The sequence below is a fragment of the Paenibacillus sp. FSL R7-0210 genome (genome assembly GCF_038009085.1).
Taxonomy (GTDB): domain Bacteria; phylum Bacillota; class Bacilli; order Paenibacillales; family Paenibacillaceae; genus Paenibacillus_AQ; species Paenibacillus_AQ silagei.
Window position 1 is genome coordinate 403,701 of the sequence record NZ_JBBPAR010000001.1, and the last position, 115,343, is coordinate 519,043.

The window sequence follows — 115,343 nt, forward strand, 5'->3', positions numbered from 1 at the left end:
CGGTTCGCGCTGATGAATCTGGAAGGCGTAGCCTTTGAAGATATTGACATTACAGGTGAGCTTGGCACAGCGGACCGCTGGATTCTGCACCGCCTGAACGAAACTTCCCGCGATATTACGCGTCTAATTGACTCGTACGAGTTCGGCGAGACCGGGCGCCTGCTCTACAACTTCATCTGGGATGATCTGTGTGACTGGTATATCGAATTCGCCAAGCTCTCGCTATACGGAGCGGACGCAGCTGCCAAGGCCAAGACTCAGTCTGTTCTGGCTTACGTGCTGGACCGCACACTGCGGCTGATTCACCCGTTCATGCCGTTCATTACGGAGGAGATCTGGCAGCATCTGCCGCATCAGGGCGAATCCATCACCTTGGCCGAGTGGCCGAAGTACGATGCGGCGCTTGAGAATCCGCAGGCAGTATCAGAGATGAACCTGCTGATGGATATTATCCGGGCCGTTCGCGGTATCCGTGCGGAAGTGAATGCGCCAATGAGCAAGAAGGTCGAGCTGATTATCAAGGCCGGCAGCCAGGACACCCTGGACATTATTTCCCGCAACGACAATTACATCGGGCGCTTCTGCAACACCTCTTCCTTCGAAGTAGGCCTTGCGCCGCAGACGCCGGATAAAATGATGTCCGCCGTGGTTACCGGAGCGGAGCTGCTTCTGCCGCTGTCCGGTCTGATTGATATCGATCAGGAGATTATTCGTCTCGAAAAAGAAGTTCAGACCCTGAACAGCGAAGTGGAGCGTGTGGAGAAGAAGCTCAGTAATCAGGGCTTTGTGGCCAAAGCTCCGGCGAAAGTCATCGAAGAGGAACGGGCGAAGCAGGCGGATTATTCCGACAGACGCGAGAAGGTGCTGGCCCGTATTGCAGAACTGAGAGGATAACAGACATGGAAGAGATCACCCGGAGCGGCGCTGCCGCTCCCTTAAGTTCTTATACAGAAGCCGTTGACTGGATCAACAGCCTGATTCCTTTTGGAATCCGGCCGGGTCTGGAGCGGATAGAGCTGCTAATGGAGAAGCTCGGACATCCGCACCGGAAGCTTAAGTTCATTCATGTGGCGGGGACCAACGGCAAGGGCTCGACCTGCGCCTTTTTGACCTCGGCCCTTATTCAGAGCGGATATTCGGTGGGGACCTTCACCTCTCCTTATATCACGAAGTTCACGAACCGGTTCCAGTACAACGGGACGGATATTCCTGAGGAGACGCTGCTTGCGCTTGCCAATCAGCTGCGTCCGCTGGCCCAGGAGATTGCGGGCACTGAGCTGGGTTCACCGACCATGTTCGAGGTGGCGACGGCGCTCGCGATTCTCTATTACGGCGAAGTCTGTTATCCCGATGTAGTCGTATGGGAGACGGGGCTTGGGGGAAGGCTGGATGTAACGAATATCGTTACTCCGGTTGTGTCGGTCATTACCAATGTGGGACATGACCATACCGATGTGCTGGGAGATACGCTTACGCTGATTGCCGGCGAGAAAGCCGGGATTATTAAGCCGGGCGTTCCTGTAGTCAGCTGTGTGAGCCAGCCCGAGGCTGTAGCTGTATTGAAGGCCAAGGCGGCGGCTACCCGTTCGACACTCTATTTAGCGGGAGAAGATTTCAGCTATAGTAATGTTGAGCAGAGAGACGGCTGCCAGCACTTTACCTTCAATGGGCCATTCCGCGGGCTTGAGCTGGATATTGCTATGAAAGGCGAGCACCAGCTGGAGAATGCGGCCGGGGCCATGATGACGCTTGAGGTGCTGCGGCAGTATATGGCCTTCATGCTGGAGGACGAGGATGTGCTGGAGGGCTTCCGGGGCACATTCTGGGCCGGAAGACTGGAGGAAGTGAGCGTCTCGCCCAGAATTATTCTGGACGGCGCGCACAATCCGGAAGGGGCTGAGAGCCTTGCGAAGAGCCTTCCGCAGTTCCAGCCTTACGGTAAATTAAATTTGCTCATGGGGATGCTGGCAAATAAGCATCACGAGTCGTATCTCAAGCATATACTGCCTATAGTGGATACGCTCATCCTGACCGAACCGGATTTCCGTAAGAAAATGGACGCGGAAGATCTGCAGGCGATCGCAGAAAGTCTGCGGAGTAAATATGCCAAGGAAAACTTGGAAATCATAGTAGAACGTAATTGGGGCCAAGCGCTGCAGAAGCTGCAGACGATCACAGCGGACGATGACCTTGCAGTTGTGTCCGGAACGCTGTATTTGATTTCTGATGTGCGCAGTACGCTATTACGGCAACCCGATTCTGAAAAAGGCTGGTGACGAACTGTTGGATACTACTGAACGTGTGCATTTTATAGGGATCGGCGGCTATGGTATGAGCGCGATTGCCCGGGTGATGCTGGAGATGGGATATACAGTTACAGGCTCTGACGTAGCTGCCCAGGAGTTAACGGAGAAATTGATTGCCAAAGGTGCCAAGGTCTTCATCGGGCATACGGCGGAGCAGGTAAAAGGCGCGGATCTGGTCGTCTATTCCACGGCGCTTGCCGCGGATAATGTGGAATGGGTGGAAGCGGAGCGTTTGAAAATTCCGATTCTGCACCGCTCGCAGATGCTGGCCCGGCTGCTGAATGAACGCAAGGGCGTTGCGGTGGCCGGAGCGCACGGCAAGACTACCACCTCTTCCATGATTGCTCTGGTGATGGAAGACTGCGGCGTGGACCCTACCTACATTATCGGCGGGGAGATTATGAATGTCGGCACGAATGCCAAAGCGGGACAAGGGGAATTCGTCGTGGCAGAAGCCGATGAGAGTGACGGCTCGTTCCTGCAATACCATCCTTGGCTGGGAATCGTTACGAACATAGAAGCTGACCATCTGGAGAACTACGGGGGCGACTTCGGCAAGCTGAAGGATGCTTATGTTCAGTTCATGAATCAGCTGCGCGAGGACGGGACAGCTATCGTATGTGCGGATGATGAGAATCTGAAATCCCTGCTGCCTAAGGTAAAAGGTACAGTGATCAGCTATGGGATCGAATCAGAGACGGCTGATTATACAGCGACTGATATTGTTCTCGGCGACCGGCAGGTATCCTATACGATGAACCATGGAACTGAGGTGTTAGGCCGGATTGAGCTCTCTATTCCGGGACAATACAATCTGTATAACTCTATGGCGGCAGTGATTTCCTGCCTGAAATCGGGCATTGCCTTTGAAGCCATTGCGGCTGCGATTGTGAAGTTCCATGGCGCCAAACGGCGCTTCCAGGTGCTGGGCGAGGTTGACGAGATTCTCGTCATTGATGATTACGCGCATCATCCCACAGAGATTCAGGCTACGATCAGCGCCGCCAAGGCAACCGGCAAACGCATTATCGCCGTGTTCCAGCCGCAGCGCTACACGCGTACCTTCTTCCTGCTGGATGCGTTCAGCCGTGCGTTCAGCGAGGCGGACGAAGTGATTATTACCGATATCTACTCCCCTGCGGGTGAGAAGCAGATTGAGGGCGTCACCTCCGCCAAGCTGGTAGAGCTGATCGTACAGAACAGCAACGCCGGTGCGCGGCATCTGCCGACGAAGGAAGCTGTGCTGGCAGATCTGCAGAACCGGATCGCTCCCGGTGATCTGGTCATCACCATGGGTGCAGGCGATATCTGGAAGGTCGGTTATGCGCTGGCAGACAGCCTGAAGAACCGGTAAGATAGCATCGCATTGATTACAGAAACGGCTCTACATTCCTTTAATAGGGAGTGTAGGGCCGTTTTTTGCATACGAAGTTACTATATTCTCCATAGAATCGCAGGATTGAGCGCCAGCTCGGCAGCGGGGAAGGAACTGCGTGGTCAAGCACCCGAACTTGGGTAATAGATCCTAGATGTCCCGGGCAGTCCAGGGCGAATTGATCATTGGAGAGTAGGAGAAGAGGCCATGAAGGAACCGTTGCTATTCATTTCCGCAGAGAATCCATATCCGCAGGATAGCGGGGGCAAGCTGAGAACAGGCAATATTCTGAAGCTTCTGCAGGGCAAATATGAGGTGGAGCTCATCACCTATGCCAATCCCCGGAAGACAGGGACGCCGGAGGAACTTCCGTCACTTACAGTGTATGAAGTAGAGCGTACGGTCAGCTACCGCAGAGCGCTTCTTCGTTCCCTCTATACCTGGCGGAACTGCTCGTATATGAGCCATGTCGATGTGGACATGAAGGCGAAGATTATGGAGCTCTGCAGCCGGAATTCCTACGGTCATGTATTTATTTCGCACAGCCTGCTGGGCTGCTGCATCGACATTGTACAGCGCTGCTTGCCTGACATTGTGATCATTACCGATGCGCATAATTTCGAGAGCGGACTGTCTGCACAGCTGGCAGGCGGTAAAAAGGGGATCGCCAAGGTCTACTATTTCCTTAATGCTATATGGACGCGCAGGGATGAGCTGAAGCTGATGGACAAGACCCATCTGCTGCTGACTACTTCGGAAGAGGATGCTCTGGCCTTCAAGGCACTGGCTCCAAGCCGGTCGCAGAAGGTTCATGTCATTCCCAATTTCATACGCATGGAGGATTACCGGACCAAGACGTTGCTGTCCAAGGAGCAGTGGATTATTCTACCGGGTAATATGAACTACTTCCCTAACATTAACGCAGCCCTCTACTTCTACCGTGAGGTATATCCTCTGGTTAAGGCGAGGGTACCGGACATTAAGTGGTATATTGTCGGACGGGATGTGCATCCGGAGGTAGCGGCACTGGCCTTGAAGGATTCCTCTATCGTCATCACCGGGTATGTGGACAGTGTGGCGGATTATATACGCAAGGCGCAGGTGGTCGTAGCTCCGCTCCTGGAAGGCAGCGGGACAAGGCTGAAAATTCTGGAAGCCTGGGCGCTGAGGACTCCTGTCGTATCCAGTTCCAAGGGGGCAGAAGGGCTGCTCTATGAGCATTCGCAGAATATTATGATTGCCGATGACCCGGTTTCCTTTGCCGATAGTGTGACACTGCTGCTTCAGGATCATGAAAGAGGAGTAGTGCTTGCGGACCGTGCATACGAGATTCTGCTGGCGAATTATGAGGCGCAAAGTGTCAAGGATAAGCTGCTTCATCTGGTCTGAAGGGATGTGGAAGGTGGAAAAATTATTTTTCCCCATAAATCGACAACCTTCTCAGAGGGATTGCGTTACTATAGATCTACATCGAAAGTTTCACATTTCTGGGCTGGATGTCATCCGGCCTTTTTTGTTTCGTACATATTCATACACATTTACATAGAACCAAGGAGCTATAGCCATGAGAGAGAGAATGCTGTTCCTTTCTGCCCGTAGTCACACACCGGGAGACCGGGAAGGAGACATCAGAACAGAGAATTTCCTTAATATGCTGCTGGAGCGGTTTGATATTGATCTGCTGGAGTATTGCTACCACCGCCGCGAGACGCAGATTCTGCGCAGTCCTGCCCTGACCGTGCATCAGGTGAAGCGGCCTGCGTCCACCCGCAGAAGCCTGCTGTTTCCGCTGAACAGGCTCCGCAAGGATGCCTCGATGATCGGCAATGACAAGTCGCTGCGGGCGGTAATAACCGAGATGTGCAGCCAGCATGCCTACAGCCATGTGTTTGTCTCATATGCCATGCTCGGCAATGGGCTGGATCTGGTCGCCTCGCTGCTTCCCGGGGCTGTTATCGTCACCGACGCCCGCCGTGCCGGTGGCATACGGGTGCAGAGCCGGGCGGCTGGCAAGCGGGGAATAAGTACAGGCTACCGCAAGCTGAATGATGCGCTGATCCGCCGCGAAGAGCGCCGGTTAATGAACAAGACCAGCCTGCTGCTGGCTGCTTCAGAAGATGAGGCGCTGTCCTTTAAGGCGCTATCCTTTGCCGATGCAGGCAAGGTGCATGTTGTTCCGCCGTACATTAATCTGAGTGCCCCCCCTTATGCGGCTGCCGGAGATACTGCCAAGGATAACTCCATCGTTCTGCACTGGAACATGTATTCTACTGACGGCAAGAATGCAGCGCTGCTGTTCTTCAAGAAGGTATATCCGCTGATTCGGGCGGCGGTGCCGGATATCCGCTGCTGCATTATTAGCAGAGAGGTGCACGCAGAGGTCGCAGCTGCCGTCCGGAATGACTCTTCTATTTTAATTATCAGTGAAGCTATACAGACAGCCGATTATATCCGCAGGGCCAGAGCTGTGGTTGCCTCATGCTGCGAGGACTGCGGCGCTCAAAGCAGCATTCTGGAGGCTTGGGCCCTCCGCACGCCTGTGGTCAGCAGCCTGAAGGGCTCGGAGGAGCTGCTCTGCGAGCCGGGACGGAATATCCTGCTGGCAGGAACAACGGCTGACACTGCCGATCATCTGATCAGGCTGCTGACCACGCCGGAGCTTGGCTCCATTATTGCAGATCAGGCCTACCGTACACTGAGCAGGCATTATGCAGCAGACGGCGTGAAGGCGAAGCTGCTTAGTCTGGTGTAAATATATTAAAATAGCATATCTCTCTCGCATCTTTCATATCTTTCAGTATAGAACTGAAGATCGCGAGGTGAGGGTATTGAATAACGGAAGAATGACATTCCGCTTCGACGGGAACCAGGGCAGACAGCGGACAGAGACGGCAGAGCGCCGGGCAGTGAACGAAACCGGTGTGGTTCTGGAGATTAAGGACACTGACAAGGTGCAGCGCGGGGAAATTAAGACATCCTCCTATTCCAAGGCCGATGAATATATTGTGGATCTGGAGAAGGTGGAGTTGCCCCGGCCTGTAGAGGCAGCTTACTTGAAGCCCCCGGGCTCCGGCCGCCGGAAACCGAAAACTCCTGAGGATAACTATGATTTGGGGCTGTATTCTGTTGTCCGTCCTGCTTCTGCAAGGCATCTATGGGAAGAGAGTGAAGATTCGGAGGATCACTCCTTCTATGGAGGGGCAGATGAAGAAGGTCTGCATTCAGCAGATGAGTACTACCCGCTGTATGAAGATAACCGTGAATCCGCTACAGACAGTCATGATCCATCCGGAGTTCAAGGGAATAGCTACGGCGGCTCTTATCATACCCGCCGTCCCTCGTATTGGTGGAAGTTCGCACTGTCCGTCGCTGGAGCGCTGGGAACGGGAATTCTGCTCGGATACGCAGCCCTGTCGTTCATCACAGGAGGGACGGGGGAGACTGCTAAAGCTCCCGGCAATGAAGCGGTTAAGACAGGGATTACTCAGGGGCAAAAGGCGGCAAACAGCGGTAACGCGGCAGACATTACGGGCGTGCCTCCTGAGCAGACGGGAGAAGCGGTGAGCACGCAGATTCCGGTTCAGGTTGCGCCGCAGAGCTATTATCTGCTGCAATATGGCGTCTTCAGTACACCGGCAGGAGCGGAGCAGGCCCGGCAGGAGCTGCTGACCGCCGGCCTTGCCGCAGGTCTTGACCCGGCAGACGGCAACCGTGTGTACGCCGGATTGTCTCCTGACCGTGAGCAGGCCAAGCTGCTCAGCAATGGCCTTAAGGGGCAGGGCATCGAGCTGTACGTGAGAGAAGTGGCCCTGCCAGCGGTGAACCAGGTCCGCTATACCGGAACGGCGGCGGCGGTGGACAGCTACTTCAAGCTTAGCAGCCAGCTGTTAAGCGAGCTCAGCAGCTTGTCTGCTTCCCTGCTTGGCGGGGGGGACAGCGGGAACGCTGGCGGAGCGGTAAGCGATCTCCATATGCAGTGGACCCAGGCAGTCAAGGCACTGGAGCCGGGCCTCACACCTGAAGGGCAGAGAATCGCTGACGGGCTGGAGAAATCCATGAGCCAGGGGATAGCCGCCCTGAACGAATACAATAAGAATAAGGCGGAGGGGCTGCTATGGGAGGTGCAGGAGGCCATGATGAGCTTCCTGACCGGCCAGAAAAGCCTGTTGTCCGCCATGAGCTGACAGCTGAGGCGTAATTAACCGCTGACTATAGGCTAAATAAATGATCCCCCGTACCAGGCGTTTGCCCGGCGGGGGATTGCTGTATTTCCAGACGTAATCCTGCGGTGTGATAAGTTCCGCAGGCTGCTTACGTGGTAAACATTCCCTGGATGGATTTTGAGTTTGTATTGCACTCCGTTTCACCGTATAATAATTAGGGTGTCAAAAAATGGCGAGGGAAGACTTGAATGAAGAAGAAAAATGTAGGAACACTGCTGTTATTTCTTATTCTGGGCTGGCTGGCCGGAGCCTGGATTGCCAAGCTGCTGGAACCTGTACAAGCTCTGTCTTTTCTTACAGCTTCGACTGTTCTCAAGTGGTCGCCGCAAGCCGATTTAGACATCATAACCTATGACATCACAATCCATTTGAAACTGTGCCTGCTCAGTCTTGCCGGGATTATTACAGCCGTGTGGCTGTACCGCAGGCTGTAGCCTTAGCTGGCAGCATCAAGAAGGGACGTTAATTACAGTGGAGCATGACAATTCGCGGCATATTATTCTGGCCTCAGGTTCGCCGCGGCGGCGTGAGCTGTTAGCCTCGCTTGGCCTGCCCTTTGAGGTGCTGTCCAGCGATGCTGATGAGAGTACGCCGCCTGAATGGAGCCCTGAAGCTATTGTACGGAATCTGGCGCTGCGTAAGGCAGAAGCTGTGATTCCTGTTGCAGGAGACCGGGATGCCGTTATTATCGGCAGCGATACGATCGTTGTGCTTGACGAAATGGTGCTCGGCAAGCCGGCGGACGAGCAGGACAGCGCCAGAATGCTGGGCATGCTGCAAGGCCGGACGCATCAGGTATACACCGGGGTGGCCTGCATCGGTTCCGCAGAGGGACGTACCCTGGTAGATCATAGGGTAACCTCTGTAACTATGAGAGCAATGAGCGAAGAGGAAATCTCCGCTTACATAGCGACCGGGGAGCCTGCCGACAAAGCCGGCTCTTACGCGATACAAGGACTGGGCGCCACCCTGGTGGAAGAAATTGAAGGCTGCTATTTTAACGTGGTCGGTCTGCCGCTGTCACTGCTGAGCGGTATGTTGTCCGGGTTTGGCATTTCGGTGCTGAAACGGTAAGGGTAGCCGAAGAAAGAAGGTTAGGGATGGAGTCGCAATCATTTATGCTGCGTGACCTCCCCCATGAAGAACGACCACGAGAGCGCATGATGCATTATGGGGCGGAATCATTAAGTCAAGCGGAGCTTCTGGCTATCCTGCTGCGCACAGGTGCGCACCGTGAATCAGCCCTTCTTATCGCCCAGCGGCTCTTGAGCCATGCAGGCGGTCTCCGCGGACTGGCGGATCTGAGCATTGAAGAATTGACAACAATTAACGGCATCGGCCCTGCCAAGGCCGTGCAACTCAAAGCAGGCATAGAGCTGGGAAGACGTATGGCGAATTCCCGGCTTACTGAACCGGTCATTATCCGCAGTCCCCAGGACGCGGCGGAGATTCTGACTGAGCAGCTGCGTTATTTGCAGAAGGAGCATTTTATCTGTCTGTTCCTGAATACGAAGAATCATGTTATTGCGCAGGAAACATTGTCCATGGGTAGCCTTAATGCCTCCATTGTGCATCCCCGCGAGGTGTTCCGGGCAGCCATGAAATGCAGCAGCGCAGCAATTATATGCGCACATAATCATCCGAGCGGTGATCCTACACCAAGCCCTGAAGACATCTCACTGACTTCCAGGCTGATGCAGGCAGGCGAGATTGTCGGCATTGATGTGCTGGATCATCTGGTGATCGGAGACAGCAGCTACGTAAGTTTGAAAGAGAAAGGCTACATGTAATACAATTGTCTAGATTCACATGGAAAAGGAGCATACAAGATGTTAGGTGGTTTTACGAAAGACTTAGGAATTGACTTGGGGACAGCGAATACGCTTGTCTACGTGCGCGGTAAAGGAATTGTTGTCAGAGAGCCGTCCGTGGTTGCTATTAATACCGATACTAAGACGATAGAAGCAGTAGGGGAATCCGCCAAAAAAATGATCGGACGCACACCGGGCAACATCCGTGCCATCCGTCCAATGAAGGACGGGGTCATCGCTGATTTCGATACTACAGCAACTATGATCAAATATTTCATCCGCCAGGCCCAGAAGCAGCGCTCGATGTTCCAGCGCCATCCGAATGTCATGGTGTGTGTGCCATCCGGAATTACTGCCGTTGAACAGCGTGCGGTAGAGGATGCTACGAAGCAGGCCGGAGCGCGGGAAGCTTACATTATCGAGGAGCCTTTTGCTGCTGCCATCGGTGCAGATCTTCCTGTATGGGAGCCAACCGGAAGTATGGTTGTAGATATCGGCGGCGGAACTACCGAGGTGGCAGTAATCTCACTCGGCGGTATTGTTACCAGCCGTTCTGTACGTGTGGCAGGGGATGATGCAGATGAGTCTATCATCCAATACATCAAGCGCCAGTATAACCTTATGATCGGTGAACGCACCTCCGAGCAGCTCAAGATGGATGTGGGCTCTGCCCTGCCGCTTGAGAAGGCTGAGACGATGGAGATCCGCGGACGCGATCTGGTAACCGGTCTGCCGAAGACGCTGACCATTACCTCCGATGAAATCTGTGAAGCTCTGTCCGATACTGTGAATGCAATTGTTGAAGCCGTGAAGGTTACGCTGGAGAAATGTCCGCCGGAGCTGGCTGCCGATATTATGGACCGCGGCATTGTGCTTACAGGCGGCGGCGCACTTCTGCGCAACCTGGACAAGCTGCTGGCGCGTGAGACCGGAATGCCGGTGATTGTGGCCGAGAATCCGCTGGACTGTGTTGCAATCGGCACAGGCAAGGCGCTGGAGAATATCCACTTGTTCAAGAGCCGCAGCAGTTCGGGCCTCCGCTCCAAACGCTAGGATCATGCGGACTGTGAACGTCAACCCCTGAGGTTGGAGAAATACGGTTATTAGAGGGTGCTCGAGATTGTTCAAGCTGTTTAACAATAAACGACTGTTTATATTGCTGATTACGCTGGTTACGTTTATCGTTCTGATGGGCTTCAGCCTGGGGCAGAGGAAGACCCTGTCCTGGCCGGAGAACTTCCTCAGAGATACGACCGGATTCGTGCAGAAATTGTTCTACAAGCCCGCTGGATACGTAGCGGGCTTCTTCCAAGATATCGGGACTCTGAATGAGCTGGCCGAAGAGAACAAGCAGCTTAAGATTCTGGCTGCGCAGTACGCCCGGGATAAGGCGCAGTTGAATTTTATTAAAGCTGAGAATGAGCGCTACCAAAAGGATCTTAAATTTACGGAAGCCCAAAAAAACATGTATAAATATGAATATCTGATTGCCAATGTTGTCAGTGTAACGACAGAGCCAAGCAATAATACACTTGTCATTGATCTTGGGGAGAAGGATGGCATCCGGCTGAATATGTCTGTAACTTCTATCGAGGGCCTTGTAGGGGTCATCAGTAATGTGAGTAAATTCACCTCTACCGTGAAGCTCATGACAATGATGGATGGCAAGGACCCCAACTCACAGCCTCCTATATCGGCAACTGCTGTGAACAAGGAAGGCAAGACCTTTGGGATGGTTGAGAGCTACGACCAGCAGACCGGAATGCTGCTGATGAACAAAATCCCTGTAGGCGATCCGATTGCCAAGGGTGATATGATTATTTCCTCAGGCGGAGGGGGGATGTATCCCCGTGGAATGCCTATCGGCAAGGTGGAAGAAGTCAAGGTAGGACAGTACGGGTTCACCTCTACAGCGATTATCAAGCCGGCGGCAGAATTCCAGGACTGGAAGGAACTCTTCGTTGTCTATACGGAGGAGCGTGTAGAATAGTGAGGATGCGCAGACCTGTCCTGATACTTTTGTTATTCTTTTTATTTGTTCTGGAAGGCACAGTGCTTCCCTGGCTGATTCCTGACGGCTGGCAGATGCGGATTATTCCTAATCTCGTCTTCATCGTCATTCTGTTCGTAACGGTATACCATCACCGGCATACGGCACTTATTCTGGGCTTGTCGTTCGGCATGCTGCATGATGTAGTCTTCTATGGCCGCATACTGGGTGCTCATTCCTTCGCTATGGGTTTATCTGCGTACCTGATCGGGCTGATATTCCAGATTCCCCGTGCTCCGCTGCCGCTCATGATGACAGTGGTGCTACTGGGCAGCCTGCTAGAGGACAGTATTCTTTTTGCTATCTATAATGTGTTTAATCTAAGCCAGGAGCCATATAATTGGGCACTCTTGCATCATATGCTGCCTACCATGCTCATTCATTTTGCTGCAGGCCTGCTTCTCTACGTTCCGCTCCGGCGCCAGCTGGAGCTGCTGAAGAAAGAGACTATCGATGAGGAGGCTGCCTAAGCTGCAGCAGCATTTTCTTATCACCCAAAGAAGGAGTTTGCCCGGCCCGGCACGAATGAATGAGGATAGGGGGACAGGCATATGACAGTTAAATCCAAGCACGTAAGGATTAAGGGCATCAAGGATGGCCTGGTATTCCTGCTAGACGACAAGTGTCCCTTTGAAGATCTCTTAAGTGAGCTTCGCTACAAGCTGGAGCACAGCCATCAAAATATTCTGACCGGCCCGATTGTGCATGTGGATATTAAGCTGGGCAACCGTGCTGTTACTGAAGAAGATAAAGAGGCGGTACTGGAGATCCTCAAGAGTCAGGGGAATCTGTTAATCCGTTCGGTTGAAGCTATTGAAGATCCTGAAGAGAAGGATACGGAAGCCTTGTTCATGATGAGCGGAATGCTCCGCTCGGGCCAGGTGCTGCATCATGAGGGCAATCTGCTGTTCCTCGGGGATGTGAATCCGGGAGGGACCATTACCTGTTCAGGGGATATCTATATTCTTGGAGCACTCAAAGGGATGGCACACGCCGGAATCAACGGTAATCAGGAGGCCATTATTGCCGCTTCGCTGCTCGCGCCTACCCAGCTCCGGATTGCTGAGATTATCAGCAGGCCTCCGGATGAATGGGGAACCCGGGAGAGCAGCATGGAATTTGCCTACTTATCAGGCGGTGCTATGCAAATCGACAAAATTCATAATATAGTGAAGTTACGTCAGGATTTAAATGTGTTTAAAGGGGTGTAGCCTCCATGGGAGAAGCGATTGTCGTAACCTCGGGCAAAGGCGGAGTTGGCAAGACAACCACAACAGCCAACATTGGTACCGCACTCGCCTTGCAGGGCAAAAAAGTATGTCTGGTGGATACCGACATTGGACTGCGGAATCTGGATGTTGTCATGGGGCTGGAAAACCGGATCATCTATGATCTGGTCGATGTGGCGGAAGGCCGCTGCCGGCTGAATCAGGCGCTGGTCAAGGACAAGCGCTTTGATGAGCTGTACATGCTGCCCGCAGCCCAGACCAAGGACAAGACAGCCGTTACACCGGAGCAGGTTAGGGATATCATTCTTGAGCTTAAGAAGGAGTACGAATATGTTCTGATCGATTGTCCGGCGGGAATTGAGCACGGCTTCCGCAATGCAATTGCCGGTGCTGACAAAGCAATTGTAGTTACCACTCCGGAGCATGCTGCGGTGCGGGATGCGGACCGGATTATCGGTCTCCTGGAGCAGTCATCGGTAGAATCTCCGAAGCTGGTGGTCAACCGGATTCGTCAGGGCTTGATCAAGTCCGGGGATATGCTTGATATCGAGGATATTCTGCAGGTGCTTAATATTGATCTGATCGGGATTGTACCCGATGATGAACAGGTCATCCGGGCGGCGAACAACGGGGAGCCTACCGTGATGAACCCGGACTCCTTAGCAGCGATCGCCTACCGTAATATTGCCCGGCGTATTCTTGGCGATGCGGTGCCGCTGATGCAGCTTGACCAGAAGACGGGCGCCTTTAAGAAGCTCAAGAAATTTTTTGGAATGGGCTGAATCCCGGCCACGCACTTATACACGGCTATCTTCTGTTAAGAGCCCGCTGCTGAGACATCAGCAGCGGGTTTATTTTTGTTGTGCAGTAACTTGGACAGGGCTTGTTCTAAAGCGGCTTCCGCCACTCATAAAATGGAAGTAAAACAAGCCCGCCGGAGGGATCATTATGGAATACCCGAGAGAGTCCAAGAACCGCCGCAAGAAGCGTATACAGAATCTGCTGGAGGAGAAGCCGGCAGCCGGAGCAGCACCAGAGCGGTTCCGGCTGTCTGACAGCCCTCCCTCCTTCAGAGAATGGGGGGCTGGGGACAGGAATGAATTGGCCTCTTCCCCTGAGCCTGACCCCGAGACGGTGTGGAAGCAGCAGCGTAACCACTGGGAAGAGGAAGACGGGAGGGGACCGGGGCAGGGCTTCCGTGCTGGTCTGCTGCGGCGGACGGTGGCCAGTCTTCTGGTCTTCGGCGCTGTATGGGGCATTTTTGCCGTGCAGGAGCCCTGGGCCGTGAAGGCACAGTACTTTATTACAGACATCCTTAGCAATGATATGGATTTTGCAGCAGCACAGGTGTGGTACGAGGAACATTTCAATGGAGCCCCGTCCTTTATTCCGATTTTCGGAGATGAACAGGTACCGGCGGAGAAGGTGACAGCCGCCCATGAGCTTAGCGCTCCGCTTGCGGGAAGTATTGTGCGTCCTTTTGCCACTTCGCTTAATGGCATTGAAATTATCCCGGCAGACGATTCAAGTGCCAGTGTCACGGTGAAAAGTGTAGATACGGGCCGTGTGCTGGCCGTTTCAAAGGAAGCCCGGGGAGGCATCCGTATTACGGTCCGCCATACCGGGGAGATCACGGCAGAATACGGTCATTTGAGCGGGACACGGCTCGCGGTGGATGACTGGGTACAGAGCGGAGACGAAATAGGCTGGATTCAGGGGACGGAGGATGCCCGGGTCCCGTTGCTGTTTTTTGCAGTTATGAAAGACAAGACTTATATTGATCCGGCCGAAGTGGTATCGTTTGATTAGGGTCTGCGGCATTGAATTATCACTGCATCCGCTCTTTGTGCTGATTCTCATGGTATCCGTGCTTACCGGACAGTTCCTGGAGCTGCTAACCTTGTTCCTGATCGTATTCATTCATGAGCTTGGACATGTATGTGCGGCGCTGCTGGCCGGAATTAACGTGAGATCGGTGGAGCTGCTGCCATTCGGCGGCGTTGCGGTTATAGAGGATCATGGGCGGCTTACGGCTGTCCGTGAGATCGGGATTGCCCTGGCCGGTCCGCTGCAGAACGGAATTATGATTCTGATGGCACTGGCGCTTAAGCAGGTGGAGTATGGAAATATCGCCTATCTGGATTATTTTATCGGAGCCAACGCCATGATCGCTCTGTTCAATCTGCTGCCGGTGCTTCCGCTGGACGGTGGCAAAATCCTTCAGGCAGCCCTGAGTCTGCTGCTTCCGTATTATTACACGCTGCTGTGGACCGGCAGAGTCAGTATTGCGGCCAGCCTGCTTGTGATAGGGTACGCCCTGCTTCCGCTTGGGAACGGGGACGGCCTCCGCCTTAACCTGCTGATGATCGGAGCGTTTCTGCTCTATTCTAATTGGACGGACCAGCGTAATTTGCCGTACCGGTTTGTTGGTTTTTTGATGAACCGTGAGCGGATTTATGAGCGGTATCTAGTGGCGGAGAACATTGCCCGCCCAATAGTTGCCTCGCTCGCGAAACCTTTGGATGAGATATTGCGTCTATTTAAACGTAACCATTATCATTATATCTATGTGATGAACAACGACAGGGATATCGTAGCCGTTGTGCCGGAGCAGCGTCTGATTGCTTCGTATTTCGGAAAGTAACAAGCGAGTAACGATTCAAACCAGAGGTGAAGCCATGAAACAAATGATCGTTCACTGTACACAGCATATTACCCGCATGGCACTTCTGGAGAACGGGAGGCTGGTGGAATATGCGGCTGAACGCGATCAGCAGCAAGGTCTGGTCGGGAGTTATTATAAAGGCCGGGTAATGAATGTGCTGCCTGGTATGCAGGCGGCCTTTGTAGATATCGGACAGAAAAAGAATGCGTTCCTATACGTAGATGATGTATTGCATCCCCATCTGGACAAGCAGCCGGCCGTCAAGCCTTCGATTGAGATGCTGCTGCAGCCCGGTCAGGAGATTGTCGTCCAGGTGAGAAAAGAACCGCGGGGCGGCAAGGGCGCGCGGGTAACCACGCATTATACACTGCCCGGACGCTGGATGGTGTACATGCCCTTTGCCGAATATGTCGGGGTCTCCAAGAAAATAAGCCGGGAATCGGAGCGCAGCCGGCTCAAAGGTATCGGCGAGCGGCTGCGCCAGGGTGAGGAAGGACTTATTATGCGCACCGTCTCCGAGGACGAGCCGCTGGATGCCGTGGAGGGAGATCTGGCTTTTCTGCGGGCGCAGTGGGAAATGATTACCCGGCGTTCCAAGGAAGTGGAGGCACCCGCTCTGCTGCACTGCGATCTGAGTATCGTCCAGCGGTTCATCCGGGATGCCTTCAATCCGCAGCGTGATGAGCTGCTGATTGATTCGGCCAAGGCGGTGAAGGAAGCGGAAGCCTTCCTGACGGATATGGCTCCTGAAGGGTACAAGCCTGTGGGATTCTACAGGGGGCAGGAGTCCATTTTCTCTGCTTACGGGGTGACGGATCAGCTTCATAAGAGCTTCAGCCGTAAAATCATCCTCGAAGGCGGGGCTACGCTCATCTGGGATGAGACAGAGGCCTTGACTGTGATTGACGTCAACACAGCGCAGTATACTGGCGGGACGAACCTTGAGGATACGGTAACGCGGACCAACCTGCTGGCTGCGGAGGAGATCGGGCGGCTTGTCCGGCTCCGGGATACGGGCGGTATTATTATTGTTGATTTCATTGATATGGAGCGGGAAGAGCACCGCAGGCAGGTGACGGACAAGCTGGAGAGCATTATCAGCCGGGACCGGACCAAGACGCATATTCTCGGCTGGACCCATCTCGGTCTGCTGGAGATGACCCGTAAGAAGGCCAGACATGATTCCGCCGGATTTGCCCCGGTGATCTGCCAGTGCTGCGGCGGTACAGGCAAGGTTGGGACATGGCTGGAGTAGGGAAGAGATGGTCAGGTTGTATATGTTTTGTAAGGAGATATTGACTAGGGATCATATGTATGATAATATCTTCAAGTATGTGTTTGGTTGTTCCATTCCTGCACATGCTGTAACCGCTCCGATCGGGTAGATGAAGCGTAATTCCTCCGGGGATTGCCACCTTGACTAGGCGAGTCTGAGACATGAGGAGGTGCAAGTACAATGTATGCAATTATCGAAACTGGCGGTAAACAATACAAAGTCCAAGAGGGCGATGTTTTGTTCATTGAGAAGCTGGAAGCTGAAGACGGCGCAAGCGTAACGTTTGACCGTGTCTTGGCTGTTTCTAACGAAGGTGGTTTGACTGCAGGAACTCCGCTGGTAAGCGGCGCGTCTGTAACAGCCAAAGTCGAGAAGCATGGTAAGGGTCATAAGGTTGTAGTTTACAAATACAAACCTAAGAAGAACTACCACAAGAAACAAGGCCATCGTCAACCGTACACCAAAGTAACTATCGAGAAGATTCAAGCGTAAGAAGGTGCGTTAATGATTAACGTGCGGATTACACGGGCTTCTGCTCAAGGTGTCATTGTCGGTTTTGCCGTCAAGGGGCATGCGGAATACGCAAGGAATGGCAAGGATATCGTCTGCGCGGGTGTTTCGACGGTTACCGTTGGAACTGTGAATGCGATTGAAAGCCTGACCGGAGTTGTTCTGGATACTTCGATGAAGGATGGATTCTTAAGCGGAACCCTGGTTCCCGTGAATGATCCCGAAGTCTCCGCCAAGGTACAGCTCTTGCTGGAATCCATGGTGCTGATGCTCAAGGATATTGCTAAATCCTACAGGAAATATATTCAGATACAGGAAGTCATCATTTGAAGAAGGAGGTTGACAACATGTTGAAATTGGATCTTCAATTATTCGCATCGAAAAAAGGTGTTGGTTCCACAAAGAACGGACGTGATTCCCATTCTAAGCGTCTTGGCGTGAAACGGGCTGACGGTCAAGCAGTAACCGGCGGCAACATCTTGGTTCGTCAACGCGGAACCAAAATCCACCCGGGCACGAACGTGGGCATCGGTAAAGATGACACACTGTTCGCACTTGTGGACGGCGTAGTGAAGTTCGAACGTTGGGGACGCGACCGCAAAAAAGTGAGCGTGTATCCGGTGGATGTCGCTCCGGTAGCAGCGGCACTGGAAGCGTAAGCTTACGGAACCTATGAAGATGAGAAGCCTCCGGCATCAGTGCCGGGGGCTTTTTTTGAAATTGTTTCGGGGTCCCGCAAAGTACCTGAGTAAGCATCGAAGCTTAAGCCTCACTTTGTGGTGGGATTCTGGTGATTGCGGAGAAAGCCTGTGTTATACTGGGAAATGGTGAATATGAAGCAAGATAAGCAGTGCTTACATTGGAATCAATTTTGCGAACCAAGGGACGGGGAGAAAGAATGAAATCCTGGAAAAGTAAGGTCTGGGCAGTCATGTTATCCGCAGTGTTTCCTTTAGGTCTCGTGTATTGGCAAACCTCCCTTTTCACATGCCTGCTGCTCGGAGTCTGGGTAGCGGCAGTGCTTGCATTCAGCTTTGTTTACAACCGGCGTCAATATGAAGAGGAACTGCGTATACAGGAGAATACTCTGCAGCAGGCGGCAAACCGGACACTGAATCATCATCGTCATGACTGGATGAATGATCTGCAGGTGCTTTACGGATATATCCAGCTGGGCAAGCCTGATAAATCCGTACAATGTGTGGAAAGAATAAAGGAGCGTATTGCGCTGGACAGCCGTATTGCCAAATTGGGAGTACCTTCCCTGGTGTTCTATCTGCAATCCTTCCGTACGTTCAGAAGCAGTCTGGAGCTGGACATACAGGTAGAGGAAGGGCTCCAGCTGGAGGACAAGCTGAGTCCAGAGGCAGGAGCTGAGCTGACTTCGGTAGTTATGCAGACGGTTAGAGCGTACCAGTACAGCGGAATAACACAGCATGGAGACACGCGGAAGCTTGAGCTCAGCTTTTCACAGGAGGGAAGAGACATTCTGATCTCTTTCAAAGGTGAGGGAGAGCAAGACAATCCCGAACTGCTTCAGGGGCAAATTTATAATATAGTACAAGGAAAAATCATGAAGGCGGAGCAGGTTCAGCCTGCCAAGGGTAATGTGGAACTGCGGTTACCGCTGGAGATGTAAGGAAGGTGAACATTTATGTTCGTAGATAAGGCTAAGGTTTATGTAAAAGGCGGAGACGGCGGAGATGGTCTCGTAGCATTTCGCCGGGAGAAGTATGTGCCGGATGGCGGTCCTGCCGGCGGGGATGGCGGCCGCGGGGGAGATGTGATCTTCCGCGTGGATGAAGGCTTACGGACCTTGATGGATTTCCGTTATCAGCGGCACTTCAAGGCTGATAAGGGAATTAAGGGGCGCAACAAGAGCCAGCACGGGGCCAATGCCGATCATATGATCGTGCGGATTCCACCGGGAACCGTGTTGATTGATGATGATACCCAGGAGATCCTTGCCGATTTAACCCGTCATGGACAACAGGTTGTAGTGGCCCGCGGCGGCCGGGGCGGCCGGGGGAATACCCGGTTTGCGACGGCGAACAATACGGCGCCGGAGCTGGCTGAGAACGGGGAAGAGGGTCAGGAGCGTTACATCGTAATGGAGCTTAAGGTCATGGCGGACGTAGGCCTTGTAGGCTTCCCTAGCGTGGGCAAATCTACGCTGCTGTCGGTCGTATCCGCTGCCCAGCCGAAGATCGGAGCGTACCACTTTACCACTATTACTCCCAACCTGGGTGTAGTTGATGTCGGAGACGGCCGCAGCTTTGTGATGGCGGATCTGCCTGGACTGATTGAAGGCGCGAGTGAAGGGGTGGGGCTTGGACATGAGTTCCTGCGCCACGTTGAACGGACGCGTATCATCATTCATGTCGTGGATATGTCCGGCTCGGAAGGCCGCGATCCTTTTGAAGACTGGGTACTGATTAACGATGAGCTGAAGCAGTACAATGCGGCGCTGATTGACCGTCCGCAGATCGTGGCGGCGAACAAGATGGATATGCCTGATTCCGAGGAGAACCTGGCTTCCTTCCGTGAGCGTGTCGCGGAGCTTCGCCCGGACCTTGAGATTATGCCGATCTCTTCACTGACCCGTCAGGGCGTTCAGGAGCTGCTCTACCGTGCTACAGATATTCTTGACAGTATTCCTGTGGCTCCGGTGGTGGAAGAAGTGGCCGGCAAAGAGCGCAAGGTGTATAAGCTGGAAGCGGAAGAGGATAACTCATTCACGATTACCCGTGACAACGAGGCCTTTGTAGTCAATAGTCCACGGATTGAGCGGATGATTAAGAGAATGCAGCTAAGCACACATGATGCGATTCTTAGGCTGGCCCGTACTTTGCGTCACATGGGTGTGGATGCCGAGCTGCGCAGACGCGGCGCTGTGGAAGGTACGATCGTGCGCATTGCTGATTTTGAATTCGAATTTGTCGAGAACAGCAGCTACTATTAATAGAGAAGCAAGGTTACCGGCTGTATCTTCCGAGAGGGGGATGCGGCCTTTTTTTATTGCATAACAGGTGGCAAAGCTATTTTTGCTAATAAAGTTTTCTTTATAAATCTGGATTAATTTACTACAATAATTATATAAGCGACGTTATGTTGAATCCAAAGGGTGTAATCTGCGTATATCATACATACCTGTCAGGAAAGAGGGAATGGACAGATGGCAATTATTGAAGTAGTCAAATATGACGGGCCTCCGGGTGTCTTCGCCTGGAAGTATCCGAATCAGGAGCTGGGGACCTGGACACAGCTGATTGTGAATGAATCCCAGGAAGCGATTCTGTTCAAGGGTGGAGAGGCGCTGGATTCCTTCACAGCCGGACGCCATACCTTAAGCACAGCGAATATTCCGATTCTGTCGAATGTGGTGAACCTGCCGTTCGGCGGCAAGTCTCCGTTCACCGCAGAGATATGGTTTGTGAACAAGCTGAACTCCATGAATGTGAAGTGGGGGACCAGTGCACCGCTGCAGCTGCAGGACCCTAAGTACAAGATCATGGTAGCGGTCCGGGCCTTCGGTCAGTTTGGCGTGCGGATCGAAGATCCCCGCAAATTCCTGCTGAAGCTGGTAGGGACGCTGCCGGTCTTCGATCAGGATACGATGATTAATTATTTCCGCGGTCTGCTGATGTCTAATATTAACGAACTTATTTCTTCTTATCTGGTGCACAAAAAAATCAGCATCCTGGAGATCAACGCCTACGTGGTTGAAATCTCCAAGCATATTCAGGGGCGCTTGTCCTCCTCGTTCCTGGACAGCGGTATTGAACTTAATAATTTCTATATTGATTCGATCAATATTCCCGATGATGATCCGGCAACCCAGCGTCTCAAGGAAGCCTTGGCCAAAAAAGCGGAGATGGACATTATCGGCTTCACCTACCAGCAGGAACGAAGCTTCGATGCTATGGAGGAGGCAGCAGGCAATCCGGGCAATGCAGGCGTGGGCATGATGAATGCGGGGCTGGGGCTCGGCATGGGCTTTGGGCTGGCTGGGCCTGCCGCTGAGATAGCTACCCGGATGACCCGTAGCATGTCTCTGGACGGCAGTACGGGCAGCCAGCCGGCACCTCCTGCTGCTTCTAAATCCTGCTCGGACTGCGGAACCCTTAATCCGGCATATGCACGCTTCTGTACCGGCTGCGGCCGCAGTCTGCAATCCCCGCCGGCGGTGGAGGATAAGGTATGCCATAGCTGCGGTAAGGCGGTCATCCCAGGTGCCAAATTCTGTCCGCATTGTGGAGAGGGCCTGATCCTGAAGTGTACGGGCTGCGGGCATGAGCTGAAGCTCGGACAGAAATTCTGTCCAGAGTGCGGTACCAGAGCGGCTAACGGGTGAGCGGGATGCAGAGGCAGAGGTCATATACGGGTCTTGTTACTGGCATTTATGTTGCTGTTCTGGCAGTTACTGCAGGTACCTTCTTCACGTTTGGATTCTCGGAATCGCTGCTGCGCTTCGTAGTGACTCTGCTTGCTGTAGGTATGGCAGAGACTGTGGGTTATGTATATTGCATGCTCTGGCTGCGCCGTGCTGCTGAAGCGGGCCGGACTTCACCGGTATTCATAAGCGGAGCTGTAATTATAGTATTCTATCTGGCTGCGGTACTTGCTTCGGCTATTCTGCTGGACTGGCTTCTGGAGCTGAGTCCGCTCTGGTATGCGGGAGAGCAGCTGCTGATCCTGATTGTAGCTTCCGTCGTACTTGTGGCTACAGGGGGATATGGGCGGAATGCCGCATCCGGGGAGCGCAGAGCTGCGGACGCTTCGCGGAGTCTGCGTACTCACATGCAGGAGCTGCAGGAGATCAGAGGGATTGCCGGCACCTGGAAGCATTCTGAGGCAAGCAGGCTGGTAGAACTGATTGATTCTCTGGAGGAGAAATTCCGCTACAGTGACCCGGTATCGAGACCGGGATTGTATGCCACGGAAGACATCATTAGGCAGCAGATCTCTCTGCTGCATGACCATGTGGCGCTGCTGCTTGTCCTGAAGGAGCTGCCGGCCCGCTGGGACACGGAGACAGAGGAATTAACGGAGAGTATTGCCGGCACGCTCCAGCGGCGTAATCTGGAGCTGGCGGCGCTTAAATAGGAGGAATAGACAGCAATGGGGATAGGGAATGAGCTGGGGGGACTGTTGCCGGGCCGGGAAGGACAGCCCTCTGATAGTCTGCCTAAGTATGAGCGGACCACTTATGATGTTGTAACTATCGGCGCCGGATATTTGTTTATGCCGTTGGGACTTTCGCTTGCGCTGGTACGCATGCTGAGCACCCATTATAAAAATTACCGCAAGCCCGTCAATTATAGTCTGTTATTCCATGTATTTGTGGGCGGCTTCGTGCAGTTGATGGGAATTGTCGTCAATTCCATCTTCAGTGAAGTCGCCGTTGATACTGGTACGTTAATTGGAATGTTAATTATGTTCTCATTGATAACGCTTCTGCCTGCGGCCGTATTTGCCAGAAGCGCGGCCAAAGCCAGATTCCGCTTCTCGCAGCTCGCCAATCAGTATGTACATCTGATCACGGTGGAGAGAGTCCGCTATACCGGGAATCTGGCGGACCGTACCGGGCAAAGTGAAGGGGATGTGAATAGAGACCTTCTCTATCTGCAGAAGTACGGGGTGCTGGACTCCGGGCTTCTCTTCCATGAGGGAGCGGATGCAGCGCCGCAGGCCCGGGCGGGGCAGGCAGCAGCATCGCCCTTCACGCCGCCTGCAGGGCAGCCGTCCTATCAGCAGCCGAGAGCGCAGCAGCTTCCGAAATCTGTGCGCTGTCCCGGCTGCGGGGCACAGAATACGGTAGCTCCGGGCCAGTCTACCAGCTGTGATTATTGCGGGACGACCATTGCCTACAGCTGACCGGGTTCTGCAGGTGAAGGCTGTTCCTCCTAGCTGATAGGGGGACAGCCTTTTCCTCATGTTTGCAGAAAGTTATTGCAATAAAAGCCTTCAATCCCGTATAATGTCCACTATGTACATACAAAAGTCTTTGGGGTGAGGACGTTCGTGAAAGAACGCTATTATTTGGTCCGGGAGGACATTTTGCCCGATGCGGTGCTGAAGACCATGCAGGTCAAGCAGCTGCTGGAAGCAGGAGATGCCAAAACCGTACACGAGGGCGTGGAACAGGTCGGGCTTAGCCGCAGTGCTTTTTATAAATACAAAGATGGGATACACTTAATTCATCAGCTGGAGCGCGAGCGCATTGTGACGATCTCGATTGATCTGGAGCACGAGTCGGGCATGTTGTCCAAGGTGCTCGGTTCGGTGGCTGTTCACGGGGCGAATGTGCTGACAATCCATCAGAGTATCCCGCTGCAAGGACGGGCGAACGTGGTGATCTCTGTCGAGATCTCCCATCTGAATGAAGAGCTGGGCGACTTGCTGGACAGTCTCAAGGCAATTCCCGGTGTGAAGCGTGCGTTAATTATTGGTCAGGGGTGAGAATACGAATGAAGCCGGTTAAAGTAGGTCTGCTGGGTCTGGGTACTGTGGGTACGGGCGTTGTCCGTATTGTGGAAGGAAATCAGGAGGATTTGAGCAGCCAGGTCGGCTCGCCGATCCTGATTGAACGGATTGCCGTGAAGAATACGGAGAAGCCGCGTGATATCGAAGTGGACCCGTCCAAGATTACCGATGATCCATGGGCCGTTATCCGCGACCCGGAGATTGATGTCATTGTTGAGGTCATGGGCGGGGTCGCAGGGACGAAGGAGTACATTCTGGAGGCACTGGAGCGCGGCAAGCATATCGTAACAGCCAATAAGGACCTGATGGCCCTGCACGGCTCGGAGATTCTGGCCAAGGCACAGGAGAAGCAGTGCGATGTGTTCTATGAAGCAAGTGTGGCGGGAGGCATACCGATTATCCGCACGCTGATCGAAGGATTTTCCTCGGATAAGATTATGAAGATTATGGGGATTGTGAACGGGACAACCAACTACATCCTCAGCAAAATGAGCCAGGAAGGCGCATCTTATCTCGACGCACTGCAGGAAGCGCAGGAGCTGGGCTATGCCGAGTCTGATCCGACGTCCGATGTGGAGGGACTGGATGCAGCCCGCAAGATGGCCATTCTGGGCACGCTGGGCTTCCGGACCAATGTAGAGCTGAGCGATGTCAGTGTAAGCGGGATTTCCGGCGTCAGCAAGGAGGATATGGCTTTTGCCAAACGGCTGGGGTACGAGATGAAGCTGCTCGGGATTGCAGAACGCCAGGATGAAGAATTCAGTATTAGCGTCCAGCCTACAATGATCCGTACGAACCACCCGATTGCCTCCGTGAACGGCGTCTTTAATGCGGTATATGTATATGGTGAGGCTGTAGGGGAGACGATGTTCTACGGTGCGGGGGCAGGGGCGATGCCTACGGCAACCTCGATTGTGGCGGATCTGGTAGCGGTCATCAAGAACCTGAAGCTGGGGGTCAACGGGCTTAAGCAGATTGTGCCGTACAAGCAGAAGAAGCTGAAGAGCGACGAGGATATTTATTACAAGAACTTCCTGCTGCTTCATGTCGATGACAAGGCGGGTGTACTGGCGAAGATTACCCAGGTGTTTGCCGAATATGATGTCAGTCTGGATTCCGTTGTGCAGCAGGCCAATCCTAATAATCCTGATGCCGAAATTATCATTGTCACACATAACGCCAGCAGAGCGAGTATGAACAAAGTGCTGCGCCATCTGGAGCAACTGAATGTCATTCACCGCATCAAAAGTCATTACCGTGTAGAAGGCTAACTATCGCAGGTGTCCATGGAATACAGGGCTTGCGCGCAAATATAATGAAGGAGATTTACCCGCCATGAGTATTTACGGAAGGTCTAGAGTGAAGGTCCCTGCGAGCACGGCCAACCTCGGTCCGGGCTTCGATACGCTGGGCATGGCTTTGTCGCTGTATGCCTGGATTGAAATGGAGGAAGCCGATGAAACGGTGTTTCATCTGTATGGAGATGAGATGGCCGGTCTTCCCCGGGACAAAAGCAATCTGCTCTACAAGGTTGCGCAAATGGTATTTGCAGAGGCCGGGGTCCAGGTTCCGGAGTTGTCCATCTCCATGTATTCGGAAATCCCGCTCACCCGCGGGCTGGGCAGCAGTGCTTCGGCCATTATTGGCGCGCTGGCTGCGGCGAATGCTATGATAGGTTCACCGCTGAGTCAGGCGAAGCTGTTCGATATGGCTACAGCGATCGAGAAGCATCCCGATAATGTCGGAGCGTCGCTCTTCGGGGGAATTATTACGGCCGTATGGGACGGCGAGCATGCCGATTACATCCGGATTGAGCCGCCGCAGGAGCTGGAATTCCTGGTGGTCATTCCTGAATTCGAGCTGGAGACCGTCAAGGCCAGAGAGGCGCTGCCTGCGGAGGTTACGCTCGGCGATGCTGTTCATAATATCAGCCGTACCTCGCTGCTCACCGCAGCGTTAGCCGCAGGCCGGCTGGACCTGATTGGCACAGCGATGCAGGACCGGCTGCATCAGCCCTACCGTGCACCGCTGGTGCCTGGGATGGAGAAGCTGCTGGCGGAAGCGCCCGGCCATGGTGCGCTGGGCATTGCGCTTAGCGGTGCAGGCCCGACATTGCTGTGCATGGTGGACCGCAAGGAGGCGCGGAAGCAGGAGCTGGAGCTGTTTTTGACAGAGACTATGCAGGAGAACGGGATTTCTGCCCGTACCGTATGGCTGTCCCCATGCACCACAGGTGTCACGGCAGAGCTGCTTGAAAGAAACGGGATGCAAAACGAATCATTTTTGGATATGATAAAAGGAGAATTACAGTCATGAAATCGATAGCGTTATTGCCTCAGGGCTCCGTCTCGCATGAAGCGCTGCTGCATTTATTTGGCGGTAACCCTGCTCATCTGGAGCATCATAAGCTCATATCCGATGTCTTTCTGTCCACGGCTGGCGGAGTCACCGATTACAGCGTCATTCCGATTGAGAACACGATAGAAGGCTCGGTCAGCCTGCATATCGACTGGCTCATTAATGAAGTGAACCTGCCGATGCAGGCGGAGTGGATTTTCCCGTCGATACAGAATCTGATCAGCTGTCCGCAGGAATTCACGAAGGAGAACGGGGACAAGGATTATACCAAGATTGTCAAGATCCTGTCCCATCCGGTGGCTATGGCGCAATGCACGCAGTTCATCCGTAAGGCTATGCCCTGGGCTGAGCTGGAGTCTGTGGGAAGCACCTCTGAAGCGGTGGAGATTGTGAAGGGCAATCCCGGTAAAGGCTGGGCTGCCATCGGTACCGCGCTTGGAGCCGCTACGCACGGGCTGGAGGTTGTGGAACGCCAGATTACAGACCATAATAACAATTACACACGGTTCGTGCTGGTTGGTCCGCAGAAGCTGGAGCTTCCGCAGAAGAGCAGTGGAGACAAGACGAGTATTCTTGTTACGCTGCCCGAGGATTTCCCTGGTGCACTGCATCAGGTGCTGGCTGCTTTTGCCTGGCGTAAGCTGAACTTGTCCCGTATTGAATCACGGCCGACGAAGAAGAAGCTGGGTACTTATTATTTCTATATTGATGTGCTGGAACCGATAGAATCGGTACTGCTCCCGGGTGCGATTGAAGAGATCAAAGCCTTGGGCTGTCAGGTACGGATTCTGGGGTCCTATCCCACATACACCTATGAGGAAGAGAAAGCGGAGGTGCAGTAAGTTCATGGCTGAGCAATGGATCTATCTGGATGGACAACATGTAACGAAGGACAAGGCAATGGTGTCCGTATTCGATCACGGTTTTTTATATGGAGACGGAATTTTTGAAGGTATCCGTATTTATAACGGCAACATCTTCAAGTGCAAGGAGCATCTGGACAGGCTGTATGATTCGGCGAAGTCGATTATGCTGGACATTCCGCTGGCCTATGATGAGATGCTGGAGGCCATGGCCGAGACAATCCGCCTGAACGAAATGCGGGACGGCTACATCCGGCTGATCGTATCACGCGGTCCCGGCAACCTGGGTCTTGATCCGCGCCGCTGCCCCAAAGCAAGTGTGATCATCATTGTTGAGCAACTCGCGATCTACCCGGAACAGGCTTATCTGAACGGACTTCGTGCCGTTTCGGTGTCCCAGCGCCGCAATATCCCGGATGCGCTGAATCCGAAGATCAAATCGTTGAACTATCTCAACAATATTCTGGTGAAGATTCAGTCGAATCTGGCGGAAGCCGATGAAGCGATCATGATGAACGCTCAAGGGTATGTAACCGAAGGCTCCGGCGATAATATCTTCATTATCAAAAGAGGGGTAGTCTATACACCGCCTTGTTACCTGGGTGCCCTGGAGGGGATCACCCGTCTGGCGATCATTGAGCTGTGTGAGAAGCTGGGACTGCCGCTGAAGGAAGAGCCGTTCACCATGCATGATGTCTATATTGCCGATGAAGTCTTCTTCACCGGAACAGCGGCTGAAGTTATTGCTGCCCGTGAGATCGACGGCAGAGTCATTGGTTCCGGCCAGGCCGGGCCGATTACCCTGCAATTGCTGGAAGAATTCCGCAATGTGGTTGATAAAGACGGATATAAGGTTTGGGAATAGTACAGAAATTTCGCGTGAGCGAATAGAGAAAAATCCTTTCATGCCAAGCATGGAAGGATTTTTTTTGCATATAGGGATGTCATTCGCCCATGGGCTGCATAAGATGTAGTAACGAAGGAGGCGGCTGTACCGCAACTACCGAATCTGGAGGGCTATCATCCCTGAACCGGGGTGCAGTGCCGATCAATAGATACTTTTAGGAGGTAAATGCTGCGTGAAAATACACATTGTTAAGCAAGGTGATTCGCTGTTCGCGTTATCACAGAAGTATGGAGTGCCGCTGCAAAAAATAATCGAGGCCAATCCGCAAATCACCAATCCAGATGTGCTTGCTGTAGGAGACAAGGTTAAGATCCCGGCTGCGCCCGTAGCTCTGCCTGTTCCGGACAACAACGATATCTACTATAAGCATACAGTCAAGCAAGGCGATACCTTATGGAAGCTCTCCAAGGCTTGGGGAGTTACACTCAAGGATATGATTGATGCCAACCCGCAGCTTAAGAACCCTAATGCACTGATGACGGGTGAAGTCGTGAATATCCCTAAGAAAGTCAGTACCTCTCCAATCCAGGCCCAATCCATCGATCCGGTAAAAGCTAATACGACCCCAATTCAGGCTCAGTCCACCGCTCCGGCAGTGGTCGATAAAACGGCGATTGGCGGTAAAACCTACACTGGTGTCATCGAAAAGCCGGCTCCCGCACCTGCGCCAGTTCCTGCACCTGCTGCAGAAGCAGTCCCTATCCCGTTGGCGGTTCCTGCACCTAACCCTGCACCTAACAAAGCGCCGGAAGTCAAGCCGGTTCAGGAAGCCGTCTATGAGAAACAAAGCTTGTATGTGCAAATCTCTGTTCCCGCACAGGAAGAGAAAACCAAAGAAGTGCATCATAAGTCAGAGGTTCAGCCTGCCGCCTGGGATGAGGGTAAAACCTCGCCCTGGGGAAAGAGCGATGGCTATCCCGGCCTTAGCGAGAATCCGTATTTTATGAATTATGCACCCGTGTATCCCGTATATGAGCCAATGGCCAATATGAATATGAACAATATGAATATGAACAATATGAATAACGCTCCAAGTTATGTTCAGCCTGCAGCGTTTATGCCGGAATGCCCGCCGTTCTATGCTCAGCCGGTTAATCCTTGTCCGCCTGGACAATACCCCGGAGCATGGTATCCTAATGCAGAACCGGATTATAACAATGTGAATATGTCAGCAGTCAGCCCTGTCAGTGACAATGCTGCGTTTGCTCCGCAGTACCAGAGTGAGCAGGTTAATCTTCCGTGGCCTTCCTGCGGATGCGGCGCAATGTCGATTCAGCCCTATCCTTATGAGCAGCCGATGTATAACGGGTATCCGGTGTACGGCATGCCGCAGATGGGGATGGTTTCTCCTTATGCTGGAGGAATGAATGCCATGCCTAACGCGGTGTCACCGATGTATGAACAGCCTATGGTATCGAATATTCCGCCATATCCGGCTTATCCGGGCATGGAGAATTTCGCCCACAACCGCGTACCCGAGATTCAGATTCCTGAGCCTGTAGTGGAGGAAGCGGAGGAGGTGCCGGATAAGGGGCGCACTGAGGCCACAACAGCAAAGGATACAAAACCAGGGAAATCCAAACCGGCAGCGGCAAAAGCGAAAACCTCCAGCCAGAACTCTGCCGCCAAGGATAAGGCCCACTCCAAGCCGCGTTCGAGCTCAAGCGGACGTTCAAGTACAGATAAGAAGAATCAGACTCCTTGGATTCCCAATTAAGAGGATAGTCCCTAAGAGGAGAGTTGCACATGCAGGTCCTGCTAGATATGAGGGCCGGCATGTGCTTTTGGGGCATGGTTATACAGGTACAGAGGCTTGTATAGGATATCTATGAAAGTCTATAGTACTATCTCGAAAATAGTAGAAATTAAGGGTTGTTAGCAGGGATATATAATGTTATATTATATATCCAATCGCAAGGCGGGTGCCTTGCACAAGGTTGGACATGTTGCTCTGATGAATACACACTTTGCTTCATCGAAAATAAGTGTTGCATTCAGAAGAAGAACATGTTATATTATAAGAGTTGCTGGTGACGAGATAATCGACACTAACAACGAGCTTGATCTTTGAAAACTGAACAACGAGTGAGTATCTGGAGATCACTTCGGTGAGATCCAAAAATGAGAATGTAAATTCTCGTCAGATGTTTCAAAATGAGCAATCGCTCTTTCTAAATACCAATTTGGAGAGTTTGATCCTGGCTCAGGACGAACGCTGGCGGCATGCCTAATACATGCAAGTCGAGCGGAGTTTGAAAGGAAGCTTGCTTCCTTTCAAACTTAGCGGCGGACGGGTGAGTAACACGTAGGCAACCTGCCCTCAAGCCTGGGATAACTACCGGAAACGGTAGCTAATACCGGATAATTTCTTTTTTCTCCTGAGGAGAGAATGAAAGGCGGAGCAATCTGCTGCTTGGGGATGGGCCTGCGGCGCATTAGCTAGTTGGTGGGGTAACGGCCCACCAAGGCGACGATGCGTAGCCGACCTGAGAGGGTGAACGGCCACACTGGGACTGAGACACGGCCCAGACTCCTACGGGAGGCAGCAGTAGGGAATCTTCCGCAATGGGCGCAAGCCTGACGGAGCAATGCCGCGTGAGTGATGAAGGTTTTCGGATCGTAAAGCTCTGTTGCCAGGGAAGAACGTCCGGTAGAGTAACTGCTACCGGAGTGACGGTACCTGAGAAGAAAGCCCCGGCTAACTACGTGCCAGCAGCCGCGGTAATACGTAGGGGGCAAGCGTTGTCCGGAATTATTGGGCGTAAAGCGCGCGCAGGCGGTTATTTAAGTCTGGTGTTTAAACCTTGGGCTCAACCTGAGGTCGCACTGGAAACTGGGTGACTTGAGTACAGAAGAGGAAAGTGGAATTCCACGTGTAGCGGTGAAATGCGTAGATATGTGGAGGAACACCAGTGGCGAAGGCGACTTTCTGGGCTGTAACTGACGCTGAGGCGCGAAAGCGTGGGGAGCAAACAGGATTAGATACCCTGGTAGTCCACGCCGTAAACGATGAGTGCTAGGTGTTAGGGGTTTCGATACCCTTGGTGCCGAAGTTAACACAGTAAGCACTCCGCCTGGGGAGTACGGTCGCAAGACTGAAACTCAAAGGAATTGACGGGGACCCGCACAAGCAGTGGAGTATGTGGTTTAATTCGAAGCAACGCGAAGAACCTTACCAGGTCTTGACATCCAACTAACGAAGCAGAGATGCATCAGGTGCCCTTCGGGGAAAGTTGAGACAGGTGGTGCATGGTTGTCGTCAGCTCGTGTCGTGAGATGTTGGGTTAAGTCCCGCAACGAGCGCAACCCTTGACTTTAGTTGCCAGCAGGTGAAGCTGGGCACTCTAGAGTGACTGCCGGTGACAAACCGGAGGAAGGTGGGGATGACGTCAAATCATCATGCCCCTTATGACCTGGGCTACACACGTACTACAATGGCCGGTACAACGGGAAGCGAAGCCGCGAGGTGGAGCCAATCCCAGCAAAGCCGGTCTCAGTTCGGATTGCAGGCTGCAACTCGCCTGCATGAAGTCGGAATTGCTAGTAATCGCGGATCAGCATGCCGCGGTGAATACGTTCCCGGGTCTTGTACACACCGCCCGTCACACCACGAGAGTTTACAACACCCGAAGTCGGTGGGGTAACCCGCAAGGGAGCCAGCCGCCGAAGGTGGGGTAGATGATTGGGGTGAAGTCGTAACAAGGTAGCCGTATCGGAAGGTGCGGCTGGATCACCTCCTTTCTATGGAGAATCGTCTTCTGCAATGAAGACATTCAAATCTTAAATCTAGCCGGTCGGCTAGTTGCTCACTCGTTGGTCAGTTTTGAGAGCTCAAACTCTCAAGTAACACTATCTGTTATTCCGAACATCACAGCCGTGATTGTCCCGTAATAACAGCAACTTGATCCTTGAAAACTGGATACCGAAACGAATTTGCGTTTTAGAACATTCCTTTAAGCTGAACTTGTGTAAACAAGTTTCATATTAATGGCGATACTAGCGATTTTCCTTAGGGAAAACGCATTGGTTAAGCTACTAAGAGCACACGGAGGATGCCTAGGCGCCAGGAGCCGACGAAGGACGTGGCGAACAACGAAACTGCCTCGGGGAGCTGTAAGCAAGCTTTGATCCGGGGGTGTCCGAATGGGGAAACCCAGCTGTGGTAATTCGCAGTTACTCGTATCTGAATACATAGGATACGCAGAGGCAGACCAGGGGAACTGAAACATCTAAGTACCCTGAGGAAGAGAAAACAATAGTGATTCCGTCAGTAGCGGCGAGCGAACGCGGAACAGCCTAAACCAAGGGGCTTGCCTCTTGGGGTTGTGGGACGTCTCACATGGAGTTACAAAGGAATAGAGTAGGCGAAGAGGTCTGGAAAGGCCCGCGATAGAGGTAAAAGCCCTGTAGCCTAAACTGTGTTCCCTCCGAGACGGATCCCGAGTAGTGCGGGGCACGTGAAACCCCGTATGAATCCAGCAGGACCATCTGCTAAGGCTAAATACTACCTGGCGACCGATAGTGAAACAGTACCGTGAGGGAAAGGTGAAAAGCACCCCGGAAGGGGAGTGAAATAGAACCTGAAACCGTGTGCTTACAAAAAGTCAGAGCCCTCTTTATGGGTGATGGCGTGCCTTTTGTAGAATGAACCGGCGAGTTACGTTTAACATGCAAGGTTAAGGTGAGAAGCCGGAGCCGCAGCGAAAGCGAGTCTGAATAGGGCGACTGAGTATGTGGACGTAGACCCGAAACCGTGTGATCTACCCCTGTCCAGGGTGAAGGTGCGGTAACACGCACTGGAGGCCCGAACCCACGCATGTTGAAAAATGCGGGGATGAGGTGGGGGTAGCGGAGAAATTCCAATCGAACTCGGAGATAGCTGGTTCTCCCCGAAATAGCTTTAGGGCTAGCCTCGGTGAATGGAGTGGTGGAGGTAGAGCACTGATTGGGTGCGGGGCCCGCAAGGGTTACCAAGCTCAGTCAAACTCCGAATGCCATTTACTTCTTGCCGGGAGTCAGACAGTGAGTGCTAAGATCCATTGTCAAAAGGGAAACAGCCCAGACCATCAGCTAAGGTCCCCAAGTGTGTGTTAAGTGGGAAAGGATGTGGAGTTGCACAGACAACCAGGATGTTGGCTTAGAAGCAGCCACCATTGAAAGAGTGCGTAATAGCTCACTGGTCGAGTGACTCTGCGCCGAAAATGTAACGGGGCTAAACACACCACCGAAGCTATGGCTAGATGCTTTGCATCTGGGGTAGGGGAGCGTTGTGTAGGGGTTGAAGGTGTACCGTAAGGAGCGCTGGACACTACACAAGTGAGAATGCCGGTATGAGTAACGAAAAGATCAGTGAGAATCTGATCCGCCGAAAGCCCAAGGTTTCCTGAGGAAGGCTCGTCCGCTCAGGGTAAGTCGGGACCTAAGGCGAGGCCGACAGGCGTAGTCGAAGGACAACAGTTTGAAATTACTGTACCACCGTAATCCGCTATGAGCGATGGGGTGACGCAGGAGGGTAGTGACGCGGACTGATGGATGTCCGTCTAAGCAGTGAGGCTGGTGTGCAGGCAAATCCGCACATCGTTAAGGCTGGGCTGTGATGGGGAGCGAAAATTATAGTAGCGAAGGTCATGATCTCACACTGCCAAGAAAAGCCTCTAGCCAGGAGAAGGTGCCCGTACCGCAAACCGACACAGGTAGGCGAGAAGAGAATTCTAAGGCGCGCGGAAGAACTCTCGTTAAGGAACTCGGCAAAATGACCCCGTAACTTCGGGAGAAGGGGTGCCTCGGTAGGGTGAATAGCCCGAGGGGGCCGCAGTGAAAAGGCCCAAGCGACTGTTTAGCAAAAACACAGGTCTGTGCGAAGCCGCAAGGCGAAGTATACGGGCTGACGCCTGCCCGGTGCTGGAAGGTTAAGGGGAGCGGTTAGGGGTTAAACCCGAAGCTGTGAACCGAAGCCCCAGTAAACGGCGGCCGTAACTATAACGGTCCTAAGGTAGCGAAATTCCTTGTCAGGTAAATTCTGACCCGCACGAATGGCGTAACGACTTGGGCGCTGTCTCAACGAGAGATCCGGTGAAATTTTAATACCTGTGAAGATGCAGGTTACCCGCGACAAGACGGAAAGACCCCATGGAGCTTTACTGCAGCTTGATATTGAATTTGGGTACGATCTGTACAGGATAGGTGGGAGCCGGTGAGAGCGGAGCGCAAGCTTCTGCGGAGGCGCCGTTGGGATACCACCCTGATCGTATCTAGGTTCTAACCTAGTGCCCTTATCGGGTACGGGGACCGTGTCAGGCGGGCAGTTTGACTGGGGCGGTCGCCTCCTAAAGAGTAACGGAGGCGTTCAAAGGTTCCCTCAGAATGGTTGGAAATCATTCGCAGAGTGCAAAGGCATAAGGGAGCTTGACTGCGAGACCTACAAGTCGAGCAGGGACGAAAGTCGGACTTAGTGATCCGGTGGTACCGCATGGAAGGGCCATCGCTCAACGGATAAAAGCTACCCTGGGGATAACAGGCTTATCTCCCCCAAGAGTCCACATCGACGGGGAGGTTTGGCACCTCGATGTCGGCTCATCGCATCCTGGGGCTGAAGTAGGTCCCAAGGGTTGGGCTGTTCGCCCATTAAAGCGGTACGCGAGCTGGGTTCAGAACGTCGTGAGACAGTTCGGTCCCTATCTGTCGTGGGCGCAGGAAATTTGAGAGGAGCTGTCCTTAGTACGAGAGGACCGGGATGGACGTACCGCTGGTGCATCAGTTGTTCCGCCAGGAGCATGGCTGAGTAGCTACGTACGGACGGGATAAGCGCTGAAAGCATCTAAGCGTGAAGCCCCCTCAAGATGAGATTTCCCAACATGTAAGACCCCTTGAAGACGACGAGGTAGATAGGTTGGAGGTGGAAGTGCAGCAATGCATGGAGCTGACCAATACTAATCGGTCGAGGGCTTATCCAAAAAATAATTCGCAGATTCGTTTCGGATTCAGTTTTCAGGCGATCAAGCCTGGCAGGATGTTAAACCGATGGTTTGATATTTTCTGTAGCGATTTCGAGAAGCGTAGGCTTCGAAAAATCACGTTTGGTGGCGATAGCGGAGGGGTTCCACACGTACCCATCCCGAACACGACCGTTAAGCCCTCCAGCGCCGATGGTACTTGGACCGAAGGGTCCTGGGAGAGTAGGACGTTGCCAAGCACTTAAGACCACTGTTGATTATCAATGGTGGTTTTTTGTTGCGTGACTTTATCTATTCGATGCTGGTATACCTGGATTCAGGCTATGGCGGAAGCATTACCTATGACACTAGTACCTCATCAGATCTAAAAGGATGAAAAGGATGAATAAGCTTGTTAAACCTTATCAACCCAAAATCTAACGGACCGGAGAGATCTTATCCCCGCGAAAACGCCACTTTTTGCAGCTTAACGGACTCAGGCGACTTTATCGTCTCTCTATGAGATGTTTCGGAGCCTGAAGTACAAAGGATAAGGCCTGTGGAGTCCGTTACTCGCCCAATTGACGACTTTCTTCCCAAATAAGAGCACCTCAGTCCGTTACGCTAAGCCAAACGCCCCTGAAGAACAACTCCCGATTGGAAAAAAGAAGTAATTTGAAGAGGAATTGCGTCTGCTCCACTATTTTTAATCTGATGCAGTACTAGTGGAAGAAGAGTATTTCATAGAGATTGTGGGCAGGCTGAGACGCGAGGGACGAGATGTCCGTCATTTAACCTTGTCTGCTTCCTCTGAGACTCTATACAGTTGACTGGAGAGCCGTGATGAAGGCAGGAGTCCCTGGACCGCTATACAGATGGAGAGATGTCTTAGAGGGCGTGAGAATAAGCTCTTTGTATGTGATGTAGATACTGAACATAAGTCTATTTCCGTGGTTGCGGAGATTATTATGGCTTTGGTGGAGAATCCGCTAAGTAAGGAATAGAATAATAATATTTCTATTGTATTAATCTATTTTATCTGATATAATATTTTTTGTTGTCGAAAGATTGTTTGCTTATCTGGCTCGTTGGTCAAGGGGTTAAGACACCTCCCTTTCACGGAGGTAACATGGGTTCGAATCCCATACGAGTCACCATTTTCTTCTTTGAATTATGGGATGAGAATTCCCTGGGTTCGTTGAAGCATAGGCATCGTAAGGAATACTTCGCAATCTCGTAACGGAGTGGAGAGTATCCCATACGAGTCACCACTTTCTTCTTTAATAAATTAATGGTTGTATATCTTATGAAAATGTGTTATGATCATTAAGTTGCTTCTTCGATGGAGGCTTAGCTCAGCTGGGAGAGCATCTGCCTTACAAGCAGAGGGTCGGGGGTTCGAACCCCTCAGCCTCCACCATGCAGACTTTGCAAGCTAGAAGAGAATATTTTTTACTGACGCGGGGTGGAGCAGCCCGGTAGCTCGTCGGGCTCATAACCCGAAGGCCGCAGGTTCAAATCCTGCCCCCGCAATATTATCTTGGAACCGTGGTGTAGTTGGCCTAACATGCCTGCCTGTCACGCAGGAGATCGCGGGTTCGAATCCCGTCGGTTCCGCCATTTTTATTAAAGCAGTTGAATACATACCGTGTGCGGACGTGGCTCAGCGGTAGAGCATCGCCTTGCCAAGGCGAGGGTCGCGGGTTCGATTCCCGTCGTCCGCTCCATATTTTGCGCCCTTAGCTCAGCTGGATAGAGCGTTTGACTACGAATCAAAAGGCCGGGAGTTCGAATCTCTCAGGGCGCGCCATTATTACTTCACTGATTTAACCAAGTGTCCTTAAGATTCGAACGAGTTCGTTGGAGCATAAGCTTCGATAGCACAACTTCGCAATCGGATGCGTAGCATCCGTATCTCTCAGGGCGCGCCATTACTACTTTATTGAATGTTTTTCATCTTAAATTTAATTATCCGTGATGGATATATATGATATTAAGCCGGCGTGGCGGAATGGCAGACGCGCTCGACTCAAAATCGAGTGGGAAACCGTGGAGGTTCGAGTCCTCTCGCCGGTACTACCAAAAGGTTTATGACATTGTATTTTGGACAATGTCATAAACCTTTTTTGTTTTTATTGCACTGAAACTATATTAACTGATTTAGCCTGCTTTCAGGTTCTTCCCCGTATTGTACACGTTTTATATTCTTTATGAAGAAATCATATCTTTTTTGGTGGAATTTCCGGCCGTCAGGCATTCCTGCGGTATGGGGAGTAAGGATCACGTTATCCAGCGTGCGGAGCTCACTGTCTATAGGAAGCGGTTCGGATTCATACACATCCAGGCAGGCTCCGGAAATATCTCCGTTTTTTAATGCGTCCAGCAAGTCTCTTTCGTTGACAATCCCCCCGCGGGCGGTATTGATAAAAATAGCAGTATCCTTCATTTTCTTGAAGACTTCTTGGTTCATCAGGTGCTTGGTTTGCTCAGTCAAGGGTACGTGAACACTGACGATGTCGGATGTGCTTAGGAGTGTATCGAAATCGGTCATTTTCACTATGCCGTCCGATGGCGCTTCGGTATTTCTCGCATAAGCCAACACATTCATATCAAAAGCGCTGCAAAACGCAGCTACCTTTTTTCCGATAGCGCCCAGCCCGATAATCCCCATGGTTTTGCCCTCTAATTCACTTCCTGTGTACTCCAAGTGATGTTCATCCATCCTGTTTTTCATGAAATGATCAAGAAACGGGATGTTTTTATAATAAGCCAGCATTAGTGCCATTACCTGCTCGGCCACGGCCTGTGTTCACTCCTGCAGCATTGGCCACCCAAATGCCGAGCTGTGTGCAGGCAGGGATATCGACATTATCATAACCTGCACCTGTCTGTACCAATTTTAATTTTTTGGCGCTAGCCAGCAGGCTAGGGTCCACTTGGATATGTTCAGGAATGAGGACCTGACAATCTTCAATATGATGCAGCATATCTTGTCCAGGCGGGACAATGATAACGTTCCAGTCTTGCGGAAAATACCCGGTAATCTTTGATTGTGCAGTTTCGTTAAAATGACCAACGATGAGAACCTTCATAGCTAAACCACCTTTTCATAACCTGGACTATTTGACCCCTTGTCTGTGTTAATGATAATTTTAGACATAAAGAATAATGTTGTAAAACGCAAATATTTTGTGAACTATATTAATATTTTCTATATATTGAGGAGGTATTCTATGTATTTTCCTGGGATAGAAGCGTTTTTAGCTATCGTACGGACTGGGAGTATAAGTAAAGCGGCCGATCTGCTGCATCTGTCACAAGCAACGGTAAGTTACCGCTTAAAGACATTAGAGCAAGGGATGGGCGGACTGTTAGTGGAGCGAAGAAAAGGGGCAGCCAAAATCAGCCTGACCCCAAAAGGGGAGAACTTTTTTAGTATTGCGGAAAGATGGGAGGCGCTCTGGAGGGAAACTCAAATTTTAAAGGCGAATGGTTCGCAGTTAAGTCTGGCCATAAGCGCTGCCGAAAGTATAAGCCACTTTGTCTTGCCTCCGGTATATAGAATGCTTAATCAGCATACTCCGTCCATCCGATTGCAGATTCGTACGCAGCATACTCAGGAGGCTTTTGATAGTATTGAGCGGCGTGAGATGGATGTGGCGTTTGTGGTACGGGAAATTGTGTCGCCTAGCGTTACTGTTCAACCGTTTTTCACTGAAGAAATGGTGCTGTTGCGCTTGGCTGTGCCAGGGCGGCAGGCTGGAGATACGGTGGAAATGGAAGAATTGGCGGCAGAGCATGAAGTCCTCGTCAATTGGAATCGGGAGTTTCAATTCAGACATGACCAGTGGTGGGACCCGCTGTGTCCGTCCCGTGTACATCTGGACTCAGCGGGACTCATCACTACTTTTTTGACGAATGCCAGACAATGGACGATTGTGCCCGCTTCGATTGGCGCCCATATGAAGGGGATGGGAGAATTTGTTCTTCAGAAGCTGGCGGTGTCAGTGCCCCCTAGAGTAGGCTATAAGGTAACTCATAAGTTTCCAAACCAGGCGTTACACGAGCCCCTTCAGATTCTTGATAGCTATCTGCGAGATACATTTGGAGTCCAATGACCTGGCCGCAGTGCTGTGCAATCATTGTATCCGCTTGGAAATCGGGTGGTCTGCGTTCATCTGCAGCAGGTCCCACAGGTTGCCGTACAAATCCTTGAATACCGCAACGATTCCATAAGCTTCTTCTTTGGGTTCTCTAACGAATTCAATCCCCCTGGAGACCATTTCATGATAATCTCGCCAGAAGTTATCGGTGTTCAGAAATAGGAATACTCGTCCGCCTGCCTGATTGCCGATAAAGAACTCCTGTTCAGGCTTCGACGCCCGGGCCAGCAGAAGGGTAGTGCCTGATGATCCGGGAGGGGAGACTACGACCCATCTTTTATCCTGCTCGGGCTGATAGAGATCTTCAACTAATGTGAAATTCAGCTTGTTGGTATAAAATTCTATAGCTTCATCATAATCCTTAACGACTAGAGCAATGTGCACAATGGACTGAAGCATCCCGGTCATCCTCTCATTCTAGGCAATGGTATAGCTCTTATTATTCTACTATAAATGGACCTAATCTACACCAGCTCAATTACCGCCATCTGATGATTCTTCAGGTAAGGAATCGTGTAGGTGATCCCGCCCCCGCTGCTGACGGTGAACTGCAGCTCTGTCATCGACGGGGCCAGATAGACCCGGTGTACGGGATCAGAGGAGGGTAGGCGCAGGCTGACGGAAATGTCCTGCAGCGGCACAATATCCTCGATGACTTCGATCCGGCCTTTGAGCGCGGGAGCGGCGTAGAGCAGGTGGTGCACATAGCGCTGCTCTGCCTGCTGGTACTGCAGGGTCGTTATGCCCCGGGCCGGCAGAGTAGTGCGAAGGGAAGGAAGCGGAAGCAGACGCGACAGTGCATGCAGCACCATTTCCTTCAGGATAAGATGGCCGGCATCCGCATATTCGCTGAATACATCCCAGGCAATATAGATCCCGCTGCTGCTCTCCACCATCCCCGGCCCGTTATCCTCCTGTGTACCCGGCGTATGCTGGTGCGAGCAGAAGGTGAAGACATCACGGTTGAAATAAGGATTCTCCAGATGACCGAGCGATTGTCCTTCCAAGAGTTCCACCAGCTGACCCTCGCCGTACATTACATAGGATGCAGGCAGCAGGGCGCCGGGCGTGAAATGGGGCTTGAAGTAAGACGGCCGGTAAGGGTTGGCCCCCAGCCAGCTGATCCCCAGGTTCAGTGCAAAAGCATCGCCTTCCGGATTCAGGCCGGAGCGTCCGGTGGCCAGCACCTTGCCGCCTCCGGCGGTAAAGGCCCCAATCGCGTCGGCCAGCTCCGGCCATACGGGCACCTCATCGGGCAGCACCAGCACTTTGTAGGCGGTGAAGTCGCTGAACGTATCTACGATGTCATACAGGTAATGGCCTTCTGTCAGTATGCGTACCGCACCGGCATCGGCCAGATTGCGTTCCCCCCTGCGTGCCTGTCCGCCGGGGCAGGCTTCACGTGCAGCCTCCAGGGACAGGACGGCAATATCTGCAACGGACGTAACCCCGCTGCACCACTCCTCCTTCGCCTCCACCTCGCTGTAGGCGGCGCCGATCAGGGCATAGGTCGCTTCATCCATCCAGCCGGAAGGGTGAAGCTGGTCGCCGATGGAGCATCGGGCGCCATGGGCGAGGCTGAGCGCGGCTTCGAACCGCAGCGCGTTCGGATGCTTATACCCGCCGAATTCGCCCCAGGAGGTATGGAATTTGCCGGTCATGCCGAGGAATTCCATACCGAGCGTCTGGGCGTAGCGTGCCGACAGCGGGAAATGGTCATACCCCCAGCCTCCGGTAGGAAGCGACTCCAGCTCCAGATGGCTGTTGACCTGTACCAGATCGCGGCGTCCCCGCTGCTGATGGCCGTTGTTGTGATAGACCGGCAGGCCGGGCTTCACGGCATCAATCGTCTCGCGCACACGGCGGGCATAATTCAGGTAGGTCTGCTCGCCGAGGGCGATGTCGGCAGCTTCGTCGCGGGGGTCCCGGCCGGCTGCCCGCAGGGCGGCGACGCAGTATTGACAGCGGCACTTGCGGACGCCGACAATGTCGAGGAAGATACCGTCTGCCTCGTACCGGGAGACGGCCTCATGAATCTGGGCCAGCAGGATGTCCAGGTAAGGCGTGTTCAGGCAGAACTCATGGTAGCCCGGGGTCATGAAGTCTTTTACCCAGCGTGTACGGTCCTCGGCATCGCGGATCAGCGGACGGATGACGGCGGGCCAGCTTCTCATCAAGACCGGCTGACAGATAGACCGGAGTCTTGACACCGATTTCATGAGCGGCTTCAATCATCTCGCCCAGCAGGTCAAAGGAGAGGCCGGGATGAATCTCATTGGCGTCGCTGGGATGATAGGCCCAGCCGTGATGGCATTTGGAGAATACGGTGACCGAGTCTACGTGACCTGAGCGCAGCATGGACTGGAACTGGGATTTGGAGAAGGCCTGCCCGATGCCGGGAATGGCTTCGGAAGTATGGAAATCAAGATGAACCTGACGGAAACGCATGGATACACAACCCCTTAGAGAATTGGATGAAAAGCGGATTCCCAGTCAATGTACCTCTTTTCCGCCGTGGCAGCCAGTGATAATATAGACTTTGAATAGCACAAAATCGACCTGAGACAAGGGGGAGCTATGATGCTGTGCCTGGAATTTGCGATTCCCCCGCTGCCGCAGCTGGTTACGGTGGGACATGCGGTCTGGTCTCCGGGGGACCGGCATTTCGCCCGCACGTTCGGTGTGTACGATCTGCTGCTGGTCAAGCGGGGAACGCTCTATATGGCAGAGGAAAGCAAGGAATACGCAGTGGGTGCGGGACAACTGCTGGTGCTGGAAGCGGGAAGGCCGCATGACGGGTACCGGGCCTGTGCGGAGGATACGGAAATTTACTGGGTGCACTTCATCCATGAGCATAAGCCGGGATATATCCGGCGCGGGGAGATCCCCTGGTCTTCACTGCTGGCTAAGGGAACGGTGGAGGATGAGGAGCCGTCTGCGCAGCAGCGCCTGTACCTGCCCAAATTCGCCCCGGTTGATATAGAGGCATTGGAGCCGGTATTGCAGGAGATGAACGAGATTCACAGCCGGCTGAGCGCAGAGAATGCACTCCGGCTCCAGCTGCTGCTGGCCGGTCTGCTGGCGGCGCTGCAGGCGGAATGCCAGCGGACGGGCCAGCCGGAGCCGGCGGCCCGGCTGGCCCGGGCTGCCGCTGCTTATCTGGATGTCCACTGGAGACAGCCGTTTCATCTGGCCGGGCTTGCGGAGGAGCTGCATTTCCAGGCGGATTATATTACGAGGTGCATGAAGCAGCATATCGGCACGACGCCGCTGCAGTATGTGCTGCAGCGGCGCCTGGAGGAAGCGAAGAAGCTGCTTGGCGGTACGGTGCTGGACATTGCTGAAATTGCCGAACGGGTCGGTATTCAGGACCCGAACTATATGACACGCCTGTTCAGCATGAGGTTCGGTGTCACCCCCGGGGCCTACCGGCGGCGGCTGCGCATGCGGGATGAGGCCGCCGCCGATACGGAGGAAATCTGAGCGATGGCCGGGGATAAGGTCAGGAATTCTGGATTCGCTCGCGGTACTGGGTGGGGGTGCAGTTGAATACTTTGCGGAACTGGCGTGAGTAGTAATTCTGGTCATGGAAGCCGCTGTCCATCGCCACCTGGGAGACGCTCAGGCCGGGGCTGCGCAGCAGCGTGCAGGAATAATCCAGCCGCTTGCGGATCACATAATCCATCGGCGTGGTCTGGTAGTTGCGGGTGAACACTCTCAGGAACTGGCGGGTGGACATATAGGCCATATCCGCCATGGACTGCAGGGTGACCGGCTGCAGGAAATGCTCCTCGATATAGGTGACCGTCTCACCGATCCGCAGCGCCTTGTTATCCTCATGGCCGCTGCTATTCTGATAATAACGTGAGAGCATGCCTACCAAGGCGGTGAAATAGGTGCGGATCATCAGCCGGTATCCTTCAGGCTGACGGTCATGCTCTTCCAGAATGTCATCCAGCAGCCGCGTCGCCTCCTGGAGCTGCCCGGCTTCCAGGGAGAGCATGCCCTTGAAGTACATCTCCTTCCGGTAGAACGGCTCGATATAGAATAATGCCTGGAACCCCGGCAGCAGTCTGAGCTCGGACTGCTGGAGCAGCTGTTCAGGCTGGAACATCACATTGACGTATTCGATGCCCTCGACATTTTTGTAGCCATGGGAAACGTTGCTGTGGATCAGAAAAACCTGCCCGGCGGTAACCGGATACTCTCTCCCTTCAATGATATGCACGGCGTTTCCCGACAGAATGACGACCAGCTCGGAGAAGTCATGGCTATGGACGTAGTAATCATGGGTCAGCGGGCACTTCTGGATTCTGAAGGTGAAGCCAGGCTCAAGTCCAATGTCCCGCGCTAGTATTTTGGTTGTCATGGCAATATTATGCTAAAGAAGGTCGGGATCGTCAAGGCGGAGAACGACGGGCGGCGCTACCATTAGATTGCGGGCATATTTGCCTGGCTGGGGACAGCCGGGGGGACCTGCGTAATGGTCAGGAGGGAAAAGAATGCTTCATTTACTAAATCACAGCGTACTGAATCATAAAGAAAAACCAAGTACCGGAAATCTCCGGATACTGTTCCTCGGGGACAGCATTACGGCAGACGGCCGGTATATCAGCCTGGTCCGGGAAGGCTTAAGCAGGCACCGCCCGGAGCTGGCGGTGGAACTGCTTGCGTGCGGGGTTCCCAGCGAGACCGTCTCGGGACTCAGCGAAGCCGCGCATCCATTTCCGCGGCCCTGTGTCCATGACCGGCTGGCAGGCGAGCTGGCGGCGGCCAGTCCCGATGTGGCCGTTGCCTGTTACGGGATGAATGACGGGATCTATCATCCCTTCTCGGAAGCGCGCTTTGCAGCCTATCAGTCCGGGATGAAGCGTCTGAGCGCTCTTATCCGTGAAGCGGGAGCCGCTGCCGTGCTGCTCACACCGCCGCCGTTTCACGCCGCCTCGATGGACGGTCCGCTGCAGCCCGCAGAGGCGGCTGATTTCAGCTATCTCGCGCCTTACCGGAATTATGACCGTGTATTGGAGCGTTATGCGGACTGGCTGATCTCCGGCGGCTGTCCTGCAGACGGTGTCATCGACATACGTACACCGCTGCTGGAGCATATCCGGCATGAGCGGCTGCTTCATGCCTCTTACCGCTACGGGGACGGTATCCACCCGGATCTGTCCGGTCACCGGATCATGGCGCAGGTGCTGCTGCGGGAGTTATTCCGCCAGGATCCGGACGGACTCCGGGAGCAGCCCTGTTCCTGAACCCCTGATTGACAAGCAAAATAGCGCGGGATTATAGTAGTGTCACCCTAAGAGCCGGGAGAGAGGACCATGAATATACTTCAGACAATCCGCTCGCGCAAATATTTACAGCGGATTCTGCTCAGCTTCATGCTTGTTGTGGCCACACTGGCGGCCGCTTCGCTGTTTGTGAACTCGGGTGCCCGCAGCAAGGTGCTCAGCCTGCAGAACGAGGCAGACCGCAAGCTGCTGACCCAGATTAATTACAACATAGAGAACATGAACGGCATCGTTAAGGATTTGGCCGTATCTCTATACAATGATGAGGAGCTGCTGGCCCTGAAGTCAGGTGCGGATTACAGGCAGAGCATTCTCAAGATCGAGCGCCTGAATCATACCGTGGCGGCTTCCCCTTATCTGCACGCTGCCGTGTTCTATAACGGCGCCCAGCACCGGTTCTTCTCGTCGCTGAATCATGAGATTGATAACCGCGTTCTGTACGATTCCCTGAAGGGTTACATGGGCTCCCGGGCGGATCTGCCCAAGCTGCAGCTGATTCCCCTGGACCTTGACGGAAAGGGCGGGGGCATAGACGTCTTTGCCTTCTTCCTGTATGACGGGGAGTCGCTGGGTTCAATCAATGACAACGTGCTGATATTGACGGTGAAGCCGGGGTGGATGCTGGATAATATGAAAGCGCTTAACCAGGTGGCCGAGCGGCAGAATGATGTCCTGTTCGTAACGGACAGCGAGGGTGAGGTGCTTATTTCTACGGACGGCCTGCTTCCTGCCGGGCTGAATATCAGGGGTGAGCTGCTGCCGCGGATCAGCGCCTCGGGCAAGCCGCTGGATTCCTTCAATTATACTCATGAAGACAGGAAGTATAAGGTCACTTATCTGAGCAAAGCGCTGAACAACTGGCAGATTGTCAGCATGCAGGATTACGATGTTGTGCTGGGCAGCGTCCGGCAGATGAAATGGACGGAAATCGCGGTTACGCTGTCTGTTGTTCTGCTGGCCGTGCTGTTGTCCGTGTTCTTTGCGGTGCGGCTGTATAAGCCGGTCGGCCAGCTGCTGACGCTGGTGCCGCAGGAGGCGCACGGCACTCCGCAGGCGAAGGATGAGCTGTCGCTGATTGCGGCCAATGTGACCGAGATGATCAGCAAGCTGAAGGGGCTTGAGCTGGAGCGGGCCTCGCAGTCGAATATTGCCAAGCTCTATCAGCTGCGCAGCCTGATCGGGTCCAGCCACAGCATGGATGAGGCTGCCTTCAGGCAGCTCAGGGAGCAGCATGGCATTGACATCGCTTATCCGTCTCCGCTCCGTCTGGCGCTGGTGCAGATTGATAATCTGCAGGGGCTTGCCGCCGAACCGGGGCTGCCGATGGAGTCCCTGCTGTATTTCGCCATTGCTAACATCGGCCAGGAGCAGCTGCGGCTGGAAGGCACTTGTGAAGCGGCCGATATGAAGAGCGGCCATCTGGTCTTTATTGCTGGGAGTGACGACAGGGAACTGGCGAAGCTGGAGGAACGGTTCAGGGAGCTTCAGCAGACGATCGGAAACTATTACCATATTACCTTCACGGTTACGCTGAGCGAAGTGTTCACGGATTACCGCGACATCACCCGGCATTACAATCTGGCCATCCGCCACTCCGGCTACCGGATGATCTACGGCAAGGGGGCGGTGCTTGAGCCGGGGATGCTCCGGGAGAATGAGGCAAATGAATCCCTGCGCATCCCGCAGGAGCTGGAACGGCAGCTGACGGAGGGACTGAAAGGCGGGGTTCTGGCAGAGACGGAGCAGACGATCCGCAAATGGAGGGAGCTGCTGGGCAGCTTCAGCTACGAGAATATGTTCTCTGCGGTGCTGCATCTTGCGGTTACGCTAAGCAACACGCTTGGCGAGATGAACAGCCGCAACGTCAACCCGGTCTCGGTCAACCTGCAGGCCGTCAACCGCCGTATTCTGGAAAAGGAAACGCTGGATGAGATCGAGGCTGTGCTCCTGGAGGTGGTGCGTGAGGTCGCTGAGCAGCGGCGGAGCGGGCGCGAGGATAAGAACAGGCTGCTGGCGGAGACCGTGAAGGAAATTATTGATAAGCATTACGCCGATCCTGACCTTAATGTGCAGCGCATCGCCGACATGCTCAAGATGAGCTCCGTCTATCTGGGCCAGGTATTTAAGGCGCAGGAAGGAACGACGGTGGTTGATCAGATCAACGCAGCCCGCCTGGCCTGCGCCAGAGAGTATCTGGAGCAGAAGGACCTGACCGTGACAGAGATTATGGAGAAGGTCGGGTTCGGGAATGAAAGCTATTTCTACCGCCTGTTCAAACGCCGCTACGGCACCACGCCGAAGGAATACCGCCTGAAATCGGCCATTGACCGCAGCAAATAAATCAAGCCAATAAACAGGGTTTTCAGCCTTAAGCCAGGCCCGCTAATGGACATTGTTCCTATAGCGGGCTTTTTGCTGCGCGATGCATGCCACGGCCCGGCCGGAGCAGGAATCTGGCAACAATACAGCCCGGATCTACAGCAATCTTGCAATTGTACAGTAACGCAGTGGCCTGGTTCTGCGCTATGTTAGTCGTGCAAAGCCTGGGACACAGGCAGACAGCTGCAGCTAAGGAAGGAAAGGAAGGGGCTTTGGTTATGTTGAATAAGGTTCCACTGGCGGAACAACAAGCAAGTCCGGGTGCGCCTGCGGCAACGCGCAAAAAGACCTGGATCGGAAGGGAGCTTCACCATTTCCGGAACAACCGGGAGCTGTTTCTGCTCTCGCTGCCGGGACTGCTGTACAAATTGATTTTTGCCTATATTCCAATGATCGGCCTGATTATCGCCTTCAAGAACTACAGGTACGATCTCGGGATCTTCGGCAGCAAGTGGGTGGGACTGGACAATTTCCGTTACTTATTCACTACGGATACGGCGTGGCGGATCACCCGTAATACGGTTCTATATAATACCGCGTACATTCTGGTGGGGACCTCGGCAGCGCTGCTGCTGGCGATTCTGATGAACGAAATCAAGGCGAAATGGAGCAAGTTCTACCAGACGGCCCTGTTTCTGCCGCATTTCCTGTCCTGGGTGCTTGTAGGTTATGTGGCGTACGCCTTCCTGAACCATTCGGACGGATTTATCAACCGCACCCTCGAATCCTTCGGGCTGAACCCGGTGAGCTGGTACCAGGATGCCGGGCCGTGGCCGGTGATACTTATTCTGGTCCAGCTATGGAAGGTGGTGGGGTTCAACACGCTGATTTATTTTGCCGGCATTATCGGCATTAACAGCGAATATTACGAGGCGGCGCGGATCGACGGGGCGACCAAGCGGCAGATGGCCTTCAAAATCACGATTCCCCTGATGGCCCCGATCATCATCATTATGCTGATCCTGTCTATCGGCAATATGTTCCGCGGCGACTTCGGCCTGCATTATTTCATCCCGAACAACTCGGGCTTTCTCTACGGCTCTACTGACATCATTGATACCTATGTGTACCGCGCGCTGCGTGAAGTCGGCAATGTAAGCATGTCTGCGGCTACAGGCTTCTACCAGTCGGTGGTCGGTCTGGTGCTGGTGCTGACGGCCAACGGGATTGTGCGCAAGGTCGATCCCGATAATTCCCTGTGGTAAGGAGGTGCCCTGAGCATGGGCAAAACATTCGAATTTTCCAAGCTGTTCATTAATCTGCTGTTTACGGTGCTGTCGCTGGTGGTCATTCTGCCGTTTGTGCTGGTCATCGCAGTCTCGCTGACGGATGAAAAGTCGCTGACTGCAAACGGGTACCAGTTCATCCCCGAGTCCTTCAGTCTGGATGCCTACCGCTATCTGCTGGACGCGCCTGACATCCTGCTCCGGGCCTATGGCGTGACCTTCACGATAACCATCATCGGCGCGCTGACCGGGCTGCTGCTGACCGCGATGACGGCATACGTGATTTCAAGGCAGGATTACCGGTATAACCGGGCGACGACTTTTTATGTATTTTTCACCATGCTGTTCAGCGGGGGGCTCGTTCCTTCCTACATTCTGATTACGCAATATCTGCATCTGAAGGACAGCCTGCTGGCGCTGATTCTGCCCATTCTGCTGTCGCCGTTCAACATTATGGTCATGAAGGGCTTCATGTCCAAGATCCCGCTGGAGATCATCGAATCGGCCAAAATCGACGGCGCACGGGAATTCCGTATTTTCTTCCGGATCATCCTGCCGCTCTCAACGCCTGCGCTGGCTACTCTGGGCCTGCTGATTTCCTTCACCTACTGGAACGAATGGTTTAACGCGATGCTCTACATTGATGATCCGAACAAGGTGCCGCTGCAGCTTCTGCTGGTGCGGACGCTCAACAGCATCGAGTTTCTCACGACGAACTCTGAATTTACCGGGCAGCTTGGCATTGATCTGAGCAGCTTCCCCAACAGTTCGGCACGGATGGCAATTGCCGTACTGGCCGGCGGGCCGATGCTGGTGATTTTCCCGTTTTTTCAGCGGTTTTTCGTCAAAGGGCTTACGGTTGGCTCCCTAAAGGGTTAACATACATTACATGTACTAAGTACAGGAGGTCACTTACATGAAAAAAGGGCTGGTTGGCGTTTTGGCATCCGTATTGCTGGCTGCATCCGTGCTGTCAGGCTGCGGAGGGAACAATAACGGCGGCAACGGTAATGCCGCTAAAGGTACGGAAGGAAGCGGAGCGGAGGCAACGCAAAGTGCGGCTGCGGAAGGCGGGAAGGATGGCGAGCTGAAGCCGGTCGAGCTGACCTGGTATTATCCGCTGTCCCAGCTTCAGGCAGACCAGGATAAGGTGCAGGAGGAAGTCAACAAGATTACGAAGGCGAAGATCAATGCCACCGTCAAGCTGATGCCTGTAGCGATCGGGGATTATGTGCAGAAGATGAACACGGTGCTTGCGGCAGGCGAGAAGTTCGATATTCTCTGGACCGGCTACATGCTGAAGCCGGAAGAGCTGGTGCGCAAGGGCGCGATTCAGCCGATGGATAAGCTGCTGGAGGAATACGCGCCGGAGCTGAAGGCGGAGGTGCCGCAGGTGATGTGGGACGGCCTCTCGGTGGACGGGGAGATTTACGGTATCCCGAACCAGCAGATCAACGGCTCCCGTTACGGATTTATCATCCAGAAGCGTTTTGCCGACAAGTATAATCTTGATACCGCTTCCATCAAAAAAATAGAAGACATCGAGCCTTTCCTGGCCCAGATTAAGCAGAACGAGCCGGATATCATTCCGTTTGGCGTATTCGGCACTTCCTTCATCAATCCGCAGTCGCATGACGACAAGTACTGGGTAGTTCCCGGTCTGGATGACCATTTCTATATCAAAACCGATGATCCTACGTATACGCTCCAGCGCTATCCGGAAGAAGAGCTGGACAATTTCCGGCTGGCCAGCAAATGGTATAAGGAGGGCTATATTTACAAGGATGCCGCTACCGAAAAAGCGAATGATTACCTCGCCAAAGGCCAAATTGCCGTCGATTTCAACGTGACGCTGAAGCCGGGCGTGGAAGCGGAGGTCAAGGCCAAAAACGGCGGCAACGAGGTCATTACGGTTCCGCTCAGCGACTGGTTCTCCAACGGCTATTCGGCCACTACCAACCAATCCATCAGCCGTACCGCCCCTAATCCGGAGCGTGCCATGATGTTCCTGAATCTGGTGAATACCGACAAGGAGCTGTACAATCTGCTCTGTAACGGGATTGCCGGTGAACATTATGACAAGGCGGACGGGGAGTACATCAAGGCCAAAGCGGACTCCCGTTATCTGCCGAACATGGACTGGGTATTCGGAAGCGTATTCAACTCGTATCTGAAGGAAGGACAGCCGGAGAATGTCTGGGAAGAGACCAAGAAGATCAACTCGAGTTCCGAGGTTAATCCTGCAGGTGTCTTCAAATTCAATTCCGAGCCGGTGAATACGGAGATTGCCAACCTGAACGCTGTGTGGGGAGAATACAAACGCGGACTCGTGACTGGAACGCTTGATTTCGAAGAAACCTGGCCTGCGCTGTACGGCAAGCTGAAGGAAGCGGGCGAAGAGAAATACGTGGCTGAAGTCACCAAACAATTTGAACAATTCCTTAAGGATAAAGGTCTGAAGAAGTAAGCCCCTACATCCCACGTTGAAAGGAAGAGGAGCCTTGGTGAAAAAACGTTTGCTTGCGGCACTTGCGGCCAGTCTGCTGTTCACGCTCAATCCCTCTACTCCGTTTGCGTCCCCTGTACATGCGGAGGAGGTGTTGTCCGGGACCGCATTTTATGTGGCTAATAATGGAAGCGATTCCAATGCCGGGACGCTGAATGCCCCATTTCTGACGCTTGAGAAAGCACGCGATACCATCCGGACGCTCAAAGCGGAGGAGGGACTGCCGGAAGGCGGCGTCACGGTGTATCTGCGTGAAGGCAGGTATGAACGGACGTCCAGCTTCGAGCTGCGGGAGCAGGATTCGGGCGAAGCCGGCAAACCGGTCACGTACACGGCCTATCCGGGGGAGTCGGTTACGCTGTCAGGCTCCCGCCAGCTGGCCAAATCGGCATTCGTTCCGGTCACGGATCCGGCCATTCTCGGCCGGATCATCAGCCCGGAGGCGAGAACGAAGGTGCTGGCCGCAGATCTGGGAGCACTGGGCATCACCGATTACGGCCAGCTCAGCCGCCACGGCTATTATCTGGCCAATGATCTCAGCGAGGTGCCGCCGATGGAGCTGTATGTGGCCGGGCAGGGCATGACCCTGGCCCGCTGGCCCAATGAGAGCACCGTCCAGATGGATGAAATCCTTGATCCCGGTCCGACCCGGAAGGACCCGAACGGGGAAGTGCATACGCGCGGGGGCACCTTCACCTATACCTATGACCGGCCCCAGTACTGGACGCAGGCAGACGATATCTGGCTGGACGGGATTTTCGGCTATAGCTGGGAATGGTCGTACAATAAGATTGCTTCCATCGATACGGCCGCTAAGAGCATCACCCTCCGCTACGGGGAGATGAGCGGCATCTTCAAGAACTGGTACCCTGACTTCCACTTCGCGCAGAATCTGCTGGAGGAAATCGATATGCCCGGCGAATATTATATCGACCGCCCGGCCGGCAAGCTGTATTTCCTGCCGAACGCCGAGTTCGCTGCCGCGAATCCCGATATTGAAGTCACAATGCTGAAGAGTCCGATGATTAACGCACTGAATGCTTCGTACATCGACTTCTCCGAGCTTATTCTGGAGAACGGCCGTGATTCAGCAGCCGTATTCATGGGCGGCAGTCATATGCGTATCCTGAACAGCGAGATCCGTAACTTCACCAACAGCGGGGTGCTGGTCAATACGCAGAGCCGGTTCTACTACAATAATTTTGAAGGGGCGCCGGGTACGGACCATGCCATTATCAGCAGCCATATCCATCATATCGGCGGCACTGCCGTCACGCTGACAGGAGGGAACAAGACAACGCTTGCGCCCGGGAACAATGTGGTGGAGAATTCGCATATCCACGATTTTGCCTACTATCACAAAGCCTATAATCCCGGCGTGCTGCTATCCGGCGTCGGTAACCGCATGTCGAACAATGAGCTGCATGACGCGCCCCATCCCGGTGTGCTGATCTTCGGCAATGACCATACCGTGGAGTATAACGAGATCTATGACGTATGCACCACCTTCTCAGATCTCGGCGCGATCTATATGAATGCGGGGGAGCAGCCCCATGAGCGTGGGACGGTCATCCGGCGCAATTATTTCCATAACATCGGCGAGAGCAAAGCCGGAGTAGAAGGGGTATACCCTGACAACTTCACGATGGGACTGACCATTGACGAGAATATTTTCTACAAGATGGGCAATTCGGCGATTAAAAATAACGGCGGATCCCATATCCTGACCCGCAACAATATCTTCATCGACAGCAAGATTCCTTATGATTATGCGGATATGTTCCTGGGCGACGAGCCGGATGATCAGGTGCCGCTCAACTACATGCCGAAGTGGCAGGCGCTGTTCGCGGCGAACAATAATTTCACCGGCACCCCTTATATGACCAAGTATCCCGAGCTGGCGGATTTCTTCACGGAGAACCGGTATTATCCCGACACCAATACGTTCCAGGGGAATGTCGTCTACAACCCGTCGGTTCCGCGCAGCGTAACGACCAATGTGTACGGGGCCTACGACAAGTTCGGACTGGTCCAGTATGCGAATAACTGGGTGACTGCCGCAGATCCCGGCTTCACCGACCTGGCGGGAGGCGATCTGTCGCTGCGGCCGGATGCGGATGTCTTTGGTGCCATTCCCGGCTTCCCTGACATTCCGTTTAACGATATCGGCGTTGACGGCAGGGCGGGCACGACAACCAGTCCGGACAGCTATCCCGTGCAGGGAGTTGCCGTCTATGACAATGAAATAACCGTGGACCGCTGGAAAACGGTGAAGCTGCGCACGGCGGTGCTTCCGTGGAATGCGGATCATCCCGCCCTGACCTTCACTTCGGCCGATCCCGCCATCGCGGCAGTGGACGGCGCAGGTAATGTTACCGGCCAGTCGGTCGGCAGCACGGTCATTACGGTAGCCTCGGCAGAGAATCCGCTGCTGACCGCCACGGTCACGGTTCATGTGGAGGCCGGCGACGGCGTGATGGATTTCACGGATTTCGAATCCGGTGCGAACGGCTGGCAGCAGGATGCCAACCGCAGCATTGAGAAGATTGGCACGAACCGCTGGTACAAGGTGCTGAACGGGGCTTCATCGCTCAGTGCCAAGACCTTCTCCGACTATGAGCTGAGCTTCAGGCTGAAGACGCCGGAGGTGATGGGGAATAATGCGACCCTGTATATCTTCGACCGTCAGGCCGGGAGCGGCTCCAGCCGGGTCGGCTACAAGACCCGGGCGGACGGCAGCTCTGCGTGGCTACTGTACAATTCGGCCTGGACGGTGCTGAAGGAAGTCAAGCTGCCGGGGCATGACCTGCAGCCGGATACGGAATACAGTGTCAAAATGCTTGTGAAGGGCGGCGATATCAGCGTCTATCTGGACGGAGCCTTCCGCTTGAAGGGCAATGATCCGGGACACAATGCAGAGGGCAAAGTCGGCTTCTACGTCAGCAATGTCAGCCAGATGCACTTCGATGACATTCAGTTCAAGGCTCTGACGACTACGCTGGCCGGGATTATTCCGGCGGAGAGCGCGGTGCGTCTGGCCGCAGGGGAGCAGCGGCCGTTGCAGGTGGCCTTCGATCCTTCCGATACGCCGGATACAGGCGTGACCTGGCAGTCGGCCAACCCGGCGGTCGCTACGGTGGACAATACGGGCGTTGTGCATGCCGTATACGAGGGGCAGACGGTCATCTCGGCGGTGTCTACGGTGAATCCGCTCATCAAGGCGGATATTACCGTCACCGTCTCTAATATTATGCATGAGACGGACTTCGAGAACGGGGGCAACGGCTGGCCGGTGGACCCTAACCGCAGCATCGCCGCTGATCCGGACGGCAACCGCCGCTATAAGCTGCTGAACGGCGCGTCAGGCCTGCTCGACCGCAGCTTCACGGATTATCAGCTGGAGTTCAAGCTGAAGACGCCGTCCGTGATGCCGGATAACGGCATCCTGTACATCTTCGACCGCCAGGACAGCTCCGGCTCCACCCGGATCGGCTACCGGACCCGGGCAGACGGATCTTCCTCCTGGATCCTGTATGATACAGCGTGGCAGAAGCTTACCGAGAGTGTACTGCCGGGGCATGACCTGCTGCCGGATACGGAATATGATGTGAAGGTAACGGTGAGAGGCGGAGATATCGCCGTATCTGTGAATGGTTCGCCAAGGCTCTCCGGCAGCGATCCGAACCACCGCCCGTCCGGCAAGGTCGGCTTCTATACCAGCGGCTTCGCTTATATGCTGTTCGACGATATCACCTTCTCGGTTCTGCCGTAACGGAGGGCGGGCGCTGCTTGCGCAGAATCCGAACGGGTGCAGTTAGAATAGACCACGGGTCCAGCTGGAATAGACCATGGATACAGCAAGAAGCCGCTCCCTTACGGGGCGGCTTCTTTGCCTTGCGCTACCGGTCTTATCCGGCCAGCGCCGACCGGATCTGCCTCGTGTAGAACAGGCGGACTATGAAGAAGTAGATCACCTGAATGACGAAGAACAGGCCCAGCACAAGCAGGGACTCCCTGAATATGGAGTACTGGAACATATGCGACAACGCTGTAAGGGCAACGGCTCCATGGATAAGGGCGACCACGATCGGCGCGAAGAAGAGCAGGCTGAGCTGGCGGTTCAATATCCGGCGAAGCTCTTTGTCACTCAGCCCCAGCTTGGAGATGGCCCTGAACTTCTGCTTGTCCTCATCCAGATCGCTGTACAGCCGGAAATAGAGAAAGCTGCCGGCAGAGACAAAAAATACGATCCCGACAAAAAAACCGATGAACATCACGGGGCCAAAGCCGTCATTCGTCTTGGAGGTTAAATACTCGAGTGCATAGAAAGTATACTGCTCATCATAAGGAAGCTCATTCGTCAGCTTTGCGCCTGCCTTCTCTGCGCCCGGCTGTCCAATCGCTCCGTGCCATGCATAATACCGGCTCACTTTGAGCGGCTGTCCAAGCTTGCCGATCCATTCATCGGGGACGACGTAATAACCGCTGACTCCCCGCACCGCCCAAGATACGATAGCCTGGTCCGCCTCGATGACGATTCCTGACTGCAGCTCGACTGGCTGGTTGAGCATTTCTTCTCCCTCGCGGGACAGGCCGAAATCTACAACGGCTGCTTTCCCTGCGGTAAGCCGGATGGGATTTAGCCCCAGCAGCTCGGCTACATGGTTATATTCGGATTGCTTCACCAGAACCAGTGTCCGGCTGCCATCCGTAGCCTTATAATCGTTAAGCTCCAGACCTGTTTTCTCGGCGGCAATCCCGGCTCTGCCCAGGCTCTCGTCAATCAGCTGTATATGGGCCTGTGCCTTGCTGTCTCCATCCAAGGACTGATAGGTGAACAGATAGGGATTCTTCTGTGTCAGCGCTCCGTTGATCATCGACTGGAAGCCGTATAAAGCTCCTATCGCGCTGAAGGACACAGTAGAGATGATCGCGACCAGGAAAAAGGAACGCGCGTTGTCCTTCATCCGGTAGGCCAGATCAGAGAGTAGCAGCATATTGGTTCTGCGCCAGAATAGCTGCTCACGCGCCTTCAGCTTACGGATCAGGTACACACTGAGCTGTGTGAACAGCAGGTAGGTTCCGATTGACACCATAATGACCACCGGCGCGAGCAGCAGCACCACACTCAGACCGCTCGCCCGAAGAGACAGGAAGTAGCTGATTCCCAGCAGTGTTACCACCAGCAGCGACAGCAGAAGCGAGGCCTTCGGCTCCGGCTTGGGCTGACGGTTTGAATGGATGAGCGTAATCAGCTTGCCGCTGCGCAGCACCGTAGAGATAAACAGGGAGATCAGGACGAACAGCAGCAGGAAGGAGATCAGCGTCAGTACTATCGCCTTGAAGGGGAAATAGAATTGCAGCGGCTCATTCAGCGCAAGCACATTCTCCCCGGCAAGCAGAATCCCCTTGGCAAAAATAACGCCGAGTCCGATGCCGCTGAGCGTGGCGCCTGACCCGACGATCATATTCTCCAGAAAGATCATCCGCCGGAGCTGCCGGACCGTCATGCCATGCATCATCATCAGCCCGAATTCCCGTTTCCGCGATTGCAGAAATGCACTCATAGAATAGAGCACGAAGAAGAAGGAGAACACATAGATCACCCATTTGGAGACCGAGAGCGCAAGAGCCGCACTGGATTGAATATTGTCCCCGCTCAGCACCGGATGGTAGGCAAAGATGGAAAAGGTAAAGAAGACCATCACGGTAAACATGCTGCTGAGAAAATAGGCGGTGTATAGCCTCATGTTCCGGGTGACATTACGGAATGCGAACTGGCGGAATGTCATGGCTATATCCCCCTAACAGCGAAAGTGTGTCGATGATTTTCTGGAAAAAGCTCTGGCGGTTATCCCCGCAGTGAATCTCCGTATAGAATCTGCCATCCTTAATGAAGACGACCCGGTGACAATAGCTGGCGGCTACAGCATCATGGGTAACAAGCATCATCGTCGCGGACTGCTCACGGTTGAGCGTTTCCAGCAGATCCATCACATCCCTGGCGGCTTTGGAATCGAGATTGCCGGTAGGCTCATCCGCCAGCAGCAGCTTCGGAGAATGAATCATGGCTCTGGCGATTGCTGTCCGCTGGGCCTGTCCGCCGGAGATCTCGTAGGTGCGTTTTTTCATAATGGCGCTGATCCCCAGCTTTCCGGCAATCTCCCGGGCCTTTTGCTTCATTTCGCTGACCCGGGTCCCATCCAGTGTCAGCGGGAGCACGATATTCTCCTCCACAGTCAGGGTGTTCAGCAGATTGAAATCCTGAAACACAAACCCCAGCTCCCGGCGGCGGAAGACCGCCAGCTCATTTTTGTCCAGCTTGCCCGTGTCCTTGTTATCAATCCTAATGCTTCCGGTAGTCGGAACGTCCACTGTGGCAATCAGATTCAGCAGAGTGGTTTTTCCGCTCCCCGAGGGTCCCATTATCCCCACGAATTCTCCGGCTGCAATGGTTAAATCAATGTCGGTCAAGGCCCGGTAGGCGACGTTTCCTTCATAGATTTTACTGACCTTTTTTACCTCCAGCATATGGCTGTACTCCCCTTCTATGTGTGCAACACACTTGTTCTGTAACCAATATACCGGAGACGGCAGCAGCTCAGCCATCGATTTAGATTTCACTTTTATTACATGCCTGTAAGCTAAGGATTCGCCGTCAAAATAATCCGCACCACCGTTCCCTCGCAGGCCGCCGATTCCAGCTCAAGCCGGTGTCCGAGACGGTCTGCGGACTCCTTCGTCAGATACAGCCCCATTCCTGTAGACTCCCGCAGTCCGCGCCCGTTGCCGCCGGTGAAGAAAGGGTCGAATACCCGTTTGAGATCAGACGCCTGAATCCCGATTCCCCGGTCTTTGACCTCAATGACCGCATCCGTTCCTCTGAGATAGCAGGCTACAGTGATTGTCCGGCCGTTCTCCGTGTTAGCCGCCGCTGAATACTTGATGGCATTGTTCATAATCTGCGACAGCATGAAGAACAGCCATTTCTCATCCGTCTGGGCGGTAATGTCCGGAGCGGAGGCGTGGACCTCGGGATAAACATGGCTGCGGATGAACAGGCGTCTGTGATCATGGACAACCTCGTTCACCAGCTTCGGCAGGACGACAGGCTTGATGTGGAAATCCTTCTCAAAAGCCCGCAGCCTGGCCATATACAGCACGGTATGCAGTCCGCTGCGCATACGCTCCAGCTCCTCGCGGATGCTGGCAAACTCCGGCTCGTCCATATTCTGCACGGTCAGCTCTATGACCGACAAAGGCGTCTTCATCTGATGGACCCATTGGTCTATAAAAGTCAGATGCTGCTCCTGCTGCTGCTTCACCGCCGTCAGCTGCTGCTGATAGTAGCCGTACTGGGTGTGCAGCAGCTGCTCCAGCGCTGTGGACACAGGGTGGTTCTCCAGCTTCTGAAAGGATTCGTCCAGTGTCTCCAGAGGTCTGCTGAGGCGGAGATAATAACGGCGCCTGCTGATATATTGGTAGATTAAGTAGCAGCTGAGGAAGAAGAAGCCTATGAAGACCGCATAGAGCGCGGTCGGCAGATCGCGGTAGCCGTCCAGCCAGTAAATGGACAGCATAGCGCCGAATTGCACGATCTGCACAGCCAATAACAACGCATGCTCACGGAGAAACAGCCTCATGACTCCGCCTCTGACCAGCTGTTGTTCAGCCGGTATCCCGAACCCCTGACGGTAAGCACGGCATCCTCCATCCCCAGCTCCTGGAATTTCTTGCGGACCCGTGCGATATTCACATTCAGCGTATTCTCATCCACAAAAGCCTGCGGGTCCCATAGCTTCTCCAGCAGCGCTTCCCGGCTGGCAACCCTCGGGTAACGCTCCATCAGACTCTCGATGAGATCCGATTCCTTGCGGGTAAGGGGCACGACCGCCTGCCCGTACTGCAGTTCAAGCCTTTCAGGGTACAGCATCAGCCCTTCCTTCTCCAGCACCAGCTCCTCGCGCTTAGCCGCATATTCCCCGTAGGCCCGGCGGAGATGGCTGTGGATCTTAGCAAGCACAATTCCGGAATGGAACGGCTTGGTGATATAATCATCCCCTCCGTTCTCAAGCGCCATGATCTGGTCCATCTCACCGTCGCGCGCCGAGATGAACAGCACAGGACAAGTGGAGACCCTGCGGATCTGCCGGCACCAGTAATACCCGTCATAGCTGGGCAGATTCACATCAAGCAGAACCAGCTCCGGTCTCATCTCCTCGAATTCCTGCAGCACCAGGCGAAAGTCCCTGACCCTGAATACCTTATACCCGTATTTTTCAATAGCCGAGTGCAGCAGATCTGCAATCTTCGGATCATCTTCCACAATCATGATTCTGGACATCTTCACGGCTCTCCTTGTCTTGTTCAGTTAAGTACATATATAGGGGAAGCAGATACACTCTGTTTTGTATTCAAGAAGGGACAGCCTGCATAGAGAAAAGCAAGAAAAGAAGAGATATGCTCTCTTTTCTTGCCTCGTCTGGTTATAAGATGTACATCGAATACTCTCTGTTACTCCCCTGATGCAGTAATCAGGTCATACAGCTTATTCAAATTTGTCTTGAAATAGGTTGTGAAGTACCAAGCCCGGTATTCTTCGGGTATTTCGATCTCTTCAATACTCTGCTGATTCTGGACGGCTTCGGTCACGATGGCGATCATTCTGCTTATGTATCCCTTCACCTCATGAAGCTGTTGCAGGGAGCATACTTCACCATGCCCCGGTATAATCGTCTCCACATCCAACCGCTCAATCTGCTCCAGAATATGCAGCCACTCCTGAGGGTTAGCATTGGCCAGAACCGGATGGTGGTTCGAGAGCACGAGGTCCCCGATGATGACAATTTTATCTTCCGGGAGGTACACAATGGCATCACTTTGTGTGTGTCCTCCGCCATATGTAATGAGTTGCGCGCTGCGGTTGCTGCCGTGAATGGTCATTTGCCGGTCAAAAGTTATCGTCGGCACCGTATGCACCAGCTGCGGCAGCATATTCACAAATTCACGGTCCGTTGCATTCTCCCAGGCCATTTCCTGCTGCAGCTTAGTATCCGTCTCCTGCTCGCATTGCAATTCAGCTTCTCCGATTGCTTCTAGCATCTTCTCTCTGTTGTTCTGGTACTGGGCTACCCGGTCTCTGGCGAATGTATTCATGATCTCATGGGTCTCTGATGTGGAAATCAGCCGTGCGTCAGGCGCAAACACCTGATTGCCAGTGGTATGATCGCTATGCCAGTGTGTGTTGATTACATAGGATACAGGGTTCCCTGTGAGATGCTCAGCAGCAGCCTTCAAATCCTGAGCCGCCTCCAGCGTAGCGAATGTATCCACCACCAGAGTGAGTCCCCCCAGATCAATAATGGCCGCGTTTGCGAGTGAGCCTGTGCCTGGAACCGCAACCGCTGCAACGGTGCTATCTGCAACATATTGCAGACGGAAATGCCTGGAGCCTTGAAATGATTCAATCCTGTTCAGCATAGTAATCTCTCCCTTCCAACATGGGAATATACTATACGCTATCTGAGTTCACTAGACAACTTTTAACTTAATCTCCACTTTATTTCCGCTAATTGGCGATATTCGAAGAGCTTGCGAACGGTTCAGCAGCAGCCGGGCGGCCAGACAAGAGGAGTAGAGTCCCCCAGAGCACTTTGACAGCAAGATCCGCATATACCAAGGCGTGAAAAGACAGCTCCGGCCAGACCATACCGGCCACAGCATTAGCGCTTAGCAGAACAGCCAGCAGAAACATGGAACGTCCATGCACCCAGGCCATCGGAATGAAATGGAGACCTATTGCCAAAAAAGCCCCCAGCCAGACCATCCGATAATTGCCGTCTCCGAAGTGAGGACCGCCTACCAGCACCATAATCACGAACATTAGAATGATAGAGTAGAGCGTCATTTTGCCCTGAAAGGCGGTTTGTGGTCCGTAGGACAGCTTGCGGCTGACCGCTTTACCGGTCAAGATCCAGAAAAACCCGGCCATATACCCGAGTGAAAATACCGGCATGGAGATCAGCTGCGCTCCCCCCGCAAGCAGCCCCGCAAACAGGATGGCGGCCACCCAGATCAGCCACAATCCGCACACTCTTTTATTCAGATAGCTTCTGCCCCGTACTTGTCTTCCGTCTTCCTTCATTGTCTTCTTCCCCTTATGGATATTTTTGTTGAGCTTTATCAGTATTGACACCTGAATCAGCAGGTTAACCCGCAAAAAACCTGCAGCCGTACCGCAATTTATTTGTGGGAATTACTGGAATGGTAGTCGGTGAAGGCTTGAATAAGCTGTGATACTCTTACTTCAGAAAGACAATAACCACTGAAACGGAGCGCCTGTAAGCAGCATTCCGGACGGACTGAAGGAGGTGAAGTAACCTATGAAATCATTCGATAAAGAGCTTGAAGATCTCGACCTGGAGCTGATTGAACTCGATCAGGTGGAAGCTATTCCATCGACAGCCGCAACCAGCGGCAGCGGCAGTTCATCCACTTGCGGATCATCGTCATGTTCGTCGTGTTCCTCTTCCTGCGCGTAAGACAGACAGATTCACAAGAATACTTAACCACTAATTTTATGAAAAGGATGATGAAAAAATGAAGGATTTAAATAAAGAACTGGAAGATCTGGACCTGGAACTGATTGAACTTGAGCAAGTGGAAGCTATTCCGTCAACAGCCGCAACCAGCGGCAGCGGCAGCTCCTCTACCTGCGGTTCGTCCTCATGCTCGTCGTGCTCTTCTTCCTGTGCTTAAGAGTAACAGTATCGCAATGATAATAAAATACTAATTATGAAAAGGATGATAAATAATGAAAGATTTAAATAAAGAACTGGAAGCACTGGACCTGGAACTGATTGAACTTGATCAAGTGGAGGCTATTCCGTCAACGGCGGCATCCAGCGGCAGCGGCAGCTCTTCCACCTGCGGCTCGTCATCATGTTCGTCGTGCTCCTCCTCCTGTGCCTAATTGTTAGCTAAACCATGGATGGGACGGCATAAGCCGTGCCCATCCAATAAACAATCCCAGAAGGGGGAGCCGTGTTGAGTCGAACCTTCCTGTTTGAAAGAAGGAATCATGTTCCTTCCAGTGACCTGATGCAGATTAAGCATGGCTTCTACCAGGAGCTTCTAGCTTATTGTGAAGAACGTAAAGGATTCAATCAGCGTAAGGAATTGCTGCAGCAGCGGCTGTCCGAGCGCATAGAACAAGAGCCGGAGGTACGGATTGCCTATATCCGGCTGCAACAGGGAGTCCGCAAAGGGCGAATTCAGCCCGGAAAGATTCCGAAGGCAAACCGAGTCGCACCGGCGCTTATGGCTGAGGCGCTCTCTCTGGAGCAGACCGGCAGCGGGTTGCTGGAGCGGCATCAGGAATTAACCATCCGCTTCAAGAACGAATGCCAAATGCAGGAACAGGAGCTGTATAAGCTGTTCCGGCAGCAACCGAGTGTGCAGAATGCACTGCTGCTAACTAACTATGAAATGTATTGTTCATTGAACAAATCGTATAGCTCGAAAAAAAGCGGAAAGGTATGGAAAATGATGATGCGTTCTTTTGCCAAAACAGCACCGCTCTCTTCCTTCACTTCAATCTGCCGGGGGCCGGGGACAGGAGGGGAGAGCCGGATCAGCTTCGCTCAATGGATTCTCCTTCACTGGTATGAGCTATGGCTGCTGCTTCCCGAGGTGATACGGGCCAGCCGCTATAAGGTGGAGTACAGGGAGCAAGAGGGAACCCTTCTTACGGAGGGAAGCACTGGACCGCAGGCGGCAGAGCCTGGACTCTATATTAGAACGAAGCGAAGTTACCGCCTGAAGATGCCGGCTGCCGCCAAAATCCAACCGGGCAGTATCGTCACCCTGGATGAACTGGCGCTGATCTGGAACGAAAGCCTAGAAGCTATGACAGCCAAGGCGGTTCAGCTGGTGCGCTGCGGCTACCTCAAGAATACGATCCACAGGGAGAGCGGGCCGCTTACACTGGAGGTATTCATCGAGACCGTTTCTGAGTTTCGTCCCGGAAGCAGCAGGATACAGTCCCTGGCTCAGCATCTGGAAGCCATCCGTCTGTTGTCCGGTCAGATCGAACTGACCCATGAGGTTGCGCAAAGGGAGAGGTTGCTGGAAATCGCCCAAAAGCATGTGAACCGCTGCTGTGAATGGCTTGGATGGGAAGGCAGATATCCGGCCAACCCGTTTAATGAGGACAGCTACACAGATGCACCAGCCGGTCCGTCTTTGGAAGTGGAAGTGGAGCCGCTTCGTGATCCGCTTGCAGAGTGGGCTGAAGTGCTGCCGGTGTTCGATAACCGCCTGAAGTTCCGGCTCTATATGGAGCATCATCTGCACGATACGCTCCCTGTGGCCTATGCCTCTCTTCAGCCAAGCCTGTCCAGGTATGCCGCAGAGTATGAGCAGCATGTAGCGCTGAACAGAACCTGCAGGGGAAGTGTATTCGAGAATGCTCCCGCAGTAGCGCATCTGGAGGAGCTGAGAGATCAGTACCGGATGAAGCTGGCTGCGGCAGCATCGGGAGAGGATGTTGCACTAGAGCGTGCGGATCTGGCTTCACTGAAGGCAGGGCTGCAGGCCCTCCATATCCGCCAGCCTGCCACAGCAGGCTTCTGGCTTCAGCAGAGCGGCGCCGGAGAGCTTGTATTGAATGATTGCAAGAACAGCTATCTGGCTTATTCCATGTATCATTTGCCGGAGAGCCATGAGGCTATCGCTGAACGGATCAAAGAAGTGCTCCACTGCGGAGAGGAGGCGCAGCTAATCACCTACTCGCCCTCCTGCGGGTTCAATCCCAATATGAATGGTTTTGCAGAGGGCAGTAGCCTGGCTGCGGAGCTGCGGGATGCCGTACTGATATGGAATGCCGAACGCACCAGCTTCGAGCTGCAGTCCGGGGAGCAGCGGGTGGTTCCCCTATATACAGGTACGCTGGCCCCGGCTTGTCTGCCCGAGGAATACAGGAATCTTGCCTTACTCACCCAATCCGGTTTCCTCACTGGAACTGGACTGGACTATGATGAGCTCGCCGTTGATGAATGCCTGCATATCGGCAGAATCAGCTACGGGAAGCTGATCCTGCACAGAAGGCAAACCATTCTTCATGCGAAGCTGTTTGCCGGGGTAACCCCGGATTTCGACGGATATCTGCGGCTTCATGAGCTGCTTGAGACCTATCATGTTCCGCTGCATTCATTCGTCCGGCTGTTTCCTGTCCGCTACAACAGGCTACACATCGAATATGGCGAATCCGGGCTGCATAAGCCTATTTTTCTGGACGCAGAGGAGCCGCAGTATTGTATGGAATGGCTTAAGCACAGGGAACGCTGCCGCAGGCAGCACGGGGAATTGGCCGTTGTGTTCGAAGAGGCGCTACCCGATCCGTATGACAATGAATATACCACTGAGTTTGTGTACGAAATGCATAAAGAACCGCTCAGAAGGGGGGGATAAAGCGATGGGCGAGCAACCGGTACGTATTCTGGAAGCTAAAGAGGGTACTGAAGTCATTGGCCGCAAAAGGAGGATCAGGCTCAAAACGGCAGGTTATGAGCAGCTTGTCGGGTTATTCACACATCCGCAGCCGTCTCCTGCCGCAGCACAGCGGCTGGCGGATCTCCGGCACAAGCTGAACGGAGCGGAGCAGATGGCCACAGAGGCAGATGCGTATGAACTGGGTGACCGGGTCATTCTGTCCGCCGGAGTCTGTCCACGCTGTCTGGGCTTACAGTATCCTGCAGCAAGCCGGTTCAGATTCCCGCTTCCTGCCTTTATGAGAGCCGGGAAGTATACCGGTAATAAGCTGGTCAGATTAGATGCCTTCGGACTTCAGTCCATCCAGTCTCTGCCTGAAGTAGCTCATGCCGAATGCTGCCCGCTTCAATGCAGTCTGCTGGAGCATCTGCAGGGGGCGGCCTTTGACGAGGGGGTTCTTTCACAGGAGCTGGTAAGCGCAGTGGTCAAGAGCATCGATTTCCGCTTCGACCGTTATTGGAGGCTGGACGCTGATGCCGGCGGCCGGGCGGTGAGCTTCGCCGGACCCAGCAAACGCCGGGTACTGGAGGATCTGTATGCCTATCTGCTGGAGCACTGCTACAGCTATCGTCAGCTATCGCCGGGGTTAACCGACCAGGCCGCCTACCTGCATTACCTGAACCGCCAGGGAGCCGGGGATGCCGAAGAACTGGAGCAGGGGGATTTGGCTTCAGGCCGCCTTGCCTTCTGGCCGGATACGAAGCTGCCGCTTCCTTCACAGGTCAGATATAAGAAGTTACAAGCCCTCATGATTGTGTATCTCATAGAGGCTGAATACGAGGGGAAGCGGTATAACGCAATCGGTGAAGACCTGGAAGACGCGGTATTCCGGGTATGGAACCAAATTCGTAGAGGAGATAGTGATCCCGCCGGGCCTTACCCGTCCCCTTTTCCTGAAGCGGGCTATGGTGCGCTTTGCCGGTATGAGGACGGTCTGTCCCGCAGATACGGCTTCTCTCTCTTAGGAGGTGAACGGCGATGAAGACAGCAGTAACGACATTGGATCAGGCGGTGCACTGCCTGGAGGAACAGGTGGTTCTTGAGCTCGGCGGGGAACGGCTGCTATGCTTCATAGCCTACGCTCACCAGACAGGCAGGGAGCGGGTCTGGCCCCGCGAGGAGAGATTTGCGCTACTGCAGGTGGATGTTCATGAAGTGCTTGCCGGGCCTATATTCAATCCGGGCGGGATAGGCTGTCCGTCCTGCTTCGGGCAACGGAGGAACGAGAACCTTAGGGCGAATGAGCGGCTGCCCGGGGATGAAGGCCGGAGTGAGCTCATTGGAAGCTACAGCGTGGATGAAGAGCTGGTGCAGGAATGTCTGGCTCTGCTGCTCCGGCAGACCGGGGTGCCCGGCGTGCTCGACTATTACCGGCTGGAACCCGGCGGCAATGTCCGCAGGTACTCCTTCTGGCCTGCACACCGTTGTAAGCACTGTGACGCAGCTGAACCGGAGGACGACACCGCCCTAATCCGCCAGGCGTTTGAACGGCAACCGATGTTCCGGTATGGCGATTCATACCGGGCTCAGCCTACTGCGGTATGCGATGCCGTATTCGCGCCAGGCAATGCAGATTCCAATTTTATGATCTACAGGGATAGAAATACCCGTTCCTTCTTTTCGCTGACCAGCTTCTTCAGAATCTATAGGGAGGAGAAATATGAGCTTGGCATAGGCAGCTCAACGGATTATAGAGCCAGCGAGCTAAAGTCGAGGTGTGAGGCGCTGGAACGTTATGCGGGAATGCACCCGCGCGGCCGGGAAGGGCTGAGTGTCAGATCCGGCACCCGGAGCCTGCAGCAACGGGAGACAGTCATCGATCCGCTGCTGTTCACCGATGCGGTGAAGGGAAGCGGACAGATAGCAGCTTACCAGGAGGAGCTGCCCTTGAATTGGATACCTGCCTTTGACTGGAAGCGGCAAGGCACAGTGTATGTCCCGGAATGCCTGGCCTATTATAAGCCGGATGACGGGTATCCAGCCGGGCCGAGGATTTACAAAGGCAATTCCAACGGAAATGCCCTGGGCATAACCCTGCTCGACGGTATCTATTATGCCTGTCTGGAGCTGATTGAGCGGGATGCCTTCCTGAACCACTGGTACCTGCGGCGTTCACCGCCCGAGATCTTGCCGGATTCGGTAGAGAATGCACAGATCCGTTATATGACCGGACGGCTTACGGCGCTCGGGTATACCGTGCAGCTGTTCGACATCACGATGGAGACAGAGATTCCTGTCATTTGGGCCCTCTGTCTGGGACAGACTGAGAACCAGTTCGCTGCCTACAGTACGGCGGGTGCCCACCCCCATCCGGAGAAGGCCATCCTCTCGGCGCTGGAAGAAATGCTGCTGGCGCTGGAATACTACGGCACTCATGCCGCAGAGATCCGTGAGAAAGCCCGGCGCATCCGCCATGAAGGGGTACGGCGGGTCGAGGATCATCCCATTCTCTATTTCCTTCAGGAAGAACGGCAGCACTTTAGCTTCCTGAACGGCGGCGGTCAATACAGCATCCGCGAGCGGTTTGCCCGGTTCTACGGGGAGCTTCAGCATACGGTGATTGATCTGGCGGAAGAAACCTCAGCGCTGCTGAACCGGATGACGGACCATTACGGCGAGGCGTTCATCGTCCGTCAGACACCAGAGGGCTACAAGGCGCTTGGACTGGAGGCGGTCAAAGTGCTTGTACCTCAGATGCAGCCGATGTGGTTCGGTGAACCAGGCCGGATGCTCTGCGGACGGCGCATCCGGCAGGCTGCACAGTACTGGGGGATGGATTCGGCGGGGGTCAACCAGGCGCCCCATCCCTTTCCCTGAACACTATAAACGATAACAGAAAGAAGGAGAATAACTTGCAAATGCTGCTGAAATTAGAAGCTGTAGAGAAGCGGTTCAAGGATAAGCAGGTGCTGGCCGGAGTGAGCTTTGATGTGGCGGAAGGCGAGAGTATCGCCTTAATCGGACCGAACGGGGCGGGCAAGACGACGATGATCCGCTCTATTCTAGGGCTTACCAGTATCGATGCCGGGGTCATAGAGCGGCATTTCGATAACCACAAGGATGTCGGAATGATGCTGCAAAAGGATCTTTTCCCCGATGGACTGCGGGTCAAGGAGCTGATTGAACTGCATAAGAGCTATAGCAAATCCAAGGTAGATACGAATGAGCTGCTTAAGGCCGGGGATCTGGTGCAAGAGACGCGCAGTATGGTCCAGAGCCTGTCCGGCGGGCAGAAGCGCAGACTGTCTTTCGCACTCTCTCTGGTAGCCAATCCCAAATTGCTGTTCCTGGACGAACCGACGGTCGGCATGGATGTTACCGCCTGCAGAATGTTCTGGAGTAAGATCAAGGAGCTGCAGGGGCAGGGTAAATCCATATTCGTAACCTCACATCATCTGGATGAGCTGAACGACTTTTGCCGCCGGTTTATTTTTCTCAAAGAAGGGAAGGTCGCTGCGGTTGTAAGCAAGGAGGATCTGAATGCCCAGAAAATCCTCGTTGTCCATCCCGCGCAAGCAGAGGAAGCAGAGGAGCTGCAGCGCCGGTTCGGCGGTCTAGTGGAGGATGGAAGACTGTATGTCTTTCATCCGGCGGAGCAATCCCGGCTGGTGGATGTCTTGAAGGAGCGGCAGATTCCTTATGAAGAACGGCTTAAGGAAGTGAAGGATTGCTACCGTGAAATTTATGACCACTATGAAGAAGGAGTGATGCAGGCATGATTACAATTATCCGCTATGAAATTCTCAAGGTGCTGCGTAACAAGAGGTTTGTATTTTTCACACTCGTGATGCCGCTTGGGTTCTTCCTTGCTCTGAATGCCTTCGTGAAGCCTGATCACGGCCAAGGGGAGTTTATTACTTATCTGGCGGTATTCTGTACCCTGTTCGGAACAGCGGGCAGCGGACTGAATACGCTGAGCACCCGGGTGGCCAAAGAGAAGTCTTATATCGGCAGCATCTACACCGTCACCCCTTACTCGCCGGGCAAGTTCATCTTCGTCACCGCTCTGGTTCAACTGATCCTGAATGTGGTGATCGCGGCGGTAATCATCACGTTTGGCGCCGCTGTCTTCCACCTGAGAATGGACACGGTGCTGCTGAAGATGGAGCTGCTGGCGCTGTACTCCAGTCTATATTATATTTTCCTCGGCCTGATTCTCGGCTTCCTGCTGGACATTGTGTCGCTGCAATCGATCTCCTTCCCGCTGTACCTGGGCTTCATGTCCATGAACATCACGAATGATCTGGGATTCTCGGTTCCGGGCTTCATGACCCATATCCAGCGCTTCTTCCCGGGCTATTATCTGAGCAAAGCGGTTAAGACCCTTTATACCGGAGGCGATGCCCTTCAAAGTATTCTGATGATGACGCTGAACATTGGGCTGCTGCTGATTGTAACTCTCGTAGTCTACCGCTACAAAAAGAATGCAATCGTCGCTTAAGCAAGGCGCCGGTGAGCTGGAGGAGCTGCGGAGGACCCGCAGGGAACTGCACCGCATCCCTGAGCTTGCCGGGCAGGAGAAGAAGACGAGGGCATACATTGAGGATTACATTGTTTGGTATACCACCCGGATCAGAATCGAGCATTCGTCGGAAAAAGGGATCATCGCTTCCTATCAGGGCGGCGCCGGATTACCGGTCATCGGCTTCCGGGCAGAGCTGGATGCCCTGCCGGTTGAGGATACCAAAGCGGATGCTCCTTATCGAAGCGTGCATCCCGGCCTAAGCCATGCGTGCGGACATGATGCCCATATGTCCATTCTGCTGCAGCTCATCCGTTGGGTGGACCGGAGCGCACCGGCTGTGAACTGCCGCTTTATCTTTCAGGCGGCCGAGGAAGTGATGGCGGGAGCTCGGGAGCTCATTCCCCTGCTCCGGGCGCAGAAGCTGGAATACTTGTATTCGCTTCATGTCACACCGGATCTGTATGCCGGGTATTTCTCCCTGCGGCCCGGCCTTGCCCTGGCAGGCTGCCTGAACGCGGAGCTGCTGCTGGAGCTGGCCTCCGGCCATGCTTCTGACCAGCCGGATGTTCTCCGGGTGATCGCCGAGGTGCAGCATTTCCAGGAGGCCTATAAAACAGCCGGGCAGTTCTGCAAGATCACGCATGTGGAAACGAATGGCTACTATAATGTGATCCCGGACCGGCTGAAGCTGTATCTTACAATCCGCTCTGCGGAAGCGGACGCACTCCGGGACGGGTATCGGCAGCTAATGGATGCCCTAACCGCATCCTGTCAGGTGCGGGGGATTCTGGACAGCCGGATTATTTCCGAGTATCCCTGCTGCTTGAATGATCCGGCGCTGACCAGGCTTACGGCCCGGCTGCTGGGTACCAGGTTTGGCAGGGATCAGGTGCTGGAGGCGCCGTTCCTGTTCTCCAGCGATGACTTCGCCTTCTATGCCAGGGAACTGCCCGGTGTCAAGACCTGCTATTATTTCATCGGCGCTTATGTGCGGGAGAATAACAACGTTCACACCGGAGCTTTTGACATTGACGAGAATGCATTGCTGTTTGGACTCAACAGTTATCAGGCCATTATTCAAATGTTCGGGCAGGCCGGCCGGTCCCGGAGGGTCCCCGAATAAATAGACAGGAGTGGGAAAGATGCGGGTATCACCCCTTTATATGTACAGACAAACCAATTTCCCGCTTAGATATGTAGCCCAGTATATGGGGAATCTTAGCGGGCGGTATACAGCGGTGCGGCAAAGCGCGGGCGAACCGGCGCTGCGGCTGGCTGATATCACGGAAGAAATGCAGCGGCAGATCGGCAGCCTGGAGCGGGATGACGAGCGGATGGAGGCGATCCGGTTCAAGCGTGACTTCTTCAATGAGCGAGCCAGCGCCGAGAAGCGGTACAGCCAAGTGGAAGCCCTGTTCACCGAAGAGCTGCGCGGCGAGACCCGGCAGGTATTCGCCTTGCGGCAGCAGCAAAGGGAACGGATGGAAGAGGTACAGAAGGAATTCGAGGCGCTTGCCGCAGCGGACCGCCGCTGGCTGCAGGGAATTTATCTGGAGGACCGGGAGCTGCGGGATGCCCTGACGTTTGTAAACAGTGCGATAACAGCCAAGCTTGCTAAATACTTGCGGACTCCGGCTGAGGAGCATGACCGGAATCTGCGCAAGCTCGATTATACCCTGGTTAAATTTCTGACCCGGGCCAGCATGAAGACCAGTCCCTTCGCTAATCTCACCTACTCCGGGATCGGAAACTTCAGCGGTGTGAGGAAGACAGGCGCCAAGCGGCTCTATCCCCGGCTGAATGATTCGCTGATCCTGCAAATCTACGACAAGCTGTTTCTTGAGCCGGAGTGGATTACGCGGCTCGAATACCGCCTGAATGCCACTTGCGTGGAGCTCGAGGGGAAATATTATATTACTGTGCTGCAGAACACCAAAGGTGAACGCCAATTGTATAAATCGAGACAGGGGCTTGTTACACTGCGCGCCAGTGAAGCACTGCATAAGCTGTTCGGGAGACTTAAGGAGGTGGAGGTGCTCGCCTATCCGGCCATGCGGGAGCTCCTCAACACTCTTGGTGTCTCCGGCGAACAGGCAGACAATACCCTGCGCCAGCTGATCAGCAATGGGGTGCTGGAGCGGACTGACTATCTGAACGAGCAAGCTGGCAATCTGCCTGAAGAGCTGCTGCGGAAGCTGGAACGCTACGGTGTAGATCACCCGTGTATTCCGCTGCTGCACGAATTGAACGCCCTGACCGGACAATTCAGTGACTCGCTGGATATGGAAGCTACGGATCGCCTGTATGAGTGTGCCGAAGCGCTGGCTGCATTGTTCGGCCTGGAGCCGATGCCCCGCCGCAGCCTGCTGTATATTGACGGTATTGATGAGACGGTGCAGACCCAGGACTATGCAGGCCGGCAAGGGCGGCTGGCCCAGTTATCCCGTTACCAATGGCTGATGATGTGCTTCGACACGGTCGTTAAGATGCAGTTCGCCGCAGGGGAGTTCTTCAAGAGCCATTACGGTACAAGTTACATTCCCGCGAACTCGCAGGAGGCTTCAAGGGTACTCCGGGATATGGCCCAGGTGTTCTTCTCGGACCCGGAGTTATTGAAGGAGACCTCCGGACTGTTCAACTGGGATAAAGCATTCAGCCATAAGAAGACTCAGCGTCTGCACAATATCGCCAGCCGCTTGACGGGATTCCTAAACGAAGCCGCCGCGCAGGATGAGATTGTCCTCTCTGATACACAGACAGCAGCCTGGCAGCGTGAGATTCAGGATGTGCTCGGGGACCGCCTGCTCTCACACTCGTTTTTTGTACAGGAGAGCGGGGAACGTATGGTACTGAACCATATGTATAAGGGGTTCTCGATTTATTTCGCCCGGTTTCTGAAGTATCTGGAGGACTCCGGCAGCGAATACGCCGCTTATCTGCGGGAATGCTTCGATGGGAATCAGGTGGCAGATATCCGCAATACCTTCGGCTTCAATGCCAATATCCGCAAGAGAACGGTGCAAAAAGAGATCGCCTTGCCCATTCAGTCTATGACCGAGAGCGGGCAGTCCCTCTCATGGCTGGATTTGGGGTTCCGGTACAATCCCTCCACGGAAAGCCCTGAGTTCTTTGATCCTACGACAGGTAACACCGTGCGTCCGCAATTTCTGGGTACGCTGGTGCTGGTAGCCGCCCCGGCAATTCTGACGACCTTCGATATCCTGTCCTCGCATGGGACCAGTTATTTTGACCTTGGGGAGCTGGTTCTGCGTGAGAGGCTGAAGCCGGCAGGAGGAAAGGATGAGACGGTTATCCATGTTCCCCGGATTTGGCTGGGCGAACATGAACTGATGGTTTCCCGGGAGAAGTGGCTGCTCAGCACTTCAGCCTTATCGGGAGCGCTCAGTGAGAAGGAACGCTTCACAGCCTGGAAGCGCACCATTGATTATTGTGATAGTAACGGTATTCCTACCCGGTTCTTCGCCAGGCCGTTCAGCACAAGCACAGAACCGGCTTCAGAGGCGACAGAACGCAAGCCGCAATTCATTAATTTATCCTCGCCGCTGCTCTTCCAGGTATTCCTGCAGCTTGCGGCCAAGGGAGAACATCTCTTAATCGAAGAGGAGTATCCGGTCGCGGACACGGAGCTTGATCATGTGCTGGAGTATACCTACGAAATTACATGCGGAGGGGAAGAGGAATATGCAGCTGCGAACTATTAATTGTTATTTATACGACAGCAAAGCGACTGCCTTACTGGTCCGGTCCATCCTGTCGTTCGTCCAGACCTCGAAGCTGGAGAATCTCATTCTGCAGAAAAGCTGGGTCTATGGGTTCCATCTTAAAGTTACGCTGGACGCATCTAATGCCAATCCGCAGCTTGAGGATCTGATCCGCCGTCATGCGGAGCGGTATTCCAGAGAACGGTCTGAGGATGAATACGTGAAATACGAGCGTATGGTGAATAAGCTTGCCCTAATGGAGGAGTATTCGGGGACGTTCCTGCCGCTTCGCCGTGACGGTGAGGTGACGGTAGAGGAGGGAAGCATGCTGACCCACGGCAATCCGCTGTGCAGCGCCAAGGTGAATTACAGCATTGAGCTGCTCAAGAGCCGGCTGATTGCGGATATTTATGAGTCCTGGGTGGAGCTGCCTAAAGACAGGCAGAACGTGGAGGCGGCCAAGATGTTTTTTATTACCGGCAGCAACAGTCCAGGGGGGCTAAAGATAGGATATCTGTCGCTCCGCTCCAATTTTGAATATTTCAAAACCCAACTGGCCGAATTCAGAAAAGATGAAAGGATGGAGTCCAGAATACACGAAGCTCTGCATGGCCGGACGGATACCGAAAAGAAATTTATAGCAAGCGGAGTGCAGAGCTTTACCGAGGGCCGGTTTGAGCGGGAGTTTATTTTTGGGCGGCTGCGGATCTTCATCAGTTCATTGTGGACGATGCTGGAGCAGGCGTATGAACGGGGAGAGCTGGTGCATGACAAGCTGTATTACGGCGATGATTTCTTCGAACGCCATGATCAGGTCAGTACGTTTCATCAGACCTTTTTCTCCAACCCCGATTTCCTGAAGCATTATCACGATAAAGGGTTCGTCGTCTACCGGTTCGTAGCCGCTGTCCTGTATTCCTTAATGCCGATGCTGGAGATCTCACCTCTGCGCAAGCAGCGCATCACCGGCGTGGCCTCCGAGAGTGTGGAATCAGGCTACGGGATGGATTGGAAGGATGCTTACAGTTATCTGGAGATGAAGATGGCGGGAGAGAGTGAACATGACACACTGGTTCATTAGACGGGAGGAGCGGCTGTATCTATATGGCAAGCAAGGGCTGCACCAGCTAAAAGCGAACCCGCAAACCGCCCGGAAGCTTAAGGAGGCCGTGTTCGGTGACCGCTCCGCAAACTGGATGCCGGTTGACGAGGCGTTGGCGGCGCGGCTGCTTCCCGGGGAGCAGCGCTCTGCGTCTTCTGGCGGGAATTCGGACGGTACTCTTACGCCTCGCGGGGAATGGCAGCTGCGGGTGATCACTCCCGATAAAGCGCTGCTGCTGCGCTATCTGACGCCAGGTGACGAACTGGAGATCACTGCTGCCGTGGAGGAAGGCAATCCGCAGTGGAAAAGTGCAATGGCTCAGCCCCTTCTGCTTAGCTATGCAGAAAGTATAGCTGCGGCCTGCGACGGCCTTCAGGACGAGGAAGCACAGGCAGCCAAACGCGTCATTCAGATTGACCTCGGGGGGGCCAAAACTGTGGTTGAGCCCAAGCGGCTGCTCACCGATGTTCTGCGGACAGCAGTCAGAGAAACGCGGAGTGATCCTGCGGAGCCGGCGGAGGCTGTGGACTGGACTTCATGCCTGGATGCCCTGGAGCGTCTGGAGAATCAGCTTGTGCACAGCTTTGTGTATCATGGAAATGATCTTTTGCAGATTCCCTATAAAATAGCCACCGCTTCTGACGGAAGCTACCATAGCGGCGAGGGGAATGCAGAGCAGATCGTCCGCGCCTCCTGCCGCAATCTGGAGCGGCTGCTGAATCAGGTTCACCCCGGCCCGCCCGGAGAATGGCTGGTTACGGCAGGGCGGCAGCACAGAGTGGAACGGCAGGCCGAGCAGCTCTTCACGGCATGGGAAGCTGTGGGAGGCCCGGCAGTGCTGGAAGGCCGGAAGCTTGCCTTCGCGGAGCTCGCGGGGAATACGCGGATCCAGGCTATGATCCGCCGTTTCGTCCCACAAGCGGAGCAGCTTGAGATCTATGTAGAGCGGATTCCCGGAGTCGGCGCATACCGTGCTGCTGCCGGGAAGGCAGGAAGCGCCTGGACAGACGGCTGCTGCGCTTCCTCTCAGCAGGAGGCCATTCAGGCAGTGTTAATCCGGTTCTACGCTCAGGTGCAGCAGAATGGTATCCGCGTTTCCAGCCCATATGCCGCAGATGAGCGGATGAGCGCTGCACCGGTGGAGCCGCCGGAGCAGGGGCTGACAGAAGCATTTCGGGACAAGTATAGCAGCATGGAGCTGTTGATTCCGGTTCTGGAGAATACGGGAATAACCATCTTGCATGTGCAGCGAAAGGAGGAGAGAGGCCATGAAGGAAGCCATGTTATACCGGACGGACAGTCTGTTTCTGCGGGAAGTTGTTCTTGAGCTGGAGAAGCAGAAGATCCCTTACCGCTTGACGGATGAGCGGGTTGTAGCAGACAGCTCCGTGCTGTTCGTCATCCTGGATCATTTGCTGGAGGAGGACCTTAGTCCCTTCTACCGGGAGGTTCCCGGTCCGGGCGGCGTCTTCTTCTTCCATCTTCTGCTGGACACGCTGCTTGTGGGTCCTCTGCATCATGAGGCAGACACCGGGGGCTGCATGGCCTGCCTGCAGCAGAAATATAAGGATACCGGAAGGGAAGGACTGTTGCCGCTGCTGTATGGCGAGAAGACAGAGTACGTGGCTCAACCGCAGGCAGCCGGATTCGCTGCCGATTGTATCCGCGGCGCCCTCCTTGCGGCGGACCGTCTTCACCGCTACATAGGCCATGTTGAGCATATCCACTGGGATGCCCTGCGCGCGGAAGGTTATCTGTTGCGGAAGTATAAAGGCTGTCCCGTATGCTCGGCGGCAGCTCCATCCGTGGCTGCCCCGCGTCATCGGCAGACGGCAGCAGATACGGTGAAGCAGGGCAGACGCACCTACCGGCTGCGCTCAGAGCTGGATACAGAGACTATCCTGCGCAAGTGGTATGATCCCGATGGCGGAACGATCACCCACCGCTACCGTGAACTGCGCTCCTCCTATATTGAAGCCGGCGGAATGGAGCTGCGGATAGGACCAGCTTATGTTGAGACCGGATTCGGCCGGGCCTACCGGAGGCCGGAGGCCATGAAGCTGGCGGTGCTTGAAGCCCTGGAGCGGTATTGCGGAATGTGTGACCGGACCGCGCCTGCGGCAGAGAGATTCTCCTATGAGCAGCTCTCAGGGCAGGCGGTGAACCCTGCTGTGTTCGGTCTTCACGATGCTGAGACCATGGCGCATCCGGCCTACAGACTGCAGCATTACAAGGAGAGTCTGCCTGTGTACTGGACACCGGTGTTCTCAATGAGGGAGCACAGGGAAGTACTGGTGCCGGAGCAGCTGGTGTACTTCGCGGACGGACATTTCAGAATAGGAACCAACCGGTTCGTCTATGACAGCTCTAACGGCCTGGCACTGGGCAGCACCTGGGAGGAGGCGGCCTTGCATGGTCTATTCGAGGTCATTGAACGAGATAACTTCCTCTGCGCCTGGTATAACCGGCTTCCCCTGCGGGAGATCGATATTTCCGGCAGTCCGCTGGAGGCGCTGAAGCAGCTTATATATTTCCTGGAGCTGGAAGGTATTCAGATCCGCTTCTTCGATATTTCAATGGAGCTTAAGGTGCCCAGTGTATGGGCGCTGGCGTACGATACGCGCGAGGGGGCTGTCATGAAGGCCTATAATGCCGCCGCCGCCCATGTCATTCCCGGCAAGGCGGTGGAATCCGCAGCGATGGAGGTTATCACCTCGCTGCCTATCTATGCGGCGGAGCTGAAGGAAGGCGGCAGTGCATACACACGGGCGCAGCAGCTTGTGAACAATCCCGGGGCGGTTACTGAATTCGAAGACCATGTTCTGTATTATGCCAGCGAGAGCAACTGTGTCCAGGCGCTGGACTTTGTACTGCGGGGAGATGGGCGGCAGAAGGCATCCCTGGAGGAGCTGTACCCCGATGCCTATGATCCTGGAGGCCGGTTCACTCATGATGATCTGGCCGGTGATCTGGAGGAGCTGGCCGCTGCTGTCATTGACCGTTACGGGGAGCTGTATATAGCCGACGTGACTCCGGATGAAGTGGCGGACTTCGGTTACCGTGCGGCCAAGGTGCTGGTTCCCGGCATGATGCCCATGACGTTCGGAGAGCAGCATAGACGCGTGATTAAGGAAAGGCTAATCCGGGAAAGAGAGCGGCGGGGGCTGGACAAGGATTTTACGGTCAACCCCGACCCGCATCCTTTTCCATAAGGAGGGGTATTTATGCAAACGTGGAAAAGCTACAGGGTGTATTATCAGTTCCAGCCGGGCTATGACGGACTGATTCTGCTGCTGGCCGAACAGCTTGAGCGGCTCGCTGCCAGGGGAAGAATCTCGAAATGGTTCTTTCTGAGATATTGGGAAGACGGCCCGCATATCCGGGTACGGTATCTGATGGATGGAGAGCTTGGCGAAGAAGAGCTGTTTGACAAGGTGAGAGCATATATTCAGCGCTATCCCTCGATCCGCAAGCTGAGCAAGGAAGAATATTTCCAGGGCCATAAATTCGACGGGGAGCCGCTTGAGCTGCAGAATCTGGACTGGTATGAGGAAGGCGAGATCATCAGTAAGCTGTATGAACCGGAAGTTGAGCGATACGGCGGTGCTTCACTGATGCCGCTGACGGAATCTCTGTTCATGGAGTCCAGCAGGCTGGCCGCCGGTATCCTGGAGCTGACGGCAGGTAGCACCTTCACCCGGCGCCTGCTTACGGGAATGCGGGTGCTGGAAGAGCTTGCGGAGAGTATCTTTACAAGAATTCCCCGCCTGGGGGAGGTCCATTCCTTCTACCGCAAGAGTGCGGAGAGCTGGCAGCGGCTGTATCAGCTCGGCGACATGGAGCTTACATCCAAGCTTGCCCGCTGGTGTACGGCGCACCCCGACTGGCGGGATTCAGTGGATAGTCTGCTATGGAGCCAGGGTAATTACCGTTGCCTGCGGAATGCTCTGCTGGACGGCTATGCCGCCATTGCAGCAGCGGAGCAGAATGAACAGCGGATAAGATCCATCCTGTATTCGCACCTGCATATGCTGAACAACCGCTGCGGAATTAGTCCTGAATATGAATATGCGCTGTACCGGACGCTCTGGAGTCTCACAATCAATCAGGAGGTGGGTTCAAATGTTACCATCCCATAATCAGATATCCGAGTTCTATGATTATGATCTGCTGTTCGAGGAAATAGCCGGGGAGGAGCCACGCTCTGTGGCCTGGCGATTCAACCAGCGGCCGCTGGACAACTACGAGTTCCCCGGCAATGAAGTCCCGCTGGAGGAATACCTGGACATGGTCAGTCTGGAGCGCGGCCCGTCCCTGCCGGAGAAATATGAGGTACGGCTCGACAAGCTGCTGCTGAAGCGCAGATCTACACTGCTGGGCCAGATGGGGGCGTCCTGGTCGCTGGACGAGCTGGCTGCCATGCTGAGCTGGTCCGCCGGACCGCGCGGTGAGGACCGGCATATGGGAAGTCATCATGCAGGCAAGCAGATCTCCATGCGGACCTACCCTTCGGGCGGTGCGATGTATTCTATCAAGCTGTACATGTATATCCGTGGAGTGGAAGGGCTTGAGGACGGTGTGTATTATTATGCGCCGCTGCAGCAAGAGCTGTACCGTTTCCGCAGCGCACTGCCGCCGGAAGAACTGGAGCATCTGTTCCCCATGACCCTGTACAAGACGGATGCGAGAAGTCTGGCGCTGGAGGGCGCGTCCATTCTGCTGTTCTTCATGGCGGATTTAACATACAGCTTCAAGAAATACGGCCGTCTGGCCTATAAGCTTGCCTTGCTCGAAGCCGGCCATATTGCCCAGAATGTACAGCTGATCAGCACCGCAATGGACAAGAATACGCTGCCGATCTGCGGGTATTTTGCGGACAAGGTAGAGGAGCTTCTGCTGCTAAGGGAGCATAAATACCAGCACTGTGTGTATGGCATAGTGCTAGGCTAAACGAAGGAGGAGAAGGACATGTTGAATGCTTTTTTTGAGCTGCAGGCAGCAGAAGATACGCTTCAGGTCATGAACTGCTACCGCCGGACCAGCCCGCTCTACACGATCTCCCACCGTGATCCGGTGCGGCTGAAGCGGGTGCTTGAAGACCGTCAGCTCTCTGCCGATTCCAAGGGAGCGGGGCGGCTGTATGAGAATGGCATCCTGGTGGACCCTGTCCATCTGGCGGTGCTTGAGCGCTTCAAAGAGATGTTCGCGGGTGTGGATGCCGACGTTGACCCGTATGCATTATCACTCGTACTGACCCGCGGGTATCTGCGCTCCGAGATTCGGGTCATCCGTTATGCCGGAGCAGCTGTCCCCTTTGCTTATGCTGCGGCACCGTTAATCAAGGATGAGAATGCCCCGCAGCATCATCTCGTCATGTACAGTGATCCCTCGCAGCTGCGGAGATTGCGAGAGGAGGTTGACTTGACACGCAGGGATACTATATTTCTCTGCCGGGTGGCCGAAGGGGAGATTACGGAGATCGGGCCGGTGTATGCGCTGCATCCCTCCTTTTGCTTCGACTGCCTGATCGACAGGCTTGAGACCTATCATATCCGGTGGACAGGCCCCCTGGCAGGGGAACGGTCTGCTGTGCTGGAGGACGAATTCCTGCGCGCGCTCGTCGATCATTACAGCTCCTACATTACGCTCCTCTCTAATGTACATGAGCGTAAAATGATATTAGATGCCAGTGCAAAGCATTATACCAGCCTCATTTCCCCGCGTTCCGCTCACTGCCAATGTCAAAAATAGAGAATGAGAGGGTTTCTTTTACAGGAAAACAATGGAATTCTCGGACGGTATCTATTAAAATGAACCATGAGAAGCAGAAGATGATAGACGCAGATGCGGGGGACGGTTCATGGAGTATTTTATGGGAAATGTCATGTCCGAATTTCAGACTCAGATCGACCGGTATTTCCGGGTGAAGCTGCTGCACGAAGCTGCCCAGGCGGCCATCAATATGAAGTGTTCAGAATCATTGCTGTTTGGCAAAATGACCCTTCTGCACTACCGGATGTTCGGCGGGGAGGATTCCGGGATCTATAAAGCGGCTGCCGCCGTGGAAATGATGATTCTGGCGCTTGATATCATCGATGATATACAGGATGAGGATCATGCGGATATGCCGTGGTGCCAGATGCCAAAGGAGATCGCTCTTAATCTAGCCCTCGGCTTCCTCAGCCTCTCCCAGGAAGTGCTGATGGATAGCGACATGCCTGACGAACACGCCAGGAGCATTGCAGCATTATTCAATAATCAGCTACTCGCAGCGATTAACGGACAGACGCTTGACCTGTTGAATGAAATGGAGACCGAAGAGGATTACCTCATCATGGTGCGGCAGAAGTCAGCGGCGCTCCTTGTGTGTGCCTGTATGACCGGTGTAATTCTGGCTACAGGAAGTGCGGATCAGCGCGTAGCCGAATATGCCGAAGAGATCGGAATTGCTGCCCAGATTAAGAATGACTACCGGGATCTGTTGAACTGGGAAGGCAAAAATGATTTCATCCGCCGCAAGCGGACGTTGCCTCTGCTGTTCCTGCTTGCGGAGATCGGGGAGAACGATAGGTGGATTGCAGAATACTTTGCCGGCGGCCTGGAGCCGGAGGATGTGCTGCACCGGTTCGCCGAATTCGGCGAGGCTGTGGAACGTACAGGCACCCAACTGTATACCTCGGTGCGGATGCGTTCGCATTATTACCGGTTCCTGGATGTCATTAACCGTATGGAGCTGGACTCCAAATGGCGGGATCTCATTATTGAGGCCGCAATGTAGCTCACGGAACCCCGTAATACCGCATGCGGAATACCGTAACAGATTGGCGGTAATTACGGGCCACAATGTCGTTTTGCTCAGGGAGAGAACCTGATATATTGGTTGCAGGAAGAAGAAACGAGCCAATAATAAGGGGGAGCAGATTATGTTACAAGAAATCATTCGCAAGTTGGTACAAGAGCCGGGGTCCCTGATGCAGCTACAGAGCGGACAGCTCCAGCTTGCCGGAATGTCTGCGCTGGAAGAGCGGGCGCTGATGGATGTGATGAACAGCCGCGATAAAGATCATGGCCAGACTCTTCTTAGAGAGATGTACTGGTGTTAAGAGCTTACAATATATTCCTGGAGGCTTGTCTCATTGCCTAAACTATCTAGCCATCATCCCAAAATTATAGCGGGCCTGTCCCTGTTTATCCTTCTGGCCATGTATTTGGCCTATGTGATTCTATCCCGTCCTGTGATAGGCATCGATGTGAAGTTAACGCCGCAAGGCAGGGTTACGGTAACCAGCGTTGCAGCAGGCAGCTGGAGCGAGCAAAAAATTCACCCCGGAGATACGGTTCTTCAGGCTAATGGGGAGGATCCGCTGCTTCTGGAGACGATCCGCAAATATAACAGTATTGAGAATGTGGATTCACTCGTTATTGAGCATACGGGACCGGAGGGAAATTCGGTGACCACCAGCATGGAAGTGGAGCCGGGCTTGTCTGCGCATGAGCTGATCTTCCGCCTGCTGATCCCCGGCATTTCTTTGCTGCTGCTCTTCGGGTTCTCCGTATACGTATACCGCAAAAAGCGGAATGACCGGGCTGCGCTGCAGCTTATCCTGTTCTTTCTCAGTATCGGGTTAAGCTACTTCAGCTCAACGCCCTCGGGGATGGCGGATAAGGTAGGGAGAGTATGCCTGGGTACCAGCTTCGCTGTCGTTCCCGTTTTTTTCGTCCACTTTATGCAGGTCTATCTTATGCGGTTCAAGGAGCCGTTCCTGTCCAGAGCCGTTCTGAAAGTGATGTATGCCTGTGCAGCTCTGGTGAGTGTGCTGATGTTTCTGGATGTGGCGCTGACGCGGCGGATTCATCCGCTCGAAACCCAGACGCTGCTGATCTTTTTTGTAGCCGCCAATTTCCTGATTGTCTATAAGCTGATCTCTGGCTTCCGCAAGCACCGGACGGGTGAGCTGCATACCTTGTTCAAGTTTGCCTTGACGGCGCATACCGTAGCTTTTTCACCGTTCCTGCTGTTTAACGCTCTGCCGGGGCTGTTTGGCGTGACGTTTATTTCTGCAGAAATGACCGCGATCTTTGTATATGCGATTCCTGTCGTATACTTCTATCTTTTTGTTACCCATAGACTGTTTGATATTGATTTTCTGCTTAACCGGCTATTTTATTATACGGCGCTTTCGCTGGTTCCCGCGCTGCTGATCCTTGGGGTGATGGGGCTGCTGATTCACCAGAATCCGTACGGCTGGATTGTCTGGGTTCAAATTTTTCTGGCTATCTATCTGATGATTACGCTGTTCCTGTTCTTCAAGGAACTGATGGATTACCGGCTGCGCCCGTATTTCATGAAGGATTTGCAGGATTTCCAGGGGAGCATTGACCGTTTCGCCAAACGGATCTCGAAGGTGATGAAGCGCTCGGATCTGGAGCAGATTCTGGAGCGGGAGACCCTACTGGTGCTGCCGGTCCGCAATGTTTCTTTTTTGGAGATTACGCGCGGGGATGAGCAGAGTCAGGTTAGTGTTACCAGTGACGGGAGAGCCGATCCCCAGATTGAGCGGGACCTGGAGCAGGCGGTAAATGGTCTTGCTGTTGGTGAAATGACCCGGATGTACCGGGGGATCTGCCTGGTGATTGGAAATTATGGCCCCGCCCGGCATATTCTCTGGATCGATGACAAAACCAATTACACGAGCTTTAACTATGCTGAAAAAAACTGGCTGAAAACCATAGCGCATTACAGCAGTATAATCTATGAGAATCTGTATCTCGTAGCGGGACTGATTGAGAATCTGGAGGGTGAAATCAAGAACCGTAATGCGCTGGCGCCGCCATGGGTGCTGCGTCTGATCTTCACCTTGTCCGAGAACGAACGCCGCCGGCTGGCCTCCGACCTGCATGATGCAGCGCTTCAGGACCAATTGATCTGGTACCGCAAGCTGGAGTCGCTGATGCTGGATTATCCGATGGAGCCGGGCCTTCTCGTGCAGCTCGATCAGATTAAGGAGGGGCTGCTGGATGTCATACACCAGATCCGGCAGACCTGCAATGAGCTTAGGCCGCCGCTGTTAATGGAGATGGGCATTGTGGAAGCCTTGAAGCAGTTGATTCAGCAGGAGCAGATCCGTTCCGACTACACGGTGGAGCTTCAGACGGAACCTGATACCATAGAAATGGATGATGTCCAGATTCTGGCGGTGTACCGCATCGTTCAGGAGCTGCTCAGAAATGCTGACAAACATGCCAAGGCCTCACATATCATATTGTCGCTGGAATCCCATAGCGGGAGATTATACTTCTATTATAAGGATAACGGGAGAGGGCTGGATCTCAAGGAGCTTAAGGATTCATTCGGCCATATGGGGATATCCGGTATTCAGGAGCGTGTGCGGAGTCTGGACGGCGAGATCAAATTTGTATCGGCGCCGGATCAGGGATTTGAAGTACGGCTTGTGCTTCCGCTGGCAGCCGGCATTGAAGAGGGAGGTTATGATGATGATTCGTATATTACTGGTTGACGATCATCCATCGGTCTGCGAAGGGACCAAAACTATGATCGAGCAGGACCCCGAAATGGACGTAACCGTGTCGTACAGTTCACCGGAGGCGCTGGAAATGGCTGCATCGGGGGAATACGACCTGATGCTGTTTGATCTGAATATCCCTGTGCTGAGCGGACTTGAGCTGACCAAGAGACTGATTGGGATCAACCCGGAATTTCGGATTCTGATCTATACGGGCTACGAAATTAGCTCGAACTTCAACATTCTGGTGGAAGCCGGGGTCTCTGGCATCGTCAGTAAAACAGCGAGCAGAGAACAGCTGCTTACCGCCATCCGCTGTGCGCTCCGGGGAGAATCCGTCATTCCTGTCAGCCTGCTCAGGCAGCTTCGCCGCAGTGACATGCGGGTGTCTTCCTCCCGTGATGAGCAGCAGATGGAAGACATCTCTATTAACGAGCGGGAGCAGGAGATTCTGCAGGAGGTAGCGGAAGGCCGCAGCAATAAGGACATTGCCAGTAAGCTGCTGATGAGCCAGCGTACCGTAGAGTATAATCTGACCCGGGTGTTCGAGAAGCTCGGCGTCCATTCCCGTTCCGAGGCTACAGTGAAGGCCAAGCAACTGGGACTAATCGGAGACAGGAATTTTTTATAGACCCCGGGCTTCTGGCAATATGAATCAGCGGATGCTGCTTCGTTTCAACTGTCCCCCCGCTCATACCAATACCCCGGTACACCCCGCGCAAGACGCAGCAGCGCCTCCAGGAAGAAGTAATCGCCCCAGATCATGAAGTCATCCGGGGAGGCGTTGCCTCTGACGGAATAGGAGCCGTGCCGCAGAAATCCCTCTTCTAATGGGTGGCCTGCGGTGAAGTAGTGATTGATCAGCGAGTCCATGGATTTGTTCACGGCGTCCCTGAAATAGTCCCGGTCCGGATCATTCTCCGGCAGATGCTCCAGCAGCTCCAAGAGACCGCATACGGTGATGGCGGAAGCGGAGCTGTCGCGCGGGGTGCCTTCCTGCTGCGGGGCATCGAAATCCCAATAGGCGACATGATCGGCGGGGAGATGCTCCACGAAGTAGCGGGCCATTCTTTTGGAGGTTTCAAGATAATGCGGATCTTGGAAGCTGCGGTAAGCGAGAGCGAAGCCGTAGACGCCCCAAGCCTGGCCCCGTGTCCAGGTGGAGCCGTCCTGATACCCCTGCGCCGTCCCCCCGCGAAGGGCATCCCCCGTCTGCTGGTCGAAATAAAAGGTATGGTAAGAAGAGTCGTCGCCCCTCACCAGGAAGCGGCGGCTTGTCTCGGCGTGAATACGGGCAGCCCTGGCATAGACCGGGTCGCCGGTCTGTTCGCTGGCCCAGCAGAGGAGCGGAAGATTCATCAGGCAGTCGATGATGATTCGCCCGCCGTTGTCTTCATCGCCCTCGGGTCCCCAAGCCTGAAACAGCTGCGGACCGGGGCGCCAGCGCTTCATCAGCTGGTCCGCTGCCTGAAGAGCGAGCAGACGCGAGGCTTCATCCTTGTCTGCAATCCAGCGGGCCTTGGCCGAGAGCGAGTACAGGAAGCCGATATCGTGGTGATCCAGCGCCTGCCCGTCCAGCATGCGCTGGCGGAAGGAGTCTGTCGCCTGGATGGCGGCGGCATGAATCTCCGGGTCCTGGCTGTATTCATAGCTTAGCCACAGAATGCCGGACCAGAAGCCCTCCGTCCAGTTGGTGTGGTCGGTCAGATGGTATTTGCCGTCCCCCATACTTACAATCGGAAACCTCTCACCAAATCGCTTCATATTAAGCCGCGTAGTCGTAAGCGTCTGCTCAATCGTCTGCTCCCAGTTCATCATACCCGCCATAACCTCCATAATATCGCTATAGTGTGCTTAACCATATTATAAGCCGGTTAAGCTGTAGGTTTGTTGCACAGAACTATAGTTATATTGCGGATCTGCTATGAGCGGACGTGCCCGTAGACGCTCCAGCTGTTGACTAAATGACCGGCGGCGAACAGACAGGCCGGAACAACGAATAACCAGGACTGGAGCCATACGCCAAGCAGCAGGAAGTAGAGGGCCGGGAAGACGGCCATAGGAACGGGGATACCCAGCCAGGGCTTGAACAGCACCGCAAAAGCTCTCCCGCTCCGGTAATAGCGCACCCAGCAGCCATAGTACACCAGCATGCAGAGTGCCATCAGTATGGCGGATACTCCCAGGGGCTCAGCAGCAATCATTCGGCCGAAAAGAATGGGCATCATGAAGCAGGTGATCTGGCCTGCCCGCTCCAGGAGCGTGAAGACCAGCGGGACGGAGTCCAGGGAGCCGGGAACACTCCGGGGCGGGAAGAATATGAATATTAGATTCGGCAGTAATACGAGTAAAGAGATGATAAAACCTTGAGCATGCAGTCCCATCGCAGAAATCCGCCTTCCTGAGCATTGATAGTGGCCGTACCTGACAAATACATAGCATAACTCTATAATTGCATTATATATCCTAGAGAGTCTGGAGCGGGAGGAAGATATGCAATTTCAACCTATATATGAAGACGGAGAATTAATTATGCCGAAGCTTGAGCTTGATCTGTCTGCGAGCCCTTCGGTTGGTATTATCACAGATTTGAGGCGCAAGCAGTTATTAATGGAGCAATTGTCCCAAGAATCCGGCAATTATTTGTCGTGGGCCGGGCAGAACGAATATATGCGGTTGACGGTAGAGGAGCTAATCTCGTTTCTGATTCGAATGTCGGGACGGGAGGAGCGGGCGGCTGTGTTGACTGATTATTTTGCGCTGAAGGAGGAACGTAAGGTCAGATTGATGCAGCTCAGCTCTTCGAAAAGGGTGTATGTGACCCTGCTGCGGGCCTTTTTCGCCCATCAGTCCACGCTCGTATTGGAGGAGCCGTATTTCTATCTGGAGGAGCAGGACCGCCGCCAGCTGAAGCGGATACTGGATGACCTGTCGCAGCAGAAAAGGATACTCATTCTGACCTCGAATCTGGAGGATGCGCTGATCTCCTGTGATGTCATCTACCGGCTGAGCGGGTCCGGGCTTCATCAGCTGGATATCCGCGATTCGGAAGAGGAGAAGCAGGAGGCAGTGAAGCAGGATGAGGCCAACATCACCTTGCAGAAGATCTCGACCAAACGGGAGGATAAGGTGATTTTATTTGATCCGCCCGAGATTGATTTTATTGAAAGTGTAGAAGGCTCTATCCTGGTACATGTCGGCGGCGAGCATTATGACTGTGCCCTGACCTTGACCCAGCTTGAAGCGCGGCTGCTGAATTTCGGCTTCTTCCGGTGCCACCGGTCCTACATCGTCAATCTGCAAAAGGTACGTGAGATCATTACCTGGACGAAGAACAGCTACAGTCTGCGGCTGAACACCGGCAAGGAGGCCGTGGTTCCGTTATCCCGCTCCAAATTGCAGGAACTTAAGGCGCTGCTTAAGCTGTAAAAGGTACCGTTCAGGCCGGAATGGGTACAATTCACCCGGTTTTGGTGGCTGAAAGGCTGAATTCTGGATAACGTTAAGTCATCAACAACATAAGGATGTGGTGAGATGGCGGTTATTCAGGTAGAACAGGTCCGCAAGACCTTCGGGGCGAGAGATGCGCTGACAGAGGTGTCCTTCAGTATTCCAAAAGGGGAGATTTTCGGGTTCCTCGGTCCGAGTGGTGCAGGCAAAACCACCTTGATTAAGATTCTGACTGCACAGCTGAAGCCGACAGGCGGAGTGGCCAAAGTATTCGATCAGCCGGCGGAGGCGATGCAGCAGTCGGCCCAGAAGATGCGTTTTGGCATTCTGACCGATAACAGCGGCTTGTACGAGCGGTTGTCCATCGAGGAGAATCTGGAGCTGTACCGGAAGCTGTACGATCTTCCCCGCTCTGCGGTGGAGCAGGTGCTGCAGTTCGTTAATTTAAGCAGTGAGCGCAAGAAGAAAACAAATACGCTGTCCAAAGGGATGCGTCAGCGGGTGATGCTGGCCTGCGCCATTATCCATGAGCCGGAGCTGTTGTTCCTGGATGAGCCGACCTCGGCACTGGACCCTGTGAATTCAGCGCATATCTATAAAGGCTTACGTTATCTGAATGAGAAGGGGACCACCATCTTCATCACCACGCATGATATGGCGGAGGCGGAGCTGCTCTGTAACCGTGTAGCAATTCTCTATCAGGGACGCATCCAGACCATCGGCTCACCAAGGGAGCTGAAGCGGCAGCACCGCGAGAACCTGATCCGGGTGGAGCTGACCAGCGGAGAGGCTTATGAGCTTCCGGTGGATGGGGACACGGCGGACCGGATCGCGGATTGGATGAAGCGGGGACTCATTGAACGGGTAGAGACGAAGGAACCTAGCCTGGGTGATATTTTTATCAAAATGACGGGAAGTGAGCTGCTATGAACATCTCCTATAAGCGGGCCAGCGCGATCTTTGTGAAGGATTATAAGGAATTCTCGCGCAATTATGCACTGTCCATTATGCTGCTGTTTCCGATTCTGTTTGCGGTGCTGTTCAAAAGCGCAGGTGCATCCTTGCCGGGAGCTGCCGGATTTCTGTTCAACAGCTCGTTTGTTCTACTGACCTGCTTCGCCCAAGCTTGCCTGATTGCGGAAGAGAAGGAGCGCAACACGCTGCGTACACTCATGCTGACACCGGCTACAACAATGGATGTGCTGATGGGCAAAAGCAGTCTGGTCTTTGTCATGTCGACGGTGGTTCTCGCCATTTCTACACTATTGTTTGGCTATGAGCCTGCAAATATAGGGGTATTCGTAGCCGCGATCGTTCTTTCCATTGTTCTCTACACGGCAGCCGGGACGATCTGCGGTCTCTATTCCAAAACCTTACTGGATGCGTCCTTATCGATCATTCCGGTAGCCTTCATCTTCATGGGCGCACCTTGGGGTGCCGTACTGGCGAAGGATTATCCGGTGTTCGGGGTGCTGGATTACATGCCAAGCAGCCAACTGGTGCACTTGCTGAACCTGAGCCCAGCCGGTTATTCGGCGGGAGAGGTGTGGCCGCCTCTTCTAATTATTGCGGCGTGGACAGCCGTGCTGACCCTTGTGTCTGTGGTGCTGTACCAGAAGCGGCTCCGGGACGAATAGGCTGGCGCGGCTGTGACAATTCGTGGCGCAGGCCGCGCCACAGGCTGGATAGACAAGTGGAAACGGCATTGCCGTCCTTTTAAAGGACGGTACCGTTTCAGCGAGAAAGATAAGGATAATTATAGCGCGAAGCATATAAATTCTTATCTTTACGCAAAGGAAGCCGCTCCCGGGAGGGAACGGCTTCCTTGCGCTGCGTACAGCAAACGTCAGGCTTTTATACCATATTAGGAATCTCTACGGCAGGGTCTGTCTCAGCTTCATAGTCTACGCCTTCGGTACGGAAGCCGAACAGATGGAAGAAGTCGTCCTGATAGCCTGCCAGATCCGCCAGCTCAGGCACATTATCCGTCTCCAGCTCATTCCAGCGTCTCATGACCTCGATCTGCACATCCTCGCGCATCTCCCAGTCGTCAATACGGATCAGGTGGCTGCCGTCTGCAGCCGCTTCACCGCCGTTATACAAATGGTCTGCGAACAGACGGTACATCTGCTGGATGCAGTTCTCGTGCAGCTCTTTCTCCTTCATGACTCTGTACAGGGCGGAGATATACAGCGGCACCACCGGGATCGCAGAGCTGGACTGGGTAACCAGTGCCTTATTCACGGATACGAAGGCCCGGCCGCCGGTGGCGGATAGCTGCTCGTTCAAGGCAATGGCGGTCTGCTCCAGATGGTTCTTCGCCTGGCCGATAGTTCCGTCCTTGTAGATAGGATGCGTAATCTTGGGTCCGATATAAGAGTACGCTACAGTAGTTGCTCCCTCAGCAAGCACACCGGCCTCCTGCATCTGGCTGATCCACATGCCCCAGTCTTCCCCGCCCATCACGGCGATGGTCTGGCGGACTTCATCCTCTGTAGCCGGTTCAATGGTAACGGTGGAGACTTCTCCGGTGTGGAAGTTCATCGTCTTGTTCGAGTAGGCTTGGCCTACCGGCTTAATCACCGAGGAGAACACTTCTCCGGTTACCGGATGGGTGCGGCGCGGGGAGGCTACGCTGTATACGACCAGATCAACGGTGCCGAATTCGGCCTTGATCAGCTCGATTGTTTTGGTCTTGATTTCATTCGAGAAGGCATCGCCGACGATGCTGAAGGATTTCAGCCCCTGCTTGGCCGCTTCACGTTCAAAGGCAGCAGAATTGTACCAGCCTGCGGAAGCGGTGCGGGTGCCTTCAGCAGCCTTGTCAAAGAAGACGCCGATGGTGTTCGCGCCTGCGCCAAAGGCAGCGGCAATCCGCGAAGCCAGTCCATAGCCTGTGGAAGCGCCGATGACCAGCACGTTCACCGGGCCGGTAAGCTTCTTTTGGGACCGTACATAATCGATCTGTTCCTGTATTTGTCCGGCACATCCCTCCGGGTGAGCTGTTGTACAGATAAAGCCGCGTGTTTTTGGCTGAATAATCATCAAGGATATCCCCTTTGTTTTAGTTTTTAACTTTTTTCGTTAATATAGAGTATAGCAAATGATGGCATAGAAAGATAAGCCTTCAATATAATGAATAGAAATTTTGTATGCCTTCCGCTATGAATTTGCAACTTTTCCCAATCCGCAGCGTCATTTGGTAGAGAGGCTACGGAGAAATTTAGGGAGGGCTTAGCATGGGCAAAAGATTATCCGCACTTATACTAACCGTGCTGCTCTTGGGCGGCTGCAGTGAAGGAGGTTCGGGCATGAATTACGCGGAGAGACAGGCTGCGGCAGCAGGGCTCGATTCGGGTCTGGCTGACAGCAGCAACGGGCTGGGCGTGAAGCTGTTCAGCCAGTTATGGAAGCAAGGGAGCGGGAACCTGACGATCTCCCCGTACAGTGCCGCTGCCGCTCTGGCCCTGGCCTATAACGGCAGTGCCGGAGAGACGGCTGAGGAGCTCGGAAAACTGCTGGGCTATGCGCCGGACGAACGGCAGCAGCTGAATACCGGCCAGCAGTCATTAATGAAGCTCTTGAATGATGGGGGACCGGGCGTGGAGCTGAAGATCGCGAATTCAGTCTGGGGTATGAAGGGCCTGCCGCTGCGCAGGGACTATCTCAAGACCGGTAAGGATTTCTATGATGCGCAGATTAAGACTACGGACCTGGCGGCACAGAAGTCTGTGAAGGAGATTAACGGATGGGTGGCAGACCATACGGGGGACAAGATTCAGGAGATGCTCACGGAGCCGCCCGGACCTCAGGCTGTTGCCGTCCTTGTCAATGCGCTGTATTTCCAAGGTGCCTGGAGAGATGTGTTCGAGGAACAGGCTACGAAGCAGGCGGACTTTTATCCTCCGGACGGACCGGCAGTGCAGGTGATGATGATGAAGCGGAGCGGTATGTTTGAGTATGCCGTCCATCAGGATTGGCAGGCGGTAAAGCTTCCCTACGGCGAGGGACAGATGGAGATGGTAGTGGCCCTTCCGGGTGAGCAATCTTCTCTCGCGGAGCTTGTGGGTCAACTGGAGCAGGGGACTCTGCTGCTGGATAAGGGTTTCTCCAGTTCCCGGGGGACGCTGCTGCTGCCAAGGTTCACGGCCAGCTATGGCACAGAACTCTCCAAGGTCCTGCAGACGCTGGGTGTGATGCTTGCCTTTGATCCGAGCCAGGGTGATTTCTCTCTTATGTCGGATCTGGACAGCCCGATCTATTTTGAACAGGTCATCCACAAAACCTATATCGATGTGAATGAACGGGGAACGGAGGCGGCGGCTTCCACTGTAATTGATATGCGTGCCGGATCAGCGCCCCCTGTAGACCTGCCCTTTGAAATGAACGTCAATCGGCCCTTCCTGTTCATGATCCGGGACACGCAGAGCGGAGTCGTGCTGTTCCTTGGGGCCATTGAGAATCCCCAGCGTACGGATTGAATCCATGCTGGGATGAATTTCAAGCATTTACGCATAAATGATCCCTTCACAGGTCACAATAGGAAAAAACCAGAATGAAGGGATTAACGTGAATGCTTTTCGCCTGAAAAAACAACTGTGGCGGCGGTGGAGACGCTGGAAAAAAGCTCCCTGGGTTGGTGCGGCATGCCTCGTGCTGACTTTGCTCGCCTGGCGCGGCATGCAGGTTCCGGAAGAGATCAGTACGCTGCTTAAATCTTCGTCATTCCTGAGCGGAAGCGCAGTGCAGAATCTGGAGCCCGGAAGCAGCTTGCCGGCTGTAGCCGCCGTATATAACCATACAGACGATGATGCTGAAGAGGATGCCGCCGTGATGAACAGTCAAGAGCTGCTGAAGGCTGTGGGCAAGGAAGCCGTCAGCAGAACGGTGCATCTTAAGACCCTCTATGTAGCCGGTGAAGAGGTGCAGACCCTGCCCGGCAAGCAGACTCCGGCTCAGCTTAGCGAGCTGATTGTCCGGCATGCAGGCTGGAGCGGCTGGCTCAGCCGGGAAGGGGACCTGTGGCTGGAGCAGCGGGTCAATGATCTGTCGCCGCTAACCAAAAAAGAAGCCTACTTCGGGGTGGACGAGCAGGGCAATCTGACCTTGTTCCAAGGCCCGCCCGAGGCGGAGCGGGTCATGAAGACCTTTTTCCAGATGGACATGGGCTCCATCAAATCCTCTCTGCCCAAGGGCATCTGGGAGCAGCTTCATCAGGGCATCCGGGTGCAGGATCTGGAGGAGTACAACAGCGTACTCTCCACCTTCAGTGACTATGCTCGTGATTCCTCTGAACAGGTGATGCATGCGGAGTGAGGGAGAGACTATAGAGTTAGCAGCATGAGGACTCGCGGGCGCGAAGGTGGCCTGCGGGTCTTTGTTGTGTTATGCATGTTTCATTTCCCCGGGGACAAACTTTTTGTCTCCCGGGGAATTTTTTTTGCTATAATGGGTGGAAGGAATACATATGTTCGCTTTAGGGCCGGAGTATCCGCCCGGGCATAGAGGAGAGAGAAGGACTTTGCGTATTTTGGGGATTGATCCGGGGCTGGCGATTGTCGGTTTTGGCTTTGTCGATAAGGTCGGCAACAAATTAACACCGGTCCAATACGGCTGCATCCAGACAGAGGCACATACCCCGGAAGAAGAGCGTCTGCTGCATGTCTATGAAGGCATGGTGCAGCTGATTGATAAATATAAGCCGGACGCAGTAGCGGTAGAGAAGCTGTTCTTCAGCCGCAATGTGACTACAGCCTTACCGGTGGCGCAGGCACGCGGGGTGCTGATTCTGGCAGCCGTGCAGCGCGGGCTTCCGGTGGCAGAATACACCCCGATGATGGTGAAGCAGGCTGTAGTCGGTTACGGCAAGGCAGAGAAGAAGCAGGTGCAGGAGATGGTTAAGCTGCTGCTGAAGCTGACGGCTGTGCCGAAGCCCGATGATGTGGCGGATGCGCTGGCGGTGGCGGTATGCCATGCCCATTCCGTGAGTCTTAATTCCAAATTAAATGAGGTATTGCGAAAATGATAGATTTTCTTAGAGGACCGGTTGCACATTTGGAGCCGGAATACGTTGTGCTGGATGTGCAGGGCGTGGGGTACCGGGTATTCTGCCCGAATCCGTACGCTTTTGCCAAGACTGAGGGTCCGGTGACTGTGTTCATTCATTATCAGACCCGCGAGGATGCTACGCTTCTGTTCGGATTCCCTTCACGCGAGGAGCAGCGCCTGTTCCGCAAGCTGATTGAGGTATCCGGCATCGGCCCGCGCGTTGCGCTGGGCATTCTGACCGGCGGAACGCCGGATCAGCTGATCGCGGCCATCTATCAGGAGAATATCACCTTCCTGACGAAGCTGCCGGGGATTGGCAAGAAGACGGCGCAGCGGATGATTCTGGATCTGAAGGACAAGCTGGACGGATTCGGCGGGGCGGCCCTGCAGACGGGATTGTTCGCAGTAGCGGCTGAAGCGCAGAGCAAGGCGGAGGCGCTCCCGTGGGAAGAAGCCAGAGATGCGCTGAAGGCGCTCGGTTACACCGATACTGAGCTGGACCGGGTGCACTTGAAGATGAAGCAGGAAGGCACGGATACCGGACCGGTGGATGTGCTGATGAAGAAGGCGCTGGGGCTGCTGTATACCGCCAAATAGGTCCCTGAAGAACGGAGTGAGGAAGAATGGATGACCGGATTATATCGGCTAATCTGATGATGGACGAGCAGGCGGTGGAATTAAGTCTGCGTCCCCGTTATCTGGGTGAATATATCGGCCAGAACCAGGTGAAAGAGAACCTGAAAATATATATAGAAGCGGCCAAGATGCGCAGTGAAGCACTGGATCATGTCCTGCTGTACGGGCCTCCGGGTCTCGGCAAGACGACGCTGGCCAATATTATTGCCAACGAGCTGGGAGTGAATCTGCGGACCACCTCCGGCCCGGCCATTGAACGGCCCGGAGATCTAGCGGCGCTGCTGACGAACCTTCAGGAAGGCGATGTGCTGTTCATTGACGAGATTCACCGTCTGCACCGGACGGTGGAGGAGGTCATGTATCCGGCAATGGAGGATTTCGCGCTGGATATCATGATCGGCAAGGGGCCAAGCGCACGGTCAGTCCGGCTGGACCTGCCGCCCTTCACGCTTATTGGGGCGACGACACGTGCGGGACTGCTGTCTGCTCCGCTGCGTGACCGCTTCGGAGTGGTCAGCCGGCTGGAGTATTACACCATCGATGAACTGAGCTTCATCGTGGCGCGCAACGCTGAACTGCTGGGCATCGAGATTCTGGGCGATGCAGCGGAAGAGATTGCCTTGCGGGCCCGGGGTACACCGCGGATTGCCAACCGTCTTCTGAAGCGGGTACGCGATTATGCCCAGGTCCGGGGCGACGGAATCATCACCCCGGAGATTGCTGCTGAATCGCTGAAGATGCTCCAGGTGGACCCCCGGGGACTGGACAGCATCGACCATAAGATGCTGCAATCCATGATCAGCTCCTTCCGGGGCGGGCCTGTCGGACTGGATACCATCGCCGCTACGATAGGCGAAGAGAGCCAGACCATTGAGGATGTATACGAGCCTTATCTGCTGCAGATCGGTTTCCTGCAGCGCACGCCTCGCGGGCGTATTGTTACGCCTGCAGCGTATCATCATCTTGGCCTTCCGCTTCCCCCGCAGCAGAACTGATTATTGAGAATCCTGCCCATAGTACAACATCTTACGTATTGTTTGGGCTACAAACCGAAGTGGATGTATCATTAATACTTTTTAGGAGGCCTACAATGAAACTTGCGAAGTGGACAACAACAGGAATCGGGCTGCTGGGCCGGGGGGCGCTGGCTGCATTGCTTGCAGCAGGCAGTCTGCTCATTCCGGCAGATCACGCCCGCGCCGATTCCGGCGGGTCGATCCGGGTTGCACTGTATGCCGATATTGGCAGCAAATATAAATCTACCGTACCGCTGGTAACCCTGCAGTCCGAGCAGAGCTTCAGCCTGCTTCCGGCAGCCGGCGGCAGCCCGTTATTGTCGGTTCCGGCCCAGAACAAGGTCCGTGTCAGTCTCGACGGGTACCGGGTGAAGGTGCTGGAGACGCCAAGCTGGCAGACCGCTGCGGATGCGGCGAAGAAGCTCCAGTCTTCTTCCAATAAGCCGCAGATCTTCATGGCTGCCAGAGGCGGTGCCAAGGTATATCAGCTATATACCGGAGGTTACGCCAGTGAGAGTGCAGCCAATAACGGGCTGAACGCAGTCCTCAAGGCCGGTCTGGCAATTCCTGAGGGGCAGACCCCTGCGGTGGCCGGAACCAAGCATCTGTCTGCGGGCACCTACGCTACACTCGAGGAAGCCCAGGCGGTAGTGGGCAGCCTGACCACTGCCGGCTTAGATGCCTGGCCGGTATTCATATCCGGTGAGGGCGGCAGTGCGCGTACCGAGGTATGGGTAGGCGAGGCGTCAAGTGACAGCGAGCTTGCGGCGGTCTCTGCTTCGGCAGCTGTGCTGCTTCCTCAGCTTGCTCTAACGCCTGTGGCTCCGGGTGCACCCGGAGTAATGATCCGTATGGACGCAGGGCTCGATTTCAACAGCGAAGTCCAGGCATTCCATTATCTGTTATCCGGAAGTGACGCAAAGTTCATCCTATCCGGCAATGAGAAGGGAATTATGCTAACCGAGCGATCCAAGCGGATCTATCGGGGCGATATGGAGCTTGGAAATCTGAATGGTTCATTGTCTGTCATTAACGTGGTTCCGCTGGAGCAATATTTGTATGCGGTTGTGGGGGGAGAGGTATCCTCCGGCTGGCCGGAAGAAGCGCTGAAGGCTCAGGCTGTAGCGGCGCGCAGCTACGCGCTGTCCCAAGGGAACCGCTTCGATGTTGCCAATGTGGTGGATACAACGCTCAGTCAGGTCTATAACGGAATCGGTGCAGAAGCACCCACAATCATCAAGGCGGTCGATGCCACTGCAGGTGAAGTGCTGCAGAGCGGCGGCAAGGTCGTAGAGGCGGTATTCTCCTCGAACAGCGGCGGCGTTACGGCTGACCCGTCGGAAGTATGGAACAGCGGCGGCAACTATGCCAGTGTGGCCAGCGCAGAGGATGTGGCTGCGGTGGGCTCTGCTAAGAAGTGGTACTATGTACTGCTGGACAGCGGCGTCTCCGGCTATGCCCGGGAAGATAACATCAAATTAACAGGCAGCAAGACAGCCGCAGGGCTCCCCATTGCCACAGCCACTGCCAAGGATGTGAATATCCGGCCGCTGCCTGTCGTTGACAGCAGTGCTGCTCCGGCAGGCAAGCTGAATCCCGGACAGAACGCCGTAGTGCTGAATCAGGTCTATGAATCCGGCAGCTACAGCTGGATCAAAGGTCCGTATTCTTCAGCCGAACTGCTGAAGAGCCTGGCCGGCAAGACCAGCGGCACTCTGCCCTCTTCTATAACCACTCTGGAGGTTACCCGGCGCGGGCCATCAGGAAGAGCAGTGGAGGTCAAGGCGAACGGCCAGATCCTGCAGGTGAAGTACCCGGATCTGTTCCGTTCCTCCTTCGGAGGATTGCCTAGCACCTTGTTTGATATTGTACCTGCCGGAAGTTATACTGTATTAGGCGCTGACGGCTCTACAGCTGCTATCGGCAGCACCAGCTCAGCCGGAGTGCTGTCTGCCTCGGGCCAAGTGACGTCCAGCGGCAGCGGTACGGTCGTGATGGGCGCGGATCAGACCGCAAGAGTCGTGACCGGCAGTCCGGGCTTCTATTTCATCGGCTGGGGTTACGGGCACGGACTCGGCATGTCTCAATGGGGCGTGAAGGGAATGGCCGACAAAGGGTATGATTATAAGCAAATATTGCAACACTATTTTAATAACGTTACTATAATTAAGAATTAAGGAATGAAGATCCTATTATGAATGTTGAACTTTATGATTTCAATCTGCCGGAGGAGCTGATTGCCCAGACTCCGCTTGCCGACCGCAGTTCATCCAGACTGCTGCTGGTAGACAAGGAGAGCGGGCAACTGGACCACGGTCATTTCACGGATATACTGGGGCAGTTCCGCCCGGGCGATACGCTAGTACTTAATGATACACGGGTTATTCCCGCCAGACTGTTCGGAGTCAAGGAAGATACCGGAGCCAAGGCGGAGGTCCTGCTGCTTAAGAATCTCGAAGGGGACCGCTGGGAGGCGCTGGTGAAGCCCGGCAAGAAGCTGAAGACCGGCGCGGTCATTGTCTTCAGTGAAGAGCTTCGTGCCGTGATTGAAGATGAAGCAGATATGGGCGGGCGGACACTCCGCTTCATCTATCAGGGGATTTTCCAGGAGATTCTGGACAGGCTCGGCTCCATGCCGCTTCCTCCTTATATCAAGGAAACCCTGGATGACCGTGAGCGGTATCAGACCGTGTATGCCCGGCATGAAGGCTCGGCGGCAGCGCCGACAGCCGGACTGCATTTCACCACCGAGCTGCTGGAGCAGATTGCAGCCATCGGTGTGAATATCGTCTATGTCACACTTCATGTTGGTCTCGGGACCTTCCGTCCCATGTCTGTAGAGACTGTGGAAGAGCATGTCATGCATGCCGAATATTTCGAGCTGTCCCAGGCAGCGGCGGATGTGCTTAATGAAGCCAGAGCAAGGGGCGGAAGAATAATAGCTGTAGGCACAACCTCATGCCGGACCCTGGAGACCGTAGGCAGACAATGCCAGGGCGGGCCGATTGAGGCTTGCAGCGGCTGGACGGATATTTTTATCTATCCGGGTTATGAATTTACTGTCGTTAATGCACTGATCACCAATTTCCATCTGCCCAAGTCAACCTTGGTCATGCTGGTAAGCGCTTTGGCTGGCCGGGAGCTGATTCTCGCCGCATATGAAGAAGCGATTAAGCAGCAGTACCGGTTCTTCAGCTTTGGCGATGCAATGTTCATTTATTAAGCAAGAGGAAGGGTTAAACCAATGGCAGCAATCACTTACGAACACATTAAGACCTGTAAGCAATCCGGGGCACGGCTCGGAAGAGTCCACACCCCGCACGGAATTATTGAGACACCAACCTTCATGCCTGTAGGCACCCAGGCTACTGTCAAGACGATGAGTCCTGAAGAGCTTAAGCAGATGGAAGCACAGATTATTCTGAGTAATACGTACCATCTGTTCCTTCGTCCGGGTCATGAGATCATCGGCGAAGCGGGCGGCTTGCATAAGTTCATGAACTGGGACCGCCCGATCTTGACCGACAGCGGCGGCTTCCAGGTATTCTCCCTGAGCGACATGCGTAAGATCACCGAAGAAGGGGTTCATTTCCGCTCCCATCTGAACGGGGACAAGAAGTTTCTGTCTCCCGAAGTCGCTATGGAGATCCAGAATGCGCTCGGTTCCGATATTATGATGGCCTTCGATGAATGCCCGCCTTATCCGGCTGAATATGAGTATGTGAAAAAATCGCTTGAACGTACCACCCGCTGGGCCGAACGCTGCCTCAAAAGCCATGCCCGTCCGAATGATCAGGGACTGTTCGCTATCGTACAGGGAGGCATGCATGAGGATCTCCGCCGCCAGAGCGCGGCTGATTTGACTTCCATGGATTTCCCGGGGTATGCTATTGGGGGACTCAGCGTCGGAGAGTCCAAGCAGCTTATGTATGAGGTGCTGGATTACACGGTTCCGCTGCTGCCGCAAGGGAAACCGCGCTATTTGATGGGCGTAGGTTCACCGGATGCGCTGCTGGAAGGTTCAATCCGCGGAATAGACATGTTCGACTGCGTTCTGCCTACCCGTATTGCCCGTAATGGAACAACGATGACCAGTCAGGGAAGACTCGTAGTGCGTAACGCCCAGTATGCCCGTGATTTCGGGCCGCTGGACCCGGAGTGTACCTGTTACACCTGCCGGAACTATTCCCGTGCTTATCTGCGTCATCTGATTAAGGCCGACGAAACCTTCGGCTTGCGGCTGACAACGTACCATAACTTACACTTCCTGCTGGAATTGATGCGTAAAGTGCGTGAAGCCATCATGGAAGATCGGCTGCTTGATTTTCGCGATGAGTTTTTTGCACAATACGGATTATATGATAATCTAAAAGGCTTCTAGAGAGTACGGAGTGTTCATGTTTATTCTTGAAAGGGGGGAAATGATATGTCACAGTTTTATATGGCGGCAGGTACAGGCGGCGGAGGCAGCATACTGGGTCTGGTAGGTCCGTTTGTACTGATGTTTGTTGTGTTCTACTTCCTGCTGATTCGTCCGCAGCAGAAGAAGACCAAGGCACGCAACGGAATGCTCAAAGCGCTGAAGAAGGGCGATAAGGTAGTTACCATCGGCGGTCTGCACGGAACGATCATGGAGATTTCGGATGACATCGTTATTCTGCGGGTTAATGATGTAACCCGATTGACGTTTGACCGGGGCTCGATCAGTCACGCAGTTGTGGAAGTAGAAGACAAGATGTAATAGTCTCTCTGCTAAATTACATAAAAATCGGCGTTTCTCTTACGAGAGAACGCCGATTTTTTTATACGTCATATACGGAATTGAGGGCCTTAACGTGTATTGGTGACCCGGCCCCGCACTCTCAAGCCCTGTTCCCCGCTGCGCAGGGTAAGCCTGGCAAGCGGTACGGCGATAGCCGTGGACAGTACAGCCAGCAGGGTGCCGCCAATCATGTCGGTCAGCCAGTGAATGCCGAGATAGAAGATTCCAAACACGATAATAACGGCTGAGATTGTACTGATCACCATCCAGCGGCGGTTGCCTGAGCGGTAAGCGAGCAGAGCCATGGATACGGAGATAGCGGTATGTAGGCTCGGGAAGCAGTTATTGAGGCCGGATAGCGGCCGGTATTCCTGTTCAAACTTCGGGAAAACATCCAGCATGATGAACCGAACCCCGGCAGGCGCATAGGACCACACCTCATTGACCGGAAAGTACAGATAGAACGGAATAGCGATAGCATAGGTTAAAATAATGGTGTAGCAGGTCGCATAGAGGATCACACGGTTTTTGTCCAGCAGATAGATCCCCAGTGAGGCTGCCAGCACGGCCTGCAGCATGAAGATATAGAAGAAGACAATCACCGGTGTCAGCCAGGGAGCGTAGAACAGCTCTTGAACCATCCGGACGAAATGCCCCTCCAGGCCGAAGATGAAACCTGTGTAATCTGCGGTCAGCCGCATCTTTTCTTCGATCTGCAGCTCATATTTATTCAGGGCAAGAATGCTGAACATGCCTATAATAATGAGTGTGAATTTATAGGATCTCAGCAGCTCTCTCCCGATTTCAACTAAGGCCATCAGCGGATTGCGCCGTGCGCCGATCCAGATTAAGATCACAACAATGGCAACGGTATATACAACTACAAGATTCATGGACTGATACAGCAAAGCATTCGAAGCCTCCTTGATAATCGCTCATATGAAGTCAGACATAGGTAGTGTACCATATTTTCAAGGGAAGGTTTCAATTTTTGAAAATTATATTAATTAGGATTTCTGTAAATTAACTCCAAACATTCCTCCAAGTGCGCTAATGCCTGCAGCCGCCAGAACCCACAGGAAGTCCATTCCTCCCGGTGAACTGTCAAGCGCCAAAAATCCGATCAGCAGTACAGCCAGTCCGTATAACATGCCTGTGAGTGCTCCTTGGTACCAGCCTCTGCGGACGGCCCTGCTGCCTGCGGTCAAGCCTCCGAATGCGGCAGCGACGCCGTGCACAATGTAGGTGTACATGGTGAGATCCTGTTCCTGCAGTCCGCTGCCCCAGAGCAGGAGGGAGAGGATGAACGCACCCAGCATCATCCACAGGAACGAGCGGATTAAACCCGATAATACCGGACTAGATATTTTCCATGAGAATAGACGCCTGATCAGAGACATGGTAAAACCCCCTAAAAGTTTGTTAACCGGATACTAATTATTGTATGGGGAGGCTTGCCCCAATAGTACAAGAATAGGCGGTATGACTTTTACCAGTAATTAATCAGCAGCTTTCCGAATGTTCCCTTTACGGTCAGGTCAGAATAGGGGTACATTAATCCGCCAGTATGGGGAGTAGCGGAAGGGGAGCGAAGAGAATATGTTCCAGCATATTACGACCCATATCTTTCTGACCGTGCTGATGTATATCTTCATTTTCCTGAGCATGCGCATCATGGGCAAACGTGAAATCGGCAAGCTGTCTGTATTTGACCTGACCATTTCCATCATGATTGCCGAGATCGGTGTCTTTGTGATTGAGGATATCGAGCGGCCTATTTATGATGGTGTTGTTCCTATGGCGACCCTGGTGCTGATTCAAGTGCTGGTCGCACAGCTCAGCTTGAAGAGCCGGAAGGTGCGCTTAATGGTGGATGGCAGGCCCAGCATTCTGATCTCGGACGGGAAGATTCACCGGGGCGAAATGCGCAGGCAGCGGTATAATATTGATGATCTGCTGCTGCAGCTCCGCGGGCAGAATATTGTCAGTCCGGCAGATGTGGAGTTCGCTATCCTGGAGACAAGCGGGCAGTTAACGGTGATTGAGAAGAATGCCAACGTCACCTCATCCAATCAGTCGGGCAACAGCAGCTCCGGCGCAGAGCGGAAGGAGAAGAACGGCGATAGCCAGAAGGACTCCGGCGATGCTGAATCATCCGGCGGTGACTCTGCTTCGGTGAAGCTGCCGAAGCATAAGATCCGTTATGAAGGACTGCCGATTCCGCTGATTATGGACGGGAAGGTGCAGGACGGCAATCTTGAGATGATCGGCAAGAACCGGTTCTGGCTTAGAACCCAGATCCGGCAGAAGGGTGTCTCTGATTTCCGGGATGTTTTCCTGTGCTCCGTGGATCATAAGGGAGAACTCTATATTGCCCCGATCAGCCCGGATAAGGGGAAGCCAACCTAACTGCGCCAGCGTCTGAAAAAGGGCACCCGTTCCAGGTCACGTCTGGAGATCAGCCCGGATAACAGGCAGATGCTCAGATAGATGGCCATGCCGCAGAAGGCAGCGGCTAAGAATTGTATCCAATGCGACGGGGAGATCGGAACGGACGTATACACATACGACATCCCGGCGGCCATGATGACCGTAGCGGCCAGGATTTTGAGCGGGTCCGACCAGCGCAAGGACATGGCGGTGAGCTTGACTACACTGTAGCCGTGCAGAAGCGTGACAAGTAAGCTGTTGACCATAATGGCGATGATGGCGCCCAGAATGCCGTACTCAGGCCGGGAGGCCAGCAGGAGAATCAGCAGGATTTTGACAACGGCTCCTATCAGCGTATTGATCAGTGCCTTGCCTGGGCGGTCCATGGCCTGAAGGGCAGCCTGCAGCGGGGCCTGGACATAGAGAAACACAGCGAACGGGGCCATCATCCTAAGCATAGGGGCCGTATCCGCCGCATTGCCGTACATTAGTGTACAGAGCGGTACGGCAAGAATATACATAACAGCAGCAAACGGGGCACCGGTCACCATGGCGAGCCGCAGGGCCTGGTGCATTCTTTTGTGAATCGTGGGCAAATCGTTGCGGGCTGCGGCCTCGGATAAGGAAGGGACAAGGGAGACGGCCAGCGAGGAGCTGAGCACACCCGGCAGCAGCAGCAGCGGAATCACCATTCCCTGCAAGGAACCATATTGTGCGGTTGCGGCTGCGGCTGCGATTCCGGCAAGCGCGAGGCTGCGCACGGTAATAATCGATTCCAGAAGGTAAGAGAATGAGCCGATCAGTCGTCCGGCAGTTACCGGTATTGAAATGCCGATGAGACGCTTGAAGACAGGTGTAGTTGTCTGCGCGGGTTCGCGTCCCGCACTGCCCTGCGTATCCTGAACCATAGGTTCCACGTTAGGCGGGAGTTCAGACCTGTCTTTTTTGTCGTTAAAATAATATTGCCCCAGCAGGGCCAGCATTCCGGCGATCTCCCCCACAGTCACGCCAAGCATGGCACCCGCGGCCGCAAAGGCGATGCCCTTCGGCAGCAGCATCCAGGAGAACCACAGCATGAAGAAGATCCGGATGACCGATTCCAGCACGGAGGAGAAGGCCGAGGGAATCATGTTCTGCCTGCCTTGAAAGTATCCCCGGTAGATGGATGAAACGGCGACGATGGCGATCATGGGGGTCATGCTGACGAAGGTATAATAGACACGCTGGTCCGTCAGAAGAACGCTGGATACCCAGGAGGCGCTGAACAGGGCGACGAAGGTGAACACAATGCCCAGCGACAGGCTGAGAGCGAGGCCGGTTTGCAGGATTTTGCGCGACTGCTCCGGGCGGTTTTCCCCTTCGGCTTCGGCAACCAGCTTGGCAATCGCCAGCGGGATTCCCCCCGTAATTACCGTAATGAGCACAATGAAAAACGGGTATCCGAGCTGATACAGACCCACCCCCTCAGCGCCGATGATCCGGGGCAGGGCAATCCGGGGAATGAAGCCAAGCATCCGGTTAATGATACCGGCTAGCAGCAGGATGATCGTTCCTTGTATAAAGGTCTGTTTCCTCACAGGGCACTCCTTCTTCCTACATATGAGATGAAACTGCAGGTGAATTACCGCCATAACCAAGCCAGGCTTGTATAAGGATATGCCGGTACAGGTGCGCTGCATGACAAGCATTCTGTAGACAAGTTTTTTGGTCTTAAGCAGGAAAGTGTGAGCGCAGGGTCGAATACGTACCACTGAGCATAGGTAATTGAGGAATCTTTGGAGGTGCCTGCACGTGGAATCGGAACAATGGAGATATGACGAGCTTAGTGAAGATATCGAAGCCATGTGCATCAGCAAAGCGGAGGAATTCCGGCTCCTCGGCTATGAATATGTGACCGGTAAGGATATTTGGGATTGCATCAGCCGCAATTATGCCAAGGAGGGAAGACCTCCCCTGCACAGGCTGGTCAATGACATTTATTCACTCAAGTCAGGCAGTTATATGACTTATCTGACCTTGGCGGCCTACCGGGGATTGAATTAACGGGGGGATTTGTCAAAAGGAACGATTTTCTTTTGCAAACGGGTACAGGAAGCAGTAAAGTAAGTAAAGAGTGTTCAGACTTGTCCTATCAAACGGAGGTATCCACGCTTTGCAGCAGAACCTGCCGTTTCTTTGTGTGAATCAAGACACCGTCATTCCTTCTGAATTGACGGTCATTTCGCACGTAGCTATAATAGGAATATTGAAGTAATGAAAGGGGAACTAGCTAGAGCATGAAGAGAATGTTGAGCTTTATCATTACCGTGGTCGTTCTAACGGGCGTCATGGTATTTACTACTCCCGGGCTGCTGGACAGAGTCCGTCTGGGTCTTGACCTCAAGGGCGGATTCGAAATTCTGTACCACGCCGAGCCAATGGATACGGGAGGAACTCTGACCCGCGCTTCGCTGCAGAAGACTGCAGAGAGCCTCGAGAAGCGGGCGAATGCACTCGGAACCAGCGAGCCTGAGGTGACCACCGAAGGTACGGACCGCATCCGTCTGAAGATCGCAGGTGTGACCGACGAAGCAGAGGTCCGCAAAAAAATGAAAGAGCCCGCAGTTCTGACCTTCCGCAGTGCCAATGAAGGGGATGCTCCCGGGGTGTACAGCAAGATTGAGCTTGTAGGCAGTGACTTTGTTGAAGGTGCGGCAGAGGTTCAACGCGATCAACTGAACCGTCCCGAAATCAGCATCTCCATCAAAGACAAGAAGAAATTCGCAGAGATTACCGAGCGCCTGTTGGGTAAGGAACTCGCCATCTATCTGGATGAGAACCTGTTATCTTCGCCTCCAACGGTACGAGCTGTCCTGACCGATGGTAAGGCTTCGATTTCCGGGGGATATACACTGGATGAAGCCCGTGAGATTGCCGATACAATCAACCTCGGTGCTTTGCCGCTGAAGCTGACAGAGAAATATTCCCAGAGCGTAGGGGCTACACTGGGTAAGCAATCCTTGGATGAGACCGTCAGAGCCGGGATTGTCGGTTCTGTGATTATTTTGATCTTCATGCTGCTTATGTACCGTCTTCCGGGCGTACTGGCCAGCTTTGCGCTGATCCTGCACACCTGGCTGCTGATTCTGGTATTTGTCCTGGCAGACTTTACACTGACCCTTCCCGGAATCGCCGCGTTCATCCTCGGTATAGGGATGGCCGTCGATGCCAATATCATTACCAATGAACGGATCAGGGAAGAAATGCGCAGCGGGAAGGGCATTATGTCTTCCGTCAAAGCAGGGAACAAGACCTCCTTCCGTACAGTTATGGATGCGAATGTAACCACTATTATCGTAGCGGCTGTCATGTTCGCCTTCGGTACGGGTGCGGTTAAAGGCTTCGCACTGATTCTGATCGTGGAAATTGTACTTAGTATTGTAACAAACCTTTATTTTGCCCACTGGCTGCTGACTGTGCTGGTTAAAGCCGGCGCACTCAAAAAGCCGAAGCAATTTGGGGTAAAGGAGAGTGACATCAGTGCGCTTTAAGAAAGAGCTTGATTTCGTACATTTAAGTAAATTCTTCTATATCTTCTCGATTGCCCTTACTGTGGCGGGGCTCGTCTTTCTGGCAACCTTCGGCCTGAACTACAGCGTTGACTTCAAGGCCGGGTCCAATGTGGACGTGGCGCTCTCTAAGAGTGTCACGCTGGCTGAGCTGCAGCCGGCTCTGAAGGATGCGGGCATCGAGCATGAACCAACCGTTACCATCGGCGACAAGCGGGTCAACATCCGCTATGATCAAGAGCTGAGTGATGCACAAAGTGAGACCCTCAAGAAGTCAATCAACAAGATTGATGACAAGGCTTCTTTTGAAATTAACACCGTAGATACTGAGATGGCTAAGGAGCTGGCCCGCAATGCGATCTATTCGGTGCTGCTCGCCAGTATCGGGATTATTATTTATGTTAGTATCCGTTTTGAATGGCGTTTTGCGCTGGCATCTATTGTAGCGTTGCTCCATGATGCCTTTATGGTTGTAGCGATTTTCTCCATCTTCCGTCTGGAGGTGGACATAACCTTCATTGTCGCGGTGCTGACCATTATCGGTTACTCGATTAACGATACTATCGTTATCTTTGACCGGATCCGCGAGAATCTGCGCTTCGGCAAACAGAAGTCGTATGAGGATCTTAAGGAGCTGGTTAACAAAAGTGTGGCGCAGACCCTTATGCGCTCGCTGTATACAGCCTTCACCGTATTTATTGCCGCATTCTTCCTGCTGATTATGGGCGGGGAGTCGATCCGCATGTTCTCGCTGGCCATGGTTATTGGCCTGCTCTTCGGAGCCTATTCATCGATCTTCATCGCAAGTCCGCTCTGGCTGCTTCTGAAGAAGCGTCAGAAGCCGGCGGCGAAGACCCCGGCCAAAGCCTAACACCCGGTTATTCTGTAAGCCGCGTCTGTAGCGACGCGGCTTTTCGGAATCTTCGGGTCAGGGCGTCTTGCTTGATTTCATCATCATGAGTTTACCTGCTAGTGGTAAGGAGGGCCTCGTTATGAATGACAAACCATTACCCCGGAAACAAACTGTTGCCTGGACCGGAATCCTTAGTGATGTTCTACTCGCTCTAGCCAAGGGAAGTATCGGTTATCTGTCAGGCAGTAAGGCATTGTTGGGGGATGCAATCTATTCCGGAGCAGATGCCGCTGCCAGACTGGCGGAGGTAATTCCGTGGAACCTGAAGCAGAGTCACAAGGCAAAAGGCTCAGCGGAACACGGCCGGGCTGCGCAAGGAAGCAAGGAGCCGATGGCGGCTATTCTGTTCTCTGTGCTGATTATTATGGGCGGGCTGCAGGTTGCTTTCTCGGCTATCCGTGATTTGACAAGGGGACATCTGTCGGCACCGGAGGAGTCAGCGCTTGTTGCTGTCCTGCTGTGCATTGTGTTCAAAGAGGCTGTATTTCAATACCAGTACCGTTATTTCAAAAAAAAGGGTGACGGCAGTCATGCTGCTTATGCCGATAGCCACCGGTTCAGCCTGTATACATCTATAACTGTATTTATCGGAATTGCCCTGGCCATAACTGGAGGATACTTGAACTGGCATCCTCTGCTCTACATGGACCCCATTGCAGCTCTGCTGACCGGATGTCTGATTCTCCGCAAAGGCTATTCGTTAATTGCTTCCTCTGTATACAGCAAGAAGATTCAGGAGCTTCCTTCCGAGGAAGCAGCCAGCTTCATTGAGACGGTTCAGCGGGTGCATGGAGTCATCCGGGTGGAGCAGCTCCGGGCACTGGAGGAAGGCAGTTATGTGAATCTGCATGTGAAGATTAGTGTGAATCCGCGGATCAGCGTGATGGAGGCCCAGGATATTTCAGAATGTGCCCGCAAGCTGCTGCAGCACCGGTTCGTTCATGTAGGGGAGGTTCATATGGATGTTGTGCCGTATGATCCGGGTTATCCTTATAAAAGCAATCACGAGCTTGTGGACAACGATATTCCCACGCTGCTTCAGTAGTCTGCAAGGTGAGAGAAAGGTGAACTGTATTGCTTCATTCTAAAACAAGCTGGCAATCTCCGGCAGCCAATTCCGAGCGTATTTCGGAACTGGCCCGGAGCCTTTCTATTTCTCCGCTCCTTTCTTCACTGCTGGTGCAAAGAGGGATGGATACCGCCGACAAGGCACGGGTATTCATGGATTCAGGAGCGGAAGATAGACATGATCCATTCCTGCTCAAAGGAATGGCTGAAGCGGTGCCGCGGATACAGAAGGCACTGCAAGAGGAAGAACATATTCTGGTGTATGGTGATTATGATGCGGACGGGGTTTCCAGCACTGCGCTGATGATCTACCTTCTGCGTCATCTTGGGGCCTCTTTTGATATTTATATTCCCCATCGCTCCAATGAAGGCTATGGACTGCATAATCATGCGCTGGACTGGGCGGTCCAGCAGGGTGTATCTCTCGTCATTACGGTTGATACTGGTATCAGTGCCTATCATCAGATTGCCTATGCCTCGGAGCTGGGCATTGATGTTATTGTCACGGATCATCATGAGCCGCCGGAGCTGCTGCCCGAGGCGTATGCCCTGATTAACCCGAAGCTGCCGGACTGCCCGTATCCCTTCAAGGGTCTGGCTGGAGTGGGGGTGGCTTACAAGCTGGCTGAGGCGCTCCTTGGCAGTGAAGTGCCAGAGGAATGGTGTGAGATTGCCGCTATAGGAACCGTTGCTGATCTGATGCCGCTGCTGGGCGAGAACCGCAGTCTGGTGCGCAGAGGCCTCAGCAGCATGCGGAATTCGTCGTTCCCGGGCATCCGTGCGCTGCTCTCGGTGGGCGGTATTGCGATGAACACCGTCAGTGCGGTGAATATCGCCTTCGGGATGGCGCCGCGTATTAATGCCAGCGGAAGACTGGATCATGCTGGCCGGGCGGTTACACTGCTGACCACGGAAGATGCGGCAGAAGCTGAGCAATTTGCCGGAGAGCTGGATCTGCTGAACAAGGAACGCCAACTGGTTGTCGAGCGAATTGTCACCGAAGCCACAGCCAAGCTGGAGGAGAGAATTAGCCGGAGCGGACTGCCGGATATTATAGTGCTGGCGGACCAGGGCTGGAATGTCGGCGTAGTCGGCATTGTGGCCTCCAAGCTGCTCGAGCGGTATTACCGTCCGGTTATTATTCTGGACATTCATCCGGAGACCGGGATGTGCAAGGGCTCTGCCCGTTCCATCCCGGGTCTGGATATCTATGCAGCCTTATCCTCATGCGCCGAATTGATGGACCACTTCGGAGGACATCCGGCCGCTGCCGGGATGAGTCTGCCGCAGGGCAAGCTGGAAGCCTTCGATGCGGCGCTGAATAGCTATGCTGCGTCTGTTCTGACACCGGAGGACTTCGTAGCTGTTACGGCTGCGGACGGGGAGGTATCCATTGCCGATCTGACCCTCCAGGCTGCGCTTGAGCTGGAGCGGCTTGCGCCGTTCGGCATGGCCAATCCGCTGCCGAGATTCATTCTGCGCGGAGCAGTTGTGAAGGAGACACGGAAGATGGGTCAGGAGGGCAAGCACCTGAAGCTTGTGCTCCAGCAGGACAAGCTGACGATTGAAGCTGTAGCCTTCGGCAAGGGGCCGCTGGCTGATCTGCTTCCGGATGGTACAGTCGTGGATGTTCTGGCAGAGCTGTCCGTCAATGAATGGAACGGCTCGCGCAAGCCTCAGCTAATGCTGCAGGATCTTGCGGTGCCGAAGGCGCAGCTGTTCGATCTGCGCGGCGCGGCCGATGCCGTCAAGCAAGCGGCGCATATTCAGGAGCTGCTCCGCACCTATAGCGGCAGCAGTCCCGGCCGGAGTGCAGCGGTCTTCCAGAACAGCCGGACAACGCCGCTGCGTGATCTGAAGGACATGTCCCTCTGGGTATACGATGAGTCTGCCGGGATCTCGGCTGTACATCAGCCGGAGGGCACGCGTGACGAAGAGGGACTGTCACTGCTCTGTGTGCTTGATATGCCGGAGTCTCCGGAGCAGCTGGAAGCACTGTTCACTGCTTTTCCCCAAGCGGAGAACATTGCCCTGCTGCATTCAATCCGTGACGGGCGTGACCGGCTGCAGGTTCCCACCCGTGATCATTTCAAATCGTTATATCAATGGATTGCCGCAATCGCTGCATCTCCAACTCCTGAGCAAGAAGTGCTGCTGCGGCTCAGCCGCCAGTCGGCGCTTGGTGTGCGTATGGTGAGCAGAATGCTGGATGTGTTCGATGAGCTTGACTTCATTGAGCGCAGCGGCGGCAAGATCACCTTTGTCCCGCAGCCTGCCGCCAAGAGTCTGAGCACATCAGAGCATTTCGTCAGACTGGGCAAGACGGCGGAGATGGAGCAGTATTTCATGGAAGGCAGCCGCAGTGAATTGCAGGAATTCATGCTGTCACGGCGTTTAGGGGCCTCATAACAGCTACACATGCTGTCACGGTCATTTGGTTTGAGTAACTTCAGCGGGGGTGATCCCCGCTTACTTTTAGGAGATGATGATGTTGGATTTCAAAAACAATATTCGCGTAATTCCGGATTTCCCCCAGGCTGGAATCAGCTTCAAAGATATTACTACACTGCTGAAGGACGGCGCTGCGTACCGTGCAGCCATCGATGAGCTTAAAGCTCTCGTGGCCCACCTGGAGATCGATGTCATTGCCGGACCAGAGGCGCGTGGCTTTGTAGTGGGCGCACCGCTGGCTTACGCGCTGGGTGTAGGCTTCGTGCCGATCCGCAAAAGCGGCAAGCTTCCTTATGAGACAATCGAAGTGGGCTATGATCTGGAATACGGCAAGGATACCCTCGCTGTGCATACCGATGCGATCAAGCCCGGCCAGAAGGTGCTGATTGCGGATGATCTGCTGGCTACCGGAGGGACGATTGCTACGTCAGTAAACCTGGTGGAACAGCTTGGCGGACAAGTGGTCGGCGCTGCATTCCTGATCGAGCTGACGGCTCTGGCCGGACGGGACAAGCTGTCGGATATTGAAGTGGTTACCTTGTTGACTTACGAGGATTAATCGTCGTGCCCGGCAACTTTTCCCGGGAAATATAAAGCGGACTGCTGTCGAATGAAGACAGCAGTCCGCTTTTTGTTGATGTGCTGGGTGGATAATAACAGATGTGAGTTATTTAATGTGCCGATTTGTCAGCTTCCTGTTCATTGGACAGGCCCAGAACCTCGATCAGCTTGAAGAGCAGGGCGAGGACCATACCTACGATAGTCGCCAGTGCCATGCCTTTCAGCTCTACACCGCCAAGCTTCAGCGAAATGCCGCTGATGCCGACCACCAGGACGAGCGTAGCCAGAATCATGTTGGTGGCTTTGGAGAAATCGACTTTCTGTTCCACGAAGATACGCAGGCCTGATGCCGCAATAACACCGAACAGCAGCAGGGATACACCGCCCATAACCGGCAGCGGAATGTTGGCAATGACCGAGGAGAACGTTCCGGAGAACGACAGCACGATGGCGATTACAGCAGCGCCCGCGATAACATATACCGAGTACACCTTGGTCAGAGCCATAACGCCGATATTCTCACCATAGGTTGTATTAGGCGTAGACCCCAGGAACCCGGAGAGTACTGTTGAAATCCCGTTACCCATCAGTGAGCGGTCCAGTCCCGGGTCCTTGGTCAGATCCTTGCCCACGATATTGCTGGTGACCAGCAAATGGCCGATATGCTCCACAATGACCACAAGCGATACAGGAATAATAGTCAGAATGACCTGCCAGTTGAAGGATGGGGTAATGATCGTGGGATGCGAGAGGAAACTTGCTTGAGAGATGGCACCAGTATTCACCTCACCCAAGATATAAGCGAGTACATAACCGGTAACAATACCGATGAGGATATGAATGATTTTGGGGAAGCCGCGGAACAGCACGGAGCCGAGCACGGTAACACCAAGCGTGACGAGCGACAGGGTAATCGCTTTGCCGTCAGGCGTCCAGTCAGCGGTGGCCACACCATCTGGAGCAATCAGTCCGGCCATCCGTGCGGCTACAGGCACAAGCTCCAGTCCAATCGTGGCAACTATCGCTCCCATAACTGCCGGAGGGAATACAATATCAATCCAGCCGGTACCGGCATAACGTACAATTAAGGCCACAAGAATGAAGATAACACCAGTCACGATAAAAGCGCCCAGTGCAAGCGAATATCCGCGCTCATGATCGCCGGCATGCTCTTTCAGCACAAGCAGCACCGGCGAGATGAAGGCGAAGCTTGAACCCAAATAGGCGGGGATTTTGCCGCGGCAGATCAGAATGTAGAGCAAGGTGCCGATACCATTCATCAGCAGGATCATGCCGGGATCTACCCCGAACAGGTTGGGAACAAGCACGGTGCTGCCGAACATGGCGAACAGATGCTGAAGACTCAGGAGGAAGCCCGGGCCCCAAGGGAGTCTTTCGTTAACTTGAATTTCGCGTTGCAATGGAGTTCACTTCTCTTTCTGATCTAATTTGATTTGACAATTCTTATCTTTTAAAAAACCGCCTTTACTAGATTAAATAGAACAGCGGGTTTTTACAACAACATTTTTATCCGTGCCACAAAATTGTCTTTTCTTGACCCTTTCCCTGACAGGAATACCACGCTATGGCAAGTGTTGACGGAATCCTTCGTAAGCGTCATAATTATAGACAACTTTAACCTGAGCGCAATGCAGCCGGGAACGTATGGAACCTGCAAATTCTGCATGCTTGCAGGTTCATTTTATTATAGAAGGGAAACGGATACGACGAGAATGGGCATAGAGCAACTAACCGAAAAGGCTGGCGCCTATATAAAAGAAAAAGATCTTCTCCGCATCCGTGAAGCTTATGAATTCGCCGATCAGGCTCATCACGGGCAGGTACGGAAGTCGGGGGAGCCATACATTCTGCATCCGCTGGCGGTCGCAGATATTGTCGTCAATATGCAAATGGATGTCATATCCATCATTGCTGCGCTGCTGCATGATGTTGTGGAAGATACGACGGTGTCCCTGGAGCAGATCCGCACGAAATTTGGCGATACCTGCGCCATGCTGGTAGACGGCCTGACCAAGCTGGAACGCATCCGCTTCCGCTCCAAGGAAGAGCAGCAGAACGAGAACTACCGCAAGATGTTCATCGCTATGGCCCAGGATATCCGGGTGATCGTGATTAAGCTGGCGGACCGTCTGCATAATATGCGTACGCTCAAATACCAGTCTGAAGAGAGTCAGCGCCGGATTTCTTATGAGACGCTGGAGATCTTTTGTCCCATTGCGGACCGGCTGGGGATCTCTGCGATCAAGTGGGAGATGGAGGATATTGCACTCCGTTATCTGAACCCGCAGCAGTACTACCGGATTGCGAATCTTGTACACAAGAAGCGGGCAGAACGCGAGCAGTTCATTGACAGTGTCATCGGCCGCATCCGCGCCAAGCTCGATGAAATGGGCATCGAAGGCGATCTCTCGGGACGCCCGAAGCATATCTACAGTGTCTATAACAAGATGAACACGAAGAACAAGCAGTTCAACGAGATCTATGATCTGCTGGCTATCCGCATTATCGTCGACAATATTAAGGATTGTTATGCCACTTTGGGCATTATTCATACGCTTTGGAAGCCGATGCCTGGCCGTTTCAAGGACTATATTGCTATGCCCAAGGCGAACATGTATCAGTCTTTGCATACAACCGTAGTAGGTCCGGGAGGAGAGCCGACGGAGGTTCAGATCCGCACCTGGGAGATGCACCGCACGGCCGAATTCGGGATCGCCGCCCACTGGGCGTATAAGGAAGGCAGCAGCAACAACAACGTCAATCCCGAGAACCGGATGCCGTTCTTCCGCGAGATTCTGGAGCTGCAGCACGAAGCCAAGGATGCCGAAGAATTTGTAGAATCGCTGAAGATGGACTTTTTCTCTGATCTGGTCTTCGTATTCACGCCTAAGGGTGAGGTAGTGGAGCTGCCTGCCGGCTCGGTGCCGCTGGATTTCGCGTTCCGCATTCATACCGAGGTCGGGAACCGGACAATCGGCTCCAAGGTGAACGGGCGCATTGTTCCGCTTGACCATAAGCTGAAGACCGGGGATATCGTGGAGATTCTGACCTCGAAGAATTCTTACGGTCCGAGCCGCGATTGGCTGAAGATTGCCCAGTCCTCACATGCGCGGAGCAAGATCAAGCAGTGGTTCAAGAAGGAGAAGCGTGAGGAGAACGTGGAGAAGGGCCGGGAGGCCATCGAACGCGAGCTGAAGCGCCTGAACGTGGAGGTCTCTGACTGGCTGACGGAGGACAAATTGTCCGAGGCTGCGAAGAAGTTCGCTTTCAATGATGTGGAGGATATGCTGTCAGCGGTCGGCTTCGGCGGGATTACCGCAGCGCAGATCGCCTCCAAGCTGACTGAGAAGCTGCGTAAGGACCAGGAGGAGGCCGCAGGTCATCTGGAGCTTACCTCCGAGATGAAGGCGATCAAATCCAGCGGAGAGAAGCGCAACCAGCCGACCAACGGGGTCCGTGTCAAGGGGATCGACAATCTGCTGGTACGCTTCGCACGATGTTGTAATCCTGTGCCGGGCGACGATATCATCGGATATGTGACCCGTGGACGGGGCGTATCGGTACACCGTGAGGATTGTCCGAACATTCCGAACGAGATGGACGGGGAGGAAGCAGCGCGCGTGATTGAAGTGGAGTGGGAAGGCAGTATGGAGGCTAATTACAGCGTCGATATTGAGATTACCGGCCATGACCGCAACGGGCTGCTGAATGAAGTGCTGCAGGCGGTATCGGAGAGCAAGACCAATATTTCAGCGGTCACCGGGCGCTCCGACAAGAACAAGATGGCGATGATCCATATGACGATTCTGATCCGCAATACCGATCACCTGCAGTCAGTGGTCGACAAAGTGAAGCGGGTCAAGGATGTGTATACCGTTAACCGTATTATGCAATAGGTGCTAAGGCAAGGAGCTGAAGGATGAGATGAGAGTCGTTGTGCAGCGCTGCAAGAACTCCAGTGTAACGGTGGACGGTGCAGTGACCGGAGCCATTGGAGAGGGCCTGCTGCTGCTGGTCGGCGTAACCCATGAGGATACAGAGAAGGATGCCAAGTATTTGGCTGACAAGGTTGCCGGACTGCGGATTTTTGAGGATGCGGCCGGTAAAATGAACCATAGTGTGACGGAGGCCGGTGGGGCCATTCTGTCCGTCTCCCAGTTCACGCTGTACGGGGACTGCCGCAAGGGCAGACGCCCCAACTTCATGGCGGCAGCGGCTCCGGCTGAAGCAGAGCGTCTCTATGACTACTTCAACCAGGAGCTGCGTGCCGGAGGGCTGCAGGTAGAGACTGGCGTGTTCGGAGCGATGATGGATGTCGCCCTGACCAACTGGGGACCGGTTACGCTGCTGCTGGACAGCAAGGGTTAGGATTAGAGCCGGGCAGACGCCGCTATAAAGGACGGCAAAGCCGTTTCCACTTGATAAGATACATCACGGGACTCCACAAGGTGGGGTCTTTTTTGCTTCTAGTTAACCAAGCGGGATAGCAGCAGCCCTGGCTGGATAGACTATGAATGATGCACCATTATTCAAGTGCGGGGAGCAAGCAGAATGAGACAAGCACCAAAAGCATGGATGTGGAACATGATTCAGTCCCACGTGGCCGGGTCGATGACCGAAGCCTCAGCGACAGCCAAGGAAGCCGGGGACCCGAAGGAACCGCAGGGACTCCAGCGTAGAGGCCGCGGTCTTTTGCCGCGTACCTAACTGGAGCGAAGGTATGCGGGGGAGTGGATTTTTTTGAAAATATAAGAATGTATATGTTTCACGAAACAGAATTTACTGGAACTGCTTAGGCTTCGTTATAAAGCGGGGGAATGAGGGTAATAGATTGACGAGACGACAGCAGCCTTAGAGAGGAGATATGGATCTCATGAGTAAAGTAGCTTTTCTGCTCGCCAATGACTTTGAAGATTCTGAAATGAAGGTTCCTTACGAAGAAGTTCTACAGGCAGGACATCAGGCAGAAATCATCGGTCTTAAGAAAAATGAGACCCTGCTCGGCAAAAAAGGAAGCGTATCCTATACATCGGATAAAGCGATCAGCGAGGTCACAGCCGCAGAGTATGATGCGATAGTCATTCCAGGCGGATCTTCGCCGGAGAATCTTCGTCTTGACCCGGATATTCTGCAATTCGTGAAGGATGCTGACCGTGCAGGCAAGCCGATTGCGGCTATCTGCCACGGCCCGCAGATTCTGATCAGCGCTGAATTGCTGCAGGGCCGTACCCTTACCTCCTACCCGCCGCTGAAGGATGATCTGATCAATGCCGGTGCGGAGTTCAAGGATGAAGAGGTCGTGATAGACGGCAATTACATTACTTCACGCACACCCAAGGATGAGCCCGCTTTTGTGCGTGAGCTGCTTAAGGTGTTGTAATACAAGAAATACATGCGTAACCCGTTTGGCATAATACAACTTTATGGGAGGGATTTACAATGACTAGAAGAATCCAGGCCTATTTCAGTACAGAAGATGCAGCGGAAGGTGCTAAGACCTCGTTGATTCCTTATGG

General features: G+C 53.9%; 100 protein-coding genes, 7 tRNA genes, 3 rRNA genes, 1 pseudogene and 1 other annotated feature (2 of these 112 cut by a window edge). Of the genes and pseudogenes, 93 read left to right on the forward strand and 18 right to left on the reverse strand.

Annotated features, from left to right (window positions below):
• The 41 genes from MKY64_RS01810 to MKY64_RS02010 all read left to right on the forward strand — a co-directional run.
• Window positions 1-894 carry the end of a valine--tRNA ligase gene (locus MKY64_RS01810; protein WP_036726078.1) on the forward strand. Its footprint begins 1,743 nt before the window's first position, so 894 of the gene's 2,637 nt are visible here — the last part of the coding sequence; its start codon lies off the left edge, out of view; its stop codon occupies window positions 892-894.
• Between the two features lie 5 nt (window positions 895-899).
• Window positions 900-2,276 (forward strand): bifunctional folylpolyglutamate synthase/dihydrofolate synthase, encoded by a 1,377-nt coding sequence (locus MKY64_RS01815; RefSeq protein WP_036725923.1) that lies wholly within the window; start codon window positions 900-902, stop codon window positions 2,274-2,276.
• 7 nt (window positions 2,277-2,283) lie between these two features.
• Window positions 2,284-3,660, forward strand: coding sequence for a UDP-N-acetylmuramate--L-alanine ligase (gene murC, locus MKY64_RS01820; protein ID WP_036725920.1), 1,377 nt, complete (start codon window positions 2,284-2,286; stop codon window positions 3,658-3,660).
• A gap of 228 nt (window positions 3,661-3,888) precedes the next feature.
• Window positions 3,889-5,070 carry a glycosyltransferase family 4 protein gene (locus MKY64_RS01825; RefSeq protein WP_036725919.1) on the forward strand — a complete coding sequence of 394 codons (1,182 nt, stop codon included), beginning with the start codon at window positions 3,889-3,891 and terminating at the stop codon, window positions 5,068-5,070.
• 175 nt (window positions 5,071-5,245) lie between these two features.
• Complete coding sequence (locus tag MKY64_RS01830) at window positions 5,246-6,433, forward strand: glycosyltransferase (RefSeq protein ID WP_036725917.1); 1,188 nt, start codon at window positions 5,246-5,248, stop codon at window positions 6,431-6,433.
• 76 nt (window positions 6,434-6,509) lie between these two features.
• Window positions 6,510-7,865: an SPOR domain-containing protein gene (locus MKY64_RS01835; RefSeq protein WP_051478056.1), complete on the forward strand. Its 1,356-nt coding sequence runs from the start codon at window positions 6,510-6,512 to the stop codon at window positions 7,863-7,865.
• A gap of 227 nt (window positions 7,866-8,092) precedes the next feature.
• Window positions 8,093-8,338 carry a DUF4321 domain-containing protein gene (locus tag MKY64_RS01840; RefSeq protein WP_036698966.1) on the forward strand — a complete coding sequence of 82 codons (246 nt, stop codon included), beginning with the start codon at window positions 8,093-8,095 and terminating at the stop codon, window positions 8,336-8,338.
• A 37-nt stretch (window positions 8,339-8,375) separates the two neighbouring features.
• On the forward strand, window positions 8,376-8,978 hold the full coding sequence (locus MKY64_RS01845; protein ID WP_036725915.1) for a Maf family protein: 603 nt from the start codon (window positions 8,376-8,378) through the stop codon (window positions 8,976-8,978).
• A gap of 26 nt (window positions 8,979-9,004) precedes the next feature.
• Complete coding sequence (radC, locus tag MKY64_RS01850; RefSeq protein WP_036725914.1) at window positions 9,005-9,694, forward strand: RadC family protein; 690 nt, start codon at window positions 9,005-9,007, stop codon at window positions 9,692-9,694.
• A gap of 39 nt (window positions 9,695-9,733) precedes the next feature.
• A complete protein-coding gene (locus tag MKY64_RS01855; protein ID WP_036725912.1) occupies window positions 9,734-10,768 on the forward strand; it encodes a rod shape-determining protein in 1,035 nt (344 codons plus the stop codon).
• Window positions 10,769-10,835: 67 nt separating this feature from the next.
• Window positions 10,836-11,705, forward strand: a complete 870-nt coding sequence (gene mreC, locus MKY64_RS01860) for a rod shape-determining protein MreC (protein ID WP_235191892.1) — start codon at window positions 10,836-10,838, stop codon at window positions 11,703-11,705.
• Window positions 11,705-12,235 carry a rod shape-determining protein MreD gene (gene mreD, locus MKY64_RS01865; RefSeq protein WP_081751172.1) on the forward strand — a complete coding sequence of 177 codons (531 nt, stop codon included), beginning with the start codon at window positions 11,705-11,707 and terminating at the stop codon, window positions 12,233-12,235. Before mreC ends, mreD begins: the two co-directional genes overlap by 1 nt.
• A gap of 81 nt (window positions 12,236-12,316) precedes the next feature.
• The gene (gene minC / locus MKY64_RS01870; RefSeq protein WP_036698972.1) at window positions 12,317-12,976 is read left to right on the forward strand and encodes a septum site-determining protein MinC; all 660 of its coding nucleotides are present in this window, start codon (window positions 12,317-12,319) and stop codon (window positions 12,974-12,976) included.
• 5 nt (window positions 12,977-12,981) lie between these two features.
• The gene (gene minD, locus MKY64_RS01875) at window positions 12,982-13,776 is read left to right on the forward strand and encodes a septum site-determining protein MinD (protein ID WP_036725909.1); all 795 of its coding nucleotides are present in this window, start codon (window positions 12,982-12,984) and stop codon (window positions 13,774-13,776) included.
• A 166-nt stretch (window positions 13,777-13,942) separates the two neighbouring features.
• Window positions 13,943-14,803 carry a M23 family metallopeptidase gene (locus MKY64_RS01880; protein ID WP_340950633.1) on the forward strand — a complete coding sequence of 287 codons (861 nt, stop codon included), beginning with the start codon at window positions 13,943-13,945 and terminating at the stop codon, window positions 14,801-14,803.
• Window positions 14,796-15,638 carry a M50 family metallopeptidase gene (locus MKY64_RS01885; RefSeq protein ID WP_036725904.1) on the forward strand — a complete coding sequence of 281 codons (843 nt, stop codon included), beginning with the start codon at window positions 14,796-14,798 and terminating at the stop codon, window positions 15,636-15,638. Before MKY64_RS01880 ends, MKY64_RS01885 begins: the two co-directional genes overlap by 8 nt.
• 34 nt (window positions 15,639-15,672) lie before the next feature.
• Entirely contained in the window at window positions 15,673-16,914 is a 1,242-nt protein-coding gene (locus MKY64_RS01890; RefSeq protein WP_036725903.1) for an Rne/Rng family ribonuclease, read from the forward strand.
• A 101-nt stretch (window positions 16,915-17,015) separates the two neighbouring features.
• Window positions 17,016-17,101: a sequence feature (ribosomal protein L21 leader region), on the forward strand.
• Window positions 17,102-17,115: 14 nt separating this feature from the next.
• Window positions 17,116-17,427, forward strand: coding sequence for a 50S ribosomal protein L21 (gene rplU / locus MKY64_RS01895; protein ID WP_036698983.1), 312 nt, complete (start codon window positions 17,116-17,118; stop codon window positions 17,425-17,427).
• A 12-nt stretch (window positions 17,428-17,439) separates the two neighbouring features.
• Window positions 17,440-17,775, forward strand: coding sequence for a ribosomal-processing cysteine protease Prp (locus tag MKY64_RS01900; protein WP_036725900.1), 336 nt, complete (start codon window positions 17,440-17,442; stop codon window positions 17,773-17,775).
• Window positions 17,776-17,792: 17 nt separating this feature from the next.
• Entirely contained in the window at window positions 17,793-18,104 is a 312-nt protein-coding gene (gene rpmA, locus MKY64_RS01905; RefSeq protein ID WP_020429282.1) for a 50S ribosomal protein L27, read from the forward strand.
• Window positions 18,105-18,343: 239 nt separating this feature from the next.
• The gene (locus MKY64_RS01910) at window positions 18,344-19,084 is read left to right on the forward strand and encodes a Spo0B domain-containing protein (protein ID WP_036725898.1); all 741 of its coding nucleotides are present in this window, start codon (window positions 18,344-18,346) and stop codon (window positions 19,082-19,084) included.
• A 15-nt stretch (window positions 19,085-19,099) separates the two neighbouring features.
• Window positions 19,100-20,407 carry a GTPase ObgE gene (gene obgE / locus MKY64_RS01915; RefSeq protein WP_036725896.1) on the forward strand — a complete coding sequence of 436 codons (1,308 nt, stop codon included), beginning with the start codon at window positions 19,100-19,102 and terminating at the stop codon, window positions 20,405-20,407.
• A 213-nt stretch (window positions 20,408-20,620) separates the two neighbouring features.
• Entirely contained in the window at window positions 20,621-21,799 is a 1,179-nt protein-coding gene (locus MKY64_RS01920; protein WP_340950639.1) for an SPFH domain-containing protein, read from the forward strand.
• Between the two features lie 5 nt (window positions 21,800-21,804).
• Window positions 21,805-22,551, forward strand: a complete 747-nt coding sequence (locus tag MKY64_RS01925; protein ID WP_340950641.1) for a hypothetical protein — start codon at window positions 21,805-21,807, stop codon at window positions 22,549-22,551.
• 15 nt (window positions 22,552-22,566) lie between these two features.
• The gene (locus tag MKY64_RS01930) at window positions 22,567-23,322 is read left to right on the forward strand and encodes a hypothetical protein (protein ID WP_340950643.1); all 756 of its coding nucleotides are present in this window, start codon (window positions 22,567-22,569) and stop codon (window positions 23,320-23,322) included.
• Between the two features lie 147 nt (window positions 23,323-23,469).
• Entirely contained in the window at window positions 23,470-23,907 is a 438-nt protein-coding gene (locus MKY64_RS01935; protein ID WP_036698990.1) for an ACT domain-containing protein, read from the forward strand.
• Between the two features lie 8 nt (window positions 23,908-23,915).
• A complete protein-coding gene (locus tag MKY64_RS01940; protein ID WP_036725890.1) occupies window positions 23,916-25,202 on the forward strand; it encodes a homoserine dehydrogenase in 1,287 nt (428 codons plus the stop codon).
• A gap of 64 nt (window positions 25,203-25,266) precedes the next feature.
• Window positions 25,267-26,247, forward strand: a complete 981-nt coding sequence (thrB, locus tag MKY64_RS01945) for a homoserine kinase (RefSeq protein ID WP_340950646.1) — start codon at window positions 25,267-25,269, stop codon at window positions 26,245-26,247.
• Window positions 26,244-27,131: a prephenate dehydratase gene (pheA, locus tag MKY64_RS01950; RefSeq protein WP_036725885.1), complete on the forward strand. Its 888-nt coding sequence runs from the start codon at window positions 26,244-26,246 to the stop codon at window positions 27,129-27,131. The genes thrB and pheA overlap by 4 nt, the downstream gene beginning before the upstream one ends.
• 4 nt (window positions 27,132-27,135) lie before the next feature.
• Window positions 27,136-28,017 (forward strand): branched-chain-amino-acid transaminase, encoded by an 882-nt coding sequence (ilvE, locus tag MKY64_RS01955; protein WP_209877020.1) that lies wholly within the window; start codon window positions 27,136-27,138, stop codon window positions 28,015-28,017.
• A 214-nt stretch (window positions 28,018-28,231) separates the two neighbouring features.
• Window positions 28,232-29,776 (forward strand): LysM peptidoglycan-binding domain-containing protein, encoded by a 1,545-nt coding sequence (locus MKY64_RS01960; protein WP_340950649.1) that lies wholly within the window; start codon window positions 28,232-28,234, stop codon window positions 29,774-29,776.
• 463 nt (window positions 29,777-30,239) lie between these two features.
• Window positions 30,240-31,800 (forward strand): 16S ribosomal RNA (locus MKY64_RS01965).
• A gap of 284 nt (window positions 31,801-32,084) precedes the next feature.
• Window positions 32,085-35,012: ribosomal RNA gene (locus tag MKY64_RS01970) — 23S ribosomal RNA — on the forward strand.
• Between the two features lie 122 nt (window positions 35,013-35,134).
• Window positions 35,135-35,251 (forward strand): 5S ribosomal RNA (gene rrf / locus MKY64_RS01975).
• Together the 16S, 23S and 5S rRNA genes form the textbook arrangement of a ribosomal RNA operon.
• Before the next feature lie 822 nt (window positions 35,252-36,073).
• Window positions 36,074-36,148 (forward strand) — tRNA-Glu (locus tag MKY64_RS01980).
• A 187-nt stretch (window positions 36,149-36,335) separates the two neighbouring features.
• Window positions 36,336-36,411 (forward strand) — tRNA-Val (locus MKY64_RS01985).
• A 39-nt stretch (window positions 36,412-36,450) separates the two neighbouring features.
• A tRNA-Met gene (locus MKY64_RS01990) sits at window positions 36,451-36,524 on the forward strand.
• 9 nt (window positions 36,525-36,533) lie between these two features.
• A tRNA-Asp gene (locus MKY64_RS01995) sits at window positions 36,534-36,611 on the forward strand.
• A gap of 32 nt (window positions 36,612-36,643) precedes the next feature.
• Window positions 36,644-36,718 (forward strand) — tRNA-Gly (locus MKY64_RS02000).
• Window positions 36,719-36,724: 6 nt separating this feature from the next.
• Window positions 36,725-36,801: transfer RNA gene (locus tag MKY64_RS02005), tRNA-Arg, on the forward strand.
• Window positions 36,802-36,988: 187 nt separating this feature from the next.
• Window positions 36,989-37,067: transfer RNA gene (locus tag MKY64_RS02010), tRNA-Leu, on the forward strand.
• A 70-nt stretch (window positions 37,068-37,137) separates the two neighbouring features.
• Here the strand turns inward: MKY64_RS02010 and MKY64_RS02015 are convergent.
• A complete protein-coding gene (locus MKY64_RS02015) occupies window positions 37,138-37,791 on the reverse strand; it encodes an NAD(P)-dependent oxidoreductase (protein WP_340950651.1) in 654 nt (217 codons plus the stop codon).
• Window positions 37,751-38,083 (reverse strand): hypothetical protein, encoded by a 333-nt coding sequence (locus MKY64_RS02020; RefSeq protein WP_340950652.1) that lies wholly within the window; start codon window positions 38,081-38,083, stop codon window positions 37,751-37,753. The genes MKY64_RS02015 and MKY64_RS02020 overlap by 41 nt, the downstream gene beginning before the upstream one ends.
• 141 nt (window positions 38,084-38,224) lie before the next feature.
• On the opposite strand from MKY64_RS02020, the gene MKY64_RS02025 reads away from it, so the two are divergent.
• Complete coding sequence (locus tag MKY64_RS02025; RefSeq protein WP_340950653.1) at window positions 38,225-39,109, forward strand: LysR family transcriptional regulator; 885 nt, start codon at window positions 38,225-38,227, stop codon at window positions 39,107-39,109.
• 21 nt (window positions 39,110-39,130) lie between these two features.
• On the opposite strand, the gene MKY64_RS02030 is transcribed toward MKY64_RS02025, so the two are convergent.
• On the reverse strand, window positions 39,131-39,553 hold the full coding sequence (locus MKY64_RS02030; RefSeq protein WP_339311266.1) for a VOC family protein: 423 nt from the start codon (window positions 39,551-39,553) through the stop codon (window positions 39,131-39,133).
• Between the two features lie 65 nt (window positions 39,554-39,618).
• Window positions 39,619-41,602 (reverse strand): annotated as a pseudogene (locus MKY64_RS02035) (beta-galactosidase trimerization domain-containing protein).
• Between the two features lie 129 nt (window positions 41,603-41,731).
• On the opposite strand from MKY64_RS02035, the gene MKY64_RS02040 reads away from it, so the two are divergent.
• Entirely contained in the window at window positions 41,732-42,637 is a 906-nt protein-coding gene (locus tag MKY64_RS02040; protein WP_340950654.1) for an AraC family transcriptional regulator, read from the forward strand.
• 19 nt (window positions 42,638-42,656) lie between these two features.
• Here the strand turns inward: MKY64_RS02040 and MKY64_RS02045 are convergent, their stop codons facing one another.
• A complete protein-coding gene (locus MKY64_RS02045; RefSeq protein ID WP_340950655.1) occupies window positions 42,657-43,523 on the reverse strand; it encodes an AraC family transcriptional regulator in 867 nt (288 codons plus the stop codon).
• Between the two features lie 133 nt (window positions 43,524-43,656).
• On the opposite strand from MKY64_RS02045, the gene MKY64_RS02050 reads away from it, so the two are divergent.
• From MKY64_RS02050 to MKY64_RS02075, 6 genes are all read left to right on the forward strand, one after another.
• Window positions 43,657-44,409, forward strand: coding sequence for a GDSL-type esterase/lipase family protein (locus MKY64_RS02050; protein WP_340950656.1), 753 nt, complete (start codon window positions 43,657-43,659; stop codon window positions 44,407-44,409).
• Between the two features lie 69 nt (window positions 44,410-44,478).
• Entirely contained in the window at window positions 44,479-46,788 is a 2,310-nt protein-coding gene (locus MKY64_RS02055; protein ID WP_340950657.1) for a helix-turn-helix domain-containing protein, read from the forward strand.
• A 257-nt stretch (window positions 46,789-47,045) separates the two neighbouring features.
• Window positions 47,046-48,032 (forward strand): ABC transporter permease, encoded by a 987-nt coding sequence (locus MKY64_RS02060; RefSeq protein ID WP_051478672.1) that lies wholly within the window; start codon window positions 47,046-47,048, stop codon window positions 48,030-48,032.
• A 15-nt stretch (window positions 48,033-48,047) separates the two neighbouring features.
• Entirely contained in the window at window positions 48,048-48,932 is an 885-nt protein-coding gene (locus MKY64_RS02065) for a carbohydrate ABC transporter permease (RefSeq protein ID WP_036732429.1), read from the forward strand.
• Window positions 48,933-48,969: 37 nt separating this feature from the next.
• Window positions 48,970-50,520 (forward strand): ABC transporter substrate-binding protein, encoded by a 1,551-nt coding sequence (locus tag MKY64_RS02070; protein WP_340950660.1) that lies wholly within the window; start codon window positions 48,970-48,972, stop codon window positions 50,518-50,520.
• A gap of 37 nt (window positions 50,521-50,557) precedes the next feature.
• Complete coding sequence (locus MKY64_RS02075; protein ID WP_340950662.1) at window positions 50,558-54,331, forward strand: Ig-like domain-containing protein; 3,774 nt, start codon at window positions 50,558-50,560, stop codon at window positions 54,329-54,331.
• A gap of 136 nt (window positions 54,332-54,467) precedes the next feature.
• Here the strand turns inward: MKY64_RS02075 and MKY64_RS02080 are convergent, their stop codons facing one another.
• The 6 genes from MKY64_RS02080 to MKY64_RS02105 all read right to left on the reverse strand — a co-directional run bounded on the left by MKY64_RS02080 (window position 54,468) and on the right by MKY64_RS02105 (window position 60,703).
• A complete protein-coding gene (locus MKY64_RS02080; protein ID WP_340950664.1) occupies window positions 54,468-56,351 on the reverse strand; it encodes an ABC transporter permease in 1,884 nt (627 codons plus the stop codon).
• A complete protein-coding gene (locus MKY64_RS02085; RefSeq protein ID WP_340950666.1) occupies window positions 56,323-57,090 on the reverse strand; it encodes an ABC transporter ATP-binding protein in 768 nt (255 codons plus the stop codon). Before MKY64_RS02085 ends, MKY64_RS02080 begins: the two co-directional genes overlap by 29 nt.
• A gap of 113 nt (window positions 57,091-57,203) precedes the next feature.
• Window positions 57,204-58,202 carry a sensor histidine kinase gene (locus MKY64_RS02090; RefSeq protein WP_340950668.1) on the reverse strand — a complete coding sequence of 333 codons (999 nt, stop codon included), beginning with the start codon at window positions 58,200-58,202 and terminating at the stop codon, window positions 57,204-57,206.
• The gene (locus MKY64_RS02095) at window positions 58,199-58,903 is read right to left on the reverse strand and encodes a response regulator transcription factor (protein WP_340950669.1); all 705 of its coding nucleotides are present in this window, start codon (window positions 58,901-58,903) and stop codon (window positions 58,199-58,201) included. Before MKY64_RS02095 ends, MKY64_RS02090 begins: the two co-directional genes overlap by 4 nt.
• A gap of 170 nt (window positions 58,904-59,073) precedes the next feature.
• Window positions 59,074-60,039 (reverse strand): MBL fold metallo-hydrolase, encoded by a 966-nt coding sequence (locus tag MKY64_RS02100; RefSeq protein ID WP_340950672.1) that lies wholly within the window; start codon window positions 60,037-60,039, stop codon window positions 59,074-59,076.
• A gap of 88 nt (window positions 60,040-60,127) precedes the next feature.
• Entirely contained in the window at window positions 60,128-60,703 is a 576-nt protein-coding gene (locus MKY64_RS02105; RefSeq protein WP_340950674.1) for a DUF6609 family protein, read from the reverse strand.
• Between the two features lie 238 nt (window positions 60,704-60,941).
• On the opposite strand from MKY64_RS02105, the gene MKY64_RS02110 reads away from it, so the two are divergent.
• The 20 genes from MKY64_RS02110 to MKY64_RS02205 all read left to right on the forward strand — a co-directional run bounded on the left by MKY64_RS02110 (window position 60,942) and on the right by MKY64_RS02205 (window position 83,554).
• Entirely contained in the window at window positions 60,942-61,100 is a 159-nt protein-coding gene (locus MKY64_RS02110) for a thiazolylpeptide-type bacteriocin (protein WP_081751417.1), read from the forward strand.
• Between the two features lie 58 nt (window positions 61,101-61,158).
• Window positions 61,159-61,317 carry a thiazolylpeptide-type bacteriocin gene (locus tag MKY64_RS02115; protein ID WP_036732414.1) on the forward strand — a complete coding sequence of 53 codons (159 nt, stop codon included), beginning with the start codon at window positions 61,159-61,161 and terminating at the stop codon, window positions 61,315-61,317.
• Between the two features lie 55 nt (window positions 61,318-61,372).
• Window positions 61,373-61,531: a thiazolylpeptide-type bacteriocin gene (locus tag MKY64_RS02120; protein ID WP_036732412.1), complete on the forward strand. Its 159-nt coding sequence runs from the start codon at window positions 61,373-61,375 to the stop codon at window positions 61,529-61,531.
• A gap of 74 nt (window positions 61,532-61,605) precedes the next feature.
• The gene (locus MKY64_RS02125) at window positions 61,606-64,029 is read left to right on the forward strand and encodes a hypothetical protein (protein ID WP_340950679.1); all 2,424 of its coding nucleotides are present in this window, start codon (window positions 61,606-61,608) and stop codon (window positions 64,027-64,029) included.
• A 4-nt stretch (window positions 64,030-64,033) separates the two neighbouring features.
• Window positions 64,034-65,092: a hypothetical protein gene (locus tag MKY64_RS02130; RefSeq protein WP_340950680.1), complete on the forward strand. Its 1,059-nt coding sequence runs from the start codon at window positions 64,034-64,036 to the stop codon at window positions 65,090-65,092.
• Window positions 65,089-66,927: a YcaO-like family protein gene (locus tag MKY64_RS02135; protein ID WP_340950682.1), complete on the forward strand. Its 1,839-nt coding sequence runs from the start codon at window positions 65,089-65,091 to the stop codon at window positions 66,925-66,927. Before MKY64_RS02130 ends, MKY64_RS02135 begins: the two co-directional genes overlap by 4 nt.
• Window positions 66,928-66,968: 41 nt before the next feature.
• Window positions 66,969-67,829: an ABC transporter ATP-binding protein gene (locus tag MKY64_RS02140; RefSeq protein WP_209872394.1), complete on the forward strand. Its 861-nt coding sequence runs from the start codon at window positions 66,969-66,971 to the stop codon at window positions 67,827-67,829.
• On the forward strand, window positions 67,826-68,551 hold the full coding sequence (locus MKY64_RS02145; protein ID WP_036732404.1) for an ABC transporter permease: 726 nt from the start codon (window positions 67,826-67,828) through the stop codon (window positions 68,549-68,551). The genes MKY64_RS02140 and MKY64_RS02145 overlap by 4 nt, the downstream gene beginning before the upstream one ends.
• Window positions 68,535-69,698, forward strand: a complete 1,164-nt coding sequence (locus MKY64_RS02150) for a M20 metallopeptidase family protein (RefSeq protein WP_340950685.1) — start codon at window positions 68,535-68,537, stop codon at window positions 69,696-69,698. The genes MKY64_RS02145 and MKY64_RS02150 overlap by 17 nt, the downstream gene beginning before the upstream one ends.
• A 19-nt stretch (window positions 69,699-69,717) precedes the next feature.
• Window positions 69,718-72,297 (forward strand): lantibiotic dehydratase, encoded by a 2,580-nt coding sequence (locus tag MKY64_RS02155; protein ID WP_340950686.1) that lies wholly within the window; start codon window positions 69,718-69,720, stop codon window positions 72,295-72,297.
• Window positions 72,278-73,378 carry a hypothetical protein gene (locus tag MKY64_RS02160; protein ID WP_340950688.1) on the forward strand — a complete coding sequence of 367 codons (1,101 nt, stop codon included), beginning with the start codon at window positions 72,278-72,280 and terminating at the stop codon, window positions 73,376-73,378. The genes MKY64_RS02155 and MKY64_RS02160 overlap by 20 nt, the downstream gene beginning before the upstream one ends.
• Window positions 73,359-74,726: a hypothetical protein gene (locus MKY64_RS02165; RefSeq protein ID WP_340950691.1), complete on the forward strand. Its 1,368-nt coding sequence runs from the start codon at window positions 73,359-73,361 to the stop codon at window positions 74,724-74,726. Before MKY64_RS02160 ends, MKY64_RS02165 begins: the two co-directional genes overlap by 20 nt.
• A complete protein-coding gene (locus MKY64_RS02170) occupies window positions 74,668-76,611 on the forward strand; it encodes a YcaO-like family protein (RefSeq protein WP_340950692.1) in 1,944 nt (647 codons plus the stop codon). Before MKY64_RS02165 ends, MKY64_RS02170 begins: the two co-directional genes overlap by 59 nt.
• A 12-nt stretch (window positions 76,612-76,623) precedes the next feature.
• On the forward strand, window positions 76,624-77,538 hold the full coding sequence (locus MKY64_RS02175; protein WP_340950695.1) for a thiopeptide-type bacteriocin biosynthesis protein: 915 nt from the start codon (window positions 76,624-76,626) through the stop codon (window positions 77,536-77,538).
• Window positions 77,522-78,349, forward strand: coding sequence for a SagB family peptide dehydrogenase (locus MKY64_RS02180; RefSeq protein WP_051478667.1), 828 nt, complete (start codon window positions 77,522-77,524; stop codon window positions 78,347-78,349). The genes MKY64_RS02175 and MKY64_RS02180 overlap by 17 nt, the downstream gene beginning before the upstream one ends.
• Window positions 78,350-78,367: 18 nt before the next feature.
• A complete protein-coding gene (locus tag MKY64_RS02185; RefSeq protein ID WP_036732394.1) occupies window positions 78,368-79,150 on the forward strand; it encodes a hypothetical protein in 783 nt (260 codons plus the stop codon).
• 109 nt (window positions 79,151-79,259) lie between these two features.
• Window positions 79,260-80,177 carry a polyprenyl synthetase family protein gene (locus tag MKY64_RS02190; RefSeq protein ID WP_051478665.1) on the forward strand — a complete coding sequence of 306 codons (918 nt, stop codon included), beginning with the start codon at window positions 79,260-79,262 and terminating at the stop codon, window positions 80,175-80,177.
• 145 nt (window positions 80,178-80,322) lie between these two features.
• Window positions 80,323-80,502, forward strand: a complete 180-nt coding sequence (comX, locus tag MKY64_RS02195; RefSeq protein ID WP_209872369.1) for a competence pheromone ComX — start codon at window positions 80,323-80,325, stop codon at window positions 80,500-80,502.
• Window positions 80,503-80,535: 33 nt separating this feature from the next.
• Window positions 80,536-82,917, forward strand: a complete 2,382-nt coding sequence (locus MKY64_RS02200; protein WP_036732390.1) for an ATP-binding protein — start codon at window positions 80,536-80,538, stop codon at window positions 82,915-82,917.
• Window positions 82,895-83,554, forward strand: a complete 660-nt coding sequence (locus MKY64_RS02205; RefSeq protein WP_340950698.1) for a response regulator transcription factor — start codon at window positions 82,895-82,897, stop codon at window positions 83,552-83,554. The genes MKY64_RS02200 and MKY64_RS02205 overlap by 23 nt, the downstream gene beginning before the upstream one ends.
• A 44-nt stretch (window positions 83,555-83,598) precedes the next feature.
• Here MKY64_RS02205 and MKY64_RS02210 read toward each other — a convergent pair whose 3' ends face one another.
• Window positions 83,599-84,741 (reverse strand): glycoside hydrolase family 88 protein, encoded by a 1,143-nt coding sequence (locus tag MKY64_RS02210; protein ID WP_340950699.1) that lies wholly within the window; start codon window positions 84,739-84,741, stop codon window positions 83,599-83,601.
• Window positions 84,742-84,845: 104 nt separating this feature from the next.
• Window positions 84,846-85,307 (reverse strand): hypothetical protein, encoded by a 462-nt coding sequence (locus MKY64_RS02215; protein ID WP_340950701.1) that lies wholly within the window; start codon window positions 85,305-85,307, stop codon window positions 84,846-84,848.
• Between the two features lie 109 nt (window positions 85,308-85,416).
• Here MKY64_RS02215 and MKY64_RS02220 point away from each other — a divergent pair, with 109 nt between their 5' ends.
• The 3 genes from MKY64_RS02220 (at window position 85,417) to MKY64_RS02230 (ending at window position 88,010) form a co-directional block, all read left to right on the forward strand.
• Window positions 85,417-86,352: a LytTR family transcriptional regulator DNA-binding domain-containing protein gene (locus tag MKY64_RS02220; protein WP_340950702.1), complete on the forward strand. Its 936-nt coding sequence runs from the start codon at window positions 85,417-85,419 to the stop codon at window positions 86,350-86,352.
• A gap of 105 nt (window positions 86,353-86,457) precedes the next feature.
• Window positions 86,458-87,303: an ABC transporter ATP-binding protein gene (locus tag MKY64_RS02225; protein ID WP_209872352.1), complete on the forward strand. Its 846-nt coding sequence runs from the start codon at window positions 86,458-86,460 to the stop codon at window positions 87,301-87,303.
• The gene (locus MKY64_RS02230) at window positions 87,300-88,010 is read left to right on the forward strand and encodes an ABC transporter permease (RefSeq protein ID WP_036732380.1); all 711 of its coding nucleotides are present in this window, start codon (window positions 87,300-87,302) and stop codon (window positions 88,008-88,010) included. Before MKY64_RS02225 ends, MKY64_RS02230 begins: the two co-directional genes overlap by 4 nt.
• 217 nt (window positions 88,011-88,227) lie before the next feature.
• Here the strand turns inward: MKY64_RS02230 and fabV are convergent, their stop codons facing one another.
• The gene (gene fabV, locus MKY64_RS02235; protein WP_036732378.1) at window positions 88,228-89,418 is read right to left on the reverse strand and encodes an enoyl-ACP reductase FabV; all 1,191 of its coding nucleotides are present in this window, start codon (window positions 89,416-89,418) and stop codon (window positions 88,228-88,230) included.
• 194 nt (window positions 89,419-89,612) lie between these two features.
• Here fabV and MKY64_RS02240 point away from each other — a divergent pair, with 194 nt between their 5' ends.
• From MKY64_RS02240 to yajC, 9 genes are all read left to right on the forward strand, one after another.
• A complete protein-coding gene (locus tag MKY64_RS02240) occupies window positions 89,613-90,854 on the forward strand; it encodes a serpin family protein (protein WP_340950704.1) in 1,242 nt (413 codons plus the stop codon).
• 88 nt (window positions 90,855-90,942) lie between these two features.
• On the forward strand, window positions 90,943-91,689 hold the full coding sequence (locus tag MKY64_RS02245) for a BofC C-terminal domain-containing protein (RefSeq protein WP_340950705.1): 747 nt from the start codon (window positions 90,943-90,945) through the stop codon (window positions 91,687-91,689).
• 205 nt (window positions 91,690-91,894) lie between these two features.
• Window positions 91,895-92,398 carry a crossover junction endodeoxyribonuclease RuvC gene (gene ruvC / locus MKY64_RS02250; RefSeq protein WP_036690559.1) on the forward strand — a complete coding sequence of 168 codons (504 nt, stop codon included), beginning with the start codon at window positions 91,895-91,897 and terminating at the stop codon, window positions 92,396-92,398.
• Window positions 92,395-93,018: a Holliday junction branch migration protein RuvA gene (gene ruvA, locus MKY64_RS02255; RefSeq protein WP_036732371.1), complete on the forward strand. Its 624-nt coding sequence runs from the start codon at window positions 92,395-92,397 to the stop codon at window positions 93,016-93,018. Before ruvC ends, ruvA begins: the two co-directional genes overlap by 4 nt.
• A gap of 26 nt (window positions 93,019-93,044) precedes the next feature.
• The gene (gene ruvB / locus MKY64_RS02260) at window positions 93,045-94,052 is read left to right on the forward strand and encodes a Holliday junction branch migration DNA helicase RuvB (RefSeq protein WP_036732369.1); all 1,008 of its coding nucleotides are present in this window, start codon (window positions 93,045-93,047) and stop codon (window positions 94,050-94,052) included.
• A 95-nt stretch (window positions 94,053-94,147) separates the two neighbouring features.
• Window positions 94,148-96,250: a SpoIID/LytB domain-containing protein gene (locus tag MKY64_RS02265; protein ID WP_051478659.1), complete on the forward strand. Its 2,103-nt coding sequence runs from the start codon at window positions 94,148-94,150 to the stop codon at window positions 96,248-96,250.
• 17 nt (window positions 96,251-96,267) lie between these two features.
• The gene (gene queA / locus MKY64_RS02270; protein ID WP_340950708.1) at window positions 96,268-97,296 is read left to right on the forward strand and encodes a tRNA preQ1(34) S-adenosylmethionine ribosyltransferase-isomerase QueA; all 1,029 of its coding nucleotides are present in this window, start codon (window positions 96,268-96,270) and stop codon (window positions 97,294-97,296) included.
• Window positions 97,297-97,317: 21 nt separating this feature from the next.
• Complete coding sequence (gene tgt / locus MKY64_RS02275) at window positions 97,318-98,454, forward strand: tRNA guanosine(34) transglycosylase Tgt (RefSeq protein ID WP_036690552.1); 1,137 nt, start codon at window positions 97,318-97,320, stop codon at window positions 98,452-98,454.
• Window positions 98,455-98,499: 45 nt separating this feature from the next.
• Window positions 98,500-98,814 carry a preprotein translocase subunit YajC gene (gene yajC, locus MKY64_RS02280; RefSeq protein WP_036732365.1) on the forward strand — a complete coding sequence of 105 codons (315 nt, stop codon included), beginning with the start codon at window positions 98,500-98,502 and terminating at the stop codon, window positions 98,812-98,814.
• An 89-nt stretch (window positions 98,815-98,903) separates the two neighbouring features.
• Here yajC and MKY64_RS02285 read toward each other — a convergent pair whose 3' ends face one another.
• Together MKY64_RS02285 and MKY64_RS02290 are read right to left on the reverse strand one after the other, a co-directional pair.
• On the reverse strand, window positions 98,904-99,743 hold the full coding sequence (locus MKY64_RS02285) for a phosphatase PAP2 family protein (RefSeq protein ID WP_245368126.1): 840 nt from the start codon (window positions 99,741-99,743) through the stop codon (window positions 98,904-98,906).
• 99 nt (window positions 99,744-99,842) lie between these two features.
• On the reverse strand, window positions 99,843-100,235 hold the full coding sequence (locus tag MKY64_RS02290) for a TIGR04086 family membrane protein (RefSeq protein WP_209872331.1): 393 nt from the start codon (window positions 100,233-100,235) through the stop codon (window positions 99,843-99,845).
• 199 nt (window positions 100,236-100,434) lie between these two features.
• On the opposite strand from MKY64_RS02290, the gene MKY64_RS02295 reads away from it, so the two are divergent.
• The gene (locus tag MKY64_RS02295; protein ID WP_340950711.1) at window positions 100,435-101,244 is read left to right on the forward strand and encodes a DUF421 domain-containing protein; all 810 of its coding nucleotides are present in this window, start codon (window positions 100,435-100,437) and stop codon (window positions 101,242-101,244) included.
• Here MKY64_RS02295 and spoVB read toward each other — a convergent pair.
• The gene (spoVB, locus tag MKY64_RS02300; RefSeq protein WP_339250414.1) at window positions 101,241-102,842 is read right to left on the reverse strand and encodes a stage V sporulation protein B; all 1,602 of its coding nucleotides are present in this window, start codon (window positions 102,840-102,842) and stop codon (window positions 101,241-101,243) included. The two genes, MKY64_RS02295 and spoVB, sit on opposite strands and share 4 nt — an antisense overlap.
• 214 nt (window positions 102,843-103,056) lie before the next feature.
• Here spoVB and MKY64_RS02305 point away from each other — a divergent pair, with 214 nt between their 5' ends.
• The 6 genes from MKY64_RS02305 (at window position 103,057) to MKY64_RS02330 (ending at window position 109,804) form a co-directional block, all read left to right on the forward strand.
• Window positions 103,057-103,308, forward strand: coding sequence for a post-transcriptional regulator (locus tag MKY64_RS02305; protein WP_036690543.1), 252 nt, complete (start codon window positions 103,057-103,059; stop codon window positions 103,306-103,308).
• A 233-nt stretch (window positions 103,309-103,541) separates the two neighbouring features.
• Complete coding sequence (gene secD, locus MKY64_RS02310) at window positions 103,542-104,795, forward strand: protein translocase subunit SecD (RefSeq protein WP_076081677.1); 1,254 nt, start codon at window positions 103,542-103,544, stop codon at window positions 104,793-104,795.
• Window positions 104,785-105,684: a protein translocase subunit SecF gene (secF, locus tag MKY64_RS02315; protein ID WP_036732355.1), complete on the forward strand. Its 900-nt coding sequence runs from the start codon at window positions 104,785-104,787 to the stop codon at window positions 105,682-105,684. The genes secD and secF overlap by 11 nt, the downstream gene beginning before the upstream one ends.
• A 121-nt stretch (window positions 105,685-105,805) precedes the next feature.
• Entirely contained in the window at window positions 105,806-106,771 is a 966-nt protein-coding gene (locus MKY64_RS02320) for a cation diffusion facilitator family transporter (RefSeq protein ID WP_340950712.1), read from the forward strand.
• Between the two features lie 29 nt (window positions 106,772-106,800).
• Entirely contained in the window at window positions 106,801-109,203 is a 2,403-nt protein-coding gene (gene recJ, locus MKY64_RS02325) for a single-stranded-DNA-specific exonuclease RecJ (protein ID WP_340950713.1), read from the forward strand.
• Window positions 109,204-109,285: 82 nt separating this feature from the next.
• Entirely contained in the window at window positions 109,286-109,804 is a 519-nt protein-coding gene (locus MKY64_RS02330; RefSeq protein ID WP_036732465.1) for an adenine phosphoribosyltransferase, read from the forward strand.
• A gap of 112 nt (window positions 109,805-109,916) precedes the next feature.
• On the opposite strand, the gene uraA is transcribed toward MKY64_RS02330, so the two are convergent.
• Entirely contained in the window at window positions 109,917-111,227 is a 1,311-nt protein-coding gene (gene uraA, locus MKY64_RS02335; protein WP_076081673.1) for a uracil permease, read from the reverse strand.
• A 312-nt stretch (window positions 111,228-111,539) separates the two neighbouring features.
• Between uraA and MKY64_RS02340 the strand changes: the two genes are divergently transcribed.
• The 5 genes from MKY64_RS02340 to MKY64_RS02360 all read left to right on the forward strand — a co-directional run.
• Window positions 111,540-113,723 carry a RelA/SpoT family protein gene (locus MKY64_RS02340; protein ID WP_036732347.1) on the forward strand — a complete coding sequence of 728 codons (2,184 nt, stop codon included), beginning with the start codon at window positions 111,540-111,542 and terminating at the stop codon, window positions 113,721-113,723.
• Window positions 113,724-113,751: 28 nt separating this feature from the next.
• The gene (gene dtd, locus MKY64_RS02345) at window positions 113,752-114,195 is read left to right on the forward strand and encodes a D-aminoacyl-tRNA deacylase (RefSeq protein WP_036690534.1); all 444 of its coding nucleotides are present in this window, start codon (window positions 113,752-113,754) and stop codon (window positions 114,193-114,195) included.
• A 183-nt stretch (window positions 114,196-114,378) separates the two neighbouring features.
• Window positions 114,379-114,534 (forward strand): hypothetical protein, encoded by a 156-nt coding sequence (locus MKY64_RS02350; protein WP_340950714.1) that lies wholly within the window; start codon window positions 114,379-114,381, stop codon window positions 114,532-114,534.
• A 166-nt stretch (window positions 114,535-114,700) separates the two neighbouring features.
• Window positions 114,701-115,207 carry a type 1 glutamine amidotransferase domain-containing protein gene (locus tag MKY64_RS02355; RefSeq protein ID WP_340950716.1) on the forward strand — a complete coding sequence of 169 codons (507 nt, stop codon included), beginning with the start codon at window positions 114,701-114,703 and terminating at the stop codon, window positions 115,205-115,207.
• A gap of 59 nt (window positions 115,208-115,266) precedes the next feature.
• Window positions 115,267-115,343 carry the start of a hypothetical protein gene (locus MKY64_RS02360; RefSeq protein WP_339250398.1) on the forward strand. It continues 385 nt past the right edge of the window, so only the first 77 of its 462 coding nucleotides appear in the window; the start codon lies at window positions 115,267-115,269; its stop codon lies beyond the right edge, outside the window.

Coding starts and splice junctions, on each gene's coding strand:
- MKY64_RS01815 (WP_036725923.1), top strand. CDS start 900: ATGGAAGAGATCACCCGGAGCGGCGCTGCCGCTCCCTTAAGTTCTTAT.
- MKY64_RS01825 (WP_036725919.1), top strand. CDS start 3,889: ATGAAGGAACCGTTGCTATTCATTTCCGCAGAGAATCCATATCCGCAG.
- MKY64_RS01830 (WP_036725917.1), top strand. CDS start 5,246: ATGAGAGAGAGAATGCTGTTCCTTTCTGCCCGTAGTCACACACCGGGA.
- MKY64_RS01840 (WP_036698966.1), top strand. CDS start 8,093: ATGAAGAAGAAAAATGTAGGAACACTGCTGTTATTTCTTATTCTGGGC.
- radC (WP_036725914.1), top strand. CDS start 9,005: ATGGAGTCGCAATCATTTATGCTGCGTGACCTCCCCCATGAAGAACGA.
- MKY64_RS01855 (WP_036725912.1), top strand. CDS start 9,734: ATGTTAGGTGGTTTTACGAAAGACTTAGGAATTGACTTGGGGACAGCG.
- minC (WP_036698972.1), top strand. CDS start 12,317: ATGACAGTTAAATCCAAGCACGTAAGGATTAAGGGCATCAAGGATGGC.
- minD (WP_036725909.1), top strand. CDS start 12,982: ATGGGAGAAGCGATTGTCGTAACCTCGGGCAAAGGCGGAGTTGGCAAG.
- MKY64_RS01880 (WP_340950633.1), top strand. CDS start 13,943: ATGGAATACCCGAGAGAGTCCAAGAACCGCCGCAAGAAGCGTATACAG.
- MKY64_RS01890 (WP_036725903.1), top strand. CDS start 15,673: ATGAAACAAATGATCGTTCACTGTACACAGCATATTACCCGCATGGCA.
- rplU (WP_036698983.1), top strand. CDS start 17,116: ATGTATGCAATTATCGAAACTGGCGGTAAACAATACAAAGTCCAAGAG.
- MKY64_RS01900 (WP_036725900.1), top strand. CDS start 17,440: ATGATTAACGTGCGGATTACACGGGCTTCTGCTCAAGGTGTCATTGTC.
- rpmA (WP_020429282.1), top strand. CDS start 17,793: ATGTTGAAATTGGATCTTCAATTATTCGCATCGAAAAAAGGTGTTGGT.
- MKY64_RS01910 (WP_036725898.1), top strand. CDS start 18,344: ATGAAATCCTGGAAAAGTAAGGTCTGGGCAGTCATGTTATCCGCAGTG.
- obgE (WP_036725896.1), top strand. CDS start 19,100: ATGTTCGTAGATAAGGCTAAGGTTTATGTAAAAGGCGGAGACGGCGGA.
- MKY64_RS01920 (WP_340950639.1), top strand. CDS start 20,621: ATGGCAATTATTGAAGTAGTCAAATATGACGGGCCTCCGGGTGTCTTC.
- MKY64_RS01925 (WP_340950641.1), top strand. CDS start 21,805: ATGCAGAGGCAGAGGTCATATACGGGTCTTGTTACTGGCATTTATGTT.
- MKY64_RS01930 (WP_340950643.1), top strand. CDS start 22,567: ATGGGGATAGGGAATGAGCTGGGGGGACTGTTGCCGGGCCGGGAAGGA.
- MKY64_RS01940 (WP_036725890.1), top strand. CDS start 23,916: ATGAAGCCGGTTAAAGTAGGTCTGCTGGGTCTGGGTACTGTGGGTACG.
- thrB (WP_340950646.1), top strand. CDS start 25,267: ATGAGTATTTACGGAAGGTCTAGAGTGAAGGTCCCTGCGAGCACGGCC.
- pheA (WP_036725885.1), top strand. CDS start 26,244: ATGAAATCGATAGCGTTATTGCCTCAGGGCTCCGTCTCGCATGAAGCG.
- ilvE (WP_209877020.1), top strand. CDS start 27,136: ATGGCTGAGCAATGGATCTATCTGGATGGACAACATGTAACGAAGGAC.
- MKY64_RS02020 (WP_340950652.1), bottom strand. CDS start 38,083: ATGAAGGTTCTCATCGTTGGTCATTTTAACGAAACTGCACAATCAAAG.
- MKY64_RS02025 (WP_340950653.1), top strand. CDS start 38,225: ATGTATTTTCCTGGGATAGAAGCGTTTTTAGCTATCGTACGGACTGGG.
- MKY64_RS02030 (WP_339311266.1), bottom strand. CDS start 39,553: ATGCTTCAGTCCATTGTGCACATTGCTCTAGTCGTTAAGGATTATGAT.
- MKY64_RS02040 (WP_340950654.1), top strand. CDS start 41,732: ATGATGCTGTGCCTGGAATTTGCGATTCCCCCGCTGCCGCAGCTGGTT.
- MKY64_RS02045 (WP_340950655.1), bottom strand. CDS start 43,523: ATGACAACCAAAATACTAGCGCGGGACATTGGACTTGAGCCTGGCTTC.
- MKY64_RS02050 (WP_340950656.1), top strand. CDS start 43,657: ATGCTTCATTTACTAAATCACAGCGTACTGAATCATAAAGAAAAACCA.
- MKY64_RS02055 (WP_340950657.1), top strand. CDS start 44,479: ATGAATATACTTCAGACAATCCGCTCGCGCAAATATTTACAGCGGATT.
- MKY64_RS02060 (WP_051478672.1), top strand. CDS start 47,046: ATGTTGAATAAGGTTCCACTGGCGGAACAACAAGCAAGTCCGGGTGCG.
- MKY64_RS02065 (WP_036732429.1), top strand. CDS start 48,048: ATGGGCAAAACATTCGAATTTTCCAAGCTGTTCATTAATCTGCTGTTT.
- MKY64_RS02070 (WP_340950660.1), top strand. CDS start 48,970: ATGAAAAAAGGGCTGGTTGGCGTTTTGGCATCCGTATTGCTGGCTGCA.
- MKY64_RS02080 (WP_340950664.1), bottom strand. CDS start 56,351: ATGACATTCCGCCAGTTCGCATTCCGTAATGTCACCCGGAACATGAGG.
- MKY64_RS02085 (WP_340950666.1), bottom strand. CDS start 57,090: ATGCTGGAGGTAAAAAAGGTCAGTAAAATCTATGAAGGAAACGTCGCC.
- MKY64_RS02090 (WP_340950668.1), bottom strand. CDS start 58,202: ATGAGGCTGTTTCTCCGTGAGCATGCGTTGTTATTGGCTGTGCAGATC.
- MKY64_RS02095 (WP_340950669.1), bottom strand. CDS start 58,903: ATGTCCAGAATCATGATTGTGGAAGATGATCCGAAGATTGCAGATCTG.
- MKY64_RS02100 (WP_340950672.1), bottom strand. CDS start 60,039: ATGCTGAACAGGATTGAATCATTTCAAGGCTCCAGGCATTTCCGTCTG.
- MKY64_RS02105 (WP_340950674.1), bottom strand. CDS start 60,703: ATGAAGGAAGACGGAAGACAAGTACGGGGCAGAAGCTATCTGAATAAA.
- MKY64_RS02110 (WP_081751417.1), top strand. CDS start 60,942: ATGAAATCATTCGATAAAGAGCTTGAAGATCTCGACCTGGAGCTGATT.
- MKY64_RS02115 (WP_036732414.1), top strand. CDS start 61,159: ATGAAGGATTTAAATAAAGAACTGGAAGATCTGGACCTGGAACTGATT.
- MKY64_RS02120 (WP_036732412.1), top strand. CDS start 61,373: ATGAAAGATTTAAATAAAGAACTGGAAGCACTGGACCTGGAACTGATT.
- MKY64_RS02130 (WP_340950680.1), top strand. CDS start 64,034: ATGGGCGAGCAACCGGTACGTATTCTGGAAGCTAAAGAGGGTACTGAA.
- MKY64_RS02135 (WP_340950682.1), top strand. CDS start 65,089: ATGAAGACAGCAGTAACGACATTGGATCAGGCGGTGCACTGCCTGGAG.
- MKY64_RS02140 (WP_209872394.1), top strand. CDS start 66,969: ATGCTGCTGAAATTAGAAGCTGTAGAGAAGCGGTTCAAGGATAAGCAG.
- MKY64_RS02145 (WP_036732404.1), top strand. CDS start 67,826: ATGATTACAATTATCCGCTATGAAATTCTCAAGGTGCTGCGTAACAAG.
- MKY64_RS02150 (WP_340950685.1), top strand. CDS start 68,535: ATGCAATCGTCGCTTAAGCAAGGCGCCGGTGAGCTGGAGGAGCTGCGG.
- MKY64_RS02155 (WP_340950686.1), top strand. CDS start 69,718: ATGCGGGTATCACCCCTTTATATGTACAGACAAACCAATTTCCCGCTT.
- MKY64_RS02160 (WP_340950688.1), top strand. CDS start 72,278: ATGCAGCTGCGAACTATTAATTGTTATTTATACGACAGCAAAGCGACT.
- MKY64_RS02165 (WP_340950691.1), top strand. CDS start 73,359: ATGACACACTGGTTCATTAGACGGGAGGAGCGGCTGTATCTATATGGC.
- MKY64_RS02170 (WP_340950692.1), top strand. CDS start 74,668: ATGAAGGAAGCCATGTTATACCGGACGGACAGTCTGTTTCTGCGGGAA.
- MKY64_RS02175 (WP_340950695.1), top strand. CDS start 76,624: ATGCAAACGTGGAAAAGCTACAGGGTGTATTATCAGTTCCAGCCGGGC.
- MKY64_RS02180 (WP_051478667.1), top strand. CDS start 77,522: ATGTTACCATCCCATAATCAGATATCCGAGTTCTATGATTATGATCTG.
- MKY64_RS02185 (WP_036732394.1), top strand. CDS start 78,368: ATGTTGAATGCTTTTTTTGAGCTGCAGGCAGCAGAAGATACGCTTCAG.
- MKY64_RS02190 (WP_051478665.1), top strand. CDS start 79,260: ATGGAGTATTTTATGGGAAATGTCATGTCCGAATTTCAGACTCAGATC.
- comX (WP_209872369.1), top strand. CDS start 80,323: ATGTTACAAGAAATCATTCGCAAGTTGGTACAAGAGCCGGGGTCCCTG.
- MKY64_RS02205 (WP_340950698.1), top strand. CDS start 82,895: ATGATTCGTATATTACTGGTTGACGATCATCCATCGGTCTGCGAAGGG.
- MKY64_RS02210 (WP_340950699.1), bottom strand. CDS start 84,741: ATGATGAACTGGGAGCAGACGATTGAGCAGACGCTTACGACTACGCGG.
- MKY64_RS02215 (WP_340950701.1), bottom strand. CDS start 85,307: ATGGGACTGCATGCTCAAGGTTTTATCATCTCTTTACTCGTATTACTG.
- MKY64_RS02220 (WP_340950702.1), top strand. CDS start 85,417: ATGCAATTTCAACCTATATATGAAGACGGAGAATTAATTATGCCGAAG.
- MKY64_RS02225 (WP_209872352.1), top strand. CDS start 86,458: ATGGCGGTTATTCAGGTAGAACAGGTCCGCAAGACCTTCGGGGCGAGA.
- MKY64_RS02230 (WP_036732380.1), top strand. CDS start 87,300: ATGAACATCTCCTATAAGCGGGCCAGCGCGATCTTTGTGAAGGATTAT.
- fabV (WP_036732378.1), bottom strand. CDS start 89,418: ATGATTATTCAGCCAAAAACACGCGGCTTTATCTGTACAACAGCTCAC.
- MKY64_RS02240 (WP_340950704.1), top strand. CDS start 89,613: ATGGGCAAAAGATTATCCGCACTTATACTAACCGTGCTGCTCTTGGGC.
- ruvA (WP_036732371.1), top strand. CDS start 92,395: ATGATAGATTTTCTTAGAGGACCGGTTGCACATTTGGAGCCGGAATAC.
- ruvB (WP_036732369.1), top strand. CDS start 93,045: ATGGATGACCGGATTATATCGGCTAATCTGATGATGGACGAGCAGGCG.
- MKY64_RS02265 (WP_051478659.1), top strand. CDS start 94,148: ATGAAACTTGCGAAGTGGACAACAACAGGAATCGGGCTGCTGGGCCGG.
- queA (WP_340950708.1), top strand. CDS start 96,268: ATGAATGTTGAACTTTATGATTTCAATCTGCCGGAGGAGCTGATTGCC.
- tgt (WP_036690552.1), top strand. CDS start 97,318: ATGGCAGCAATCACTTACGAACACATTAAGACCTGTAAGCAATCCGGG.
- yajC (WP_036732365.1), top strand. CDS start 98,500: ATGTCACAGTTTTATATGGCGGCAGGTACAGGCGGCGGAGGCAGCATA.
- MKY64_RS02290 (WP_209872331.1), bottom strand. CDS start 100,235: ATGTCTCTGATCAGGCGTCTATTCTCATGGAAAATATCTAGTCCGGTA.
- MKY64_RS02295 (WP_340950711.1), top strand. CDS start 100,435: ATGTTCCAGCATATTACGACCCATATCTTTCTGACCGTGCTGATGTAT.
- secD (WP_076081677.1), top strand. CDS start 103,542: ATGAAGAGAATGTTGAGCTTTATCATTACCGTGGTCGTTCTAACGGGC.
- MKY64_RS02320 (WP_340950712.1), top strand. CDS start 105,806: ATGAATGACAAACCATTACCCCGGAAACAAACTGTTGCCTGGACCGGA.
- MKY64_RS02340 (WP_036732347.1), top strand. CDS start 111,540: ATGGGCATAGAGCAACTAACCGAAAAGGCTGGCGCCTATATAAAAGAA.
- dtd (WP_036690534.1), top strand. CDS start 113,752: ATGAGAGTCGTTGTGCAGCGCTGCAAGAACTCCAGTGTAACGGTGGAC.
- MKY64_RS02350 (WP_340950714.1), top strand. CDS start 114,379: ATGAGACAAGCACCAAAAGCATGGATGTGGAACATGATTCAGTCCCAC.
- MKY64_RS02355 (WP_340950716.1), top strand. CDS start 114,701: ATGAGTAAAGTAGCTTTTCTGCTCGCCAATGACTTTGAAGATTCTGAA.